The sequence below is a fragment of the Bacillus sp. ES1-5 genome, assembly GCF_022487605.1.
Taxonomy (GTDB): Bacteria; Bacillota; Bacilli; order Bacillales; family Bacillaceae_G; genus Bacillus_A; species Bacillus_A wiedmannii.
The window spans coordinates 1,662,005-1,777,347 of record NZ_JAKVPU010000001.1; the positions used below are offsets into that span (position 1 = coordinate 1,662,005).

The window sequence follows — 115,343 nt, forward strand, 5'->3', positions numbered from 1 at the left end:
TTTTCTATTTATGTTAATGGGGATCGCTGATACTTTCATGTTAAGTGCATTATCAGACGATGCTGTATCTGGGGTTGGTGCAGCGAATCAATATCTCCATATCGCTATTTTGGTACTAGAAGTCATCGGGAACGGCGCAGCTATCGTCGTATCTCAATACCTCGGTTCCAAACGTTTTATGGAAGCATCTAAAATATCAGCTTTAGCCGTCACATTAAATTTAGTGGTCGGACTCGTTATAAGCGCTGGTTTTCTTTTATTTTCAAAACATATGATGATGGCAATGAACTTACAAGGCGATGTACTCATGTATGCACAAAACTATTTATCCATCGTCGGGGGAGCTATTTTCCTTCAAGCTATTATTAATTCATTAGCCGCAATTATCCGCGTACACGGCTTCACAAAGCAAGCGATGTTTATTTCACTTGGAATGAATATTATTCATATCGCTGGAAACTACGTACTCATTTTCGGTAAATTTGGTTTCCCAGAGCTCGGTGTACAAGGGGCTGCCATTTCTTCTGCTGTCAGCCGACTTATCGCGCTTATCGTTTTCTTCTGGTTACTGTACCGCGTTATGGAATATCGTGTGAAATTACAATATTACTTCACCTTATCAAAAGAATACATCGGGAAAATTTTAAAAATCGGGATTCCATCTGCATTTGAGCAGGTTATGTATCAAGCTTGCCAAATTGTCTTCTTATACTATGCAACATATTTAGGAACGGAATCATTAGCGGCTAGACAATACGCTACGAATATTTCTATGTTCACTTATTTATTCGCGATTGCGATCGGTATGGGAACAGCCATTATTATCGGACGCCTCGTTGGCGGTGGTGAAAAAGATGAAGCGTATGAACGCGTATGGAAAAGTGTAAAATGGGCAATTGGCGTCACTTTATGTATGGTCGCTCTCGTCATTACATTCCGTACACAATTAATGGGACTGTTTACAGATAATCCGCACATTATTACGTTAGGTACGTCAGTTCTTTTACTAAGTGTACTACTTGAAACGGGACGTACGATGAACATCGTCATTATCAATTCACTTCGCGCAGCTGGTGATGCAAAGTACCCAGTATTAATCGGAGCATTCTCTATGGTGTTAATGAGTTTACCACTCGGTTACTTTTTCGCCTTCCATTTAGATATGGGGCTCGTTGGTATTTGGCTGGCCATTGCTATTGATGAATGGACACGTGCCATCATTATGTTCTTCCGCTGGAAAAGTAGAGCGTGGGAACGTTATGCACTCGTTAAACCTGAAGAACAAGAGGAGAGTGTTTCTGTTCAGGCACAATAATACTCCTTTAATTAAGGTGTATTCATTAGTAAAGGAAACTTATATCTGCGATTCTTTAAATATATCGACTTACCGAGAAATGTTGACAAATCTATTATATAGTAGAAAAAAGCCAATCTTCCGTAACGGAAGATTGGCTTTTTTATTATTGATAAATCTCTTTATATTTCTTATACTCCGCTTCAGAACATAATACGAAATGTCCTGGGCGAATTTCACGCATTGTCGGTGCTTCACTAGCATAATCATGCTGAGATGGATCGTATACGATACGTTTACGATTGCGCTCATAATCTGGATCTGGAAGCGGAATTGCTGATAATAGTGATTTAGTATATGGATGAATTGGATTCGCATATAACTCTTCACTTGTTGTTAGCTCAACGATTTGACCACGGTACATTACGCCGATGCGGTCACTAATGTATTTTACCATTGATAAATCATGGGCAATGAATAAGTATGTTAAACCTTTTTCTTTTTGTAACTTTTTCAGTAAGTTTACAACTTGCGCCTGGATTGATACGTCAAGTGCTGAGATTGGCTCATCAGCAATGATAAATTCAGGTTCTACAGCAAGTGCGCGAGCGATACCGATACGTTGACGTTGTCCACCTGAGAATTCATGCGGGAAACGGTTTGCGTGCTCTTTATTTAAACCAACTGTGATTAATAATTCATGGACACGGTCCATACGCTCTTTTTTGCCTTTTGCTAGTCCGTGAATATCAATACCTTCTGCAATAATATCCCCTACTGTCATACGAGGGTTTAATGATGCATATGGATCTTGGAAAATCATTTGCATTTTACGGTTGAATTTCTTCAGCTCTGCACGTGATTTTTTACCATGTACATTTTCACCATCGAACAACACTTCACCAGCAGTTGCATCATATAAACGAATAATCGTTCTTCCAGTTGTCGATTTACCACAACCCGATTCTCCTACAAGACCAAATGTTTCTCCGCGATAAATATCAAATGAAATATCATTAACCGCTTTGACAACACCACCACTCACGTCGAAGTGCTGTTTTACATTTTTTACTTCAATTAATTTCTCACGTTGTTTAGTCATGTTGTTCACCTGCTTTCATTTGAAGAATGCGTTTTTCAACGACTGCCGGTGGTTTTACTTCTGGAGCTTGCTCGTGAAGTAACCAAGTTGCCGCATAGTGTGTATCACTTACTTTAAATAAAGGTGGGTCCATTTCAAAATCAATTTTCAATGCCTGTGGATTACGTGGTGCAAAAGCATCTCCCTTTGGCGGCTTTAATAAATCTGGAGGCGTTCCAGGGATTGCGTATAACTCTTCTTCTGAACCATCTAAACTTGGCATAGATGCGATTAAGCCCCAAGTGTATGGATGTTTTGGATTGTAGAAAATTTCATCAACCGTTCCAATTTCAACAACTTTACCTGCGTACATAACTGCTACGCGGTCCGCAACGTTTGCCACTACACCTAAGTCATGTGTAATGAAAATGATTGCCGCTTCTGTTTTTTGCTGAATGTCCTTCATAAGCTCTAAAATTTGCGCCTGAATTGTAACGTCTAGCGCTGTTGTCGGCTCATCAGCAATTAATAATTTCGGGTTACAAGCTAACGCCATCGCAATAACTACACGCTGTCTCATACCACCTGAGAATTGGTGAGGATATTGTTTTAAACGCGCTTCTGGATTCGGAATACCTACAAGGTCGATTAATTCTAACGCAACTTTACGTGCGTCTGCTTTACTCATCCCTTGGTGTTTAATAAGACCTTCCATAATTTGATTCCCAATTGTCATCGTTGGATTTAATGATGTCATTGGATCTTGGAAAATCATCGCGATATCTTTACCGCGCACTTGCTGCATTTCTTTTTCTGTCAGTTTCGTTAAGTCACGACCTTCAAATACGATTTCACCGTTTTTAATACGCCCTGGAGGATTCGGAATTAATCCCATTAACGCTTTAGAAGTAACTGATTTACCAGAACCAGATTCTCCTACAATCGCTAATGTTTCTCCTTTTTTTAAATCAAAAGTAACACCGCGTACAGCTTGTACTTCACCTGCATGTGTATCAAAGGAGACTTGCAAATCTTTTACCTCTAGCAATGTTTTCATTTTTACTTCTCCCCTCTTTTACTTACGCATTTTTGGATCTAACGCGTCGCGTAATCCGTCTGCCATTAAGTTGAATGCTAAGATTAACATACTGATGACAACCGCTGGGATGAACATCATATGTGGATACGTTTGAATTGATTTATAACCATCGTTTACAAGAGAACCAAGTGATGCGAATGGTGGCTGAATACCTAAACCGATAAAGCTTAAGAACGCCTCACCAAACACTGCTGTTGGAATTGTAAACATTGTCATTACGATAATTGGTCCCATTACGTTCGGGATTAAGTGTTTTACAATTAACTGTGTATTTGTTGCACCTAATGTACGAGATGCTAATACGTATTCTTGATTTTTTAATTTCAGGATTTGTCCACGTACGATACGCGACATCCCTATCCAACCTGTAATCGCCATCGCGAGTGTAATTGACCATATACCAGATCCCATAATGATTACCATTAAAATAACGATGATTAAGTATGGAATACCGTTAATAATCTCCATAACACGTTGCATAATATTATCTACTCTACCGCCATAGAACGCTGAAATACCTCCATATGCAACCCCAATTACTAAGTCAATTGCTGCTGCTAAAAGAGCGATATATAATGATACACGCGTACCTTCCCATGTTCTTGTCCATAAATCGCGGCCAAGATCATCTGTACCAAACCAGAAATACTCTTTAATATCACGTTTTTCATATTGGTCAACACCATATTGATCTGTACCGTCAAATGGTAGCCAATGAACATTTTCAATAACAGGAATTTTCGGTGGTAATTTCGCACGACCTAAGTCTTGCTCTTTATAAGAATGCTTACTTACCATCGGTCCTAAAATTGCTAGTAATATAATAAGCGCTAATAAAACGAAACCGAACATTGCTCCTTTATGTTGGAACAAACGTCTTCTTACATCTTGCCAAAACGTTAAGCTTGGACGGGCAATGACTTCATTATCAACATTATTTTGATTGGCTTGTTGAAATAAATCTGGAGATAATTTTTGTACATCTTTCATCATTTTTTCCCTCCCGCTAAACGAATACGAGGATCAATAATTCCGTATAAAATATCGACAATGAAAATAACTAAGATGAAAATCGCACTATAGAAAATTGTAGTTCCCATAATAACTGTATAGTCATTCACTGTAATAGATTTAACGAACTGTTCCCCTAGTCCTGGTACAGCATAAATTTGCTCAATAACTAATGTCCCTGTAATTAAACCTGCAACCATTGGTCCTAAAATTGTTACTACTGGAATTAACGCGTTACGAAGTGCGTGTTTAATAATGATAACGCCTTGGCTAATTCCTTTCGCTTTCGCTGTTAAAATGTAATCAGCTTGCATAACTTCAATTAACTCTGCACGAGCAAAACGTGCGATTGTTGCGATAACTGCCATCGATAAAGCGATTGTAGGCATTACGGTAAACTCTGGCCCTTTCCAGAATGCTACTGGGAACCACCCCAGTTTTACCCCTACGAAATATTGTAGTAATGCGGCGAATACGAACGATGGTACCGACATCCCGAGTACGGAAATAATTGTCGCCCCATAATCGACCCACGTATTGTTACGAAGTGCCGCAACGATTCCTAAAATTAAACCGATAAATGTTCCTAATATAATCGCTTGTAAACCAAGTTGTGCTGATGGTCCAATACGATCCACAATCATATCTGTTACTGGACGGTTATCATATTGGAATGATACCCCTAAATCACCTTTTGCTAAGTTACCTAAGTAACGTGCATATTGAACTGGTACTGGATCATTTAAGCCATATTTTTCAAGAATGATTTCTTTTTGTGCCGGTGATAGTTTCTCCTGGTTTTTAAGCGGAGAACCCGGAAGTAATTTCATCAAAAAGAAAGTCAGTGTAGTAATTAAAAATAATGTCAAAGCCATGTACACGAAACGTTTTAATACATAACGTCCCATAGTCAAGCACCTCCCCGTTTTTCTCAAAAGCAATAAGATAGTTTAAAATATTCTTACTTTTATTTTTTTAAAATAAGAGCATATGCCCATCATAGGCATATACCCTTATTCATGATGGAAACCATTTTTAGTTTTTTAGTTCAACCCACTTATAGCTAAATTCTCCGCCATATTTATGTTCTAATAGGCCAGTAATTGAGCCACGTTGTAAATAAGCTTTTCCTGGTTGATATACTGGAGCAATCGCTGCATCTTCAAGCAGTTGTTTTTCTGCTTGTAATAATGTATCCCAGCGAGCTTGTACATCAACTTCTGTTTTCGCTTTTTTAATTAAATCATCATACGCTGGGTTTGCATAATTTACTTTGTTTTGCGCATTACCTGTCGTATACATTTCAAGGAATGACATTGGATCCATATAATCTGGACTCCATCCCGCGTATGACATTGCGTAATCTCCACTTGCTTCAAGTTTTAATTTTTGTGCAAATGGCTGCATTTTTGTTGAAACTGTTAAACCTGGTAAGTTCTTTTCAAATTGGCCTTTTAAATACTCTCCAATTTTTTTAGCATCATCAGTATCAAAGTTTAATAGCTCTAACTCTACTTTGTCTACACCAAGTTCTTTTTTACCAGCTTCCCAGTATTTTTGAGCTTCTTTAATATCCTCTTTTATAAGCTTTCCGTTTTCTTCACGGAAGTCTTTTCCATTCGGACCTTTTGCTAAGCCTTTCGGAACAAAACCATATATCCCCTCTGAACCATCGTTTAAGATCACTTTTCCGATATTTTCACGTTCAAAGGACATTGCAATTGCTTTTCGGATATTTTTATTTGCTAAAAATTTATTCTTTTCATTTAAGCGAATAAATTGTGTAGATGGTCTCTTAATCGTTTTAAAGTCAGCATCTGATTTGTATTTATCTACAAACTCTGATGTTAATACGACACGATCAATCGCTTTCGTTTCATATAAATTTATAGCAGTTGAACGATCCTTAACAATATTGAAGTTTATTTCCTCAAGTTTTACTTCTTTATTTTCCCAATACGTTGGATTTTTCTTAAGTTGGAAACTTTGTTCATGCTTCCATTCATTTAATACGAATGGACCATTATAAAGTGTCGTATTGGATTCTAATCCAAATTTTGCTCCTTGTTCTGTTACAAACTTCTCATTCAAAGGATACAATGTTGGATAGACTGTTAAACTTACAAAATAAGGAACAGGGTTATCTAATTCCACTTCAAGTGTATGATCATCAATTGCCTTTACACCAAGTTCTTCAACTGGTAATTCTTTTTTGTTAACTTTCTCCGCATTTTTAACATCAAATAGTATGTAAGCAAACTTGGCACCCGTGTTTGAATCTACAGCTCTTCGCCAAGAATAAACGAAGTCTTTCGCTGTTACAGGTTCACCATTAGACCATTTCGCATCTTCACGTAACTTAAATACATACTTTTTGCCATCCCCTGATTTCTCATAAGATTTAGCGACACCTGGAACAAGCTTATCGTCTTTCCCCAGACGATATAATCCTTCCATTGTGTTATTCATGATGTTAGAAGATGCTGCATCTGTTGATAACGTCGTATCCATAGTTGGGATTTCAGCTGTCTCGGTTAGATTTAACACTTGCTTGTTTGAGGATTTTTCTTTTGCGCCTGCTTTATTATCCTCTTTTTGGTAACTACAAGCTCCTAACATACTGACAGTCAACGTCGATGCAAGTAATAACGGTATCTTTTTCTTCATGTTGTGTTGCCTCCCCTAATTGCACTTCCTGTACCCTCACTTGTAAAAATGTAGAATTGAAAGAATAATCTCCAAGTTTCTACAATTTTCATTATACATATAATATAACAATTGTGAATATAGTTTTTTGTTTTTTTGTTAAAATTTTTAATAAAATGTTTATTTTTTTATTTTTTTGTAAAGGGATACGTTAACATTGCTACCATCATCTTGAAATCAGACCTTTAATTGCGTATAATTTTCAAAAAATTAATTCTAGTACATATTATAGCTTTTATAGTATAATAATTCTAGTAATATTTTGACGGAGGGGAACATTTTGAATAAAGTTTTTTTTCATACTTGTATACTAATTTTCATAGCGATAATCGGTTCTAGTATTGGCGCATTCCTCGTTTCATCGCAATTTTTGTTGAATTTTGTCAACATATCGTTTTATGTCGCACTATTTTTTATTCTTATAGGCGGTTTTTTATTCATATTTCAAAATGGATTTTTCAATGTAACAATTTACGCCTTCCAAAGAGTGTTTGGTACGAACAAAAAAATTGAGTCTTTAATTGAAGAAGTAGAGGAACCTGTCGATAAGAAAGAACGTATTTATAAAACATATTCATTCAAATGGACGTATCCAATTTGTATTACAGGTATCGTTCTTGGGTTGTTCTCGACCCTCATTAGCTTTACTATTTTGATGTAGTTTGCAAACACTATCCCATATGATATAATAATCAGCAAAACATTTTGTTATAAAACTTTAGTTCTTTCATATTAAAAGAGCTCAGGTAACAATAAATAAATTTATATGTATGCGATGATAAAGAAGAGTACATATTGAGGCAATTTCAGAGAGCTTGTGGCTGGTGTGAACAAGTAATTGCGCAGTGTGGAATGGGCTTTTGAGCACCAAACCGAACCGAAAGTAGTAGGCTTTGGCGTTATATCCAAACGTTATTATGGATTAGAGAGATTTCACAGTAGTGAAATAATTAGGGTGGTACCGCGGTCCATTCGTCCCTATAGTTTTTTGGGATGAATGGGCTTTTTTGTTTGCCTTCTCTTCCCCATCACGCATTCAAATTTAGGAGGAATTACTTATGTCAGTTATCTTTTCTGGTATTCAGCCGAGTGGAACAATTACACTTGGAAACTATTTAGGGGCTATGAAGCAATTTACAGAGCTTCAGAACGAACACGACTGTTATTTCTGTATTGTAAACCAACATGCGATTACAGTACCTCAAGATCCCGTACAACTTCGTAAAAACATTCGCAGTCTTGCTGCACTTTATGTAGCATGCGGCATCGATCCAGAAAAAGCTACTTTATTTGTACAATCAGAAGTACCAGCACACGCTCAACTAGGATGGATTATGCAATCAGTTGCTTACGTTGGAGAATTAGAGCGTATGACGCAATATAAAGATAAATCTTCTGGTAGAGATTCAGTTCCAGCTGGATTGCTAACGTATCCACCATTAATGGCTGCTGATATTTTACTTTACAACACTGAAATCGTACCTGTTGGTGATGATCAAAAACAACATATGGAATTAACACGCGACCTAGCAGAGCGTTTCAACAAACGCTTCCGTGAAGTGTTCACTGTTCCTGAAATTCGTATTCCAAAAGTAGGAGCTCGCGTTATGTCATTAACAGAACCTACGAAAAAAATGAGTAAATCTGATCCGAACCCAAAAGCAATGATCAGTATGCTTGATGAACCAAAAACAATTGAAAAGAAAATTAAAAGTGCTGTAACTGATTCTGAAGGTATCGTGAAATTTGATAAAGAAAACAAACCTGGCATCTCTAACTTATTAACAATCTACTCTTCATTCTCTGGAAAAACAGTTGAAGAAATCGAAGCAATGTACGAAGGAAAAGGATACGGAGACTTCAAAGGCGACCTAGCACAAGTAGTCGTAGAAGCAATTCGTCCAATCCAAGACAAATATAACGAACTAATCAACTCACCAGAACTAGACGAAATTCTAGACAAAGGTGCAGAAAAAGCAAACCGCGTTGCATTCAAACAACTACGCAAAGTAGAAAACGCAATGGGACTAAGTAGAAAACGTAAGTAACTTATAAAGCGGAGGCGACTGCTTAGCCCTGACGGCTAAGGTTCTTTCCCACAGAAGGTGCTTTTTTACCTTCTCGTGGGGAAGGTTCTTAGACGCGAAGGGCTAGGCGCCGGAGCTGGATTTCTTATAAAGCTCCAGCGGCTCACTTAGAATGTGAGGGGGAAGGCGCGAAGCCACCGAACATTCTTGCCGCTGGAGCTAAGTTACAACAAATTAAAAAACCGCCAATTGGCGGTTTTTTAATTTACCTTTTGCTCGTTTTCCATTTCCCATAACTTTTCAAAAAATGGCTGTCCTTTTACGAGACGCTCACATAATTGTTCGTGCTTCTCAGACCAGCCTGTTTTCGCTTCATCATACAGTTTAGCCCAAATATCTTCAAATTCCATATGTTGAACCATTCCGTATGCTGATGGATCCCACTCTGTGAACCAATAGCGAATTTCTGCTGTATTTTTCGTTGTATGTAATTGATCTAACGCCATAAATAATAATTGTTTAAGCTGTCTTTCTTTACGAGTTAAGCCATTCATAATGAAAGGTGATGGTGATAAAATATGATGTTCTTTTTCCATTTCTTCTACTTGGAACTCATACTTTTCTGCTTGTACGTTTTCTACCATCTCATATACCATCTGCTCTTGGCGCGGTATAAGTCTGCTCTTTCGAATTGGTACATTGTAACCAATTGTGTCAATCGCAATAATTCCTTTTCCATCTGTAACAACAAAGCAATACTCTTGCTGCAAACGTTCATGATTTTTACGAATATATGCCTTATGATGTACGTCTTCCAACAATTTTTGCGGAAGCTCTAACAATTCGTCCTCGATGTAATGATATAATGTGGCATCTACTTTTAATAATGGCACTTGATCTAATAGCTCAATCGTATCATCTTTCCGCCATTCGTAAAAATTACAAACGTTATACCCATTCTCTTCACCTTCAAACCAATTTACCCATACATCATGTAGATATAACATTCACTACCCCTCACTTCACTACTGTTTGTATCAATCATTATGTTCAATTTTTCTTAACTTTATTCCACCTAAGGAAATATATTCTAATTATTATTTTTTCTTCTATTAATACTAAAAAAAACAGGAAATAGAGCTCCTGTTTTTTTATATATGAAATGTATTTGCTTTATTCAATATTTCTTTTGCATCTATAGATAATAAAGAAAGTGTATCCTCTCCTTCCAATGTTACACAATCTTTGACGATATGAAATCCAAGCGCATAGCCAAGCATCTTTGGATAAGAGTGAAATCCATTTAATAAGATGTCGTGCTCCCTTGTTCCTCGTTTTATACTTATTCTTTCATGTACAACCGTTTTCCAATAATAAATAGCCTCTTTTTTTGAAAGATACATCGTCCACGGTGCATTGTTTTTTTCTGAATATCTTTCCGTTACCGCTTGCTCAGCTAGCCCTTCCATAATCATCGTATCAAGTAATGTATATTCTGTTTCTTTCGTCTCAATTTGATGTAACCTGCATATGTGGTGATATTCATGCGCCAATAACACCTTTAATTCTTCCACCGAATTCCGTCCACATACGAATAAGAAAATAACGTGACGCATAGATAATCCAGCCCTACCGTTATACTCCTCTTGTACAGTTCGATTATATGAATCTGATAATAAAATAAAGACAGGGACATCCGGACCTTTTAACCAATTTTTTAGTTTCTCATACTCCATACGTAACTCTTTCCAAATTCCCTTCTTCTCTAACTCTTTAATTTCCTGTTCTCCTCGCATAACCGGGCGATACATACCTTTAGAAATTAAAAAGCGATACAATCTTTCTTTTGGCAGCGGGATATACTTCGTAAACTTCTCACACAGCTTTTCTGGCCGTCCATAATATAGATGTAACCACTCAGCAGTTTCAACAATCCCCATCTTTATCCCTCCTTTTTCTTATGTATATGCAAAAGGAGAAAAAGGCGTAAAAATAAATAAAGAGTTTTTTCGTAATATGCTACGAAAAAACTCTTTATCTCATCTATTATTTATACGATTTAAATACTAATACTGCGTTATGACCACCGAATCCTAGTGAGTTACTTAATACTGCATTTACTTCTTGTTGTCTCGCTTTATTCGGTACGTAATCTAAGTCACATTCTGGATCTGGTGTTTCATAGTTAATTGTTGGAGGGATTACTCCGTCTGTAATTGATTTAATTGAGAAGATCGCTTCAACAGCACCAGCTGCTCCTAATAAGTGACCTGTCATTGATTTCGTTGAGCTAATTGCTACTTTGTACGCATGCTCACCGAACGTTTCTTTAATTGCCATCGTTTCATACTTTTCATTCGCATCCGTACTTGTACCGTGCGCATTAATGTAATCAATATCTTCTGGCTGTAGACCTGCATCTGCTAAAGCTTGACGCATTGCACGCACGCCGCCTTCACCGCCAGGAGCCGGCATTGTAATATGGAATGCATCACCAGTTGCACCGTAACCCGCGATTTCCGCATAAATGTGAGCACCACGAGCTAATGCGTGCTCTAATTCTTCAAGAATTAAAATACCTGAACCTTCACCCATTACGAAACCGCTACGGTTTTTATCAAATGGACGGCAAGCTGTTGCTGGATCTTCATTAAATGTTAATGCTTTCGCTGAACTAAATCCGGCAAATGCCATACTTGTTAACGGCGCTTCTGCTCCGCCTGTTATCATTGCATCAGCATCACCGCGTTGAATTGCTTTAAATGCATCACCAATTGAGTTTGCACCAGATGCACAAGCCGTTACAGAACAAGTGTTAATTCCTTTTGCTCCTGTTGCGATCGATACTTGACCTGCTGCCATATCTGGGATCATCATCGGTACGAAGAATGGGCTCACGCGGCGCGGGCCTTTCTCAGTAAAAATCTTAAATTGTTCTTCGTATGTTTCCATACCGCCAATACCAGAACCAATCCATACACCAATTCGAGGTCCGTTTTCTTCTGTAATTTCAAGCTTTGCATCTGCAACTGCCATTTTCGCTGCTGCTACTGCATATTGTGTAAAGCGATCCATACGGCGCGCTTCTTTTTTATCAATATATTTCTCGACTTCAAAGTCGTTAATTTCTGCTGCTACTTTTGCTGGAAATAGTTCCGGATCAATTCTTGTAAGTCGTCCGATTCCAGATACACCCTTTTTAATGTTTTCCCACGCTGTTTCAACATCTGTTCCGATCGGTGTAACAGCTCCTAGTCCTGTAATTACGACCCTCTTTTTCTCCATACAAAATACACTCCTTTTTTTCTCTCAGTCCTTATTTACCCCAACGAAGAGCAACTGCTCCCCATGTTAATCCGCCGCCGAAACCAACAAGTATAATTAAATCACCATCTTGAATACGTCCATTTTGCAATTCCTCTACCATTGCAATTGGAATTGAAGAAGCTGATGTATTACCAAACTTTTCAATTGTCATACTCATTTTTTCTTGTGGTAAATTTAATCTCTCTCTTGCAGATTCCATAATACGAATATTCGCTTGATGCGGTACTAAAAAATCCACATCCTCTTTAGTAAGTCCCGCTTTTTCTAACACGCGAAGACAGGAATCACCAAGTTGGCGAACAGCAAATTTAAAGACTTCTCTGCCGTTCATCATAACATACTCGTCTTGATAAAGATGCTTACCGCCGCTTCCGTCTGCTCCTAATTCGAAAGATAGAACGCCTCTTCCTTCTGAAACAGCCCCCATTACGATAGCACCGGCTCCGTCTCCAAATAGTACTGCTGTATTTCGATCATTCCAGTCTACAATTTTAGATAGTTTATCACTACCAACTACTAATACATTTTTATAAGTTCCCGTTTGAATAAATTGCTGCGCTGTAATCATTCCGTACATAAAACCAGCACACGCTGCACTTAAATCCATTGCGGCTGCGTGTTTTGCGCCAATGGCTTCTTGAATGACACAAGCTACTGCTGGGAATGCGCGATCTGGCGTTACTGTTGCCACTAAAATCAGATCGATATCCTCTCCGCTAATCCCGGCATCTTCAAGTGCTTTTTTAGAAGCCTCTACCGCCATATATGAAGTATCTATTGTATCATCGGCAATGCGTCTTTCTGCAATTCCCGTTCTCGTACGAATCCATTCATCAGATGTATCTACGATTTTCTCTAAATCGTGATTTGTGACTACTTTTTCTGGCACATATCTTCCGATCCCTAAAATGCCCACGTTCACATCGCAGCCCTCCGTTTTATATCAATTATTATGACTTGGTACTAATTTTAAAACATAAATGTATTTTTGTCTAGAATATATTTCAGCTAAAACATAAATCCAGCATTATTCACTTTATTGTTTATTAAAAGAAACAGAAACATACCTTTCTCTGTTTCTTTCGAAATATAAAAAGGCCCGAACCGCTTCTGTCCACGATTCGAGCCTCTCTTCCATCTAAAAAGATGCTTTTTATTCTTTTTCTGCTTTCCCAAGCTCATATGCTTCGTTCATAACTTTCATCAATAACTCTAATACTGGTTGTGCTTTCTCCATATCAAGCGCAATTCCATTCGAATCTAAGATGGCCTTTGCTTCTGGTAAATGCTTCATTGCGATTTGTAAAAATTGCATGCTTTTTTCGTTCATATTACGTTCTTCCTCTCCGTAAAAACTTTCATTTCACAATCATACAATAGTGTAACACGTACACTACCCTTCGTATAACTCTTTATATTTTTTCATATGTGCCAATTGTTTATTTAAACCGTATTCTAACGGAGTATTTCTTTTTATCGAAATAACCTCGACAGCATCATTTCGTTCTTCCTCATTCTTTTTATTCACTTTATCCGCTGCACGTAAAAGGTTCATACCTTTTTTCCATAACGACTTTTTACCACTAAGTAAATTGTATATGCCGAGATGCTCCACTTTCATTCCATTTTCCCATAAGTATTCACATACATCTTCCACGTACAATAGATCACTTCCGTTTTCCTCACTCGCATAATGGCACTCTTTCTCATCCAGTTCTGATAAAATGAGCTGATGATACATCATAAAAGATGGTTGCCATGGCCCATATAATGTAGGAACTCGAAATACACTATATGGTGCCTCTCCTTTTTTCAATCCTTCTTCCACTTTCGAAAATAAACGTTTATTTTCAGATTCATCTGCGTTTTCTACTTCAATAGAAGAAATTAGATTTAACTTCACTTTCTGTTCTGCACACAGTCTTATAATCCGCTTTAAATACTGTAATATAACTCTTTCATTCCGAAAACCACTTTGTTGATTTGGCTCATATAAGCAAAAGTAAACCGTATCGAACTTCTCTCCTTCTACTGACCTCCATCCATCTTCATCTCTTATCGAATAATACGTAAATAACGCATTTCGCCCAATTAACAATAACTTCTCCTCATTAATTTTTGTCATATTCTCGAATTCATCAAAATCAAGACCGTACACTTCCACTTCTTCTGCAATCATTTTATTCACAAGGTGATAACCTACAAACGTAAGTGCACCTATAATTAGCACGCGCTCCATACCACCAACCCTTTCTCCCTGAAACAAATAGCTCCTCATTTATGTATATGGGAGCTTCACAATTCTTCTTCATATTTTTTAAAGAAATCAGTCGTTTGCCTAACCATTTTATATTTCACATCTTGCAGATGGAATAAGACAGAAGTATCACATTGATTGAATTGCCTCATTTTCTCATATTTACGTAACAACTGTTTTCTTCCTCTTTTTTCTTGTGTTGATACGAAAACTTTAACAGGTACACAAGACGGAAGAAGCGTAAATGATTTCTTATTTATTTTGGATTCTAATTCTTCTTCTTTGGAATCATACGCCAAACTTAACTCCTTCACTAATCTTTTGTAAAAAAACTTATGCTCTTTTTCAAACTCCACATATTCTGGTAAATCTAAACACGGATTTAACATAATGACAGAGCGTATACATTCAGGGTATTTGTTCATCATTTCAAGTGCTACAAGTGCCCCCATACCATCTGCCATAATGTGCATTTTCGCATTTAATGTCTCTTTTCTCAAAACAACGTCATATAAGCGTTTTGCTAGACGAATAGATTGATCGTTTCCCCAATGTCTTCCATATAAATTAGAGGAAAAGACCGTATAGCCTTCCGCAATAAGGCCATGTAAAAAATAAGACCTTCCTGCATGCTGTGTCCATAAACTTGTACCATTCTCAATAAAGTAGTTGTAATCACCGAGAAGCATAACAGAAAATCCATTTGGCTTCTCCGGTAAATAAATGACACATGGTTCTTTTTCTAAATAAAAAAAACGTTCCGTAATACTCATTTTTCCCCCGCCTTATTTTCTAAACGTATAAAAGTACTCTTCTATAATGTATGAACAGAATGCAAATTTGCGTTGAAAAATCTACAAATATTTTTCTATATTCTTTTTTCAATTGTGTTACAATAAGGACAGATTGAACGAATAGAGGTGTAAAATATGCGTTTCATTTGGGCATTAATTTGGTCGTTCGCGCTTGTACATATGATGAGCTACGTAATCGGCTCTATGACTGGCGGTACATACGATTTTAACCAAGCGTCTATTTTCTCAGTTGTTCTTGCGGTATTAGTACTAGCAATTTCAGCTACAATTCCAAACGAGCCAGTAGAACAACACTAAAAAAAGAGTCCGGATTTTATCCGAACTCTTTTTTTATTTTACTTTACATGAACGACTAATTCGTTATTTTCTACATCAACAACTACGTGACTGTTATCAGTAATCGTTCCTGCAATTAATTCTCGTGCTAATTTCGTCTCAACTTGACGCTGTACATATCGTTTTAATGGACGAGCTCCGTACATCGGATCAAAGCCAGCTTCTACAACAAACTCTCTCGCTGCGTCTGTTAATTCTACCGTAATATGACGGTCAGCTAAACGACCTTGTAATTCTTTTACAATTTTATCAACAATACCTTTAATTTCATTCGTTGTAAGAGGTTTGAATAAAATAATTTCATCGACACGGTTTAAAAACTCTGGTCGGAAATGTCCTCTTAATTGCCCCATTACAAGTTCTCTTGATTCCTCTTTAATTGAGCCATCTGCTTCTAATCCATCTAACAAATGAGCAGATCCTATATTTGAAGTCATAATAATAACCGTGTTTTTAAAGTCTACTGTACGTCCTTGAGAATCTGTAATGCGTCCATCATCTAACATTTGTAATAAAATGTTGAATACTTCTGGATGTGCTTTTTCGATTTCATCTAACAAAATAACTGAATACGGTTTACGTCTTACCGCTTCTGTTAATTGACCGCCCTCTTCATATCCAACATATCCAGGAGGCGCACCAATTAAGCGTGACACAGCGTGTTTCTCCATATACTCAGACATGTCGATACGAATCATTTGCTCTTCACTGTCAAATAACGTTTGTGCTAATGTTTTTGCAAGCTCAGTTTTACCAACACCTGTAGGTCCTAAGAAAATAAATGAACCAATTGGACGATTTGGATCTTTAATACCAGCTCGCGCACGAAGAACTGCGTCTGATACAAGGCTTACCGCTTCTTCTTGACCGATAACACGCTCTGATAAAATTTGCTCTAAGCGTAGTAATTTCTCGCGTTCACCTTCAACGAGTTTTGCGACAGGAATACCAGTCCAGCGTGAAACAATATCTGCAATTTCTTCTTCACTTACTTCCTCACGTAATAAGCGATTCTCTTGTTTATTATGTGCACCCATTTCTTCCGCTTCTTTTAACTCTTTTTCGATAGCTGGAATTTTCCCATGACGAAGCTCAGCTGCTTTATTTAAATCGTAATTTCCTTCTGCTTCTTCTAACTCACGGCGCAAGCGCTCTAAATGTTCACGTAAGTCACGCACTTTATGAATGTCTTCTTTTTCTTTCTCCCATTTCGCTCTCATACCACTTGCAACTTCTTTTAAATCCGATAATTCACGTTGCAACGTTTTCAGGCGTTCTTGGCTACCAAAGTCCTTCTCTTTTCCAAGAGCCGCTTCTTCAATTTCTAACTGCATAATACGACGTGTTACTTCATCTAATTCTGTTGGCATAGAATCAATCTCTGTTCGAATCGTTGCGCACGCTTCGTCAACAAGATCAATTGCTTTATCTGGTAAGAAACGATCCGAAATATATCGATCTGATAAAACGGATGCCGCTACAATCGCGCGGTCATGAATATTTACACCATGATAAATTTCAAAGCGCTCTTTTAAACCACGTAAAATGGAAATTGTATCTTCAACAGTTGGTTCTTCTGCTAATACTTGTTGGAAACGTCTTTCTAGCGCTGGATCTTTCTCAATATATTTACGATACTCATCTAACGTTGTCGCCCCGATACAATGCAGTTCACCACGCGCAAGCATCGGTTTTAACATATTTCCTGCGTCCATCGCACCTTCTGTTTTACCAGCGCCGACGATTGTGTGCAGTTCATCGATGAATAATAAAATGCGGCCTTCACTCTTTTTAATTTCATTTAATACAGCTTGCAGACGCTCTTCAAACTCACCACGGAATTTCGCTCCAGCTACAAGCGCACTCATATCTAATGCGAAGATTGTTCTATCTTTTAATCCTTCTGGTACATCCTTCTTCACAATACGCTGTGCTAATCCTTCAACGATTGCTGTTTTACCAACACCCGGTTCACCAATTAAAACCGGGTTGTTTTTCGTTTTACGTGAAAGAATGCGGATTACACGTCGAATTTCACTATCGCGACCGATAACAGGATCAATTTTCCCTGCTCTCACTTCCGCCACTAAATCACGACCATATTTTTCTAACGCTTCATAAGTTGCTTCTGGATTTTGACTAGTCACTCTTTGATTCCCCCGAACTGTCATTAAAGACTGTAATAAGTTATCTTTCGTAATGTGAAATCTTGTAAGTAATTGATTTATATCGCCTTTTTCTTCTGAAAAAGCAAGCAATACATGTTCAACTGAAATGTAGTCATCTTGCAATTTCTCTGCTTCTTTTCCTGCTCTTACAAGTAGTTGTTGCAGAGCACCTGTTATATATAATTTTCCTACTTCTGCACCGCTTCCCGTTACAGAAGGTTTTTTCTTAATTAAACTTTCGGCGCCTTGCTTTAACGCTTCTATATCGACATTCATTTTTTGAAAAATACGCACCGCTAACCCATCTTGCTCTTCTAATAATGTAAACAAGAGATGAACAGTATCTACTTCTTGATGATGATGAGATACCGCTAAAGATTGGGCACTCATAATCGCCGCTTGTGTTTTTGTTGTCATTTGATTTAAGTCCATCTTTACAGTCCTCCAAACGTTTGACTTTCTTTGACCTTTGATTTGATTATACGCCAACTGACTTTTTTATACAATAATTTTGCTTATGTATTTTCAAACTTATTATTGGAAAAAGAAAAAGGGAACATTCATTATACAATTGAAAAATATACGGTAAGTGAAATTATAATGTGTAACGACAAAAAAGCCGCAATAATGATTGCGGCCCCTGTTACGGTTTTCTTTTATATGTCCACTGACGATTATGATTCGTGTTATCTGGAAACTTTTCACCGGCAGTTAATGTCACCATTTGCGGATCTTTTACCATACTTCCTGTTTCACCAATTTCTACGTAAATGCCATCATTTGGCGCTTTTTGTCCAGAACGAAACCTGCGATTTTGTCCCATTTCCATTCTCCTTCCATGACGTCTTTGCCTCATTAGTATATCCATTTTAAAAGAAAGCTTTTCTGTCATGTTTAGGAAACAAGTACTACATTTCGTTCTTGTACATATACATGAATGACACAAGCATAGGAAGGGATTTCTTTCCTATTTGTAGAAAAAAAAAGAAACCAACCTACTATAGGCCAGCTTCAAAGGAGAGTCAAACATATACGAGAAGATTACATGTTCATTATAAGCCTCATCATACGAGCAATGTAACCCTTTTCACAATTTGTACATAATGAAAGAAACATTGTTTGAACTTTCTAAAAAGATGTTGACTTTTCTTAATTTCCAGCGAGAAATAGTAGACACCGCAGCACTTTGCGACGTAAGATGGATATATAGTGAACTTTCCATCTTTGGTGTTCTCACCCAGTTTAACCTCTTATTTCTGCATATTAAAAACGGAAATATAGATATAAACAAAAAATTATTATAAGAGGTGAAATTATGAATAAACAGCATTTAATCGCATTAGACTTAGACGGCACTTTATTGACAGACAACAAAATAATTTCCACTCGAACAAAACATACAATTGCAAAAGCAAAGGAACAAGGACATATTGTCGTTATTTCAACAGGACGTCCATTCCGTGCTAGTTTTGATTACTATAAAGAACTTGGTCTTAACACACCAATCGTAAACTTTAATGGCGCTTACGTACATCATCCCCTTGATTCAAAATGGGGAACACATCACTCTCCTCTTGAGCTAGCAACAGCGCAAGAAATTGTCCGAGCTTGCTTTGATTTTGGCGTGAAAAATATATACGCTGAAGTAATGGACGATGTGTATGTTCGTGAAATTGATGAAGATAAAAAACATATTTTCGAATTTGGTTCTCCAAAGATTTTCACAGGAGACTTATTAAATATTTTAAACGATCATCCAACTTGCTTATTAATTGACGCACATGACGAGCATTCCAGTGCAATTCGTCAACATTTAACTGATATGCATGCTGAAGTAATCGACCATAGAAAATGGGGCGCACCTTGGCCGATTATTGAAATTGTAAAAAGCGGGTTAAATAAAGCTGTCGGATTACAAAAAATTTCTAGTCATTACAACATTCCACAAGAGCGAATTATCGCTTTCGGTGATGAAGATAACGACTTTGAAATGATTGAATTTGCTGGTCACGGCATCGCAATGGGTAATGCAATTCCTGAATTAAAATCACTCGCAAATCATACGACATTAACGAATGAAGAAGATGGTATTGCGCTATATTTAGAAGAGATTCTTGGGTTGTAATCTAAAAATTCCCTGCTTATAGTTTTTCGCCAAACGCTCATACTATTATTAGACGCCGGATTATCGCGTCGATTGTTTTCAGCTAAATAAAGGGGGTTTTTCGAATGGGTAAAAAGAACAAATCAAAACGTTTTATCCAACAAGGAGCCGATGCTGTTATGAAGCATGATGCAAGATTCCCGTACAGAGGTACATTAGCTGAGGCAGAAAAAGCGAGAAGTAACTCTTCTTTTGGAGGGGTTTAAATGGGGAACTTACTATTCCAACAAGCTAGAGATGCCGTTACAAATGCCGTATCTTGTTCAAGCGGTACTGAGCAACAAGATCTCGTATATAGGGCAAAAAATGCTTTGCACTCTGCTTATGCAAACTCTTCAACAGCTGAAAAAGTTCAGCTACGCGAAATGCAAGAGCAGTTGCAAAACATTACGAATTTACATTAAAAAAGAGGACCAGCTTTGGTCCTCTTTAATCTTTTCGAAACAAGCCAAACACCCCAACTGTCTGTAATACGTTTGTAAATGCACCTGGGTCCACTTGCCTAATAACCCTTTCTAATTCATATAACTCATAACGCGTAATAACAATCATTAACATTTCCTTATTTTCATTTGTATAAGCGCCTGTTGCTGGTATAGTTGTAATCCCCCTCACTAAGCGTGAATGAATCGCCTTTCGTACATCTGTCCCATTCTTCGTAACGATTAATGCTGTAATCTTCACATGACGTGTATGAATTGCATCGATAATTCGCGTTGACACATACAAAGTCACCAAAGTATATAACGCTTTTTCCCATCCATACACATAGCCAGCCGCAATAATGATAAGTGCATTAAAGAAGAAAAAATACGTACCGACAGGCTTATCTTTAATCTTTGATAAAATCATGGCGATAATATCTAAACCACCTGTAGAAGCCCCCCACTTCAACGCAATCCCTACCCCAATTGCTGAAATAATCCCACCAAAAATCGCATTTAATATAATATCGTTCGAAACCGCTCTAACCGGGATGATTTCTAGAAACAAAGTCATAAATATGACGCAAAGAAAACTAAAAAAAGTAAAGGCCTTTCCAACCTTTTTCCATGCTAAAATAACGACGGGAATATTAAACAAACTAAACAATACCCCCGTTGATATGTGAATAGATAAAAAGTCCCCTAATATTTGTGATAACAATTGAGACAATCCAGCAAAGCCACTCGCGTACACTTTCGCTGGCGTTAAAAATAAATTCATTCCAATCGCGTTTAACAAACCTGCGACAATTACAACGATTAACTTCTTTATAAGTTCGGTATAATTCAACTTCAAATCCATTTCTAATCCACCTTTATTATTCATGAATGCACTGCTATACATAGTCTTTACGAAAAAGGAAATGATAAACGTACAACGTGTAGAAATGGAGTTGATACATATGCCACATACGAGTGATAACGACAAAAAAGCACGCGATAATAATGCAAAGCGTACGCAAAAAAATGAGCAAGAACAAAAAAATATTCAGCAAGGTAAGCGTTCCTATTCTAAAAAGACCGATCACCTTTGATTCCATCGTACATCAACAATATTGTTGATGTACTTTTTTTACATTTTACAGGGAAAAAACATTAAAAATTCACTTCATGTTCACTTCTATATTCTACAATAGCGATAACATATTCGGATGAGGTGTTAGCATGAGAGGGAAACACATTTTCATTATTACTGCACTAATAAGTATATTAATGCTAGCTGCTTGTGGACAAAAAAACAACTCGGCTACAGTCGCTACAGCAACAGACTCAACCATTACGAAGGGCGACTTCGAAAAGCAGTTGAAAGATCGTTACGGAAAAGACATGCTATACGAAATGATGGCACAAGACGTTATCACGAAAAAATATAAAGTATCTGACGATGATGTAGATAAAGAAGTACAAAAAGCGAAAAATCAATATGGAGATCAATTCACAGCAGTACTCGAAAACAATCGTTTAAAAGATGAAGCTGATTTCAAAAATCAAATTAAGTTCAAACTTGCTATGAATGAAGCAATTAAGAAAAGTGTTACAGACAAAGACGTGAAAGACCACTATAAACCAGAAATTAAAGCGAGTCATATTTTAGTAAGTGACGAAAATGAAGCGAAAGAAATAAAGAAAGAATTAGATGCTGGCGCTTCATTTGAAGAATTAGCAAAACAAGAATCGCAAGATCTACTATCAAAAGATAAAGGTGGAGACCTTGGATACTTCAATTCAGGCAGAATGGCGCCTGAATTTGAAACAGCTGCCTATAAACTAAAAGTCGGACAAATTAGCAATCCCGTTAAATCACCAAACGGTTATCATATTATTAAATTAACTGATAAAAAAGACTTACAACCTTACGATGAAGTGAAAGACTCCATCCGTAAAAACTTAGAAGCAGAGCGTATTGCCGACCCTACATTCAGTCATAAGTTAATACAAAAGGAATTAAAAAAGGCAAATATTAAAATAAATGATAGTGACTTGGAAGATACGTTTACTCTTGCGCATGAGCAAGGGAATTAAAAAAGCACCGCCTTATTTTTACAGCAAAATAAGGCGGTGCTTTTTATTTAATTTACTTCTTAAAATACGTCCAGCCTTCTTCTTGATAAACCTTTTCTTCTTTCATCAACTTACCAAGCGCACGCTTAAAGGCAGCTTTACTCATGTTGAATCGTTCTTTAATGTCTTCTGGATTGCTCTTATCCCAAAACGGCATTGCTCCGCCTCGTTCTTCCATATATGCATAAACTACAGCAGCATCGTCTTCCATTCCTTCTTCTTTACGAGGAAGAAGTGAAATATTAATTGTACCGTCATCTTTTACGTCAATAATACGGCCCGTTACACGTTCACCGATACGGACTTGTTCTTTTCTTTCAGTATGGTGTAAGAAAGCACGGAAATGCTCATCAGTTAGTATGAATGAACCAACTTGAAGTGAACGATATACACGTCCATTTACGTTTTTATTACGCATAGATGGCGTCGCATCTACGATAATTTCTTGCATATCACTGTCTCTTGCCGGAAGAGCAATAAGGCGATCACGATTCGTTAATTTTAACGTACAATATAATTCGTCGCCGACTTCTGGCCATACTGGCATATAAATCGGGAACTCATCAGCTGGGATTAGTATATCTTTTGATACACCAATATTAACAAACACACCTAAACTAGGGATAACTTCTACAACTTTTACCCAGTTCCAATCAAAAGTTGTAATAAGTGGCTCCTTCATTGTTGCTGAAACACGATTTTGATGATCAAGGTATAAGAATACATCAATCGTATCGCCTTCTTCAATTTCTCCAACTAATTCGTTTTTATGTAGGAAAATTTCTTCCTCTTCATTCCCAACCATATATCCGATTTCCGTTTCGCGTAAAACAGTTACCTGTTCAATCGCTCCTAATTGTAAATACATATTTTTTAATTCCCTTCTATATATATAAAATTAACTTTTTTATCTTTTTATCATTCCAAACAAAAGTTAATTATAACACGATTTTCTCTTTATTTGTCCAACTGCCCAAAATTCACTATAATAAAATGAGGTTACATGATTATAAGTATGAAAACACTTAAGTCTAAGCTCGTTTTCAGCTATACTTTAGTATGTACAGTACATAAAAAGATTAGAAATTTATTTGGAGGTGCTAACTATGGCAAAAGAGAGTTCTTTTGACATCGTTTCGAAAGTAGAATTACCTGAAGTAACAAACGCAATTAACATCGCATTAAAGGAAATCCAAAACCGATATGACTTTAAAGGAAGTAAAAGTGATATTAAATTAGAAAAAGAAGTTCTAGTTTTAACTTCTGACGATGAGTTCAAATTAGACCAAGTAAAAGACGTTCTAATTGCTAAACTTGTAAAACGTAACGTTCCAATTAAAAACTTAGATTACGGAAAAGTTGAAGCTGCGACTGGTAACACTGTTCGCCAACGCGCAACACTTCAACAAGGTATCGATAAAGATAACGCGAAAAAAATTAACAACATCATTAAAGAAATGAAATTAAAAGTAAAAACACAAGTACAAGATGACCAAGTACGTGTTACAGCGAAAAGCCGTGATGACTTACAAGCAGTTATCGCAGCAGTTCGCAGCGCTGACTTACCGATTGACGTACAATTTATTAACTACCGCTAAAAAGAAAAACATCCTCTGTGTAGAGGGTGTTTTTCTTTTTAGCGGTAGGGCAAGGTCTAAACTTACAGGTAATCGGATAGTTAGAATGGGGATTGGATTATTACAAAATTTACTTTTATACGTTAAATATGTGCATACATTAAGCAAGTCCTTTTGAAAATCGGCGCAAAAAATCTCCCTCCCCACTCAAATGTAACAAATTATGAGTATAAGAATATTTTCCAACCTTTCATGTAATGTAAAATTAGTAAGGAATTTATTTTATGAAAAAATGTTAATTAAAAAAGAGTTAGAAGTGGTTATTTGAAGAAATTAATACTATGTTTTTTATTAACTACATTCTGTCTATATATTGCAGGGTGTTCTAATAATATAGCTACACTCAAGGATAAATCTAAAACTTCAACACCTGCGAAGTGTAAATCCATCAACAAAGCTTGGTACAAGAAACATATGTAATGTAACAATTGATGATATAAGTCATAAAAAAAGAAACCATAAGGTGCCTTTTTATAGAAAATAATAAGATGTTCATCAGCAATTATGAGTGATTTTTTTATTTTGATTTTCAAAATATTTTTCTTTAACTATTTTGATCAGATTTTCTTTTTCTGTTAGTTCAAAGATAAATAATGCTTTTTTCATGTTATAAGCTACATCTTCTTCATTATATTGTTTCAGCTTCTGCAAATTCCAACCTTTTCCATAATATAATTCACCTAATAAATATAACGTGTTTAAATTAATGGCTAATTTGATACCCATATCATTGTATTTTATTGCCTCTTCATGTTGATTTGCATGACCTAAAATTTTTGCTAAATTAAAAATGATTTTTAATTTAATTTCTTTATCTCTAGGGAAATCTAACTTATTAAAATTAGTTAAACATCTTCTTAATATAGTAATACTCTTTTCATATTCTTTATTTGCCCCATGAAATATAGCCATCGACTGCATAATATCTATTTCTCTTTCTGATAAAAAATCAACATTCGTTACAGTTAGTTTTAATGCACTATTTAAAAGATTCAAAGCAGTTTTTATTGATTCATTTACATGAAATATAGCAATTGCTTCATGCCATATTAGAAATTGTTTATCTTCTTTTAACTGGAAATTACTTTCGTTTTTCTCTTGTTTCACTATTTCGTACAGTTCATTATATTGTTTTTGCTTTGTACAATCTCTCATTACATATTTTACATTTTCTACATATTTTAGTTTTTTGTTTTGAGTTAGTGCGAAAATATTATTTGGATCAATACCAAGTCTTTCAGATAATTGATATAACAATATGCTAGATGGATAAATCATACCTTTTTCTATTTTACTAATTTGACTTTGTGAACATATTCCATGACACAATTCAGATTGTGATATATTCTTTTTCATTCTAAGTTCTTTAATGGTAATACCCAAATCGTAAAATTCCATTTTTCCTCCTCAAATATAGCTCTCAATGAGTATCAGAATATTTTTCACCCTTTAATGTAATGTAAAATTAGTATAGTTGCAATTATTGTTGTTCTAAAGGTCTTTTCATTTCTTTTCTCAGCTGCATTTCGAGGCGATAGTCTTACTTCACACAAAAAAACAGGCTAGGGAGAAAGTATCCCTCCTTAGCCTGTCCCCTCTCAGCAGAAGAGTTTTCGTACTTATTAAGAACACACATCCATTACTTATTTCCGTCTCTTTTTAACAACAATTAAAAACGCAATAAATAATACATTCACACCGACTATTAAGGAGATAAATAACCAATTCACACCTGTTTCTCCGCTAATTTTATACACATTTGATTCTTCGCGCTTTAAAACAAGATAAAACTTTCCGTCTTCTTCTCTTATAATTTCATCTTCTAACAATCCTCTTAACTCTTGTTTTTCACCAATCGCACTTACAGGCAAAGCAACTTTTTGTGTTTCTTTCGTATTATTAATCGCTACTAATGTTACTTCATCTTTATACTTTCGTTTTAGTATACTCATTCCATCTTTATCGTATAAAAGCTCAAACGTTCCATGGCGTAGAGATGGTCTCGCTTGTCTAAGCTCACCGAGTTTCGTTATGTGCTGCACAAATTTTTCATCTGATTTGAAATCCATTAATCGTCTATTATCCGGAGTATCCCCTCCATCTAATGCAATTTCAGTCCCGTAATAAAAATTTGGAATACCTGGTGATGTTAATAAATATGTAAGGGCTAGTTTCAAACGAGATGGCGGATAATTCATATTCTCTTTTGCAATACGGGCAAACCTTTTTGTATCTTGATTATCTAAAAATGTAACGGATTCCCCTTCTGTTTTACTCACATCATATAAAGATTTCACCGATACACCCACTTTGGAAAACGATTCTACTATTTTTTCATTATATTCACTATCTTCTTTTGTCATAATACGAAAATCTTTCTTTATCGCTTGCATATCTTTTTGCACGTCATCCCAGAAAGAACGCGACTTTTTTTCACTATTCATAACATAAATTCCATCTAAATCAACTTCTTTGATCCACCATTTCATCGCGTCGATGACTTTTTTTTCGTTTTCCCCAAGTGGAAATTGAAGTACAACTTTCATTCCTTTTGCGTGTGCTTCTTGTACAAGTTCTTTCACATCATTTTCTGTTCCGAAATGTTCATTTACCTTTTGAAAATTACGCACGTCTAACCCATCGTACTTTCCACTTTCAAAAAGCGGAGAAAGCATAACAGCGGTAAAGCCCATTTCTTTTATGTAATCCAGTCTTTTTATAATCCCTCTTATATCTCCACCCTGATATCCTTCTAAATTGCCAACTTCTAACTGTTTGTCATTTTTCGGTTCTCCATTATTGAAGCGATCAATCATAATGGAATATATGACTTCGTCTCGCCACTCTCTTTTTTCATCTGCAAACGTATGTATTGGTACAAACAAAACGACAGCTAAACAAAAACAAATGAATAGTTTCCTAGTCCGTATTTTTTCCACACGCATCCCCCATGTTTTTTAATTGTAAGAATATTATACCAATTTTCCAGACGAATCGCATACGTTGATTTCATTCCCCTCAAAATACTTCATGTTAGATTTTCTAACATGAAGTATTTATTTTTCTGAATTTTTAGTTGATTTTTCTTTTCGTTTCGAATATGATATGAAACATAACAAGTTGATGTTATTTTTTCTAACATTATAGGAGGAGAGAGAATGAATATGGGAGATACGGTTTTTATGTTTGTAACGACAGTAATGGTCATGTTAATGACACCAGGATTAGCACTTTTTTATGGGGGCATGGTTCGCAGTAAAAATGTACTCAGTACGACAATGCACAGTTATAGCGCAATGGCCATCGTTTCGATTCAATGGATTGTAATCGGCTATTCTTTATCATTCGGACCAGATTGGCACGGACTTATCGGTACACTCGATTGGTTCGGTTTAAACGGAGTTACCTACGCACCAAATCCAGACTACTCATCTACTATTCCTCACAATTTATTTATGATGTTCCAACTCATGTTCGCTATTTTAACTCCCGCTTTAATTTCAGGTGCATTCGCCGAAAGAATGCGATTTTCTGCTTTCCTTATTTTCATCCTCCTATGGACAACAATCGTTTACAACCCTGTCGCTCATTGGGTATGGGGCGTTGGCGGATGGCTAAGAGAACTTGGCGCGTTAGACTTCGCTGGTGGTAACGTCGTTCATATTACATCTGGCGTGGCCGGCCTTGTATTAGCTATTTTTCTCGGAAAACGAAAAAACATAAACGGTACTTCTCCTCACCATTTACCATTCACAATGTTAGGCGCAGGCTTACTATGGTTTGGATGGTTCGGTTTTAACGTCGGAAGTGCATTATCTTTAAACGACGTAGCTTTAACTGCATTTATTAATACAAATATAGCCGCTGCTGCCTCTGCATTAACTTGGATGCTTTCAGAATGGTTCTTCCAATCAAAACCGACTGCGATGGGAGCTGCTTGTGGTGTAGTTTCCGGTCTAGTCGCTATTACACCAGCTTGCGGGTTCGTTACACCTTTCTCCGCTCTTCTTATCGGAGCAATCGGCGGCGTATTATGCTTCGGAGCGGTCTTTTTCTTAAAAACAAAATTCGGATACGATGATACACTTGATGCATTCGGATGCCACGGTATCGGCGGCACTTGGGGCGGTATTGCAACAGGACTATTTGCAACTACTACTGTAAATGCTGATGGCGCGAACGGATTGTTTTACGGAAACGCTGCTTTACTGTTTAAACAACTCGTAGCAATCGGCGCAACATACGCATTCACAATCATAATGACGTACGCCATTATTAAAGCAATTAACTTCTTCCTCCCTGTTCGGGTAGATGAGCATGAGGAACATATGGGACTTGATATTTCGATGCACGGAGAGAAAGCTTATGAGTATACAGAGCGAGTGAACTAAAAAAAGAGATGCAATCTATTGGTAGTAGATTGCATCTCTTTTTATTGTACTTGCCAGCACTGAATACCCTACCTGGTATTTAGGTGAATATATCGGCGATTTTTTAAATATATCGATTTACCAACAAATTCCGACATGACGGAACTGAAGAATACTCCGGTATAACTTACGAATCACCATACTTACTTTTATTCAAACTTAATATAATAAGAAACGCAATTGCTATTACAGCTAAAAAACGAACTGGATTAAACGGCGTTCCTACCGTTTCATTAAAACGATGATAAATAAAAGGGATCATCTCAAGTACCATTAGCCCCATCGCAATTTTAAATGTCTCAGCCATCGCTTTATTTTTTATAAACGTAGCACGCTCATCACCTTGTTTTCCAATTGCTATAAACATTTTTATAATAGCAAACACCACAAACAAAAAGACACTTAGCGCAATAATAAAAATCAAAACATCCATCAAAAATACACCTCTTATATGTAAAACTTATTTGACAAGAGTATAGCATCTTTCGCCCCACATGTAAAACATATTTTACATACAAAAAAGACGACCGTTTAACAGTCGTCTTTTCCTATTTACCCCGCTATTTGTGGGCAGTAAGATCCCCAAATCTCAAAATTCAGCGAAAGCAAAAAAGTTAGATGAGGGATCAACTGCCCGTAAAAGCCCGATTGGTGAAGGCTAATAATCAGCGGGGATGAATCCCCACTGATTAAAGTTTCACTTTATTTCGGAGCATTTCCCACATATTGCGTAATATCAACATTTAAAGCTTGCGCTAAACGCATTCCGTAATCGTGATCTGCACGGAAGAAGTTACAAATAGCTAGTAATTTCGTGCGCTCATTTACGTCTTTTAAGTCATTTGTTAAGTTTGCAATTAAATTGTCTTGCTCTTCTTTAGAGAATGAACGGTAACGCTCACCTGCTTGTTTGAAATCATTTGGTTTGTCAATTTTTTCACGAGATACATAGCCTTCTACTTTCATAGTTGAATCGCGGTAAGTTGGGTCTTCAACTGGATTTTCAGTATGACGGCTCGGTTCGTAGTTAATTGTAGATGGGTTTTGATTGATTTGCATCGCACCATCACGTTGTTGATTATGAACAGCTGCGTACGGGCAGTTTACAGGAATTTGTAAGTAGTTCGCACCAAGACGGTAACGCTGTGTATCTGGATAAGAGAATAAACGACCTTGTAATAATTTATCTTCAGATGGTTCAATACCATTTACAGTTGCACTTGGAGAGAACGCCACTTGCTCTACTTCCGCGAAGAAGTTTTTCGGGTTACGATTTAACGTCATCGTCCCTACTTCAATTAACGGGAAGCGATCTTCTGGCCATACTTTCGTTGGATCTAGCGGATCAAAGTCTAAAGAATCCGTTTCATCTAGTTGCATCACTTGTACGTGTAAATCCCACTTCGGATAATTTCCTTTTTCGATTGCATCGAACAAGTCACGAGTTGCATGGTTGAAATCTTTCCCTTGTACTTCTTGCACCTCTTTTGCACTTAAGTTACGTACACTTTGCTGTGGTTTCCAGTGATATTTAATGTAGACGATTTTACCTTCTGCATTAATCCATTTAAATGAATGGACACCGAAACCTTCCATTTCACGATAGCTTGCTGGTGTACCGTAATCAGAAAACACCCATGTCATCATATGTGTAGATTCTGGACTTAACGTCATGAAATCCCAGTAACGATCTGGCGTTTGAACATTTGTATCAGGTGCTGGTTTTAAAGAATGCACCATATCAGGGAATTTAATTGCATCACGAATGAAGAAGACCGGTAAATGGTTACCTACGATATCGTAATTTCCTTCTTCTGTATAAAATTTAACAGCGAACCCACGTGGGTCACGAGCTGTTTCTGGAGAACCTTGACCATGAATAACCGTTGAGAAACGAACAAATACAGGCGTTTCAGTTCCTTCATTTTGTAAAAATGCTGCTTTCGTATATTGCTTCATGCTGTTTTTCGTTACGAACACACCGTGAGCACCTGCACCACGTGCATGCACAACACGCTCTGGAATACGTTCACGATCAAAGTGCGCAAGTTTTTCTACTAAATGATAGTCTTCTAATAATACCGGTCCACGGCGACCAGCTGTACGAGAATTTTGGTTGTCTCCAACTGGAGCACCTTGGTTTGTTGTTAAGCGATTATTTGGATTCATCTAGGGGGATCCTCCTCTTTCTTTCATAGTAATTATTATTTATTTAAAATTATTATAAACTAATTATTATTCAAAACTAAATTCTTGTCAACCATTTCCTTCATTTTTTTGGAAACAATTTCAGCTAAGCAATCGATGAATACAGATTGTGAATTCGGCATATTTGGTCTAAAATATGCGACATTTAATTCATCAGTTACAACTTTACATTCGTAATCATTGTCATATAAAACTTCTAAATGCTCTGCCACAAAGCCAACTGGGCAATATATGAAAGATTCATATCCATGCCCTTCATATAAATCTCTCGTTAAATCTTGCACATCCGGACCAATCCATGGGTCAGGCGTATTTCCAGCACTTTGCCAACCCGTTGTATAGTTTGGAATATCGGCAGCCTTCGCAATTAAATCTGCCGTATGCTGCAATTGCTCCACATAAGGGTCCCCTGCTGCAATAATTTTTTCTGGCAAACTATGTGCTGAAAAAATTACGACTGCTTTCTCTTTATCTTCAATCTTTGTAAATGTTTCTTTTATTTGATCTACCCAATACGAAATAAACTTCGGTTCATCGTACCATTGTTCAATCGGTTCAATAACAGGGCCACCAATTTCTTCCGAAAGACGAATAGCACGGTCATTATATGCTTTAATGCTAAATGTAGAATAATGCGGTGCTAATACGATACTAATCGCCTGCTCAATTCCATCTTTCTTCATCTCTTCTACTGCATCTTCTATAAATGGAGCTATATGTTTTAATCCTAAGTAACAAGTAAATTCATACTCTGTAAATATTTTATTCATTGAATCTGTTAATTTATGCGCTTGCTCTTTCGTAATTTTTACAAGTGGTGAAATTCCGCCAATCGCTTTATAGCGTCCGATTAAGTCTTGGAGCGCTTCTTCTGAAGGTTTACGCCCGTGGCGAATATGTGTGTAGTATGCTTCTACATCATCTAATGATTCTGGCGTTCCATACGCCATTACGAGTAAACCTATTTTTTTCTTTGTCATCTATATAACACCTCAATTTTATAAATGAGAATCTTTTTCAAGAACATTTGTTTCCAATTATAACAATTAATAATAAGTACGTCAAAATAATTATTATAAATAAGTATTATTTCTAATATGATTTTGAATTTTATATGACAATTTATTTAATAGAAAAGCGACTTACTTTTATGTAAGTCGCTTTTCTTCTATTCTTTAATATTTACCCCATATTCTTTAAACCAAACGTGAATTTGCGCTAAGTGAGCTAAAAGCTGAGGCCCAGTCATTAATTGACCGAACCAAGGTGATTGAAATGCACTGCCGCCTGACTCAATTAATCCGCTCAGCTGCTCTTTATCAAATAGTTCGTGTAAAATTGATCCTTTATCTGTTAATAAATCTAGCAGCCATACTGTTACTGCTTTCGTATAGTGCGGATTATGCGTTTTCGGATATGGGCTCTTCTTTCTATATAAGATGTCGTTTGGAAGTAATCCTTCTAACGCTTTACGCAATAGACCTTTTTCGCGGTTTTTATACATTTTCATTTCCCAAGGAATATTCCACGCATATTCGACAAGTCGGTGATCCGCAAACGGAACACGTACTTCTAAGCTTGCCCCCATACTCATACGGTCTTTTCTGTCTAATAATGTTGTCATAAACCATACCATGTTCAAGTAAAATAGTTGTCGTCTCTTTGCTTCAATTGGGCTTTCTCCCTCTAAAATAGGAACTTCTTGAATGGATTCTTCATAACGCTGCTGTACATATTGTTGTAAATTTAATTTATTTCTCCATTCTTTCTTTAGCAGTTGTTCACGTGCTTCTGTAGAGCGCATCCACGGAAACGCACTCGATTGTAAATCATCTTCTCTATAAAACCACGGATAACCACCAAATATTTCGTCTGCACATTCCCCAGATAAACCGACGACAAAATCTTGTTTAATTTCACGGCAAAACCATAATAATGACGAATCGATATCTGCCATACCAGGCAAATCACGAACGAGTACGGCTTCCGTTAAATACTGCGCTAATTGTTCGTTTGAAATGACGCAGCGATGATGGATTGTTTGAAACGTCTCCGTCATCAAATGAATAAATGGCGCATCTGAATTCGGCTGAAACGCATTCGCTTTAAAGTATTTGTCATTATCTTCATAATCAACAGAGTATGTGTGTAATTGCCCTTTTCCTGACCTTGCGTATTCTTTCGCAGCAATTGCTGTAATTGCACTCGAATCTACACCGCCTGATAGAAAAGTACATAGTGGTACATCAGAAACGAGCTGCCTTGTAATCGCATCTTTTAATAAAAAGCGTGTTTTCTCTACTGTTTCTTCAAAGGAGTCTTCATGTTTTTTGCTTTCCACATTCCAATATCTCCATATACATAAACCGTTCTTTGAAAATGTCATCGCATGCCCTGGACGTAATTCTTTTATACCAGCATAAATGCCATGACCAGGTGTTCTAGATGGTCCAAGGCCGAATATTTCAGATAACCCTTCTAACGTTACTTCCGCCTTCACATCTGGATGCGCTAATATCGCTTTTAACTCTGAACCAAATAGTAATCGCCCACTATCATATTTATAAAATAGCGGTTTTACACCTAATCGATCTCGCGCAATAAATACTTGTTCTTTCTGTTCATCCCATACGGCAAACGCATATATACCGTTTAAATGATCGACACATTCTTCTTTCCATTCCATATACGACGCTAATAGTACTTCTGTATCAGAGTGACCTTTGAACGTATATCCTCTTCTTAATAATTCCTTTCGAATATCTTCTGTATTATACAGTTCACCGTTATAACAAATGGCATAATTCATTTCATCTTTTAAACAAGTCATCGGTTGTTTACCACCCTCAGGGTCCACAACGATTAACCGTTTATGCCCAAATGCGACATTGCCTTTAATCCAAACTTTATTATCATCTGGGCCACGCTTTGCTAACGTCTCAGCCATCTTCGTAACGACGTCCCGTTCTCCTTCTAATGAGCGTTTATAATCCACCCATCCTGTAATCCCGCACATACGAATCATCCTTCCATCTTATTTCTTTTCCTAAACGAGCAGTAATCCACACCTTAGAGGTGCGGATCAAAAAAATGAAAAACTTGACGATAACGTACTATCCACATACGGAATAGCATTTTCACTCAGTAAAACGTGTGTTATTGTATGCCCACCTATGTCTAGGTGTGTCTAGTTATAAAGAATGCCCGAACTGTCTATAACAGAAATAACTACTTTTTATAAAGGAGAAATCATATATGATACAACGTAACCATATTTTATATAACCAGCCACGCGCTCATACAGTCGGTAATGTAGAATATATAAACAATGAATGGGTATTCTTTGATGATGAAAATGATGAAGCTTTTTTATTAGAAGATATTGTCGAAGATGGCTTTGAGATTTTATATAACAACAACTGGCTACCAGCTCGTTTCTATGAACAAGATGTATTACAAATCGCCAACGAACAGCACCATTTGCAAAACGGAGAAATGATACGAATTCGAAAGAAATTACTTCTTAGCTATACGGAATGGCTTGAGGAATTACCTGACTCTGTCTTTACGTTATTAACCGAATCATTGCAATCCCTTCACTACTCTTTATATGATTGCATGTATTGTCATAATTATTTATCTTTCTTACCGAAAGAGGAAGCTTGCGAAGGAGTAAATATTCTTTTGTTCGATAACGAAGAGATGATTTGTACAATGCAGCACCATTTCGTTCGTCACGCTACGTCAAATAAAAACATGTTTCGTTTTACGAAAGTAAACGGAGAAGAGCTGCATATCGATGCGACATAAAAATAAAAACCACCTTATCTCCCAAACATTTGAGATTATAAGGTGGTTTTATTTTTTATTAGAATACTTGCCAGCCAATCGGTAATTTCAGTCCAAGGTAAAATACTGCTACTAGTGCAACAATAAATAGTCCCCAAACTGCCCCTGTTGCTTTGTTCTTGCTCATTTTTACAAGAACCATTTCCATTCCACCGATAACTAAAATACCAGCTATCATTTTTAAACCATACCACATGTGCATGTTACTTGTTGCAGTCTTCATAATACCCATGTACAACATGAAACCTGTCACAATAATGATAATGTACATAAGACGAAGCCCCATATGTACACCCTTACCTTTTCTACCTGCTGAATAAAGTGAATACGCAACGAAGAATAAAATTAAACCTAACGCCCATGCTGTAATATGCATATGTACCATCGTATCCCCTACCTCCTCTTTTCACACTTTTTCACTCTATATGATAACATGTTCATTTATTTTCAGGAAATGTTTCGCTTTTTTACATTTAAATGCTATAATATTTAGAGTATTTACAAACTTCTTGTAATAACAAAAGGGGGAACAATCATGATTCAAACTAAGGATATTATCGAACTTACAGACACATACGGGGCAAATAACTACCACCCACTTCCAATCGTTATTTCTAAAGCAGAAGGCGTTTGGGTAGAAGATCCTGAAGGAAACCGCTATATGGACTTATTAAGTGCATATTCTGCAGTGAACCAAGGTCATCGTCACCCAAAAATTATTAACGCTTTAATTGACCAAGCTAATCGTGTTACGTTAACTTCTCGTGCTTTCCATAGCGATCAATTAGGTCCTTGGTACGAAAAAGTTGCGAAACTAACTAATAAAGAAATGGTACTTCCAATGAATACAGGTGCAGAAGCTGTTGAAACTGCAATTAAAACAGCTCGCCGCTGGGCTTATGATGTGAAGAAAGTAGAAGCAAACCGTGCTGAAATCATCGTTTGTGAAGATAACTTCCACGGCCGTACAATGGGTGCTGTTTCTATGTCTTCAAACGAAGAGTACAAGCGTGGATTCGGTCCAATGCTTCCTGGCATTATCGTAATTCCTTACGGTGATTTAGAAGCGTTAAAAGCTGCAATTACACCAAATACAGCTGCATTCATTTTAGAGCCGATCCAAGGTGAAGCAGGAATTAACATTCCACCAGCTGGTTTCTTAAAAGAAGCTCTTGAAGTATGTAAAAAAGAAAACGTTTTATTTGTAGCAGATGAAATCCAAACAGGTTTAGGCCGTACTGGTAAAGTATTTGCTTGTGACTGGGACAATGTAACTCCTGACATGTACATACTTGGTAAAGCACTTGGCGGCGGCGTATTCCCAATCTCTTGCGTAGCAGCAAACCGCGACATTTTAGGCGTATTCGAGCCAGGTTCTCACGGTTCTACATTCGGTGGTAATCCACTTGCATGTGCTGTTTCTATCGCAGCTCTTGAAGTGTTAGAAGAAGAAAAATTAACAGAGCGCTCTCTTCAATTAGGTGAAAAGTTAGTTGGGCAATTAAAAGAAATTGATAACCCAATGATTACTGATGTTCGCGGTAAAGGCTTATTCATCGGTATCGAATTAAACGAGCCAGCTCGCCCTTACTGTGAACAACTAAAAGCAGCTGGTCTATTATGTAAAGAAACACACGAAAATGTAATTCGTATCGCACCACCTCTAGTAATCTCTGAAGAAGATTTAGAGTGGGCCTTCCAAAAAATTAAAGCGGTATTATCGTAATAATAGAGAGGTTGTCCTACATGTTGGGACAACCTCTTTCTTTTTATATTGATTTATACTAAAATAAAATTGTAATTTTCTGTATTTTATTTTAGAAAGCAGGTGCGATATGTTATTACGGTATGGTAAACATATTAACTATTTAGCTACATCTTTTATTTTAGTTACATTCTTTGGCTTCCTAATTTCCGTAACATTGCTTAGCCACTACTCCACTTCTACTACATTCACACTACTGAAAGCATCATTTTGGACTGCTGTTACTCTTACTATCATTGGCTTTGGACAAGAAAAAAGCGCACTTACGGTTATACTATTTGGTATTTGTACACTTGCATTCGTTGGTCTTTACACTTTTTCGGTTATCGATTACCTCTATCATCCAAAACCATAGAAAAGAGCTATCTTTTCACAAGATAGCTCTTTTTTCATTTCACTACATTTCGCAAAGTACCAATTCCTTCTACTGTAATGACCACTTCATCACCCGCATGCAAAAACTTCGGTGGTGTGAAACCTTTTCCGACACCAGCCGGCGTTCCTGTTGCGATAATATCGCCTGGCTCTAACGTCATTCCTTTACTTATCGTTGAAATGATTTCTTCTATTGAAAAAATCATTTTATTTGTATTTGAAGTTTGCCTTACTTCCCCATTTACTACCGTTTCAATGTGTAACGCATTTGGCGAACTAACCATTGATTTATGAATTAAATACGGTCCCATCGGACAAAATGTATCAAAACTTTTTCCAAGAAAAAATTGTTTATGCTTCCGTTGAATGTCGCGAGCAGTTATATCATTTATAATGGTGTAACCAAAAACATGCTCAAGCGCTTTTTCTTTTTTTATTTGTTTCCCTCGCTTACCAATGATGATAGCTAGTTCTCCTTCATAGTCTAGTTCATTCGTTGCGTGGGGATGACTATTAATTTTTTCATTCATTCCAATAACTGTCGTTGGCGCTTTCGTAAAGATCATTATATTTTCTGGAATGGACTCTACTCCACCCATTTCTATCGCATGCTCACGATAGTTCTTTCCAACGCAAAGAATATTCTTCCTTGGCCTTGGAATTGGTGCTAATATTTTCACCTCAGTTAACGGATAATACGCGGTTTCCCCATGCTCTTTTGCCCAATTTACAATTTCACATACTTTCTCAAAGCATGTGGTCCCTCTTTCAATATACTCTAGCATTGTAATGGGGATTGTAACCTTTTCCCCCTTTTGCCTTTGCGCTTCTCTTAAGTGCAATACCTTTTTTTCTTCTTCATCCACAATACCTACAAATACCTTTTCATCTTTTTTTGCCGTTACCAAACGCAATATTTCCACTCTCCATCCTAAAACTCATACCATTTAATTGTATTCGCATCCGTAAGAAAAAAACCTTCTCATGCACGCTAATTTTTACAATATTCTTCTCATATCCTATTCGTTACTCCTTTATATTTGGCATAAAATGTAGAAATTTTACTTTTTTTAGCGAAGGTATTTCTTTTTTATGGGATTTTTGTATAATATGTACTACATATATACTAAAAATTTCATTTAGAGATGGAGCCGATTTCAATGTTTGAGCAAGCGATTGAAAAAAAACGTGAAAAAATGATTTATTTTGCTGAACGCTACGGAATGACTTCTCAAAAAACAGTGGATTGTAGCCAAGAACTGGACAGGCTCTTAAATGTAATTTGGCATGTACATACGGATTTTCACCCTAATCAAACACTCAATACACACACGCAATAACGTGTGTGTTTCTTTTTTTTAAAAAAAACACATTTTATTGAAAACGCCCATACAATAATAGAAAAGAAAATTTTAAAAACGAAAGGTGTTTTGTATGCCAGCTATGGTCGGACATATTCGTATCGTCAATATTGGATCAAGTGGTATTTTTCATATTGGAGATGTATTTGCGATTAGGCCTATTAGTTATTCACGCGCTTTCGCCGGGGCCGGCTCTTTTAATGTTGGAGATAACGTTTCTGTCTACAATTATCAAAGCGCAACGACTGTCAATGATTCAGATGTAATTGATCAAGCGATAATTGGTTCAACTTAGAGGAGGCGATTGCATTGAATCTTTATGTAAACCAAAGCATCATCATTAATAGCATTAAAATTGATAGCATTACAACCTCTTCTGTATTCCAAATTGGTACTGCAGGAAGTATTAAAGCTCTATCTAAATTCTCAAATAGTGGTGGATTTACAGAACCCCTTCGCCCATTGCAGGCGAAAGGACAAATTATTTCTATCAAACCATCAACTAGTTCTTCTTAAGACATCCTTGTCATAAATATATAGCAGGAATATTTTTACCCTCCCTACTGAAAAGGAGGTTTCACAAAATGAATCAAGATATATATACTTACTTACACCAACTTCAACAAGCTCTTCAAGCACAACAAGCAACCATCCTTCATCTAGAAGATCAAGTGCGCCTATTACAAGAAGAGCTTACCGAATTAAAAAATCGCCCCTCCTCTTCTGTAGGAAAAGTGGAATACAAATTCGATCAATTAAAAGTAGAAAATTTAAATGGCACTTTAAATATTGGTTTAAATCCGTTTTCAGCAAAAGGACAGCAAATTGAAGATTTTCAAGTGGATACAGAAACGTTAAAAGTAAATCCTGAAACAGATACAAACCCAGATTTTTACCAAGGTATCCTTCAAGAAATGCATCGTTACTTAGATGAAGAAGCATATAATCGAATTCTCCATTTTGAACAAGAAGAGAGAACTCCGCTCGATGAAATGTATCGACAAATGATGGTTGATGACATAAAAAAACAGATGGAGCATAGACTTCCTTATTATTTATCACAAGCACAATCATACGAAGATTCTTCAACAAATCCAGATTTTTTACGCGATATCATTCTCCAAGCAATGAAGCATGATATCGACAAAGCCTTTCTATCTTTTATTCAACACATACCGGGCAATTTCCGAAAGGAGTAAGTATGTATGAATGTTAACGTTGTAAATCGCGAGTTAAAAGTCGGACAGATTAAAATGAACGGTGTATCATCATCCGCACTCTTTTTAATTGGGGATGCAAATTTCCTCATACTATCTTCTATTCTTGATACACCATTTGAAACTGTTACAGAGGGTCCATTTGTACCACTAGTCACAGATGTCCCCCCTACTCCAGGTTAAGGAGACTGAGAAACTATGTTACATCATGTGTCTGTTGTCCAAAATGTTTCTATTATTTCTTTAGGGATTACTGCCGTATTTCAAGTTGGAGATGCCAATCAAATGGAATTAAAAAGTAGAGCTCTTGCCGTCCATAGGGAAATTCCTTGTTATATAAAAGACGAAGGCCGCTTAGACGCATTTGAAATCTTTACAGATGAACACATCACAATCCCAAAACGAACGACAAATGTAAAATTAAACATTGTAAATGAATGCCCTTTTATTGAAGTAAACAATGTTGAATTGCGAACACTTTTAAATTCTGGTTGCTTTCAAATTGGAAATGTTGATTATGTTTTTAATAACTCTCGTATTATGCAAATCCGCCAATATATTACGGATGAACCTTCCGCACAATAATTCATATAGTAATTAAAAAGCTTAGTAAAGTAGGTGGATAGTATGCCTTCTGTTGTTGGAAATCTCGTCGTTCAAAACAGTAATGGTTCGTTCAATTTAGGGGATTTTTATAACGTGTCTCCGAAAGAGAATACGAAAGCTTATAATGGATCCGGAGCTTCCAATGTTGGATTTGTCGTAAACACTTTTAGCGGCGTTAGTGCAACAAACACGTTTGATTCTGATGTGGCCGATCAAGATCAGATCGGAACAGCGTAAAAAAAGTAGGAGATATTCTCCTACTTTTTTTCTTTTATCTCATTCAAGATTATCAAAAAACTCCACTGTTTACTGTTTCATTTTATTTAAATGATAATCCGTTCTCCTCCAAAGCCTTTCTAAGCTTCGGCAAAGATGCTGGTCCCATACCATGTAGTTTTAAAATTTCTTTTTCACTACACTTTGAGAGTTCTTCTACAGTGTGAATTCCATGATGTTGTAACGCATTTCGTGCTGGTGATGACAGAAGTGAAAGAAATCCTGTTTTAGGTTTCTTTTCTTTCTCACAATCTGGGCAAGTTGGACAATCGCTACTTTTATAATACTCATGTCCCTGTTCACAAGTTCTTAACGTTTTTTCCATTGCCATTTTCAAGTCCCTCTATTCCTCAACTTTGACAACATGATTGCCATCAAAGAAGTATAAGCATTTCTCTTTCACAGGATGTTGCAAGCTTTTTTCAAGCGCCTTTGCATATAACGAAAGCTGTACTTTATATCGATCTTCTAAAATTGGTTTCGCTTGATCGAATCCGCCTGGGAACTTCCCTTCAATCGTATCCGTTTTGAAGTCGATTAAAGTGATACCATCTTCCTCTTCAATCATGCAGTCGATAACCCCTTGGACAAGAATTGTTTCGTCACTCTTACCTTGCCAATCTTGATACGCCTCTTCTGCCGCAAGCATCATCGTAAATGGTACTTCACGCTCAACACTTTTCGCCGCTAATACCCTTTTACCTAGGTCACTGTCAAAGAATGAAATCACTTTTTCAATTGCTATTTCTTCAGCTTGTTCGAATGTTAATAATTCCTTATTTACCATTCCAGCAATTTGCTCCCGAATCACTTCTTCTGTAATCGGCTTCTTCAAATCAACATGCTGCATAACAGCGTGAACTGCCGTACCTCTTTCAGCATACGTTAATCCTTTTTTCTCCATAAAACGAGGACGCGTTTTAATTGGCGCACGCAGTTTTTTAATAAAGGCGTTATCGCTACCTTCTTCAGATTGATAATTTCTCTTTATTTCTGTAACAGACTGTTTCGCACGGTGAGATGTTGCTTCCTCATATCCGTACTTCCACATTAATCTTTCATACACTTCTTCTTTTCGTTCACTTTGTAGCGGAACAGCCTTTTTCTCACGAAGTGCTTCTAACAATTCTTGTTTCTCTTCTTGAACCGGTTCCGGTGCAAGTAACGTTTTGCCGTCAACAACTTCTACTTTCCAGCTCGTGTCATATTCATAAATTTCACCCGGAATGCTTCCTTGTCCTAATTCAAGAAGCATTTCACTATCACGATGTCTATATAATGAAGGTGCAATCCAGTCTAAATAACAAGACGCTCCGGCACGTATATGGTCTGGTAATAACCAATCACTATGCTCCCTTGCATCGAGCCATTTTTCCATTTCTTTATTGGCATCTTTAACCGTTCCAATTAAAATTAACTTCTCTTTCGCACGCGTTAACGCTACGTATAACACGCGCATTTCTTCCGCGATTAATTCCATTTTCATTTTACGCTTAATCGCTAGTTGCGATAATGTCGTATATTTAATTCGTTTACGAGGATCGATAAATTGTGAACCGAAACCGAAGTCTTTATGCAGTAAGAAACGTTTCATTAAATCTTGTGTATTAAAACGGCGACCAAGTCCCGCAACAAACACGACTGGGAACTCTAATCCCTTACTTTTATGAATCGTCATAATACGAACGACATCTTCTTGTTCACCTAAAGCTCTCGCCGTACCCATATCATCACCGCGTTCTAAAATACGCTCAATAAAGCGTAAGAAGCGGAATAATCCTCTAAACGATGTTGCTTCATATTGCCTTGCGCGGTCATATAGTACGCGTAAGTTTGCTTGCCTTTGCTTTCCGGCTGGTAAACCGCCGACAAAGTCGTAATAACCTGTCTCACCGTACACTTTCCAAATTAAATCAGAAAGTGACTGTTGACGCGCGAATTCACGCCATCCTTGCAGTAAGTTATAAAACCACTGTAATTTATCATGTAATTCTTGTTCTTCTTCAAGCGGTGCCCCTTTTAAGAATGAACTCATTACTTCATAAAACGAACCTTTCTTTCCATGAGCACGAAGCGTCGCAAGTTCTTCATCATTTAGTCCAACGATTGGTGAACGAAGTACGGCGGCAAGCGGAATATCTTGCATCGGATTATCGATCACGCGGAATACGTTCATCATGATATTTACTTCTGTCGCTTCAAAGTAACCAGTCGCAAGATCAGCGTATACTGGAATTCCTTGCAGCTTTAACTCTTCCATAATTTGCGGCGCCCACGGCATAGAGCGAAGTAAAATAACGAAGTCACGGTATTGCACAGGGCGCATACTATCCGTTTTCCGGTCATACACTTCATAACCTGAATCGACCATCGCTTTAATGCGCTGCGCCATAAGACGAGCTTCAAGTTGAGCTTTTTCTACTTCTGCACCTTCTTCTCCGTCTTGCGCTTCTTCTTCTGTTTGCTGAATGCATAGTAGTTCAGCCGCTACATCTTCACCTTCTGGATAGCTAGCACCTAGCTTCAATTCAGCGTCTGCATCGTAGTCGATTTCTCCGACTTCTTCACCCATAATTTGTTTGAAAATAAAGTTCGTACCTGCTAACACTTCATGACGACTACGGAAGTTTTTCGCTAAATCGATCTTCATTCCGCCGTCTAATCCTTCTTGTGTGAAGCGTTTATACTTTCCTAGGAACAGGCCTGGTTCTGCTAGTCGGAAACGATAAATCGACTGTTTTACGTCGCCAACCATGAACAAGTTCCCTTCACTCTCAGAATCTTTCGTTACGAATTTAATAATGGATTCCTGTACAAAGTTCGTATCTTGATATTCATCGACTAGTACTTCAGCAAATTTATTACGATATTGAAGCGCTACTGCTGATGGCTTCATTTCACCACTTTCACTTTGTTCACTTAAAATTTGTAAACAGAAATGTTCTAAATCTGTGAAATCGACCATTCCTTTATCTCGTTTCATCGCTTGGAAACGCTCTGTAAATACTTTTACAAGCTGTACGAGTTTTTCTAATACAGGATGCATATCTTGAAAATCTCGTAAGAAACTTTCAGGTCTGCGGCTAAATAACTCTTCTTGTAATTTCTTCACTTCATCTTTCGCTTTATTACGAAGAGAGTCTACTTGTTTTACAACATCCTCGTTGTAATCACTTTTCTTAATACGCTTTAACGTTTGCCACGATACATTTTGCATCGCTTCATATACACTTGTCCACGACTCACAAGCAGCCGATGACAACGTTCCAAGTAAAACTGCATCTGCTTGCAGGGTTTCAATGCGGGGCGCCGGACCGTCAGGAAGCATTGCGAGTTCAGTCGCTTTACGAATATGTGCCTCTGCTGTTTCAAGCTGGAATTTCACATCTTCTAATAAGTAAGAAGCATACACTAAATCTTCAATTGTCTTTCCTTCCACGTCGTATGCTTCTACTAATTTATCGAGCCATTTTTCCGGATTTGGATGCGCTCTTGATTCTGTATGAAGCGCTAAAATCATACGCTGTAAGTCATCATCACTACGGTCACTCGTATAACGGTCAACAAGTTCAAAGAAAATACTATTATCTTCGATTCCATACTCTTCTTCTAATATGTCATCTAACACTTCTTCTTTTAATAATTCGTTTTCTGTTTGATTCGCAATGCGGAAACGAGGGTCAACATCAAGCATGTAGTAGTATCCTCTAATTACTTGTAAACAAAAGGAATGGATCGTCGAAATAGAAGCTTTATTTAATAAGCTAAGCTGCTTTCTTACGTGCTGCGATCCTGGCTCATCAATTAATACTTTTTCTAACGCTTCCCCAATTCTGTTTTTCATCTCTTGCGCCGCTGCATTCGTAAATGTTACAACGAGCAGGCGGTCGACATCGACTGGGTTTTCTTCATTTATAATCTTTTTAATAATACGTTCAACTAATACTGCTGTTTTCCCTGATCCAGCTGCTGCCGCGACTAAAATATCACGTCCGTTCGCTACAACCGCTTTCCACTGGTCATCCGTCCACTGACTACCTTCTGGTTTTTTAGGCCAATTTTCAATCATTCTCCGCCAACCTCCTCTCTAATTTTCTCCATCGCTTCGCTATCTTTCATATCTTTTAGCGTACGGAACTGGTTATCTTCCAGTGATTCATCGAACTGACAAACAGATTTGAAGTTACAGAACGTACACGCCGCTTTATTCCCCTTTTTATAAGGAGCAATATCAATAACGCCTTCTGTAATGTCTTTTCCGATATTTTCAAACGTATGGTGTACGTATTTTTGAAGCACGTTAAACTCTTGTTCACTTGCAATGCTCGAACGTGCACTAAAGCTACCGTCTTTTTTCAAACCAGCAGAAATAATATCAGAACTTCCTGTTGAAAGTTTGTTATCCATTAAACGAACAACATCAGCGTCTCCTAGTACGAGTCCTTTCATTTTAAATTTCTTTAAAATTTCTTTCTCAATTTCTGCTTCAGATGCGTCACCTTTCATCTCAACGATCGGGTTATGAATATGGAAGTACAGTACACCAGCCGGTGATGCCGTGCCGCCTTTCTTCATCCACGTATGTGCATTTGAAGTAACAACATCTAAATACGTTAACATTTGAAGTGCTAATCCGTAATACACTTCCGTTAAATCTAACGCTTTTGAGCTTGATTTATAATCAATAATACGTAGGAACGTTCCGTTTTCATCTTCCGCCTTATCAACACGGTCAATACGACCAACTACTTCCATCTTTACACCATTTGGTAATGAGAATTCCATCGGCGGAAGCGATCCTGTACCACCCATACCGAATGGCACTTCTAAATCAACTGGTACGAAACCGCTTGACTTCGCATGTTCACGAAGAATGATTGATGTACGGAAAATGATTTGTTGTAGTTTTTGTTTTAAATAGAAATGACGATTTGAACTTAATAAAATTTGTCTTTGTAATAACGGTGCAATTTCTTCTATTACTACAGCCGAAAGATGCTCACACTCTTTTATTGATAAATCCGCCCAAGTACGGTTTTCACGTAATAGCCTGTCCGCAATTCTCTTCAGCGCTGCATGGAATAGTTCCCCGATATCTGGTGCATCCAATTTGAAAATATCACGCTCTCTTAAGGATAAACCGTGCTGCGCGAAATGAGCATATGCGCAACGGTTAAATAGTTCCATACGAGATACGCTTCCTTTTATTTTATCTCCATATAAATCTCTACTTACAACTGTACTTAGCTTTTGCGCACGATTTCGGTAGAATAAACTTGATAATACGCGGCTACTTTTTTGTTTCCATTCATCTGAAGTTACGTAGAAGTTATATACATCCCACCAAAAATCTAAATTCCCTTCAAATCCATATCGCTTCCACGTTTGAAGTTGCTGCATAACATATGACAACGTTACTTCTGGCGTTGCTACGTATGAAATTTGTTCCGAACGTGATAAATCATTTACGTCATTTGTAATAAATGTATCTTTCACATCAGGGAACATTCTTTTTATTTTCTTAATAAAGCTAGACGCAAGTAACGTCTTCCCTTCCTCATCTGCAAGCGGGCATGAAATATATAATTTCTCAGTTGCTCTCGTTACCATTTGGTACATAACGAACTGTTCTTCTAATAAGGTTTGTCTCGTCGTTGGTGCTAATTCGATACCTGCAACGCTAAGAACATCTCTTTCCTCATCAGAGAGCATCCCTTCATCCATCGGTGCTGCCGGAATAACTCCTTCATTCACGCCAATGACAAATGTTGCTTTCACATTTGATAATCTTGAACGATCAATATTAGCAATTAACACTTGGTCTAATGACGGCGGAATGTTTGCGAATTGAAGTGCCTCAAGACCTGTCGACATAACATCTGTGAACATAGAAAGTGACATTTTCTCTTCGCCAAGCATCTCAACGAACGTATCAAGAAGACTCATTACTTCTTCCCATACTTGCTCATGATCTGTCGCAAATAAGAAATCTCCGCTCTCTTCTGCACGAATACGTAATGCTTCTAGTTTTTTTGGAACGTCTAGCTCTTCTAAAAATAAATAAACAGCTTCGCACATTTGCATAACTGTTCCCGCTCGCTTCAGTCTTTTTTGCATACGAATAACAGGCGTTCTTACAACGTCGCGCAGTCGATTTATTCTCTCTTCCATTTCACGTTCACTGTCTGTAATCATCTCGTCCGTATCGTCAAGAGAACGATAGCGGCGATACATCCACGGATCCTCAGAAGTCCATCTCTTCCCTTGTACACCGTACGCTAAACAGTAATTTTCAAACTCATCCATCTCTTCGCGCATCGTTTCTTTTCTTACGTCTAGTGGATATAAAAGCTCTGTTTTCACGCAGCGGAACACTGCATCATAACGCCAATTTCCGCTAATAATCTCGAGTGCAGAACGAATGCATTCTACTAGCGGATGATGTGACATCGGGCGTTTTTCATCGATGAAATGTGGGATGTTATAATCTGTAAATAGCGTTCGCATCACATCGTAATAACTTTCTCCGTTACGAAGAAGGACTGCAATGTCGCGGTAACGATACTGTTCATCTGCGACAAGTTTACGAATTTCACGAGCAACACCTTCTACTTCCGCTCGTAAATTCGCGGCTGTACTAATCGTTACACTCGCTTCACCGCTAAATTTCTCATTCGGACGTGCTTCATAATGAGCTTCTAAATGAGCTAATGCTGGAGAATGAAAACGAGGCTGTTCCATAAGTGGAATTGTTTTTTCAATTTCTATTTTCTCTTCGCGCGCTACTTGTTTTATTTTTTCATATGTTAACGTTGTTTCAAAAAATAAATCTAGTTCATTTACTGGCTGTGCTAACGTTCTTTCATCTATCGTTAACGTAATCGTAACCCTCGCTCCGCAAATCATAAGCTGCCTTAAAATTTCAAGCTCTTGCGGAGAAAATGAATGAAATCCATCTATATAAATTTCAGCACCATTTACATATTCAGACTGCGGAAGCTTTTCCACTAGCAATTGCAGGTAGTCTTCTGAATCTAAATATTTGCCGATTAAAGCACGTTCAAAATCATCATATAATAACTGTAAATCATACACTTTATTCGCTAATAGCTTTTGCTCTGCACTACTACTATGCGCATCTAATTGTTGCCACATTTCATATACATTAGACGGCGTCACATTGTAACGTTTAAACTCCGCAATCATACTACCTAGATGTTCAAAGAAGCCATTTTGCTCCGCTGCTTTTTGGAACACCGATAATCCCTCTTTACGAGATTCTACAATTTTACGAAGTAACATATGTACACCGGCTTCATCAATGTGAAGACGACTCGCTCCACCAACTTCTTGCAACACCTTCCACGCTAATCGTGAAAAACTAAAAACTTGTGCCCGAATAGAACCTCTTACATCCTCACTCCCGATTAACGCCTGCTGCGTTTGGAATGTCATCTGTTCTGGCACAAGATATAATATTGTTTTCCCTCTTGGACGCTGCTGTAACTCTTTTTGCACTTCGTGTAAACAAAGTGTACTTTTTCCACTTCCCGCTCTACCAATCACAAATCGAAGTGACATGTAACCCCACCTTTCACTTACATAACGAACGTTAGTTTGCTACTATAATTGTATTATAGTACACGAAAAAAGACAAACTGAGTTGTTTGTCTTTTTCTATACTTCTACCTATTGTATCAACCTTTTGAAAAATTCGTTTGCACCTCTTGAATTGGCCAATATCGTAAATCAACTTTACCGACAACTGTATCAGCTTTTACAAATCCGAAGTGTCTACTATCCCAGCTTCCAAGGCGGTTATCACCTATTACAAAAATATAGCCAGGTGGCACAAGCTTTTCTTTCGTCAATTCTTCTAATCTAAAATCACCTGTTAGTTGTCGTCCATTTATCTCTTTCTTATACGTCTCTAAATAAGGTTCATCCACGAATTGTCCATTTATATATAGCTTATCATGCTTATATTCAATATGATCCCCCGGTAAACCGATAATTCGTTTTACATAGTCCTCTTTTTTATTCGCATGAAACACAACAACATCAAACCTATTCAAGTCCCCTACTTGATAACTCACCTTATTTACAACAAGCATATTGCCATCTTGCAATGTCGGCATCATTGACTTCCCCTCTACAACGTACGTTGAAAAGAAAAACGTTCGAAAAAATACAGCTAATAGTACACCAATTAAAATTGTTCGTATCCACTCTATGCCTTCTTTTTTCAAAGTTTTCTTCATCCGCTTCTCCCCTTACCCTTTAATAATGAAGCCTGCATTTATAAAGAAGACTATTCTTAATGTAGTTCTAACTTTACTTCGATTTTCTTGCCGACATACCATAAAATAAAAATACCAATTGCTACAATGACTGATTTCACCGGATTATGAATAAATGACATTAAATCATGACCGATATACGTTAAAATAAAAATCATCACAAGCTTTCCGAACGCGAGCGCAAGTCCAAACTGCTTTACACTAATGCGAGATAAACCAGCAACAACATTTATAAGCGCAGACGGTGTAAACGGAAAACAAAATATAACGAAAATTGGCGCAAACCCTTTCCTTTCAATCCACCCCATTGCCTTTCGTACTCTCTCATGCTTATTTACAAAAGAAAAGAAACGACTTCGGCCAAAATGGCGAATAATGAAAAAGACAAGTAAGGCGCCCATTACTGATCCAAGCCAAGAATAAAGAAAACCGAGCCAAAATCCAAATGCAACAGCATTCGCCAGTACAAATACGATGAGTGGCAATGCCGGAATCAACGCTTCTATCATCGGTAAACCAATACCAAGAAGTGGTCCGAACGCTTTATAGCTTTCAACAATATGATCCATATTTTCTGGTGAAAAATACTCTTTGATTGTCTGAAAATCCATTCTACACTTTACCCCTTTACTCTAAGTACTACCTCTACTGTATCATCGCTTATATGAAAGAGGAAATGGTAGATACGACATATGGAGATGTAATTATTAAGTTTCCATATCTTTCATTAGAATTCCTTCATTATTACGCTATGATAATCTATCAATATTCGACAAGACGTTTTGCGATTTTGGAAATGATCCTTTTGTTTTAGTGGCAAATTCCTCGGTAACTGAAATTATGTCGGCGATTTTCTTAATATATCGATTGTAATTCGCATTTTATCAGCGATTTTTCAAATATATCAACCACAACTCGATTTTTATCAGCGATTTTCCGAATATATCGACTTACCGACAAAAGCTGACAAATAAAAAAGATGGGGGTTCCCCCATCCTCTCACATTTCGCCTTCCTTAACAAAATACACTTTCTCATATGCTGGTTTTAATCTAGATTCCTCATTTTTATCAATTAATTTGAAGGAAGGATTTCCTTGTTTTTTTCTACGATCTTCATATTCAGTACGCAATTTCGCTGTACGATTTTGTTGATTTTCAAAACTACTTTTTGATATTTCTAATTTCACAGCAAAGTCATTTATAAATCTAACAATAACATTTCCATCTTTTAACTCTTTATTACTTTCAATATAAAACTGAGACAACCAAGCGCATTCTTTTCTAGAGTAAGAATAAGTAGGGAAAAAATAAAGTTGATCTGCCGGACTAATTGCAATCGGTGCTTTATGTGTAATATGAGTTAACTCTTTCGTTCCTTCTTTTCTACCTAAGAAACTAGAGCCATGCTTGCGGCAACTTCTTTCTATAATATCTAGGGGCCTTTGAAATACGAAAAAAGAATCTTCCATCTCAACAACTCGTGTAACAATTTTCTTCTCACTTAGAATAACAGGAAGTAAGGCCATTGTATTTTTATTTACCACATAGTTTTCGACATAGCGTTCTACTTTACTTTCCATATTCTACTGTCTCCTTTTTTCCATTTATATTAGCAGCTGCATATATAATTTTAGCATCTATGAAAAGGAAATGGCTTACAGATTCCGCTTTTTTACAATACTTTATCATTTGTCAAATATCTTTCAAATTATTAAATAACAATATATTAATTTTATAATAAAAAGCTATACAAAATGTATTTATACTACCGATAAATATTTACAACTACTTCCCCATTTCGCATCATTACGACAATTAACTTTGCTATAATTAAAGGGAAAATCCAATATATGGAGGTCCACTATGGAAGAAAAAGAAATGCAACCAACGATTCAAATGAAAAATAGCAGCATTGTGATCGTGAAAAACTCATCCAGCATTATATTCGGCTTATTTTTCATTCTACTATTCTTTGCAAAGCCTTTTCGTAAATCGAAATGCTCTGAATGTAAGAAACGCGAAAAGAAAAAGATTGGAAAAGAAGAGTAAAAGGCCTTCCATTTTGGAAAGCCTTTTACTCTTCTTCGTCCTCAAAAAAACGACTATTTTTTCTTCTTCATATTTTCTTCCAAGATTCTCTATTTCTCTTTCAATTTGTAATAGAACTATATATCGCTCTTCATTTAAAACGAGAGAACGAGATTTCTTCAAAACAATTAACGTCACTTTATCATGTTTATACGTTTTCGCATATGCTTTTATCTCTTCAATCGTATTGTGCAAGTCTTCGTTACCTCTACGAACACCAAGTATTACTTCATTGTGCTCCTATATTACAATAACAAAAAAAGGGATGGCAGCAGCCATCCCTTTTTTCCATAATAAACTATAAAATTATAGTTTGATTACGTTTTTAGCTTGAGGTCCACGGTTACCTTCTTCGATTTCGAAGCTAACTTTTTGACCTTCTTCTAAAGATTTGAAACCTTCAGTTTCGATTGCAGAGAAATGTACGAATACATCGTTTTCGCCTGGAACTTCGATGAAACCGAAGCCTTTTTCGTTGTTAAACCATTTTACTTGTCCTGTTACTGCCATAATTATTTCCTCCTAAAGAAAACACAATTTATTTTAGTCTTCCTGTCTAAAAAAAGAATCCACACATTATCAAATACGAAACATAAACTAGTTCTCACATACTTTTTCTCGTTCGTTTTCAGCACTTGATAACATATGGATTGCTTAATTTAACTATTCAACTGGGACTATCATAGCACATTAAAATAAAATGTACAATCTTTTTTGAAAATAACTGACAAATTAAATTGATTGTACATTCGTAAATATTTGATTTCAACATGTGCGGATTTCACTTTAAAATGAACACACATCATTTGAATGCGATTACATCCTTTATTCTGAAGTGTTACAATATAATCGTACAGTCGTTATATTGGAGGGGGATTATATGTCAAACTACGCCAACGAAGAAAAGCTTACAGGGGGAAATGTATCAAATGTGTATCGTTCTGAAAATACTGTTCGGCGAAAATTAAAGCCAGATAGTGCAAAAATTCATACATTATTACAGCACTTAGAAAACAAAGGGTTTCATCATGCTCCAAAGTTTTTAGGTATAGATGAAAAAGATAGAGAGATTTTATCTTTTATAGAAGGAGACGCTGGAAATTATCCGTTAAAAGAATATATGCGATCTAATGCTGTTTTAAAAGAGATAGCAAAGATGCTCCGCCTTTATCATGATGCGGTAAGTGACTTTCCCTTATCAGATGAATGGCAACCGATGGATCGTACTCCGACTGACATTGAGGTTTTATGCCACAATGATTTTGCCATATACAATATTATTTTTAATGATGAAAAACCAGTAGGCATTATTGATTTTGATGTTGCTGCTCCTGGTCCAAGAATTTGGGATATCGCTTATACGCTTTATACTTGTATACCTTTAAGTAGAGTGTATTATACAGAATCGGGTGAAGCAGTTCATTATGAATCGGCACAACATGCTAGCCGTATGAAAGAAAGAGTGAAATTGTTTGTGCAGTCCTACGGTAAAAGTATGGACGAAGATTACTTAGGAATGGTGTTACTACGATTAGAAGCGTTATGTACATATATGAAAAGAAAAGCACAAGAAGGCGACTTGAATTTCCAAAGAATGATTGATGAAGGACATTTAGAGCATTATGAAAAAGATATGGAGTTTATTCGTAACCATAAAGCAGAGTGGATTTAATCATATTGTCTTTTTTTGTCGGTAAGTCGATATATTTTCATTTACTCTCGCATCGTTCAGAACATAACAAGGGGCACCATTTAAAAAGGTGCCCCTTCCTTTTATTTCGTAAACTGTGCTTCTTCTGTAGATCCTTTTAGCGCTGTCGTTGATGAAGTACCCCCTGTAATAACTTGCGCTACTTCATCAAAGTAGCCTGTTCCTACTTCGCGTTGATGACGAGTTGCAGAGTAGCCGTGTTTTTCTGCTGCGAATTCTGCTTGTTGTAGTTCAGAGTACGCTGCCATGCCGCGCTCTTTATAGCCGCGTGCTAATTCAAACATGCCGTAGTTTAACGAGTGGAATCCAGCAAGTGTTACGAACTGGAACTTATAACCGTAAGATGCGATTTCTTTTTGGAAGCTCGCAATTGTTTTCTCATCTAGTTTTTGTTTCCAGTTAAATGAAGGTGAACAGTTGTATGCAAGCAATTTCCCTGGATGTTCTTTATGAATTGCGTCCGCAAATCGTTTTGCATCTTCTAAATTTGGTTCAGATGTTTCACACCAAACGAGATCTGCATAAGGAGCGTATGCTAAACCACGTGCAATTGCTTGATCAAGTCCTGCTTTCGTACGGTAAAATCCTTCCGGTGTTCTTTCACCTGTAATAAACGCTTTATCAACTGGATCGATATCGCTCGTAATTAAATCTGCTGCATCCGCATCTGTTCTTGCAACAATAATTGTCGGCACTCCCATTACGTCTGCTGCAAGGCGTGCCGAAATTAAATTACGCACCGCTGTTTGCGTTGGTAATAATACTTTTCCGCCTAAATGGCCGCATTTTTTCTCTGAAGACAATTGATCTTCAAAGTGCACACCTGATGCACCTGCTTCAATCATACCTTTCATCAGTTCAAATACGTTTAATTGTCCGCCAAATCCTGCTTCTGCATCTGCTACAATCGGTACGAAATAATCTGTATCATCGCTTCCTTCCATATGCTGAATTTGATCCGCACGTTGAAGTGTTTGATTAATTCGTTTCACTACAGCAGGTACGCTATTCGCTGGATATAAACTTTGGTCTGGATACATATGTCCAGAAAGGTTCGCATCCGCCGCGACTTGCCATCCACTTAAATAAATTGCTTTTAGCCCCGCTTTCACTTGTTGCATCGCTTGGTTTCCTGTTAATGCGCCAAGTGCATTAATGTAATCTTCCGTATGAAGCGACGACCAAAGCTTTTCAGCACCTCGGCGCGCTAGTGTATGTTCAATATCAATTGACCCACGCAAGCGAATTACATCTTCTGCCGAATATGGACGTGTAATCCCTTTCCAGCGCGTATCTAGTTCCCAGCTCTCTTGTAATTTCTCGATTCTTTCGTTTTTCATTTGTTCCATCCCCTTTTCACTTTATAAAATTTCATAACCCGGTAATGTTAAAAATGGTACGAATTCATCATTTCGAACGAGATTTGTAAACAACGTTGTCGCCTCTTGGAATCTCCCTTTCTTAAAGGCTTCCTTACCAATCTCTCTTTCTATTTTTGCTAATTCTTCTTCTTTTAGCTCTTCCATCAATTCAAGCGTAATATTACGGCCGTCATGTAGCTTTCCACCTTCATGACGAATCCATTGCCATACTTGTGCCCTAGAAATTTCCGCTGTTGCCGCATCTTCCATTAAGTTATAAATTGGTGCTGCTCCCCGTCCGCTTAACCAAGATGCAATATATTGAATGCCTACGCTAATATTTAGGCGAAGCCCCTCTTCTGTAATCGTTCCCACTGGCACTTCTAATAAATCCTTCTCTGTAACATGTATTTCTTCACGTTTTCTAAAAATTTGATTTGGTGTTTTCATAATGTGATTAAATACTTCCATCGCGACTGGTACAAGTCCCGGGTGGGCAACCCAAGTCCCATCGTGACCGTCTAAAGCTTCGCGCTCCTTATCTGCACGCACTTTTTCAAAAGCTGCTTCATTCGCTTCTGGATTGTTTTTAATCGGAATTTGCGCTGCCATTCCTCCAATAGCTGGTGCATTACGGCGGTGACACGTTTGAATAACTTTCAAAGAATACGCGCGCATAAACGGCGCCGTCATCGTGACTTGCGCTCTATCTGGAAGTAAAAATTTATTATGTTTACGGAAACTCTTTAGAAAGCTGAAAATATAATCCCATCTTCCGCAATTTAACCCAGCAGAATGATCTTTAAGCTCATACAAAATTTCATCCATTTCAAACGAAGCGTGAATTGTTTCCAGTAACACCGTCGCTTTAATCGTTCCGTTTGGAATACCGATATATTTTTGAGCAAATACGAAAACATCATTCCATAACCTTGCTTCTAAATGGCTTTCCATTTTCGGTAAGTAAAAGTATGGACCGCTTCCTTTTGCTAAAAGAGCTTTCGCATTATGGAAAAAATAAAGTCCGAAATCAACTAAGCTACCAGACATATTCTTCCCATCAACTTGCATATGTTTTTCTTCTAAATGCCATCCTCTTGGACGCACAATTAATACTGCTGTTTTACTATTTAAACGATATTCTTTTCCGTTTTCATTTTTATGTGAAATCGTTCCCTGCACTGCATCTCGTAAATTTATTTGACCTTCAATCGCATTTTCCCAAGTTGGTGAATTCGAATCTTCGAAATCTGCCATAAAAAGATGCGCTCCTGAATTTAAAGCGTTAATAACCATCTTTCTATCCACTGGTCCAGTAATCTCTACGCGACGATCCTCTAAATCTTTTGGCAATTGAGCAATTGTCCAATCCGCTTCACGTATGCGCTTTGTTTCTTCTAAAAACTTCGGAAACTTTCCTGCATCAATTCTCTTTTGTTTCTCCGCACGCTTTTGTAAAAGTTCTATGCGGCGCTTATTAAAATTTTCATGTAGTTCCTTTAAAAAACTAAGCGCCTCAGGTGTCAATATTTCGTTGTACGCTGGTAACATTTCTCCGGGCAATGTAACCCGTGAAGTTTGCGTCGACATATTAGCATCCCCTTCTTAAACTGTTTTATAACAGATTTGATTTTATGTTTTATATTATATAACAAATCTTCAGAAAAGGAAGTTTTTTTTGAAAATTTAATCGTTTTTTTACAAAACTGTATTCCCCCAACGGTATTACACATAAAAAAAGAAGCCAGTGTTATACAACACCGACTCCTTTTTTATTATTTATTTAAACATTGAATTAAATAAGAACTGCGCATATTGTTCACGTGTTACTTTCATGTTCGGAGCGAAGTTACCCTTTCCATCTCCTACTGAAATACCATTTGAACCTACTGCATTAATCGCATTTTCTGCCCAATGTCCCTTTGGTACATCTTTAAATTTTGCTGTTCCTTGTACTTGTAATCCAAATGCTCTTGTAAGAACTTGCGCCATTTCTGCACGTGTTAACGTAGCTTTTGGTCTGAAGTTTCCATTCTCGTCACCTGTAAAGATACCTAATTCTGTTACTGCTAAAACTTCAAAAGGAAACATCGTTGAGTTATCATCAACAATATCATTATATGGGCTTTCTAATACCTCATCTTCACCAAATTCTTCATCAAGATCTAGTGCGCGATAAATTAAAGCGGCTACTTGTTCACGATTTACGTTATGTCCAAAACCAAACATACCATTTCCGTAGCCAAGCATAATTTCATGTTCTGCTAAAGTTTGAATTGCTTCATAAGACCAATGTCCTGCTGGTACATCTTTAAAGATTGCCTGGCTTGCTTGTTGTGGCTTTGCAGCTAATTCAGCTTTTGCTGTAGTCCCCTCAGCACTAAATGCTACTCCACTCATAATTGTTAAAGCTGTTGCTACTTTTAGAATTTTTTTCTTCAAAGTATTCTCTCCCTAAAAACATATTTTTTTCTAATATAAAGAATTAACGAAAGCGTAACAATACAATTCCCATGTGATTTTTGTCTAATTTATGAACTATATTTCATATACTTTTATTTACACTCTATTAATAATAAAGTTACTAAATAGCATATTTAAACAAGAAAAAGTCACTTTATTCAATCTCTTCTTATCCACTAAATTCCAACAAATAAATTATGAACAGAAAATCGATATACTTATAAATAATATAAAACAAGAAAAAGCGTGGGATTTCCGCGCTTTTTTCTTGTTTTATATTATATTGATATAGTTTAAATGTCCTTATATTTTAACTTTCATTCATAATCTTCATCTTTTACAGGAAAATAAAAAACAGCTCTATTTAAAAACGTTGCATATTGCTCACGTGTTACAACTGTATTCGGTTCAAATTTCCCATTTCCTGTTCCTACTATGACATGATTAGACTGCAGTGCACTAATCGCATTTTTTGCCCAATGATTACTTGGTACATCTTTAAATGTATGATTCTTCTTCACTTCAAATGTAAATGCCTTTGTAAGAATTTGCGCCATTTCTGCACGTGTTACTGGTGCGGCTGGTCTAAAGTTTCCTTTTTCATCGCCGTTAAAAATACCATGCTTTGTTAATACTAAAATTTCATCTAAAAACATTGTTGCCCTCTCAGAAATATCTTTATATGGATTCTTTAAAGGTCCTTCTTTTTTCAAATTCAATGTACGATAAAGTACTGCTGCTACTTGTTCTCGTGTTACATTATCTCCTACACCAAACTTACCATTTCCATAGCCTAACATTACTTTATTGTATACTACGTCCATTATATCGTCATATGCCCAGTAATTTACTGGAACATCATCAAACACAATCATTTCTGGATATTCTTCTGCTTTTACGTTTGGAACATTTGTACTTATAAACAAGCCGCCCATAATAGTTACCGTTGCCATTATACGTAACATGTTCTTCTTCATTGCCCTCTCCCCTTTATCTCCATTTGAAAAAACGGAAAATAATAGACTGAAATCCTTTCCAATATTACATATGTTGCCTTCGCACCCATTATGCAATATATTACATTTAAAAAATCTATTATTGTGAAAATCACTACTAAAGGAGAGCCAATTCGCTCTCAGTTTCAATTTTTATACCGAATTGTACGCAAATCATTTCCCTTTCCTATCGTCATTTAAAGGTGTTTCTATACATTAAATATTCTACTTTCTAAAAAAGAAATCCTTCACATTTTAAAAGTTCATTTTCTAGACAAAAAACGCAAATATATTTTGTTACTCCTTATATATCGACGTTTCGACAAAGAATATCAACTGGACTACAACATACGAAAATAATAACCTATCTATTAATAAAAGCCCATAATGAGCGGAGGATATCTCCTCTACAAATTATGAGCTTTCTCTTTATCTATTCCATTTTCCCTGGAGAATTATCAATTGATCGTTGTAAAAACTTCGCAAATTGCCCGCGTGTAACGAGCATTTCAGGCTCGAACTTTCCATCTCCCGTTCCTACCGCAACTTTATTAGACTGTAATGCGCTAATTGCATCTCTTGCCCAATGGTTTTCTGGTATATCTGTAAATGTATGTGGACTCTTTGTTTTCAACTCGTATGCTTTCGTTAAAATTTGTGATAACTCTGCACGAGTCAGTGTTGCTTTCGGACGGAAATTCCCATTTTCGTCTCCTTTAAAAATACCAAGCTGTGTTAAGTGTAAAATTTCGTAAGGGAACATGGTTGATTTCACACTAATATCTCCATATGGATTCTCATTAATTACACTTCCTTTTACATGAAGTGCGCGATGTAATACTGCCGCCGCTTGCTCACGTGTTATATGATCTTCTACCCCAAACTTACCATTTCCATACCCATACATAATGCGATGATATACTAAATTCGTAATTTCATCATATGCCCAATGACCTGTTGTTACATCATCAAACTCTATCATAATATTAGGACCAGATTTTTCGATAACATCTGTATTTGCTGACACACCATTTGCACCTACAAATATTCCTCCCATTAAAGTTAACGATGTCGCTACCTTTACTAGCTTTTTCATCTCTCTCATCTGCCTTTTCCTTTATTTTCCTACATTTTATATTGTACAAAAAATAAGAAAATTTTCAATAGAATACATCTGATTATTTACAATTAAGAATACAAACTTTCTTTTACTGCTATTTTTTCATCCTTCGCTTTTCGAAAAGAAAATGCCATCCCTAAAAAGATAAGAACAATCCCTACTACTTGCATACTAGTTGGTCTAAATCCGGTAAAGACTGTATCTAATAGGATTGCAACCGCAGGATCTAAAAACACTAATACAGAAATTAATCTCGTCGATAAACCTCTTAAACTATCAAAAAATAAGTAATATACAAATCCCGTATGTATAAGACCTGTCGCTGTGATCATCATCCAGTTCATCTCTGTTAACCCTTGAAACTTGCCAAAGTCTACGAATGGTAGCAATAAAAATATACCTAAAAATGTTTGTAAAAATGTCATCGCATATGCGCTCGTATGCTGAATTCCTTTTCCTAATAAAGTGGTAAAAGCATAAAATAATGCTGCAAGAAGTGCCCATACCATTCCAGATGACATCAGTTTTTCGAGCGATAGACTTCCATCTACTCCAGCTACTAAAACTGTACCGATAAAACAAATGACAATGGACATAACAGCAAACACTGTAAGTCTCTCTTTAAATACAATACTACCAATCATTAATACGATAATGGGTGCAAGATGATAAACTGAAATCGCAATTGTAATCGACATAACTTCAAACGCTTTAAATAGAAATACCCAGTTAAAAACGAGAAATACACCGCATGCTAATATTTGTACAATTTCTTTTTTATTCCATTTCTCACTTTTATACTGTCCTGTTACGAGCCAACATAATGCTAAAAATATAGTCGCACAAATGCAACGAACGAATACTAATTCAAAAGACGGTAAACCTGTTTGAGTAGAAAAAAATCCAATTGATCCGAAAATAGACATCGAAAGGATCATTTTTATAGCTGGCATTGATTTTTTATTGAACACCCTTTCTCTCCTCCTATAACCTACCTTTTACAAACGAAAAATCTCCAAAACATTACGTATTATTATATATTATAATTGTAAAATTGTAAAAAATTAGAATTTACAAAATATATCCCTCACAAAATTCCCATAAAAAAATCATCCTTTTTACATAGGATGATCTTTTTATTCATTGAGAAGAATTTTTCTATATCAAAAATTAAATATACTACTACTTTTGAAGAGTAAATTGGGCAACTATTTGTTTTAATCCTCCTGCTGCATTATGCATATGTTCAATTGAAACCGAGATCTCTTGAACAGATTTTTCTTGCTGTTGAATAGACTCTTTTACCCTATCAGTTCGGTCAGATGATCTTTGGGAAATTTGAGCCATGTCTTCTGCAGAAGCCGAAATCTCTTCACTACTCGCTGCAATTTCATCTGTAGACATAGATACCGTTTGAATTTGCTCAGATACTTGCTGTACTTTTTCTGTAATTTTTCCAAATACTTTTTCTGTATGCATTACTACTTGTGTACCTGCCTGTACCTCATTATCTACTTTCCCCATCATATGTACCGTATGGTTCGTTGTTCCCATAACTTGAGTAATAAGCTTCTCAATTTGTTTTGCAGAATCACTAGATTGTTCTGCTAATTTTCTTACTTCATCTGCCACAATTGCAAATCCTCTACCACTTTCCCCAGCACGTGCAGCCTCAATTGCGGCGTTTAATGCTAATAAGTTAATTTGAGAGGTAATACCTTGCATAACATCAATGATTTTAACAATTTCTTCTGATTGTTCTTTCATAGTCTCTACTTGTTTCACACCGCTATGTACTGAATTTTGGATTATATCCATCTGTTGAATCATTTGTTTCATTAACTTATTACCACTTTCTGCATCTAATGCCGACTGAGCAGACAATTCATTTACAGAGGATGATGTATCCACTATACTCTGCATTCCTTGTGTCAACTCTTCCATCGCACCCGCAGTTTGTGCCATTGCTTGCATTTGGCTCTCTGCACCATTTGCAACTTCTTCAATATCTATAGTGATTTTCTTCGCTGCACCACTAGATACTTCCGATGCAGATACTACTCCGTCTGCATGTTGGAATAAAAGCTGAATATTATTATCTACCTCTTTCATATTTGTTCTTAACCCTGTAATCATTTCATTAAAATCACTTACTAATACACCTAATTCATCTTTAGCATTATACTCACCATGTACAGTTAAATCTCCCTCTTTCGCTCTTTCCATCATACGACTAACCGTTTGTAAAGGAGCAACTATAAGCCTGCTAATAATATAACTCACTATACATATAACGATTGTAGTAACTACTACAAGAACGATAAAAGTAATAACGGACCTATCTATCATTTTTTGAGAATCTTTAAATACTTGGTCAGCTAAATTTGAAACATACGCTTCTAGATCTACAGCATAACTAGCTAACTCTACTCCCTGCGGTTTTAATTCCTTATGAAATTCGTTTACCATTTGAGATTCATTTGTTACCTTCGCTTTATTAAACAACTTCTTATATGTCTCCATATAACTTGGCAAAGATTTCTTCATCTTCTGAAACAGTTCATCCTCTTGCTTACTTAAATTAACGCCATCATCATATTCTTTTAATAAAGAATCATATTTTTTAAGATCCTTTTCAACATTACTAATAATCCCCTCTTTATTTGTCCCCTCATTTGGTGACGTTGTAATTAATTCTAGTAAGTTATATTCTAGTGAATTTTGTGTACGAAGCATTCCTTCTAATATAACTGCAGAATTTTGATAATCATCTACTACAATCTCTGTATCGTGCTTAATCTTATTAATAGAATTAATTGCTACACAGCTCATAATTGTCATACCCAAAACTGCTAATGAGATAAGTAAGAATAATTTATGTTTCACTTTTAAATTTTGTAAAAAATACATATTTCCACCTTTATTCCTTTATATATAGATTTTTAGAATTTTATAGCTTATTATTTACAAAATCACAATAAAAAGCAATGATAAATATTCCCAATATCAAACTTATATCTCTATAAAAAAAGAAGTAGCATAATAGCTACTCCTTTTTGCTTTGTTTCTCATATTGTTCAAACGTATGAATTCTTTCGAAAATTGGTGGATGTGTGTATAAGAAAAACTTCACTAATGCAGGCGGATTTACTTGGCTTAAACTCGTTTTTGATAAGTATTGAAACGTTTTCACACCAGATTCCCCATCTTTCGTCATATCTAAAGCATATTGATCTGCCGCTCGTTCTTCTATACGAGAAACATAGTTTGTTGCTGGCTGTGATGCAAAAGAGAGTACAGAAGAAATTAAGAAAAATAAAGGTAAAATTGAGAAACATGCTACTTTTGAAATTTGCAGCGTATCTCCCCATTTTCGAATACACATATTGATAATACGACTAATGAGATACATCCCTATAAACGATAGCAATACATAACTCGCAACGCCCCAATATATATGTTTCATAACATAATGCCCCATTTCATGGGCCATTATAAATAAAATCTCTTTATCTTTTAATTGCTTAAGCGTTGTATCCCACATTACAATACGAGCGTTAGGGCCAATTCCTGTTACATATGCATTTAATGCATTCGTTTTTTCCGACATATTTACTTCATATACATGTTTAGCTGGAATGTCAGCTTTTTCTGCTATCGCTAAAATCTTCGTTTCTAATTCTTTATTTTTCAGCGTCGAGAAGTCGTTATACAGTGGATCAATAACGACAGGCTGTATGAATGTTAAAAAGATTGTAAATGGAACAGAGAGTGCCCATCCCGCTAGCCACCATCTCTTAGGGAATTTACGAATGAGCCATAACAGAACAGTAACTACGATTAACATCGTCGCATAACTCTCCCAAAAACCGATAACGTGATCTTTTATCCAGCTTTGTGTACTTTGCGTTGAAATGCCGTAATCAACGGACACTTTTCGACTAATCCATTGCATCGGCAGGGCTAGAACTGTTGTGAGTAGTGATAAATAAAAGAAATAAATCGCAACTTGCAGGACACTTATTTTCGTCGTTTCCTTCGACCATTTCTCAAACTTTCTTGAAACACCGAGCACAAGTACAAATAATAAAATAATCCATTCAAGAGGCGTCGCTAAAAAGTACAGTAAATTTTTCACGCGCGAATAATCTTGGCTTAGCGTAAGCTCTCTTGCATTCATAAACGTTTCTGGATCTGCCTTTGTTCCTTTATACATGTCCGGAATCAGTTCATGATTCCATCCAAATAAATACCAATATATAAGCAACGCAAACCCAACGTACAAAAAAAGCGACCACCCAATAACCTTCCTCACGCTATTCCCTCCTCTATGCTGCCTGTCTATTATTATTGTAAGTTCGTACATGCTAAATTAGAACAAGCTTATTAAGCGAATTGCTCGAGATTCTTCTAGTTATATAAAAAAACTCTTCTACAAAAAGAAGAGTTTTACCTACCTTTAGACACTTTCTTCGGTTCATACTCTGGGATAAGAAACGTACTTACAACCCAACATATTAAACCAGCGCCTTTTATATAGCGTATATATTCATAGTCTTGAAAAAATAAAGTCGTTACAATAAGCGTAAAAAATCCAATTAAAACTAGTACGTATCCTATTTGCTTCTTAGATAACATAACGGGTCCCCTTACGGAAGTACATCCACTAATAAACTAAAATCTTGTAAAGAAAAAGAACTATATTTCATAATACCTTGTACAGCTAAAAGTAAAATAAGACCGGTCACACACATATAATTAACGCTTTCTTCACTCTTTTTTTCAGCAACTACTCCGCCGCTTATACATAATATCCCTAGCAAATGAAGTGCTAAATACATGAAGAAATAAGCTTCCTCCCAGCGAAGAATAACATTGACTGTCGTTATCAGCACAATACTAAGCAAAATCAAATAAAAAAACTTATTTGATGATATTGTTTCATTCATATAATTTTATACATCCCTTTCAAATTTAGAATTAATGATGTTTCAAAGCTATAAAGTAAATGATTGTTTTCATACTATAAAACAAAAGGAAAGCCACTATTACTTTCTCGAATACTTTATGAACCCACATATACTTCTCTTCATTTCTTCTGAAGATGCGCTTCATCATTTCTTCTACAATTAAACCAAATATTAATAAAACCCCTAACACAATAAGAAGAGAAATAATATTTTCTTTTAAATGAGTACTAGAAAATAAGTAATACTCTGGAAACACAATCGTATCTACTACAGGTTGCACCCAATGACAAACGCTTTTATCACACATATCTGTAAGAGACGTAGCATCTATTTATTTATCTCCCACTACATCTGAAAAACTCTTTTCTTGCTCTACATATATAGCTGGCATTTCTTTACTCCAATATTTGCGGTTAACAAATAAAAAGATGAGTACTAAGTTTAATCCTGTTATAAAAATAATAAGCCCTGGAAAGAACGTCGTATAATTTGAGAAATCTGCAAAACTCATTATCTCTTCTTTATTTATTAGAAAAGAAGCACCGATTACAAATGCATTGTTTAACATGTGAATAGCAATTGGCATGAGTAAGCTATTCGTACGAATATATACGATTGATAGTACAACGCTAAATACAACTGCACCTAGGAAATCAACGTGTAACAACGCAAACAACATCGCTACTACAATGATCGCTACACTCGTTCCCCACTTTGCTGCAAAGCGTTGCAATAAAAACCCCCGAAAAACAAATTCACCAATAATTGGTGCGATGAATACGACCATAATAACTTGATATACATGTCCCCCTGTGCTATCTATAATCGGTTCACGTAATGCGTTCATAATAAATTCCGGTGTAATCCATGCAAAGCTATACATGTACAAAATAAGATATCCATAACTAAACACGCATAACATAATCGCAATGTATAAAACTTGCACCAGGTTAAATGTTTCATTTTTATTAACAAATAATGAAAAGGAAACACGGTGTTTTCTATATTCATAAAAAATCCATGTAATCGGAAGGATATAGAATATAAGAATATTTATAAAAGTAGAATTTTGCATATGAAATGTATTTTCTATCAATTCATTACTGACTCTTGCAACTAAAGTTAATAGTGCAAATACAATTAAAAAATATCTAGCTCGCATCGTTTGAAACGGATTCACACTCATCTCCTCCCCTATGTTCTTTTATCATATCATTTGATTCTTAATTTTTTGCGAAAGAAAACCTTAAAATTTCCTTAAAAATTCCATAAATTATAGAAAGATGATATGATATTCGAGGAAATTAGGAGGGATTTTTTATGTACCAAGCAAATATTTTGCTCGTTGATGATGAAACAGCAATTTTACAATTACTAACTACCATTCTTGAAAAAGAAGGTTTTTCTCATATTACAACTGCAACATCCGCTGAAATAGCTTTATCTCTCACCGCGCAAAACGATTACGATTTAATTATTTTAGATGTCATGCTTCCTGGACAATCTGGTTTTGATATTTGTCCAATCATTCGCGAAAAAACAGATTGCCCTATCTTCTTCCTCACAGCCAAAACATCTGATTTAGATAAAATATCTGGATTTTCACACGGTGCAGATGATTATATTACGAAGCCATTTAATCCACTTGAAGTAGTCGCTCGTATGAAAGCACAACTCCGAAGACATATAAAACAAGCAGTACCACACGAACAAAAAGCAAACTTCAGTTCATTTGGTAGATTTGAAATTGATCGATATTCCGCAGAACTTACAGTAAATGGACATGTTGTCGAATGTTCCGCCCAGCTATTTCAGCTATTACTCTTCTTTTGCGAGAATCCGAACTACGTATTTTCGAAAGAAGAAATATACGAAAAAGTTTGGGGAGCACCTGCCTACAATGGCGATGACAATACCGTTATGGTCCACATTCGAAAACTACGTGAAAAAATTGAACAAGACCCAAGTAAACCAGAATATATAAAAACTGTTCGCGGACTTGGCTATAAGTTCATTACAAAGTAGGGTGACGATATGAATTTTAATAAACGACTTATTATCCAGTTTATTCTGCAACACGTATTTGTTTTAGTTACATTACTGCTTGCTGTAGTAGCTGCTTTCACTTATTTAATTTTCCTTGTTACTAGTACTTCATACGAACCGAATATTCCAGATGCTGATAATTTTATGATTGCAAGATATATCTCTTCAGAAGATGGCGATATTTCGTTAAAAGCTGAAGTAAAAGACTTAATTAAAGAAAAAAATGATTGGATTCAAGTTGTAGAGGACAATGGAAAAGTTCTCTATCACTTTAATACGCCGAGTGACGTACCGACATCTTATACGAAAACATCTTTATTCTCGTATATACAGAATCATATAGAAAGCCCTTATACATTTACATATTGGGAAATTGAACTAGAAGAAAAGAACGTACTTGTTATATACGGCGGTATGTTAAAAAGCAATGTATTACTGAAAACAATACAGAAAGAGCACCCCTCTGTATCTACGGATTCGTTCATATTAACAGAAGAAGAAAAACAGTTACTTTCTAAAGAAAAAGCAGCACTTCAAATCTTTAATAGTGATGGCGAAGAAGTATTCTCCTATCCAGATGGAAAGAAAAAAACGTTTTCTGTCATACAAGCTGCTCTTAGCGAAAAGGAACCGTGGAATCATAAAGAAAACACGTCTAGCTTTTATGACACAAATAGCAATAATCTTCTTGTTGTAACTGCCAAAAATGAGTACTACTACCCAGATGATGAAATAGACGATGTATTTACTAAAAAGTTTCTAATCGGATGCGGATTAATCCTTCTTATCGTATTTGTTTATTTAGTCATTCTTTCTATTTGGTACGGTAATAAATTTGGAAAACCGTTACTCCATGCGATGCGCTGGCTTAAAAACATCGCTGGTGGAAAGTACGAAGAACCTGTTAGTAAAAAAGGGAAACCTGTCAGGTTCCGGCGATCTGGTAAAGAAAAATGGTCATTCCGCTTATTTAGTGATGTGACAAATTCACTAGAGCATCTTTCTATTACACTCAAAAAAAATGATGCGATGAGGCAAGTACTGCAGCAAACACGTGAAGAATGGATTACTGGTCTCACACATGATTTAAAAACGCCACTTAGCTCTATATATGGCTACGCATTATTACTAGAATCACAGCAGTACAACTGGACTGATCGCGACATTCAACAATTCGGCAGCGTTATGAAAGAGAAATCTCAATATATGACGACATTAATCGATGACTTAAGCTTAACGTATCAATTAAAAAATAACAGTCTTCCTGCGCAGCATGTAAACATTGAAATGAATCAATTCGTCCAAAAAGTATTATTACAATTCATTAATAATCCGACACTTCAAAATCAAAATATTGAATTCGTACCAAGCTCAAATAAAATTCAATATTTCATTGAAGAAAAATGGTTCCAGCGTATTATCGAAAACTTACTCGTAAACGCTGTAAAACATAATAATGAAACGACAAATGTGAGCGTAAAACTTTCCCAAAACGCTACTTCATTTACACTCTCTATTTCAGATAACGGAAAAGGAATGGATGACAAAACGAAAGAGCTTCTATTTGAGCGATATTACAGAGGAACGAATACAGAAGAAAGCAACATCGGAACGGGGCTTGGCCTCGCCATTACGAAACAGCTCGTTCATGCTCATAATGGAACGATTTCTATCGATAGCGAACTTGGAAAAGGAACGACGATTATACTTGTGTTCCCATTTCATTCGTAGAAAAGACGCTAAGTGGCGTCTTTTCTTTTGGCGGAGTTCAGCAGTACATGAAATTATATTAGCGATTTTCAAGATATATCGACTTATCGACAAATATCGCAACCTATATGAAAAAAGCGAACCACGCAGTGGCTCGCTTTTCTTTCTATTACTTCTTCTTCACCGGTATCCAAAGTTCAATTTGAGCGAACTCACTTTTATCTGCATGGGAACGCTCATCGTATAGCTCAAACTCATTAACGCCGCAATGTTCGTACCCTGAATGCGGGAACCATTCTGAGAACACAGCATTCCACGTTTGATGAATAGACGATACCATTTCTTCATGAGGAACTTTCGGTGTTGTAAATACAGCATATGTCGCTGCTGGGAAAGTACGCTTCGCAACTTCATTTGGTACATTTTCAAAACCTGTAACTTCCATTCCAATTATATAAGTGAAGTCCCCTGTTTCTAAATTAAAATCAGTACATAATCCAAGCTCTACCCATTGGCTCGTATCTTTACGATTCGGAATTGTCGTTCCAAGATCTTTCTGTAAATATTCTTGCCAAAATGCTGGGATGTCTTGATGGTTTTTCCCTTCTTTACTTGTCGTCTTCAGTTCATAACCCGCCACTAAAAATTCTGGTTTATTTACAATACGATATTCCATTTGTATGCCTCCTAAATATGGATTTAATTTTCTTTGCTTTACATTCACGCTATAATACATCGGTGTTTCAATGTCTTGTTTTCGATATTCACTCGGTGTCATTTGAAATAATTTTTTAAAGGCTCTCGTGAACGTTTCATGAGATTGAAAGCCATGCTCAAACGCAATATCAATAACTTTTTCATCCGTATGAGAAAGTTGATAAGCTGCCCGGGCTAACCTCCTCTTTCGAACATACTCCATTACTGTATCACCTACTAACGCCTGAAATACACGATGAAAATGCGACTCAGAAAAACCTGCAATACGTGCTAAATTACGCAACGTCTGTTTTTCCATGACATCTTCTTCAATATAATTAATTGACCTTTGAATTTGTGTTTCATAGCTTTCCATCTCTGTTCACCCGCCTTATATGTATTATGATAAAAGAGAATCCTATCCAATTCTTGACGTTTTTTACTATAATTCCATAAAACATTGTAACTTTTTTATATGTATTTCGTTGTTATGTATGAAGGGAGGGAAATGTAGTGAAACGCAAACAATCATTAGAAGAAATTTACTCCGAGCATATGCAAGATTTATTTCGCTATCTTCTCTCCCTAACCGGAGATTCCCACTACGCGGAAGATCTCATGCAAGAAACATTTTATCGAATGCTCGTCCATATTGACTATTATAAAGGAGAAGAAATTAGGCCGTGGTTATTTACGATTGCCTACAACGCCTTTATCGATTGGTATCGAAAAGAAAAAAGATATAAAACAACGACAGTTGAAGAATTCCATTTACCAAACGTACCAAGTACAGAGCACTCTTATTTCGTAAAACATGAGATTGCTAGTTGGTTAGACAGTTTATCTTCTCTTCCCCTTGAAAGACGAAATGTGTTACTACTACGAGATTACTACGGATTCTCGTATAAGGAAATAGCAGAAATGACCGGTCTCTCACTAGCGAAAGTAAAAATTGAATTACACAGGGGACGAAAAGAGACGAAAAGCATAAAGGAGTGATAGGGATGGGTTGTACAAAGTTTAAAAAACTATGGGAGAAGTACGAAAACGGAACGCTCACGCATGATGAACAAAAGCAGTTAGAAAGTCATATTGAGACATGTGAAGAATGTGAAGCACATTTAGATGAATTGCTTGCGAAGAGTGAACCCGTAAAGAAAAAATTACCGCCAAAAGATCTTAAAGTTCCTTTTTGGAGAATTAAGTGGAAACATCGGTTACAAACGTTTGGTTTTATATTATCCATTTGCATCGTTATATATATAATCGGCGGGGTATTATCAGCCTTTTATTTTCAAGCTAATAATGATAAAAGGCTAGAAGAAATTAGAGAAGTTCCTTCGCTTGCACTTGAGGCAACTATCCCAAATAGCCGTGTTATGGGGGGCGGAACAAGTGTAGAAGCTTTTTTCCGTACGAACAGCAGCTTCGATTTAGTAAGAACCGTCGGTAAAAAAGTAATGCCACTCGGTACAGTAGAAACAAAAAGCTTCTTATCATCTGTAGATGTCACGAAACAAACTTGGATGAATCCGTTCTATCAACCAAAACTCTTCTTTGTTCATCCCAAAACAAAGCAGGGTGATTATTTAAAGGATTCCTCAAAAAAAGTATGGGATACACTTGCAAAAGTACATGATGGAACCGTTGCAGAAATAGCAATTTCTTTTGATAAAACTTACACTTTAAAAGAATTAGAGCCGCTTTTATATAGCATATTCGAAGCACAAGAACTCCCTCCAACTCCTGTATGGTACGCTTTAGATACAGGACAAGAAAGAAAAAATGTAGATGACTATATCTTACATGGCGGAGAAGCTATAGGATTTCCAGAACATGTAAGATTTCTAGACAGTAACGCAGACAAGTACAAAACGCCAGAAGATCAAGTAATCGAAATGATGCGCGTCCTTTCTATCCATAAAAAAACGGTAAGCAAAATAGCAGCACTTCCTGAGAAAGAACTAAACTTAGATAAACGTTATAAATATGTAAAAGATAACGGCGTAAAAGTATACGGCATTGTCATTACTGGGCCGTCGAAAGAGTTATTAAAATTACAAAACTCTCCGCACGTACGTTATGCGACTCTTGGAGATATTGAGGTTTGGAATTGGTTTGATTATTAATGAGAAAAGGAGAGCAAAGTGATGCTCTCCTTTTTTAATCCGAAATCACTTTCACATACATCCCTCTCACCGCTTTTTCATAAGCGATCCCACTCATCTGTTTTATTTTTTCCGATACAACAGACGATCGAAAAACCTCGCCTTCACGAAGTACTGGCGGATTAATAAGACGGACTTTATTTTTCTGATACAAATCATAATCGTTTCTATCTTCTTTTACTTTTACATTCGGATGAACTTTGCTTAATAAAGCATGCACTTCTGGATCACTACATTGCTTCAATTTCGAAATTAGCTCATCATCTTCAAGAAGAAAATCATCTGCATGAATAACCCTTTTATGCAGAACTAACTTTAACGTTTTCGCTAACATATCATTTCCGTAAATATTCATTGGCTTCATAAAGAAATCGATTACTTCTTTGTAATACGTTTCTGTAAACCACTCAGCCATTTCGATACTTTGAAGAACCATTTTCCCATCTACAGCGATGACATCCTCTAAAAAACTGTGAACTTCTTCTAAAGAAATATACCCATATGTATACATATCTCGTAACGTATAATCCACTCTGTCTGCACATAATTCTGGTGCTGATCTTTCCAGTAACGTCCACTTCGAATCATCTAACAAAATATCTTCATAGTTATAACCATACTTCGCAAGGATAGCTGGAATGTCTGAGTTTTTCACGACAGAACTAAATATCTCTTCATGATAACTTTCATCCTCATTATCAAAAACGTAATCAATCACGTGGGAAAAAGCAGTATGCGATACATCATGCAGTAAACCTGCAATTTGTTCCTCCACTGAACCACCGAGTTTCTTAATTAACAACATAACGCCAACAGAATGATCAAAGCGCGTTACATTCCATTTCTCATTTATTAAGTAGCTTGCGCCATTTTGATGAATACCTTTTAGTCTTTGCACAGACTTACTTAAGATCAACTCTTCTGCTACTTGATCCACTTCACATTCTCCGTATATTACATCTGTTATAACCACTTATAATCCCCCTTTATCTCATCCAAGTCTTATAATCGTACCTCTTTTATGAAATTAGCACCAACAGAGATATTTATTGTTATTTGTTTTTATTGAAAAAAATAGAGAGCCATCAGCTCTCTATTTTATAATCCTATTCAAACGTAACTTCCACCTGCACAATCTCCGACCTACTTCCAAGTCTAAGAGGTGGTCCCCAAAATCCGAAACCAGAAGAAACAATCGCGTGGAATGCACCTTTTTGTGCGTATCCCCAGTCTAGTTCGTACATTCTTCTCGTTACAATATGATTCGGTGCCATTTGTCCGCGGTGCGTGTGACCAGATAATAATAAGTCTACACCTGCCGCTACTGCTTGTTTTAATTCAAATGGTTGATGGTCCATTGCGATAACAGGCATGGATTTATTTACCGTACTCATTAAACTTTCAAAACTTTGGCGATCTCGCTCTGTTTTATCTCTTCTTCCAACAAGATAGAAGTCATCTTCAATTGTGATCACTTCATCTAACAGAATACGAATATCGATTTTATCCATCTCTTGTAAAAATTCTGGAACCGCTCGTCCATAATATTCGTGGTTTCCTAACACACCATATACGCCTAATGGCGCTTTCATTTGTTTCATAATTGGTCCCATATTTTTTTGAATGAACACACCTGGATGATCATCGATAATATCACCTGGCAGTAAAATAATATCAGGCTCCATCTCATTTACATGACGGACAAGTCTTTTTAAATGCGAAACGCCAGATAATTTACCGAAATGCATATCCGAAGCCATCGCAATGCGTAAGCTTTTACGTCCCTCTACTTTTTTCGGTATGTGCACCTCGTATTTTCTTACTACCGGGCTATATGCGTTGAATACTCCATACGCAAAGATAAAGATAAATGCAGCTAACACAGCCGTGCCTGTCCAAATAATTGCCGCTTCTTTCTCCACTGAAAACTGTAGAAGAAAGACCGTAATATTTGCTAGCGGCAATAACATAAGCGCATATTGTATGACCGCAAACCAAATTGAACCTATCGTTCGTAGAAATGGCAAGAACTTAAACACTTGCACGAGAATGTACGCATACGAAATAAATCCGACTACGAAAGCGTAATATCCCCAAGACTCCCAGCCAAATACCGCATGAAGCCAAACCCAGCCGTTCCAGCCTATGTAAAGCATAAGTAGTGTGTATATAATTAATATCGTAAATATATTGAGATAACGAAGATTCTTCACAACTAACCTCCTTATTGATTTCTTCTATTATAACTTGTTATGCACTTATAGCGTAAATATTAAGCACAGCAATCTTCACAATAAAAACCTCTAACTGTTTAGTGATGTTGCGTTTGTTGCGACGCAGGTTGGGGAGTTTATGAAGAGGAATATATAAACAATACAGCGTCGATTCCCTTGAGAAGGATTCATAAAATTTCACTATCCAAAACTCACCTATGCAATTATGCATAACCATCCCTTCCGTTTTATTTTCATGTTACGATATAAACGAAATACGACATATATCGACAAAAATAAAAGGAAGTGATTGCATGAAACGTTCTAAAACATATTTAAAATGTTTAGCATTATCCGCTGCTTTTACTAGTAGCGCTTTAGCACTTTCAACACCTGCTACTTACGCTCAAACGACGTCACAAGTTGTAACAGATATCGGGCAAAATGCAAAAACACATACGAGCTATAATACATTTAATAATGATCAAGCTGACAATATGACAATGTCTTTAAAGGTAACTTTTATCGATGATCCAAGCGCTGATAAACAGATTGCCGTTATTAATACAACTGGTAGTTTCCTAAAAGCAAATCCTACTATAAGTAGTGCGCCTATTGATAACTACCCAATCCCTGGCGCTAGTGCAACATTACGCTATCCTTCACAATATGATATTGCATTTAACCTTCAAGATAACAGCGCCCGTTTCTTTAACGTAGCACCTACAAACGCTGTAGAAGAAACGACTGTAACCTCTAGCGTATCTTATCAACTTGGCGGTTCTGTTAAAGCTTCTGCAACGCCAAATGGCCCTAGTGCTGAAGCGGGTGCAACTGGTCAAGTAACTTGGTCTGACTCTGTAAGCTATAAACAAACCAGTTATAAAACAAACTTAATTGACCAAACAAATAAAAACGTAAAGTGGAACGTATTCTTTAACGGATATAACAATCAAAACTGGGGTATTTACACACGTGATTCCTACCATTCTTTATACGGAAACCAACTGTTCATGCACTCTCGCACATACCTATATGAATCCGATGCAAAAGGTAATTTAATACCGATGGATCAACTTCCAGCGCTAACAAATAGTGGTTTCTCTCCTGGTATGATTGCTGTTGTGATCTCTGAAAAAAATACAGACCAATCTAACTTACAAGTCGCTTATACAAAACACGCCGACGACTACCAACTTCGTCCAGGCTACACATTCGGAACTGCAAACTGGGTTGGAAACAACGTAAAAGATGTTTATCAAAAAACATTTAATAAATCGTTTACACTAGATTGGAAGAATAAAAAATTAGTAGAGAAAAAATAGATAAAGAAAACCGAATCGCCATTTAGATGGTGGTTCGGTTTTTATTTAAATAACAAAATCCATTCGTTCTTTTCATGTTATGGAAAAGGTCTTTTTATGTGCCTAATTCCCTGTTCTTTGTAATAAACGAATCCTATTATATATTCTTCATATAATGGTATAATATTTATTAAAATACCTTTCGTATCACTTTTCAAAACATTACCCATGCATCTTCATACGTTGCTACAACTTCTCTATTTTGATCTGTCACCACGAGGGTTATAGTGATAATATAACGTTTCTTCTTATGATTTTATAATCATAAGAAAATTAATGTATACCAAAAGAGAGAAGAGCCTATATTCGCTCTTCCTTCTCCAAATTATTTCTCTATTTATTTCTTATCCTCTTCTACATCATATAGTAACTTTTCATGTACTTCATTCATACACACATTTCACAAATGAATCTTTCTAACCACTAATTTTTCTGGTGATATATTAATAGCCTTTAAAAGCAAACTGAATATAAATGTAAGTACCAACACCATAAATAACAAAAGCAACTATAGTGATTAGCCAATTTTCACGAGTTTTTTGTACATACTTTGAGCATACCCAAATAAGAAGTAAAATAATTAATTGAATTGCAGTCACTTTTGAGATAGCAATTATAGTAGTTTCCGTAACAAATATTACCCATGCCCCAAACAACATACGGATACTAAAAATAATTGTCCCAATACGTGTTTCAGTATATTGTTTATTTATATTTATAAAAAATATATCTTGTAACATAACAGTTAATGTTAATACAGCTACTAAAGCCAAGATAGAAGCAAATTCTAAAATTTCTATAAGCACTTTTAGTCTCCCTTCATTAACGTCTTCTCACTGCATTCGAAATCTTCATAAGTTTCGCTGTCGTTGAATTTTTAAATGCTTTTTTCCTTTGTTTTTTCGCCCTTTTCATTCCGTCAAGTCTAGCACCTGGGTTCCTTTTAATCTGTTTTATAGGATTCTTCTTAAAACGCTCGTAATTGGATTTTAATTGTCTAACTACTGGCTTATATCCTTTTTGAACCACTCTTTTTCCAACATTTAAGTGAGAAAGATATCCAAATGTTCGTCCTATCCCACCAAATAATACACCTTTAGCTGCTCCATATCCCGCTGCTTTAAGTCCACCCTTCCACGTATAACCTTTATTTCTATTTTTATACAGATACTTTCCTACTTCCCAAGCAGCCCCACCTAATGCACCAGTTATCCACCAAGCTACATGCCCATCAGGATCCGTCATCATCACTGGATTATTATCTGCATACGTATACCCATTCATTGTAACCGGATCATCTTCATCACCTGGATCAGGATCCGCCGATAAGAACACCCCATGCTCCGGATTATAGTACCTCGCAATCAAGTAATACATACCAATTTCTTTATCATACATGTATCCCGCATATCCAAATGGATTGTCTGCTGCGATACCTTTTGCGTCACTCTTTAATACATTACCCCATGCATCGTATTCATACGTTGCTACAACTTCTCTATTTTGGTTTGTCATCGCAACTACATCACCACGTGGGTTATAGTGATAGTATAACGTTTGTCCATTCGATTTCATAGCCAAACGTAAGCCGTCTACAGAGTATACATATTGACGAAGTACAGTTCCACTAACATCCGTCTCATATAGCGGGTTAATGCTATCTCCATCATAGAAATATCGTGTTACTTGACCATTTACACTCTTTTCAATACGACGATTATTTTCATCGTATTTATACGTTGCGAATGCATTGCTCTCACCTTGTTTTGTGATGGCTACAATTTGGTCATCTTCATTCCATGTATACTTGTACTTTCCATCTGATGTACGATTTCCATTCGCATCATACGTTAACGATACGTTTCCGAATTTTACAAGCTGATTTCCTTCATTGAATGTTGCCGCTATAGACTTTGTTTCTTTTCCATTCTCTACAACTTTCACACTTGTACGATTTCCAAATCCATCGTATGTGTAAGATTTACTTGTTCCATTTGGTAGTGCTTCATTTAATAATTGGTTAATCGGGTCATATACAAAGTTTGTTTCTGTTACTTTTCCGCCCGCACCTTCATGCTTGATCTTCGTACGGTTACCCGCTTGGTCATATTCATATCGTTCAGATAGGAGAATACTGTTCGATGTACCTACTACTAAATCTTTAATTTTGTTCGCCTGGTCATAGTTGAAGGTAGAACCTGAACCATTACCAGCTGTATACGTACGAACATTTCCTTGATCATCATAATCAAATCGATACGTTTGCGAACCGTCTGTCACACGTATGTTTTGATCTAACGTGTTGTAGTCATACGATACTTTATTTGTGTATCCGCCTTGTGTTACTGTTTGTTCTTTTAATTTCTCTGTCTTACTGTTTGCTTTGTCGTGATATGTCCAGTCAACTTTTCCGCCTCGGCTATCCGTCGCACTCGTGACACGGTCAGCCTTATCGTATGTTTTTGTACGTTCTACACCATTGACATGGTCTTTTACTTTCGTAACTTGTCCATTTTGATCACGTTCAAATGTAAATGAATCTTTTCCGTTGCGCTTTTCACCAACGACACGATCTGCTGTATCATATACAGATTCTAAAATAGAACCATTTGGCATTTTTGTTTTAATTTTGTTTGCATTTTCATCGTACGTATGTTCAATACGACGATTTAACGCATCGATATACACTGTATTTTTATTATCTACATCATATTCATATTTGTGTGTTTGTGTTTTCCCACCAAACATGACAGATTTCTCTGTTGTATTTCCATTATGATCATAACGATAATTTACAGAGGTACCATTTTTCAAAGTAACCTTCATTAATAGATTATCTTTGTTATAATCATATAGTTTTGTATTTCCTTTTTCATCTGTTTCGCTCTTTTTATTTCCTGATGCATCGTATGTGAATGTATTCTTCTGTCCATCTTCATCATACATCGCAATAACATTTCCGTCGTTGTCGTACTCGTTTTTAATAAGAGCGTTTCCTTCTAGTAAACGAACATCATCAAACCATACTTTTCCTTTGTTATTCTTTCTAAAGAGAAGGAATATTTCAATCTTTTGGATTGGTTTCGTTGCTGGAATAACAGCTGCACTACGGTTCCAATCATTTGTCCCACTTGGGAAACTCGTATAATAATTTACTACAGTTCCATCTTGATAGTAGGTTTCAGCTAAAACTGCATAATCTTTGGAAAGTTTATCTGGTGCGTCATTGACTACATTTTCAGATTTAGACATCGCAGTAAGTGTTACTGTTTCTGCCTTTTTCTGGTTTAAAATGACACGATTACGGTATCCAATATCATTTGGGCCATATTCACTTCTCTCCATTACAATAGACGAGTGGCCTGTGAAACTATCATCAGATACATCGTTACGTTCACAATGTTGAGAACAACTTCTTACCCACTGTGGCACAAATCCATCTGGCAAGTTTTCTTCAAAACTACTATTTAGAACTGGATTAAAACTTGAAGAAACTTCTCCTTTTTCCAATTGTATTTTATCAAACCATGCCGAACCGCTCGTGGCAGAACCGCCATTTTCTACTTGTAAATAGATTTTTACTTTTCTCGTTTGCTCTGTTGTTTTAAAGGTAACTTGACGATTTACCCAATCACTCGTTCCTTGAATTTTATTATGACGAGTATCATACCAACCACCATCTATACCAGCACCGTTTTCATTTAATGACTGTATATTGAAGAAAGCAGCACCATTGACTAAATCCGTTTTCACCATACCACTTAATGTATACGTTGTATTTGGTTCTAACGTTACTTCTTGAATTGCGGCAATATAGCCCCAATCATTATTCGTTGCTTGCGTTGTAATTTTGAGTGATGATTCCCCGCCCAGACCACCTGGTGCTGGTGTTGCATCTTTTGAGATAGATCCGCTATTATTCGTATCCACTTTCACCCATTTTTCCGTACCATTCATTTCAAAACTCGGATTTTGAATTAAGTTTCCTCCGGCACTTAATTCTTTACTTGTTTCAATCGGATTACCGTATTGATCATGGTGAATAACAGAAGATGTATTTGCTCCTTGGTCTGTTTGAGATACTTCTGTATTTGCTCCTTTATAAGCAACAGTTGTTTTACGATCTTCATTATCTGTCGATTTTATAATTCCATTATCTTTATTGTACTCAAATTTCTCTGTTCCCATTTCATCAGTAACAGAAGTTACATTCCCATTACCATCATAGGTCGCTGTTTCTGTTTGATTTTTAGGAGTGGTTGTTTTTACTAGATTGTTTGCATTATATTCATACGATGTCGTTAAATTCAGACGTCCCACATCTTCAACTGTTTTCACTGGATTTCCAGCATCGTTATACGTATAAACAGTTTTACGACCTTTAGGATTCGTTAACGTAACTTCTTTCGCATTTGTATTATATGCTAATGTCGTAACTTTCCCTAATGGGTCCGTTACTTTTACTAATCTATTATTCTCGTATGCATACGATGTTTTATATGGTTTTGCATCTGTATGTTGTGGGTCATAAATAGACGTTAACAATCCATTATCATACCCGTATTTATATACTTTTCCTTCTGGTGTTGTAGAAGAAACTAATAAATCTCCATCGTACTTAAATGTAAGCGTCTTGTTATCTGGACCGATTACTCTTGCGGCTTTTTTATTATTCCCATCATATTGTACGACTAACTCTTTGCCAGAAGCGTTTTTCACTTTTGATAAACGCGATTCATTGTCATACTCATACGTTGTCGTATTTCCGTATTTATCTTTTGTATACTCAATACGTCCTTGTGCATCTCCAGATTTATAGAAAGTAACCGTTTGGTCTTTATCTTTTATTTCATATCCGCCTGATACTTGCTTAATCTCTAAATATATACCAGTAGGAGCTTGATACGTATTATCTCCTGTTCTAGTAAAAGTAATATTTGCACCATCGGCAGAAATTAAAAGTAAGTTTCCATTTCCATCGGCCCAAATTCTTTCCTCTAATCCACTCGACCAACCCGTACCAAATAAGCCTACCTTTTTACTTAGGCTATTGTACGTTCTTTCTACTGATACATCCGGCCCGCGCCCTGATAACGTAATATCTTTCTCACTCATGATAAAGTTACCATTTGTAGCATTTACTTTACCATTTAACACAGGAATTGATGCCCAGTAATCGAACATCCCTATAAATCCAGAATCTTGGGAGAATCTTGGTACAAACTCATGCGAAATTTCACTTTCAGCATGTCCAGTTTTACTATATGCCGTTACACGGAACCAATAGTTTTTCGCACCTGCATAAATTCCACCAGAATTTTTATACACGGGTGATGGATCTACTGCTAATTCTGTTCCTTTTTTATCATGATGTAGTAAATATTGGCCTTTCGCTATTTCATCTTTTGTTGGCCAAATTTTCTCATTTTGTGTTGTCCAATTTGTTTTATTTCCTACATCGAACGCTTCGTAATCTTTTCCGTTATAAATCCAAACCTTATACCCTGCTGCTTCTGGTACTGCATCCCATTTCAATGTTACATAACCATTTGTTTGATCAGTTGCATTGATATACGCTGAGCCATCTGGCTTTTTCACTTGTTCCAATGGAATATAAACAATTGCTTCATCAGAAAGTGGACTATCCTCACCAGTTGGGTAGGTGGCTATAATACGAACCCAATATCCACGTGCACTACTATAATCTCCATACGGACTTTTATCTAAAAATGCATTTTTATAAATTGGACCGGGATTGACTGGTGCTTCTGCACCTTTTCCATCATCATGCACCCAATAACGGCCTTGTGCAATCTCTTCTGGCGTTGGGAATATTTTTTTATCTTTTGTTGTCCAATTTGTTACATTCCCAACTTCGATTTCTTCATATTCATGTCCATTAAATATTGCTACTTTATAGCCGTTCGCTCCTGGTACTGCATCCCATTGTACATTGAAGTGGCCGGAACTACTACCACTACCATTTGAATAAGTTTGTACTCTTGGTTTATTCGGTTTTGCATATGAATATTTTACTTCTAAGTACGGTGCATTTGCTCCGTTTTCAGCTGCAATGAATTTCTTCCAATGGTTTTGCCCATTTCCGTTTGCATGTAGCTTAAAGCCGTTATTTTGTTTTGTGCCTTCTACCCATGCTTTTACTGTATTTGTTACGTTAAATTTTGCCCATTGTCCTCTTGTTACATCGGCATGCGCAATATTTGCAGAGTTCGGTTTATTATTCCAGTTCACTCCGCCAACATTCCAGGCACCTGTTACTTCGTCTAACCAAACACCATTTGGTTGATTCGTATAATAATGCCAAATGGTATGTGCATTGAATGTTGCACTTTCAATGTTTGCCCCTTTAAAATTCGAAACGTCTGGTTTAATAAATGCAAAGTTTGTCCCAGATGCGCCATCATAATATCCGACTTTTAATGTATAAGCATTTTGACCAGCGTCCCAAAGCTTTCCTCCTGAATAGTTTACAGTTGGATATGCGCTTGAAGCATAAGCATTTTCAAAGTTACCTAATTCCACCGAAGGATCTACATATACCGGGTATTTCCGTTCCGGTGCTTGTAACCACTGTGGATCAGCTGTAACAGTTAATGTATATGTTTTTTCATCTGTCTTCTCAATATTGTAACGAACCGCATCTGACGTTACAGCCTCACCTGATTGTTGATCCACATTCGAATCATTCATATACGGTTTTGGTAATGTGAAGACTTTTTCTTTTTTCTCATTTTGGAAGTCGATAGAACCATCTTCCTGTATAGTTGGTGTTAAATCTGTTTCTAATGCAAACGTAAAAATGTGATGTCCTGTATATTCACGTAATACAAAATCTTCTTTTACATTTTCGTTAAACGTCGTACTCTTTAAATCAATATTTGGAAAAATCCCTTTATACCATACTGTATTCTTTTCATGTGTTGCAGTGACTGGTGACGGCTTCAATTCACCTTTCTCACCATTTGCACTTATTATTTTATACTGAATGTTATGATTTTTCACTTTAAATTGAACGTACTTTCCATCTTGTGTTGCTTTCTCAAATTCTGGTTCTAATTTTGTATTTTCCGTTACAATTTTTTCATTTGGTGCTTCTACTAATTTCGGTGAAACTTCCTCTAACTTGCCATCTTTCTCAATATGAATCGGTTCCGTATATACCTTTTTCGTATACGTACCATCATTATTATCGAAAACTTTCTCTGTTTCCGTTCTTTCTTCTACAATCTCAGTCGGATTTGCCTGTGCTTTAGCTTTAGCCTTATCCTTCTTTAACTGATCTGGATGTGGAGCTGGTAACTCCTTTTCCTCTTTCTTTTCTGTTTCTGGACTTTGTTCTGAATTTGGAGATGGTGTAAACGGTGGTGCCGTTTCTGCCAATCCATTCAGTGGTACGGAGGTAACGATTAATGCAACTACGATAAGTTGGATTAAGTACCTATACCATTTCTTTGCTTCCATAAACTCACCTCGCTGAAATATTTTTAACATATATAATGTTACATATCATAATGTAAACAAATGAAAGAGTGAAGTAAATGTAGTTTTAAAGTTTTGAAGATTTTGTGCACAAAATCCGACAATTTAACAACAATTTTACAAATGTTATTACAGATAACTGTTTTTATTATATATTTAAAGATTAACAATAATTGTATCTATTATTGTTTGCTAGGGACATAATATGAACATTATTCAACTAACCTTTTATTTTCACTTTCAATTTTGTTCTAGCATTCAATGAAGCTAATACACTTAACTTCATATTCCTGGTATAAATGTGCCTCCCTTAACTGTAATACCTTTATTTATAGAAGGTAATAAGAATATATTCCTTAATAACTGCTAAAACACGACAGCCCTCTCCTTGTTATATTTCATATGAGAAAAGGTTGTCACTACAAATAAAGGAGGAAGCCTCCCAAAATATATTTTAGGAGGCTTCCTCTTATTAATAGATTGCTGATTTTAACTCTCTTAAATAACAAAATCCTCCGGAATGAACACCTTCACTTCTTTCGGCTGTACGTATACAACATCACCCGCTTGAATGCTTAGCTGTTTGAACTGTTCTTTACTAATTTCTGCTTCTAAGTACTCCTCTGTTCCGTCTCGCTTTAATTCTACATATACGACAGGTCCAACTGCGTGAGAGTATGATACTTTTGCAGGGATTGCATCTACGCTTTGTTTCGTACGAGAGATGGATAAGTGATGCGGCCTTACGTAAGCTACTCCGTCTACGTTTGAAACGTGCTTATGCTCTGGTGCTTCTAGTTCCACCGATCCTACATTCAGCTTACCTTTATGGACGCGGCCGTGAAATAAATTTACATTTCCTAAAAAGTCATATACGAACGGGCTTGCTGGGTTTTCATATACTTCTTCCGGTGTTCCCATTTGTTCAATGCGGCCTTCATTCATGACAACGATGCGGTCCGCAACGTCTAGTGCTTCTTCTTGATCATGTGTTACGAATACGCTCGTAATTTGAAATTCGTCATGTAGTTTCCGGAGCCATCTTCGTAATTCTTTTCTCACTTTTGCATCAAGTGCACCGAACGGCTCATCAAGTAATAAAATTTTCGGTTCAACTGCAAGTGCCCGTGCTAGTGCGATACGCTGTCGTTGTCCGCCAGATAGTTGCGCTGGATAACGTTTGGCGAAACCACCCATTTTTACTAGTTTCAATAGTTCTGTTACTTTTTCTTCTATCACTTCTGCTGACGGTCTTAAGCTTTTTTTTCTCACCGTTAAGCCGAAAGCGACATTTTCAAATACATTCATATGTTTAAAGAGCGCATAATGCTGGAAGACGAAGCCGACTTGCCGATTTTTCACATGAATGCTCGTTAAGTCTTCCCCATCAAATGATATAGATCCGTCATCTGCTTCTTCTAATCCGGCAATAATTCGTAATAACGTCGTTTTCCCAGAACCTGACGGGCCTAATAAGGCGACAAGTTCGCCTTTTGGAATATCCAAATGAATGTCTGTTAGCGCCTGAAATGTACCATATTGTTTTGATACATTTTGAATTTGAATACTCACCATAATCACCCCTATTGTCGTTTTTCCATTCTCCATTCAATCCAGTTTTTTATAACGAGCGTAAGAACAGCGATGAGTGACATTAAAGTCGCCACAGCGAACGCTGCTGAAAATTGATACTCATTGTACAAAATTTCAATGTGAAGCGGCATCGTATTCGTAACGCCGCGTACGTGACCTGATACAACAGAAACTGCTCCGAACTCACCGATAGCACGGGCATTACATAGGATCATCCCGTATAAAAGGCCCCATTTTATATTAGGAAGTGTAACGCGCCAAAACATTTTCCAGCCGCTTGCGCCAAGTGATAGAGCTGCCTCTTCTTCACTTTTCCCTTGCGCTTGCATAATCGGAATTAGTTCACGTGCAACGAAAGGAAATGTTACAAAAATCGTTGCGATAATAATGCCTGGGACAGAGAAAATGAGTTTGATCCCATGCTCGAGTAACCATCCGCCAAGAGCAGCCCTCGGTGTGAAAAGTAAAACGAATACTAGTCCTGCGATAACTGGTGACACAGCAAATGGCAATTCAATAAGAGAAAGCAATATTTGTTTTCCTTTAAACTGAAATTTGGTAATAAGCCATGCAGCCGCTATCCCGAATATCGTATTAAGCGGTACGACGATACATGCAACGAGAAGCGTTAACCGAATTGCCGAAAATGCTTCTTGATCTATTACGGCTGCAACGTATACATCAACCCCTCGTTCAAAAGCCTTTAGAAAAATCGTGATGAGCGGCAGTAATAGAAAGAGAGATAAAAATAAAACTGTAATCGTAATAAATACAATTGGTACAAACTTAGATTCTTTTTTAGTTGATTTACTTTTTACTATTTTCTTTTCTAGTAATGTTGGTTCCATATTCTCCCCTCCTATTCGCTTTTCAGTTCATGCCTTCTACTCCAGCTTTGAATCATATTGATAAGAAGAAGGAAAAGGAGAGAAACAATAAGCATTACAGTCGCTACAGCTGTTGCGCCCGCATAATCATATTGTTCTAGTTTTGTCATAATCATCAGTGGTGCAATTTCTGTTTTCATCGGCATATTCCCTGCGATGAAAACGACAGATCCGTATTCTCCTAATGCCCGTGCAAATGCGAGTGAAAAACCCGCCAGAAGAGCGGGAAAGATTTCTGGTAAAATGATTTTCACAAATATTTGAAAGCGTGATGCCCCTAAACTCGAGGCCGCTTCTTCTATTTCTTTATCAATATTTTGAAGTACCGGTTGCACCATTCGAACGACAAATGGTAAACCGATAAAAGTAAGCGCAACGATTATTCCAAGTTGTGTGAATGCTACTTTTATATGAAACACACTTAATATTTTTCCAATCCAGCCATTTTCCGCATATAAAGTGGTAAGTGTAATACCAGCTACAGCTGTAGGCAGAGCAAACGGTAAATCAATGAGTCCATCTAATAGTCGTTTCCCTGGAAATGTGTAGCGAACGAGTACCCAAGCGATTAATAAACCGAAAATGGCATTTACAACGGCCGCTGCAAATGAAGTTGTCAAGCTCACTTGATAGGAATGTAACACACGCTCGTTCGTTATAACTCCAGCAAACTTCTTCCAACCTAACTGTGAAGTTTGAATAAATACGATAGAAAGTGGTATAAGTACGAATAAACTCATATACAGCATTGTAAACCCAAGAGATAATCCAAACCCTGGTAAAACACGTTTCTTTCTCATCTTCTTTCACCTCATCCCCCTTTAGCAGCGCCCATTATTTTTGATACATTTTATCGAATACGCCGCCGTCATTAAAGTGTTTTTCCTGCGCCTTTTTCCAACCACCAAATAGTTCATCTACTGTAAATAATTGAATCTTCGGAAATTTAGATGCGTATTTTTCTGCTACTTTTTCATTACGAGGACGATAAAAGTTTTTCGCCGCAATTTCCTGCCCTTTTTCTGAGTACAAATATTCTAGATATCCTTCTGCTACTTTTTTCGTTCCTTTTTTATCAACGACTTTATCTACAACCGCTACTGGTGGTTCTGCAAGTACACTAATAGACGGTGTTACAATTTCAAATTTGTCTTTTCCAAGTTCCTTTTGTGATAACAACGCTTCATTTTCCCACGCGATTAATACGTCTCCAATTCCTTTTTCAACAAATGTTGTCGTTGCTCCACGCGCTCCTGAATCAAGTACTTCCACGTTTTTATAAATTTGGCCAACAAATTCTTTCGCCTTATCTTCACTATTATTATATTTTTTCAGTGCGTATCCCCACGCCGCTAAATAGTTCCAACGTGCTCCGCCTGATGTTTTCGGATTTGGCGTAATGACAGACACACCTTTTTTCGTTAAATCATCCCAGTCTTTAATTCCTTTCGGGTTGCCCTTTCGCACTAGAAATACAATTGTTGATGTGTACGGAGTTGAATTATCCGCAAATCGCTTCTGCCAGTCTTCTGCTAACTGTTTCTTCTTGCTAATCGCATCAATATCATAAGCAAGTGCTAGCGTAACAACATCTGCTTCTAAACCATCAATAACAGAACGCGCCTGACTTCCAGATCCTCCGTGTGATTGTTTTACATTTACCGTTTGCCCATTTTTCTCTTTCCAATACTTCGCAAATTCTTTATTGAAGTCTTGATATAATTCCCTAGTTGGATCATACGAAACATTTAAAAGCTCAACTGTTTTTTTATCTCCACTTCCTTCAGAATTATTAGTGGATGTTGCCGAACCACATCCTGATAAAAGCACAACTGCTGATAATAAAATACCTGTACTTTTCATAAACGCTGTCTTACCCCACTTTTTCATTGTTAAGCCCCCTTAGTTTATACAATAGAAAAAGGCACACAATCTATTCACAAAAGTGAACATTGTGCGCCTTCAGTTTATCTGATTAGCTTCTAATGTATTTTATTCTATTCGATTTCTTTTCATTTTAATTCCGTAATTCATATGTGTCAACTTGGATTTTGTTTTTTCTTCCTAAATAAAAATCAGTGAGGATTGTCCCTCACTGATTACAGTTCCACCTTATTTCTTTAACTTATCCGTCTTCGCAATAAATTGCGCTGCTTCCGCGCGGCTTACCGCTTTATCTGGAGCCCAGCCATTATCTGTTCCAATTGAAATGTTTTCTTGGATTAAAATATTGGCATACTTCGCACCCCAATGATTGTTTAAGTCAGCAAATTCTTTTGGTAGTTTCATATTTTCATTTCTTTCTAATTTATATGCATTTACTAGCATAGAAGCCATTGATGCACGGTTAATTAACCCGCTTGGATTAAAGTTACCCTTCTCATCACCTTTTACAATACCTGCTTTTTCAACTGCTGCGATGTATGGTGTAGCCCAGTGATTTTGTGCATCAGGGAATGATGGCTTTGCATCTTTCTTAATTTCTAAACCTAAAACAGTTGCTAATATTTTCGCAGCTGAGCCACGATCGATATTTTCAGCCGGAGCAAATGTACCGTCTGGCTTACCGTGCACAGCTTCTTTATCTACTAAATATTGAACTGATTCTTGTGCCCAAGCTGGTACATCTGAGAATTTAGGCTTCTGTTCAATTGCACTTGCATCGATTTCAAACTGTAGTTGATATTTATGATCATATTTAATTGCTGGAATTAATATATGCATTTGCATATTATATTTTTTCGAGAACTCCCCAATTTCAAATTGAACAACTTTCGTACCGTTATTCGTTTTATCTTCGGAGATTACTTTTACATCATGGAATGTTCCTACTTTATTTGGATCTTCTACTCTAAGATACTGAAAATAGCTACTATCTTGAACTGTTAACGTAACGATTTTTTTATCACCTTGAATGGTTACTTTTGCATTTTTTAAATATGTAGACGCAACTGATGTATCATTCGTTTGATCTTTATAAGTCTTTAAAATAACGTCATATGTGCCATCTGCTAGTTTGCTATTTACTTTCATTTCTACTGCCGCTTCTGCTTTCGCAATCGGTGCCATAATACCACTGAATGGAACTGCTAAAGTTGCTGCTATAACGAACGCATTAACATATTTTTTCTTAATCATTATCAATACGACATCTCCTTTTATATGAATATACCCAACATAACTATCATATTGATAATGATTATCAATGTCAAATAAAATTAATAATACTATTTCCTACATAAGTACGCCTTCCGCTCGTTATTAAAAAGTAAATAATGCGCCGTATGAACTTTTCTTTCCAAATAATCAATAGAATACGAGCTTGATGGATCAACTAAATCACCTATCGCTCCTGAAAGGTGATCAATGACTTGCTGCAAAATCTCTAAGTTTTTCTTCTCACTATCAGTATTCATTTCATCCATAATGTCACAAATAAGATATTGTACTCGCCGTAAACGTAAGTCCTTCTGCTCCACTTATATCTCCTCCTTATTAGTCATATTACGGTTTAAATATATGGCACCATAGCTTAACCAATGCTAAAAAATAGAAAGGCAACCATCTTCATAAAGATGGTTGCCCCTATTTTTATACTTGTATCGCTTTTTCTCTCAAAGCTCTTCTTAACAATTTACCTGTCGTATTCTTTGGTAACTCTGTTAAAAATTCGATACTCATTGGCACTTTATATTTCGCTAAATGTAACGTGCAATAATGCATAAGTTCCTCTTCTGTTACGTTAGCTTGTTTTAGAACGACGTAAGCTCGCACTGCTTCTCCTAAGTTTTCATCAGGAACACCGATTACGACAACTTCTGCTACAGATTCGTGTGTATATAATACTTCTTCTACTTCACGAGGGTATACGTTATAACCGCCAACTAAGACGATATCTTTTTTACGATCAACGATATAGAAGTAACCTTCTTCATCCATTTTCGCTAAGTCACCTGTATACAGCCAACCATCTTTCAATGTCGCTGCTGTATCTTCTGGCGCGTTATAGTATCCTTTCATAACGTTAGGCCCGCGAACAATTAATTCACCGACTGCGCCAACAGGTACTTCTTCCCCAAGTTCATTCACAATTTTGTTTTCTACATGCCAAATATTTGTACCGATTGATCCTGGTTTACGCGGACGATCTAGCGGGTTAAAACAAGTAACTGGTGATGCTTCCGATAAACCGTATCCTTCTGAAACGATTACGTCAAAACGTTTTTCAAAGTTTTGCAGAAGAGCAACAGGCATTGATGCACCACCTGAAATACAAAGGCGAAGCGTCTTCACATCTTCTGCGCTTGCTTCTTCGAATAAATATAAATAATTGTACATCGTCGGTACACCAGCAAAAATCGTTGGCTCATACGTACGACAAATACGGAATACTTCTTTCGGACTAAATTTCGGTAACATTAAAATAGTTGCTCCGTTCACAATTGGCGCATTGACCGCCACCGTTAAACAAAATACATGGAACATTGGCAAAGCCGCAACGACGCGGTCATCAGCAGTATATTGTAAATACGAAGCAACATCGCTCGCATTACTATATAAATTTTTATGTGTTAACATCGCACCTTTCGGTTTTCCAGTTGTGCCTGAAGTGTATAGAATAACCGCTACATCTTCTTCATCTAGCTCTGGGCCTTCGTAAGTTAAATCCCCAGCCCCTATCATTCTGGTAAACGTTTTCATTTTTTCGGTTTCTGCATGGTTAAAATCTGATGAGGTTTCGCATATGATGATGTTTTCAAGTGAAGGAAGTCTAGTTGTAAGAGATTGTATAACAGGTAGAAGGACGTCGAGTACGATAATTGTTTTTACATCTCCATTTTGTAAAATATAATGCATTTCGTCTGCTGTATAAATTGGATTAACTGGAATAACTGTTGCTCCAGCTTTCATTGTTCCGTATAAACCGACCAAAAAATGTGGTGAGTTTCCAACAACTAATGCGACATTTTCCCCTTTTCCAATGCCCATTGATGCTAAATTGCTAGAAAACCTTGTGACCATTTTGTTTAATTGGTCATACGAGACCGACTGATCCATAAATATATAAGCCGGTTTATCCCCCTTCTTTTTCGCCGTTTCAGCCAAAGATTGAACGAGATTCACACAAACCCCACCTTTATAAAATTTAGAATATTTAAAAATTCTAAATTAATTATATTAAAAGAAAATTAAAGTAGCAAGTGATATTCCATTAACTGCATATACAACGATCACCTCCTGTTGATTCACTTTGGAAAGATAAGGGGATTCTATTCACCTACACATTATGAAACTAAGGCTAAAATCATTTCAGGATAATATGCACTCATCTTTTCGCTAAGTTTTTCTAGTTCCTCTTTATTCAAGCTCGTATGCTCCCCATACAAGTTGAATGCATCCGCTCCATTTTCATGAAAAAACAATGTAACATATAATGTCGGTAACCCATTATTGGCCTCATCTATCGACAAGACAAGATCTGGTGTTTTATTCACCGTACTAAACGTTTCATTTCTTTTCCATTCCTTATTTTGAAACATTGTTTGTATATCATCTATCTTTCGTTTGTTATCCGTATGCGTAAAATATATGACATTATCCTTCGCTGGCTTTCCAATCGATAAAAGTGTGCGACTTGAGGAAGTTTCATCGTTACAAGCTGTCATTCCGATGACGAAGCTGAGCAGTAATACAACGTACATTACCCTTTTCATTTCAATTCGCCTCCTTTTGAATATATATATATTCCTTTATAAGAGGCAAATGTCCTGTGATTTTATGGTGAATGAAATTATATCGGCGATTTTTAAAATATATCGACTTATCGATAAAACGTGACAATCTACGCAAAAAAAGAGGCTGCCCGTTACGGCAGCCTCCCTTATTTTTAGAAGAATAAATGTAAGAAATCTTCTGTTGTAATATTACCGAAGTAGCGTTTAATATCTACGCCTTCTAAAGCTGCAGTGAATGCATCTTTATCAAATTGTACGCCTGTTAGACGCTCTTCAATGTCATGCACATCTAGTGATCCGAAGAAGTCACCGTAAATTTTACATTCTGTTACTGTTCCTTTTTTCACTTCAAGACGAACGTCAACTTGTCCAACTGGGAAGCGGTGTGAATGTTGTAAGTTGAACTTCGGAGATTTTCCGTAGTTCCAGTCCCAATTGCGGTAGCGCTCTTCAGAAAGTTTATGGATTTCTTTCCAATCATTTTCTGTTAATTCGTACGTTGGAATTTCTGTCTCCCCTTCGAAAATTGTTTCTAGAAGAAGTTGTCTAAACTCTTCTGTCGTCATCTTTTCTTTTAAGAACTCTGTAATGTTCGCAACGCGGCTACGGATTGATTTAATTCCTTTTGATTGGATTTTATCCATTTTTACTTTTAACGCTGATACGACGTGATCGATTTCAGAGTCAAATAGTAACGTACCGTGACTAAACATACGACCTTTCGTTGAGAACTGCGCGTTACCTGAAATTTTTCTACCTTCAGCTAAAATGTCGTTACGACCACTTAGTTCTGCATTTACACCTAATTTACCAAGTGCTTTCGTTACAGGCTCAGTGAATTTTTTGAAGTTGCTGAAACTGTCTCCATCATCTTTCGTAATAAAGCTGAAGTTTAAGTTTCCTAAATCGTGATATACTGCGCCTCCGCCTGATAAACGACGAACGACATGAATACCTTGTTCTTTTACGTAATCCGCATTAATTTCTTCTACTGTGTTTTGGTTTTTACCAATGATAATTGAAGGCTCATTAATGTAGAACAGTAAATATGTTTCGTTAATATCTAAATTCTTCACACAATATTCTTCAATCGCTAAGTTTATTCTAGGATCTGTAATTCCTTTATTATCAATAAATAACATCATATCACCTCATGAGTTCCATACGTAACCACTATGCGCTAGCGTAATATGGCCACTGAAAATTTGTTTTGCTTCTGTTACTAAATCAGATGGGTTTCCTGTATGTGGTAAGTGCGTTAATAAAAGTTCTTTTACATTCGCATCTTTCGCAATACTTGCTACTTCTGTACTATTCATATGCCCTGCTTTTGCAGCCTCTTGATGTGCATACATATTACACTCACAAATGAAAAGATCAGCATCTTTTGTGAATGTAATAAATTCAGGAATATAACTGGAATCAGCGCTGTATACTACAGCGTCACTACCAGCTGTAATACGCATCGCAAAACATGTAACAGGATGAACAGTTTTTAAGAATGAAATCGAGAACGGTCCAACTTGAAGTGTTTCTTCTGGATTGTACGCGATTCCTTTCGTATGCGGTTCATGCGTTAAAGAATGGAATCCATTCTCGTCAAACGTATGACCGTATATTGGTAATTCCGGTAGTTGCCTTGTTGTCGCACTCGTAATTAATCTCGCATATTGCAATACCCCAATGTCTGCAACATGATCATGATGATAGTGTGACAGTACAACTGCATCTATATCAGATGGTGTTATATATTTTTGAAGCTGTGCTAGTACACCACTACCACAGTCGACAAGTAAACGAAAACCATCGTGTTCAAACAAATACCCCGACGTTGCTTCTCCCGCTTCTGGAAAGCCGCCCCAAAAGCCGACAACAGTCATTTTCATATGTATCCATCCTTTCTAAAACCGAGTAGGAATGCATGTTTCACTTACATTCTACATTGTTAACTATAATCCATTTCCTAAACTTTTTCATTATTTTTCAATTTTGTTATAAAACAGTTGTTGACTTTTGTTTTTTGTACTAATACAATGATAGTAAGAAATGGAAATGGAGGGATTGACATGATCGATCAACCAATGGAGTTTTTCAGAAATTTACCAACGAAAACTTGTGCGCACTGTGGGAAAGAAATTGATGAGCAGCACGAAGCATACCATAACAAATGTGATGACTGCGTTCACGAAGAATAGTAGTTTATGAACATAAAAAAACCTAGCAGACATAGTCTACTAGGCTAATAACATCGTATCCTTCTTCATCGTTGAACCTTTCACCAAGAGCTCCAGTTCAAACTCATACAATTCTTTTTGTCGATAATTTTTCGTATGGATTTTATCCATCATCAGGTCGACAACTTTTCGGGCCATCTCATCGATTGGCTGTTCAATTGTCGTAATACCTGGCTCAGTAATCTGTGATAATATTTGATTATCAAAACCAATAACAGCGAGATCATCTGGAATGCTCCAGTCATGGCGTTTTGCCTCTGAAATGATTCCAGCTGCAACCTCGTCGCCTCCTGCCAAAATCGCGGTAGGATTTTTTTTGTCCTTTAATACTTCATGGAATATTCTCTTTCCATCATCCCAAGAGAAAGCGTTTTCAAGAAAATCGATCGCTTCTACTTGGCGGCTCTTCTCAGTTATTGCACGTAAAAAGCCCATTTTTCGCTGCTGGCTAACCACTTTGGTTTCGTTACCACGGCAAAAAATAAGATTACGATATCCTTGTTCTAACACATGCTTAGCAGCTATATATGCTCCTTGCGCATGATCAAACTTCACTGTTGGAACATTTGCTTCCTCAATATATTCATTACATAACACGATCGGACCGTGCTGTAAGTATGGCTCTACATCTTCCCACGGATTTTCTAGTGAACATAGAATAATCCCATCTACTTGTTTCGTAGATAATAATTGTAAATACTCCATCTCTTTTTCCGGTAAATATCTTGTTTGACAAATAATCAGTTTATATTTATGTTCAGAAGCAGCAATCTCGATTGCTTCAATAAATCGACTGAAGAAAGGATTTGTAATCCTTGGAACTAGCACCGCAATTGTTTCCGTTTTTTGTTTACGAAGCCTTCTCGCCGCAGAATTAGGAACAAAGCCTAAGTGCTTCATTGCTAATTGAACCCTTTTTTTCTTCTCATCTGAAACATATGGATGATTATTGATTACCCTAGAAACCGTTGTCCTTGATAACCCCGCTAATTTCGCCACGTCCTCTATAGTCGACACGAAATTCTCCCCCTTTGCATGAAAACGTTTTCTTAAACTGATTATATAGTATATTATTGGAAACTGCAATATGGGTTGTTATGATTTTACTATATTAATATTATACATAGGAAAAAGTCTGTTAATGGGAGGGAAATTTATATTACTTTTAGAAGTTTACAGTGGGCATATTTATAAAAATTGAAGGTGATATTTCATGAATCGGACAGATCGTTTATTAGCTATATTAATTGAATTACAAAGAAAACAAACTGTTACAGCAAAAAGCTTAGCTGAGAAATTTGAGACAAGTATAAGAACGATTTATCGAGATATGGATGCACTTAACGAATCGGGTGTTCCAATCTATTCAATGCCTGGCCACGGTTATTCCTTAATGGATGGCTATTTCTTGCCTCCCATTCAACTTACGCCTGAAGAGGCTGTTACTCTTTTACTAGGCGGTGATTATATCGAGAAAACTTTCACTTCTTCTTTTTCTGTACATGCGCGATCAGCAAAAGAGAAACTTGAGGTTGTTCTCCCTGCTGATCAACAAAAGAAAGCCCGGGAATTACGAGGAACTTTTCGTTTTCTTTCTCCTATATTTTCGCAGCAGCAACCTGAACAAGAAAAACTTGAAAACCAACTGATCCTGTTGCAAGAATCTATTCAAAAAGAACAAGCTATCTCTTTTTCTTATCGTAAAGCGAGAGATACTACAAAAATAAAGCGAATCGTTCAGCCTTACGGTTTAGTCAATATTTCAGGAATTTGGTACATCGTTGCCCATTGTTTACTTCGAAAACAAATACGTAATTTTCGTTTAGATCGTATGGATAAATTGCAACAAGAGCAAGAATTTTTCACAAAACCGAAAGACTTTTCTTTACAAAACTATAAACCTGAAAGCAATCGCACTGTTATGATTCATTTATTGTTTCCATCTCATATTGCACATAAGATTATTGAATCCCGCTACTTTTTTATAGATTCATACGAACATAAAGACAATGGCTTTCATGTCTTGTTGAAATCAAGAAACATAGACGAAGTATTTCAATGGGTATTGAGCTGGGGAAGCCAAGTGCAAGTACTTGAGCCAAAAATTCTTTCTGAGAAAATCTGTGATGAAGCAAAAAAAATGTTACAACTTTAATTGTTGCATTTCACTACTGACATAATGTTGTCAGCATTACTTCTTTATAGTAGGTAGTAACAAATACATTTTCATAAAAAGGAGTTAGTGATATGAAGAAATTTGAAGAGTTAGCAAAGTACTACATAGAGGAATTAGAAAAGTACTCTATAGAACAATTTAGGATGAAGCCTTCTAGTGAGGAATGGTCTCTCGGTCAAATGTATAATCATTTAATTTCAGCTACACGCATGCAGTTAGATGCAATAGCGAAATGTAGAAATGAAGTGCCTTCTGCAACTAACAAAAAAACGGATATGGGAGAAAAGGTATATATGATGGAGGCTTTCCCAGACATAAAAATCAAATTACCAGATCATCCTGGATATACGCCTGAGAACCCAGCTAATAAAGAAGACGTACGGAAACAGCTTCTAGAATTAATTACAATTATAAAAAAAATAGAGCCGACACTTCCTACTATTCCAAGTGATTGTAAAGTCAAACATCCTGGGCTTGGTTACTTACATGCAGCAGAATGGTTCCAGCTTATTTCTATGCATTTTGCACATCATCTTCGTCAGAAAGAGCGACTGGAACTTACGATTCGCTCAGTGTAAACATTTCCACTAAAGAGAGACTGCCAATATTGGTAGTCTCTTCACTGACTATACGATTACTCAGAAAATCCCGTATCCATGCATGTTGCTTACTGCTAACAGAAAATCCCTCTTTTCATTCAATATGAAACCCCATCAATACGTCATCTCCATATGATCCATCTTCATATTTAATTTGCTTTCTTTGTCTGCCTTCTTCTACAAATCCCATACGTTTGTACACCTTAATCGCCCTATCATTAACAGAAACTACGCCTAAGCAAATTTTCTCTAAACCTTTCTGCTCTTTAGCCCAACGAATAAGAAATTCAATTAGTTTCGTACCAATGCCTTGATTACAGTACGCCTCCCTTATCCCCATTCCCATTGTACCTGCATGTCGTAAGCGTTCTCGTTCATATTGATTGAAAATTAAAAAACCAACCACTTTTTTATCAACTTCATAAACTATGTAAAGATTACCTTTTTCATTACTTTTCCGTATCTTTTCTCTTTCTGCATTACTATCATTTGGTAATTTCTTTGGAGATACTATGAAAAACTTTGTAGTAGTTTCCGATAATATAATTTCTTTTCTAATATCCATAATTGCTTCCGCATCAATCTCTTTTGCAAATCGTATCACTAAATCACCTCGTACCTTTTTCTAAAAACTACAAAGAAGAATAGATAAAGTGAAATTCATTACTTTAACTCCTCCCACTTTGCCCACACTTCTCTCCCATTTATACGATACATATTATCCTCTCGGTCCATAAACCCGTGTACAATAAACTCGCGTCTAATTGTACAAAAATCATCATGATATTGTTTTATGAATGTATTCATTTCTTTTTCCGTATACTGTTTCTCTGCATCTAACTTGTTAACTAAATGCTCTAACAATACTAGTTTTTTCTTCTTTTGACCTGGAATCGATTTTAGACGGTCCTCTTTATCGAAAAAGTTACGAATGGTCGTATCCCTGAATTTCATTTCACTTTCAGTCATTTTGTTGTCCTCCATCGGTTTTTATGCAATAAGATTTATCGTTTTTCTTCACTATTCTTCTTCATTCTTTTACTTATAACATCCATAAGGTAATACCCGCTAATTAGCACATAGTAAACTAAAAGTATTCCTAGTGCATCTTTTATATTTATATATTTTTTTTACGAAACAAGATAGGTGAAAGGGCGTAAACAAGAAAGATGATTAGCGGATTTACGATAAAATAATAAGTAAGATTTCCTTTCATCATATCAACTCCTCTATTCTAGTTTTCTCTGTAAATTGTTGTAAATCCTTTTCTTTCGTCTCTATAGCTTTTAAAAAGGTTTATACATAAACTACAGAAAAGATACCCTACATTAAAATAAAAAAGCACCGAAAAGGTGCTTTTTTCTATGCTTCAATCGATTGGTTTTCCGCAATATTTCTAAATTGTCGTTTGTGCATCCAAGTTAAGGATGCGATTGTTCCAAGTGATAATACCACGATGAAAATCATGAGTATTCCTACGTTTTGCCACATGAAGTTAAAGTCTCCACTTGATACGACTGCTTTCAATCCTGATACAGAGTATGTCATCGGTAACCAAGCATTGAATGGTTGTAAAAACTTCGGAATCAATTCTAGTGGGAATGTTCCAGCACTCGTTGTAAGCTGAATAATTAATGTGATGATGGCAATGAAACGACCTGCATCACCGAATGCTGTTACTAAACATTGAATTAATGCAATAAACGCTAAACTTGTAACGATACTAAAGAGTATAAAGTATGGAATACTTTGTACTTCTACACCTAATCCGAATAGTAATATGATATCTGCTACTATCGCTTGAATAATACCGACTGATAGTAACACACCGAACTTACTAATAAACCAACTAAATCCTGATTTCGGAACGCCCACTGTATCACGTAATGGATATACGATTGATAATAGTAATGCCCCAACAAATAAACCGAGTGATAAGAAATATGGTGTAAATCCAGTTCCGTAGTTTGGAACTTCCGCCATTTTCTCTGTCTTCACTTTTACAGGGCTTGCAAACATATCATACGTTTTATCCGTTCCTTTTACTTCACCAGTTTTCTCTGCCCCTTCGCCAAGTTTCTCAGCAAGTTCACCTGAACCATCGTTTACTTTTACGAGGCCATCTGTTACTTTTCCAGAGCCGTCTGCTAGTTTATTTACGCCGTCGATTAGCTGGCTTGAGCCTGTTGACATTTTATTTAGACCACCATTTAGAGTACCTAAGCCAGTTGTTACTTGATTAGATCCATCTGCTAATTGATTTACTCCACCTACCATTTGGTTTGCTCCTACAGATAATGTCCCTAAACCACCTGTTACTTGACCAGACCCATCTGCTAATTGATTTACTCCACCTGCCATTTGATTTGCTCCTGCAGATAATGTTCCTAAACCACCTGTTACTTGACCAGACCCATCTGCTAATTGATTTACACCACCTGCCATTTGATTTGCCCCTGCAGATAATGCACCTAAACCACCTGTTACTTTTTCAGAGCCATCTGCTAATTGATTTATCGCATCAATTAGTTGACTGGATTCGTTTTCAAATTTATTTGCGCCTTCTTTTGCTGCATTTAAATTCTTACCAAACCCTTGGAAATTCACAACAAATCCTTTTTGTATACTGGCTAATTTCTCAATATTATCTGTTAAAGAGTCCAATTTCTCTGTGTTCGGTAGTTTGTTTTGCGTATCACTTGTTTTTTGATCTATTTCGCCTTTTAATTGTTTTAGTTCTTCATTTAATTTATTTGTTCCACCTGCTACTCCGGCAGCTTTTTGCTGAACTGTCGCTGTACTTTTTACAGCACTTGTTATGAATGGTTGTAACTGCTCTTGATATTCTTTTGGTAAACTTTCAATTTGCTTTTGTAAATTCGCTACCTCTTGTGCTGCATTTTTTGCATCTCCTGCTGTTGATTGCGTAAGCTCATTTAACTGATTTACATTCGCCCCAGCTCCATCTATTTTCTCATTTACTGTATTCAATATAGAAGGGCCTTTCGACTGCATTTCCTTTAAATCTGCAGCAGAATTTTTCACTGTACGATTTAAATCTTCCAAACCCGTTTCAATTTTTTGAGAAGCTCCCTCTAATTTGCTTTGCCCCCCAACCAGTTGTTCCATACCATTTGATAGATCAGTTGTTCCTGTTTTTAATTCACCGGATTTACTTACTAATTTGTTCAAACCACCGGTCACTTTCTCAGATCCATCATGTAATTCACCAATTCCTTTTTGCATTTCACCCGTTTTGCTATTTAACGTATTTAAACCTTCTGTTACTTTTCCAGAGCCATCTATTAATTTTCCGATACCTGTCTGCATCTCACCTGTTTTACTATTTAACGTATTTAAACCGTTCGTTACTTTTCCAGATCCGTCTACTAATTTCCCGATACCTATCTGCATTTCACCTGTTTTGCTATTTAGCGTATTTAAACCGTTTGTTACTTTTCCTGATCCATCTACTAATTTATTAGATCCATCTGCTAATTTCCCAACTCCATCCTTCATCTCCCCAGACTTCCCTTGCAGTGTATGAAGGCCATCCGTCACTTTACTTGAACCATCATGCAGCTCACTTGATCCGTCGTGTAGTTTATTTGCTCCTTCCGCCCCATCTGCTAATCCTTTTGAGACGTCTTGAATAGAATCAAACATTTTCTCTGCATATGTTTTCGTTAACGTACTTGATACTTCACCTTTAATTTTTTCAATTGCTGTTCCGCCAATTTGTGAAGATAAGAAGTTTAAGCTTTCGTTTGGAATGTATTCTAAGTTTAATGGTTTCGGATCATCTTTTAATAACGTTGTAGCGTTACTTGAGAAGTCATTTGGAATGCGTACTAACATGTAATACTTTCTACCTTCCATTCCTTTTTTCGCTTCTTTTTCACTTACAAATTCCCATTTGAAACTTGTATTATCTTTTAAGTTATCAACGAGCCCTTTTCCGACCTCAATTGGTTTCCCATCAAATACTGCACCTTTATCTAAATTGACTACCGCAACTGGTAAATCATCTAACTGTTTATACGGATCCCAAAAGGCCCATAAAAACATACCTGCATATAAAATTGGTACGAATAATACCGCGATAATTGGAATTAATATTTTTTTACTTTTTATAATTTCAGTAAACTCTTTACGAAGCAACTGATTCCATTTCATCATTTCTCCCCCTTTTCCAAATGACCAAAATGTTCATTCGGTCATTTTCTCCCAAATAAAAAGGCTATACCTATTCATACATATGCCTTATCCCCGAATTTATACTATGCAACTTTTACTCAATATGAAATTACTATTTCTATTTTCCCTCCTTAAATTAAATATATGACCAATTTGTTCACTTGGTCACTTTTTATAATAATAAAAGGATTATCTTAGTTTGACAATCCTTTTAATAAATAAAGTTCAAATAATTCTGCAATTTTCTCTTTTTCTAGCGGTTCATGATTTTTTTCCCAATCAAAAATAAGCGATACGTATAAGCGAAGCATAATAAATGCTGTAATTTCTGGATCACATTTTCCAATCTCACCTTTTTCAATCGCAATCTTTAAATACGATTGAATGACAGAAACGATTTCCACATCTACTTGTTGCATCACTTCTTGTACTTCTTTCGTTCCCATATCACGCTCTTCTTGAATTAACTTAATCATGAGCTGATGTTCTTTTCTGAATTCTAATATGCTATATAATGCTCTATGTACATTTTCAAAAAATGAAACATCTGAACGAATTGCATTTTCTGCAACTTGCTTCATTTCTGTAATTAAATTAGAAATAATTTCGCCAAATAGCTCTTCTTTATTTTTGAAAAAAGTATAAATCGTTCCTTTTCCTACATTCGCTAACTTCGCTACTTGATCCATCGTTGTTGCTTTATAACCGAACGCTGAAAAAGACTTTGTTGCAGCTTCAATAATAGAACGTTTTCGATCTATTGCCACATCGTCACCTCCAAAAATGACCAATTGGATAATATAGTCAATCAGTACATATTTGATATTACCACACGCTTACATTCTATACAAGTTCTCTTTTTTATTATTTCCAGTATAAAAAAATTCCAGTCAAGTTATATAATACTGTCATAGTGTATCAGAAGAAAAGAGAAAAGGAAAAGGTGTTCTTAAGATATACGATTAAACCTTACTTAACAACAACAAATTTCCCTTTTTTCAAATAATCAAATAAAAAAACAAGAAAATCTTTACATTTAATAGTAATATAGAAAATAGACAAGTTTATCAAAATAGTGGAGGCTTTTTCAGTCATGATGCGTGCGCTTCGTTTAAATATAAAGCAAGCTTTTGGTAGTCGTATTTCTTTAATTATTATGTTTAGTGGATTCGTTCTTATTTGTATTTATCACTATTACTATGTCATTCGTTATTTAGGAGACGCTGCGAGTGGACCTATTTCAACAGATATAAAATGGATCGGATTTCGCGACAATGAAATGGATGTTTATTTATTATTAATGCCAGTTATTGCGAGTTTCCCCTTTAGTACAAGTTACAATTCGGATAAGTCAGATGGTTTTAAACCGTTTGTGAGTAAGGGGATTTCTATATTTCCTTATTCAGTAATGAAATATATCGTTACGTTTTTTTGCGGAGGATTTCTTTATACATTTCCATTCATCTTATCGTTATTATTTTGCAAATTAACCATTCCAGACGGAACACCTACGATTGGTTCAGGCATCATAAATGCTGATGGAATGTTCGCAAACCTATATTTCGATGCGCCTCTCACTTACATTACTGTATATATCGGAATTAATTTTTTATTTGCAGGTTTAATGGCTCTTTTAGGACTTGCTGCATCTGTATGGTCACAAAAGGACTATATGGCAATTCTCTTTCCATTTGCAGTTGCCTCCATTCCTTACGTCCTGCTAAATACAATATTTCCTTCAATAGGCGGAGCACCTATTCATTTATATGATCCGAAACAACCATTGCAAGGCATGTCACCGTACATTTTAACGTTGCAATGTACTTTCTTCCTTCTCGTTAGCTTATTTATGTATATACAAGGCGTAAAGCGGGATAGGAAAAAATATAGAAGAAGACTGCAAAAAAGAGATCGGTGTAGAAAAGCGTTTCAAGCAATTTCGGACTAAATCATTGAACGAATAAGAGCGTAATTCCCTAAGTTAGCTTAGAGAATTACGCTCTTATTATCATTTACATTTATCAATCTTATAATCATCTCCCCTTTACGGCGTACCTGCCAATCCCCATAAAATAACGATCGCCGCAAAATAAATCGCTTTAATACCTACAACTGAACATAATAAAATAATTGCATATGTACTTAATTCTCTTCTTGCGCCTATTAGAGTAAAAATGACTGCCAAACTAAATGTTACATAGGACGATGCTGTATGTATTAAATTATATGTAATATCCAAATTTTGAGTAAGTCCTGTTACATCAGCTACAAACTGAAGCATGACGATTGTACTAAACAAAATTGCAAGCTGATTCATTAATTTTCCATTTAACCACGCTTGCATCTTTAACCTCCTTGTTATAAAAAGCTGAATTTTTAGTTAATTTTAACATGATTTTTACAGAAAAAGAACGCTCAGTATATCTCTAAGCGTTCTTTCATGACTATTTAAGAAGCTTTCTTCAAATCAATTTGAGCAAGTACTGGGTCGTGGTCACTTACACGTCCATGTTCTTTCATAATGTTTGAGTTTAAGTGTACTGGATCTACAATTGTGTGTGGTGCGATGTTGTTTGTTACTAAAATATGATCTAACACTTGTGCATTTCCTTCATGAATATACGTGTAGCGGTTCTCTTTCGGCACTGTGTTTAACATATTCTTTAAGTTTGTTCCTTCTAGTGCTTTTAGTGGTTTAGCGAACTCAAAATCGTTCATATCCCCTAACACAACAACTGGTGCATTCGTGTTCTTTTTCTGAATTCCTTGTACGAAGTGATTTACTTCTTGTGCTAACTGAATTCGTTTTTCTTCACTCTTTAATACGAGCGGCTGCACTTTTCCAAATGGCGTTGCATCTCCTATTTTTGAGTTTAAGTGATTTGCAACGACAACAACGTTTTGTCCTTGGAACGTAAATTCTGCTGCAAGCGGTTTACGTGTACTTTCAAATAATGGATTTTCGTCTCCAATGCGAACGACATTTTTATCAAGTAACTTCGGTACTGCTGCTAATTTCACGCGTGATGGGTTGTAGAAGAAACCGACGCGAATATTCGCTCCTGGTGCTCCTCCGTCTAGATTATTATTCGGAGCAATTTCTACATACTCATACTTCGGTCCACGAATTTCTAAAACTGCATCAATGATACGTTTTGCGCTTAATGAAGCATCTGTTGTACCGTCATTAATCGTTCCGTTATTATCTTGCATTTCCTCTACACCGATAATATCTGGCATTTTTAAATTGTATTTAATAGAATACGCTAACGCTTTTACTTTTTCATCTGTTGTTTCTTTTTTATTCGCCGAGAAGTTTTCAATGTTATATGTAGCAACTGTTAACTTATCAAGACGAGGCTGAATATTTGCCCCTACTTGCTTAAATCCACCGTCCACTACTGATGGTAATTCTGTTATTGGCGAAATGCGGAACGAACCGTAATCATATCCGACTACCCCTGTTATATCTCCAGTAAAAGTATCTCCTACTTTTGCTACATAATCACGAGGGACTTTTACAGAAAGACGCTCTGGATTTAATTGATTTTCATCTAATACAGGTGTGCCATATTTCGTTACGACTTTATCTCCGCCATTTTCTACTGTTACATATAAATTGCCGTTTTTCTGAGGGGCAATAATTTTTGGTGTTGGCATCGTAACGCGCATACCTTCTATACTTTCATAAAAGTCAATTGCATCTTCATTTGGATCAAATAAACCGAATGCATCATTATCGATAATTTGATCAGGGATTTTCACACCGTTTTCTCCTAGTACAATCGGTGCTGGTAAAGGTTGATCTTTTGCGATTACAGCAACGCGGCTCGCTTTAATTTCCGTCGTCGTTAAATCTGTGTCAAACCTTTCTGCATATCCAGGACCAACATATTCTTCTACTTCTCCATCAACTTGAATAAGATCTCCTACCACTACATTCGCATCTTTTTTGTATACGTACATACCTTCTGACGTAGCTGGATCATTATCCGGCTGGTTATCTTCTATATAAAAACCATTTTTATCAAGTGCTGTTACAACGCCTTCCACATTGTATACTTTCTTCCCTTTGTAAGGAGAAACATGTGATTTCCCTTGAATATCATGAATACGAACTGGTTCATTATTTACGATAATAAATGAAAATGTTGAAACCGCTGAAGAAGTAAGCCCTTCTTTCTCTGCGATTGCTTTAATCACACTATTTTCATTCACCATAATTTGTCCGTTATAACGAACGCTTTTATTTGTAGGATTAGAGCCATCTAACGTATAGTAGATTGTTGCTCCTTCTGTATTCGTTGTTAATGTTACCGCTGTGCCCTTCGCAACTTCTCCGCTACCTGGCGAAGCTACTACATCGCTAACACGGTTTTGTCCTTCCCCTTGAAACTTATGAGCTGTTACCGATTTTAAACCGGGGCTACTAAAATATAATTCAAGCGTCCCTGTTAAACTAACTTTCTTCCCGATATTTTCAGGATGATCTTTCACGTTTACTGCCGCTCTCACATCACCCTTTGGCAACTGAACAGGCATGATTTTGTCTGGATTCGTTTCATTTGGCGAATCCGCAATTGCTACGTTTGTATCATCAAACTTAGCTGGATCTTTCGTGTATTTAGAAGGACTTTGCGTATATCCAACGATATACCCTTCCACTATCCCCTTCGTTTTCCCTTGTTGTTTAAATACTTGAATTGCTTTTTCTACTGACATAGAAGTCGTTTCTTCTGCTTGTACTAAAGTTCCAGTAAATGAAAGCAATAGTATGAATGATAAAAAGACACTTAACAATTTCTTCACAGTCATTTTCCTCTCCCTATTTCATATTTTCTCAGCATTTCTATCATATCAAATGATTCGTTATATAGAACTACATTTCGACAATTTTTACAAAAAATTTATTTAATTTACAAGCTTTCAAACTATAATACAAAATAATAATTTTACACCTTCTACGAATGCGCTCTATAATGTTAGAGAGAGAAAACAGAAAATATCGAAATTTCATTGGCATGTAAAATGGATTCATTTGAATAGGAGTGATTGGATGGAAGTGCAAACAGAAACATACCGCGCAGCTATGAATGGAACATTAGAACGTCATTTTTCAGATATGATTGCTGTTATACCAACTAGAATTACGATTGAACAGTTAAAACAGCGGCTAGAGACTATATCTACTAAAGTGGATGAATTAAAAATTGTTTACAGTGATGAGACAAGCCTTATTGTTGAGTTACATATGGATGAAACAATCATACCGTATGAACTGCATATTGATGAAACGAGCGATCCAGAAGAATATAAAATGTACAATAGACAAGATTCTACAATCGTAGATCGTAATTTTGAAGATGCTGCTTATGGCACTGAAATTTTCACTCGTACACTATTTGTAGGCGATGTGCTGGACTGCTTTTTCCAGCAGTTACAGTTTTTATGGAACCTCGCTCCAGACTTGTTATTTGTAATCGATTCAAGTGCAGCAATGAAAGTAATATCTAGAAGTTATATTGAATATCACGTTGAAAATGAATTGTTACCTGACATTCCTGACTTGTACGTTATTCATTCTGTTTATGAAGATGATAAAGACGGTGGGCCTACGCAATATTGGTTTCATACACATGGTCTTTTAAGAGCAGGTGTAACAGAAATAGAATTAATTATTCCAAATCGTATTTCTTCCTATTACGGCATTGGCGATCTTTTTCAAACATTTGCTAATAATGCCGTTGAGAATGGACAAGTCCCTATGAATGAGCCTATCGTGATCGCGCATAGTCAGCAAGGTTCTATACATACAGTAGCTGTTCCATGGGAAAAAGGATTATCTTATATTGGGCATAAAACGAGTATGGATCAATTATCTTCAATCGAGGATGAAGAAGTGGAACTACAACCAATAGATGCACAAAATATATTTCTTGGCGGAATGGATGACCGAGATGAATACCATCAATCTCCATCCGTTCTCTTATTTAAATTAAATGCTTCAGAAGAATATATTGAAAGTTTTTTCAAAGAACACGAGGAAGCTACAGGGCTCATGTTCTATAAAACAAATAGTGAAACCGATCGTATGGCTTACAATGCGAAAAATACTTTCGGGTATTTCAGCAACATTTTTCACATTGAACAATCGAATGAAGATTTTCGTTTCCTCGCTAAGTTTGGTGTCTCCTACGAAGAAGGAAAAAGTGAACATATGTGGTTTGAAATGCAAGATATTACGGAAGACCTTATTCAAGGAATACTCATTAATGAACCATATTTTATAAAAGATATGAGTGAAGGAAATAGTTATCAGTTAGATTTTGCTAACTTAACAGAGTGGGTTATTTATGCAGGGGATACCGTTATAAAGCCAAATAATTTATATATGTTTATTGGTGAATAAGTAACAAAACGCCTTCAATGTGATTGAAGGCGTTTCACTTTATTGTGCAATTAATTCGGTATCCATTACTTTCTCCAAATGAGATAGTACACGCTTTGCAGCTTTCTCACCTTGATCAATACAGTCCGGAAGACCAGAACCAGCGTAAGAACTACCTGCCAAGTATATTCCTGGCAACTCTTTTTCCATAAATGTTGTGAGTTTCTTCATTCGCTCGTTATGACCTACTGTATATTGGGGCATTGCTTCTTTCCAGCGGCTTACGACTGTAAACTCTGGATCCTCTGTAATATCCATCGTCTTTCGTAAGTCTTCTAGTACAAGCTCCACGAGTTCCTCTTCTGTTTGTTCTACAACTGCTTCATCACCAGGTCGTCCAACGTAACACCTAAGAAGCGTTTTTCCTTCTGGCGTTGTATGTGGCCATTTTTTATGTGTCCACGTACATGCTGTAATTGTGTAGTCGCTATTTCGAGATACGACAAATCCTGTACCATCAATATCGCGCTGAATGGCTGATTTCGGGAAAGCCATTGCGACATTCGCAACTGATGTGGACGGAATGTTGCGGAAGAAACGAAACTGCTTGTACTGCGCGAACATAGATGGCAATACTTTATGTGATGTTGCCACTACGACCCCGTCCGCTTCTATTTCTTTTCCGTTACTAAGAGTAATCGTATAACCATCACCAAGTTTTGCAATTTTTTCAATGCGTGTGCCCTTTATTATCGTACCTTCATGCATCTTCACTTCGAGAGATTCTACGATAGATTCTAAACCTGTTTTCACTGTTTGGAAGATTCCTTTTTTCGGTTCAGATGTCTCTTTTTTCGGAGCAAGTGTACGCATACCGAGTGAAATACTGCGATGCTTCTGCTCAATTTGATACATTTGCGGGAATGTTGACATTAAGCTCATTTCATCAATATCCCCTGCATAAATACCCGATAGTAATGGTTCTATTAAATTTTCAACCACTTCGTTTCCGAGGCGATGTCTGAAAAAATGCCCAAGTGATTGGTCAGATACTGGCTTTGATCTCGGCATTAACAGATCAAAACCAGCTCTTAGTTTACCAATTGGGGAGAACAGCCTGGAAAATAGAAACGGCGTAATTTGCGTTGGAATTCCCATCATCGATCCGATCGGCATTTTATGTAACCGATTGTTTACGTGGATAAATGATTGACCGGCCTTATTATTTACAAGTTCATCGCCAAGACCTAATTCTTGCGCTAATCTAGCTGCACTTTCTTTTCGTGCTAAGAAAGAATCCGGTCCGCGTTCAATTGTAAATCCATCTTTTCGAACGGTTTGAATTTTCCCGCCAAGTTTACCCGATGCTTCTATCAGTAATGTATCGATCGGCAAGTTCTTGTCATGAATTTCTTTTTGCAAGTTATACATTGTTGTTAATCCTGTGATGCCACCGCCGATGATTACAACCTTTTTCCTCAAGCATGCTCCCCCTTTCTTTTTATAATACAGATTCTTTTTTCTTTAATACAACATCTGTTAAGCAATCAATAAATGCGTCCGATGCATTTGGCATTTCTGGACGATAATATTTCGCGCCGATTTCATCTGTCACAACTTTACACTCAAAGTCATTGTCATATAAAACTTCTAAATGTTCCGCAACAAATCCAACTGGTGCGTATACGAATGAACTGTATCCATATTTTTCGTTTAGTTCTCTCGTTAAATCTTGTACATCTGGACCAATCCAAGGATCTGGTGTGTTTCCTGCACTTTGCCAACCTACTGCATAGTTTGCTACTTCAGCACCTCTTGCAATATAGTCAGCTGTTTCATTTAATTGATCTGGATATGGATCGCCAAGTGCGATAATTTTTTCTGGTAAGCTATGTGCAGATACGATTAATACTGCTTTTTCACGTTCTGCTTCTGACATACCATTATATATACCTTTCACTGCATCAACCCAGTACTGGATGAATTTCGGTTCTTTATACCAGCTATCAATGCCGTGAATTGTTAAGTTTCCAAGTTTCTCAGCTTCTTCTTGTGCTCGTCCTACATACGATTTCACGCTAAATGTAGAATAGTGCGGCGCAAGAACAAGTGCGATTGCATCTTGTATGCCGTCGTTATGCATATCTTTCACTGCATCTTCAATGAACGGTTCGATATGTTTTAAGCCAAGATACATATGGTACTCTACTTCATCTTGTACTGCATTTAAACGCTGTTCTAACTTCTTAGCTTGCTCTAATGTAATAGTAGCTAAAGGAGAAATACCACCAATTGCACGGTAACGCTCTGTTAAATCTTCTAGCATTTCAGGACTTGGCTTTCTTCCTCTGCGAATATGTGTATAGTAACGTTCAATATCTTCTTCTTTATATGGCGTTCCGTATGCCATTACAAGCAAACCAATTTTCTTTTTCATACAGCAATTCTCCTTTACTTCGCTAACTGCCCTTTAGAGTATTCATGAATAAATGTAGTTAAACGTTTTAATGTATCTGGATTTACTTCTGGGAATACACCGTGTCCTAAGTTAAAGATATAACCAGGCTCTTTCATCCCTTGATCTAAAATACCTTTTACATGTTCTTCAATAACAGACCATGGTGCAAGTAAGAATGAAGGGTCCATATTTCCTTGTACCGCCTTATGAACGCCGCGTGCGCGTGCCTCTTCGATCGGTAAGCGCCAATCTAAGCCTACTACATCAAGCGGTAAGTCGTGCCATTCATTTACTAAGTGTGCAGCTCCTACGCCGTGCATAATCATCGGTACACCCACCTTACGGACTTCTGCAAAAATACGCTCCATTGCTGGTTTAATAAATACGCGGTAATCTGCTACATTTACTGTTCCAACCCAAGAATCGAAAATTTGAACAGCTTTTGCTCCTGCGTTAATTTGCGCTTTTAAATATGTAATAACCATATCTGCTAGCTTATCCATTAAAGCGAACCAAGCTTTCGGCTCTGCATACATGAACGCTTTCGTATTATGATAATTACGAGATGGACCGCCTTCAATCATATAGCTCGCTAATGTAAATGGAGCCCCTGAAAAACCGATTAACGGTACGTCTAACATTTCTGTCGTTAATAAACGAATCGTATCTAATATGTACGGTACGTCATCTTCTGGATTGATTTCCCCTAGTTTTTCTACGTCTTGTAAAGAACGGATTGGATTATCAATAACTGGGCCAATACCTGATTTAATTTCTACATCCACACCAATTGCAGGTAGTGGTGACATAATATCTTTATAAAGAATTGCTGCGTCTACGTTATATTGATCAACCGGTAACTTTGTAACGTAAGCACATAACTCTGGATTATGTGTAATTTCAAATAAAGAATACTTTTCTTTTATCTTTCTATATTCCGGCTGCGAACGGCCTGCTTGACGCATATACCATGCTGGTACATAATCAGTACGTTCCCCCCTACATGCTTTTAAAAATGTCTCATTTATAGTTCTTACCAAGACCCTTGCTCCCTTCCTTGCCAATGCTTTTGCTCTAAATACGTTCTATTCCGATATTTATCTTTTTTTACTATACAGCTTGTAAAAACAAAATGCATAACATTATGTACGTTGTTCATGAAATTGACACAAACATTCGTAAAACCGCTTACTATTTTCACAACATTCTTATTATAGCACAGAGAAAAACTATGGTTTAGCTACTTTTGACTTTTCTCCTTCGCGATTCGTTTGTGTGTTATATGGTACAACGTAAAAACTCGGTTTTGAAAAGATGTTAACGAACTTTTCCTCATATTCCCCGGCACCATTTACAGTACCTACATGCGTATGGGTTCCGTTTTCCACTCTATAGATGCGATACATAATTCTTTCATCTGGAAGTGGTGTCCAGCTTAATTTTGCTTTAAATAAACCGAAAGGGCTAAATGCTAATTTCACTTTCACATCTTCAATCTTGCGCAAACGAATCGGAGCACCGATTGTTTCCACACCTTCTGGTTTCATAAACTGCTCTTTCTGTTCTACATTTGCCTTCGTTAAAATTTTCTTAAACAATTTCGTTGCTGACGCACTTTCTCCTTGCAACTGATGCTCTTTATCCGTACGGTCATAACCAATCCAAACAGCACCTACTAAATTTGGCGTATAGCCAACGAACCACATATCTCTAGCTCCATTATCGTCATTTGGTAAGGAAGTTGTACCTGTTTTCCCAGCTAATGCACCGCTATATATGCCTGCTTTCGCTGTCCCTTCCTTCACAACCCCTTCTAACATTTTCGTCATATACCATGCCGTTTGTTTCGAGAAAATTTTCGTTTCTACTTTTGGCGATTCTCCAATGACTGCGCCGTGTCTATTTAACACTTTATCAATCACGTGCGGCTCAATAATAGCGCCATTTGCTAAAAATGCACGATACATTTTCACAAGATCAAATGTTGAAACACCATTTTTCAGCCCGCCAAGTGCTGTACTTAAACCAGCATCGGCAATAGGAACATTTCCTTTCTCTAAATATTGCTTTCCTTCTTCTACCCCTAACTCATTTAATAAAGAAACTGCCGGTACATTTGCTGACTCTAAAATCGCATCATACATCGTCATTTCTTTCGTATATTGACGATTGTAATTTCGAGGTTCATAACCTTCAAAAGAAGTTTTTTCATTCGTTAATAAAGAATACGGATTATATTTTTTCGTTTCGAGTGCTGGTGCATAGACAATAAGTGGTTTTAGCACAGATCCCGGCTGTCTTTTTGCAAAAACACGATTAAAGCCTCTCGGGACATACTTTCTTCCGCCAATCGCTGCTTTAATTCCGCCCGTACGATTATCCATTAATAAAAAAGCACCTTGCGCCCCCTCTTCTTTACCAGGGAAATTCCTCGCATCTTGAAACTGGTTATACGCTACCTTTTGAACTTTTTCATCCATCGGAACGACAAACGTATATCCTCCGCGAAGTACTTCTTGATGAGACAATCCGTATAAACGAGCTGCTTCATCTATAACCATATCAATATACGGCATATATGCGAGTTCATTCTCATCTAAGTTTTTGTAAAGTGCAATGGTCTTTCCTTGATAACGTACGCTCTCTTCGGCAGTCAAATAGCCTTGTTTATGCATCAGTGACAATACGAGATCACGGCGCTCCTTACTCTTTTCTGGAGAGAAATAAGGTGAATATCCGTTTGGTGACTTCGGAAGACCTGCAAGCATTGCTCCTTCTTCTACTGTTAAATCTTCTACATTTTTATTAAAATACAACTTTGCTGCTGCTTGAATACCGTAAGCTCCATGGCCAAAATAAATATGATTCATATACATTTCAAGAATTTGTTGCTTCGTATATTTTTGCTCTAATTGAAGGGAAATTGCGACTTCCTTCAATTTACGCGTAACTGTTTTTTCACGAGTTAAAAAAACGTTTTTAGCGAGTTGCTGTGTAATCGTGCTACCACCTTCGACCTTTTCCCCAGCTAACGTATCTTTATAAAGAGCTCGGAATATAGACGGGTAATCAATTCCTTGATGCTCATAAAAACGAGAATCTTCCACCGCAATAAACGACTGCTGCACGTATTTTGGAATTTGCTCGATTGGTACGAGATCTCTATTTTCTACGTATAATTTCGTAATTTCTTTCCCTTTCTGGTCAACGATACGTGATGAAGAGTGGAAAACGAGCTGCTTTTCATCCGTCATATAGCCACCAGCTAACACAATAAGTTTATAAAATACAATCGCTAATACGAGCGTTGCTAACCCACCTAATAAAGTCCACTTTACTTTCTTCATACACCGGCCTTCTTTCCAAATGATGGTACATTTATTATTTGAAAAAGAAGTATCTTTATGTATATAATCTTCGAAGTTTTTTACGAGAGTTGATATAATAGAAACAAACAATTAAAGGGGGCATTAAAATGAAGGCTATTATTTCATACGAAACACCTCTAGAACAAGCACATTTCACTGCAAAAAATAATGAAAAAGATATGTTTTATAAAGAAAATACAGAAGAATCTGTAGAAGGTTCTCTTCAGTATGACGTACTAGACGCTGTTGGCGAATTTAAAGGACAACCTGGCTACATCGTTTGTAACAACATTTCTGTAACAGACGAAGGTCGCCCAGTATTTGAAAACCGATTCAAAAACCGCGCAGGCCTTATCGAAAACGAACCAGGATTCCAAGCGATCCGCGTTCTACGCCCATTAAGTAACGATACATATGTCATCTTAACGATGTGGGAAACAGAGCAAAACTTTAAAGATTGGACAGAATCACGTTCATTCGAAAACGCTCATAAAAAACGCCCTGCACAAGCAGAAGGACAAGCTCCGGCTCAGGCGCATCCACATGCGGAACAGCAGAAAAGCATCTTCTCTCGTCCGTCATTTGTGACTACTTTTGATGTGTTAGTTTAGTTTTTGGAGTTCAGAGTTTGGAAACCACGGTATGTGAAATTATATCGGCGCAACTTGAAATATATCAGCGATTTTCCTAATATATCGACTTATCGACTAATCACGACACAAAAAAAAGAAACACCATTACACACCGGTGTTTCCTTTTTCTTTATACCAATTATATATACGAAGTGCATCTTCTTTACGCATATGCTTCACTTCATAACCTTGCCCCGCCACTGATACAACAGCTGTACATAGCTCGTCTTTCTTTTGAAAATACGATTGATTATATCCTACTGCTTGCACATGCCTTCTCCGCATGATCCCTGTATATTTCGCAAGACCTCGGTATACCGTGACTAGCTGATTGTCTCGTATCATATAACCACTACTTGTATACCGAGCGTATGCAAGTAACGTAAATATAATAAATAATGGTATTAAAGTGAACAATGCGATATGTTGTTTAAAATATATACTCGCACCGGTAATCGGCACAGCGAGCACAGCACTTGTAATCCAGCCCATTATTACGTAACGGCGTAATGCCGATTTCGGTAAATGAACGATTTCCTCTTCCATTTCATATGGCAACTGCAAATACGTAAGTAACTGCTGGACATCTTTCTTTTTCATAAAGGGATGTAGCATTACTTCATTTCCAGCCGCTTCTATACTTTGAATAACTTCCACTTCGACAGAGCAATATCCGAAAGGTTGACGGAGAATGCCTTCTTTCACTGTAATCGCTTGAATGCGGTGTAATTTTAACACAAACTCTTTCTTATCAAATAATCCCTGCACGATGCGAACTTCATTTCCGTTTCGCTCTATTTTAAAGTTCGCATATTTTAACGCATAGCCAGCTGTCGAAACGACCCACGAGACTGCCATTAAAATCGCCGCCATAACGATTAATTCATATACACCGTTATCCATCACATACGCTTCCACTTTATTTATGAGCCATTCTGGAAGAAATTGATTAAACTCTGTGTAAATAAGAAGTAATCCTGAAAACACTAATCCGAATCTACCAGACGTAATGGAAGCTGCTAAAATCTCTTTCATCGTTAACTGATAAATCGTCTTACTTTCTTCTGCCATGGGTACTTCTTCACTCGCAGCGCTTCTTTTTTTATTTAATAAAGCAATCAGTTCCTTCGCTTCCTCTTCTCTAATGCCAGCTAACATCACTTCTGGCTCACTACCACCGCCCGCTACTTCTATGTTTAACTTCGTCAGTCCAAGCACTTGATAAATGATGTTAGAAGACGTACTAATGTTTTGCACACGTTCTTTATTTAAGTAACTTTCTTTCTTAACGAACACACCGTGCTTTATATGTACAATATTATTTTCAACCCAGTACACTTTGAAATACCATTTTATAGCTGAGAAAATTGCCATAATGAATAATACAAATAAAAGAACAAGATGTAAGAGATACCAAGGTTTTACTTGACCATCTGATTGAAATAAAACTAGAAAAATAAAAGGCAATAAACCCGCAATTCGAATACCTAATAAAATCGTGATCGGATGTTGCCTCTTATACATCCTCCTCACTCACTTTCGCAAGTTCTCCAATTTGTCTTTTCAGCTGCTCTGCTTCTTCTTTCGTTAAGCCTGGAATACTATGAGAAGTTGCCGCTGTTGAAATATGTAATTCTGCTAAATTATACTTTCTCATAATCGGGCCCTGTTCAATCGTTACGTGCTGCACACGGATCATCGGAATGAGTACGCGTTTTACAACGAACATTCCCTTTTGAATCTCAATCTCTTCTTCATTTAATCTGTAACTATAATAACGTTGACGTAAATTTGGAAACACAAAATAATCAAGCGGGATAAATGTAATAGCTCCCGTTACTAACAAACCAAACAACCAGCCCCACCAGTTAAAATTGATCATAAAAAAGAAATACGCAATTACGACTGCTAGTATAACTGCCGCCCCAATTAAAGCGTGGATTCGCCACACTTTCAGCATATTAGAATGAATCTCCCTTTCTAACGGCTGCATCTCATCACTCCAATTATATGAATTTATTAATTATATATTAGCAGAAATTAAGATTTTATATACAATTTTGTAAAATTATAGTTAGCACATCGTATCGAGCATCTCTTTAAAATTCCCTTCATTAATCGAATACACTTGAAACTGAATGTAATCTATTTCATTCGTATTCGGACGGGCATATGGCAAAATATTAAATTTAGAAGCAGATCTTCCTAATATATCTACAATCATTAAAGAAACGTCAATATATTCGAAATCTACACGGAATACTACTGCTTCTCCTGTAAATTCATAGTCTTTAATCGCATCATAAGACTTATTCGCACTAATTAACATCACTTTTAATAGTTGGTTCAAATTTTCTGGTTTAAAATTAATCATATACGCAGCTCCTTTTTTAATAAAAAACTATGAAAACAGTGTAATCTTATACTTTCATAGCTTTACACATCAAATATATAAAAAATAAAGCTAGTTTTTTATATATTTTTTGATATAATTACATACGGGAAACGGGAAGAATTTTGTCTTCCCTTGTGTTTTTATTTGCATCTAGTACTTTTGCTAGATGCCTTTTTTTATGCTAAAAAGGTACCCTCATATACTTTGAGGATACCTTTTTCATCAATTTAGTGCATTTCAATAATTGTACCATCTTCGAATACTTTAAATACGCCAGTAAATCCTGCTCCAGCTGCGCCTTCTATTTTATATGTCGTACGCACTCTAATTTGATAATATTTCTTTCCATTCTCTACTTGCGTATTCTCTAGCGTGTAATCATAGTCTTCTTTATATTCATTTTTAATATATTCTTTCGCTTTCTCAAAAGTAAATGTATCTTGAGTCTTTCCTGTTTCTACCTTTTTATTATTTTCTGTCGCTACTTTTTGAGTCTTGTCTGCTTCTACCTTTTTATTACTCTCTGTCGCTACCTTTTGATTTTTTTCTGCCTCTGTTTTTTGAGTCTTCTCTGTTGCTACCTTTTGGTTCGTTCCTGCATCAGTTTTTTGTGCCTTTGTCGCTGCCGTTACATTCTTTGCAGTTTTTTCTTCTTCACCAATTTTCGTAACTAATCCTACTGCTTTTTTATTATATTCTTCAAGGTTCTTATTATCTTTTGTTTCTGCAACTAACTTATTTAACATCTCTTTCGCTTTTGCATAATTTTTCTTACTTATTAACTCTTCACTTTTCGTCAGTTGCTCACTATACTTCTTTTTTTGTTCTAACACAGCTAGTAATGCTGTTCGTTCTTCCTTTGCCTGCTTTATAAGTGTATTATTCCCATCCTTCATGTTCTCTACTTTTTCAAATGACTTGATTGATTCTTCTACCTTGGTTTCTTCTTTTAACTTCACTGCTTCAATCATTATTTTCGTTTGTTCTACAAGCACCATTACATCTGAATCGTCTCGTTTCTCATCTAGCGCTTTTTCAAATGATGATAAGGCATTTTTATATTCTTTATTCGTTAACGCGGTCTTCCCTGCATCCATTTCTTTTTCAAAATTCCCATTACTACATCCAGCTAACATTAAAAATGTAATTCCAATTACCGTTAATAACTTCCTCATTCTTTCTCCCCCTATGTGTTCCTAAAACAATAACAGCATATGTATAAAAGTCTGTGTAGTAATTAGACTGAAAGTAAAGATGTACTTTGTGTGTTGGAAAGGAAGTACATTTCATTTACTATCATTACTTAAAACTCCTAAATAGTTGGTAGTTGGTTTTCTTCTTTTAAGACAGAAAGGAATTTTAATAATGTGTGTAAAGCTCTCACCAGGCTCTTTACTACACACACTCTTATACACATAGA

General features: G+C 36.5%; 107 protein-coding genes, 3 pseudogenes and 1 other annotated feature (1 of these 111 cut by a window edge). Of the genes and pseudogenes, 34 read left to right on the forward strand and 76 right to left on the reverse strand.

Features of this window, described 5'->3' with window-relative positions; all coding sequences use genetic code 11:
* Window positions 1-1,315, forward strand: partial view of an MATE family efflux transporter gene (locus MKO96_RS08575; protein ID WP_240587243.1) — the 3' portion only. 131 nt of this gene lie to the left of the window's left edge; only the last 1,315 of its 1,446 coding nucleotides appear in the window; its start codon lies beyond the left edge, outside the window; the stop codon is at window positions 1,313-1,315.
* Window positions 1,316-1,460: 145 nt separating this feature from the next.
* Here MKO96_RS08575 and MKO96_RS08580 read toward each other — a convergent pair whose 3' ends face one another.
* From MKO96_RS08580 to MKO96_RS08600, 5 genes are all read right to left on the reverse strand, one after another.
* Window positions 1,461-2,396 carry an ABC transporter ATP-binding protein gene (locus MKO96_RS08580; RefSeq protein ID WP_000166340.1) on the reverse strand — a complete coding sequence of 312 codons (936 nt, stop codon included), beginning with the start codon at window positions 2,394-2,396 and terminating at the stop codon, window positions 1,461-1,463.
* Window positions 2,389-3,432, reverse strand: a complete 1,044-nt coding sequence (locus MKO96_RS08585; RefSeq protein ID WP_000854346.1) for an ABC transporter ATP-binding protein — start codon at window positions 3,430-3,432, stop codon at window positions 2,389-2,391. Before MKO96_RS08585 ends, MKO96_RS08580 begins: the two co-directional genes overlap by 8 nt.
* An 18-nt stretch (window positions 3,433-3,450) precedes the next feature.
* Window positions 3,451-4,467, reverse strand: a complete 1,017-nt coding sequence (opp3C, locus tag MKO96_RS08590; RefSeq protein WP_000974096.1) for an oligopeptide ABC transporter permease — start codon at window positions 4,465-4,467, stop codon at window positions 3,451-3,453.
* Window positions 4,464-5,393 carry an oligopeptide ABC transporter permease gene (gene opp3b, locus MKO96_RS08595; RefSeq protein WP_000534165.1) on the reverse strand — a complete coding sequence of 310 codons (930 nt, stop codon included), beginning with the start codon at window positions 5,391-5,393 and terminating at the stop codon, window positions 4,464-4,466. The genes opp3C and opp3b overlap by 4 nt, the downstream gene beginning before the upstream one ends.
* 127 nt (window positions 5,394-5,520) lie before the next feature.
* Complete coding sequence (locus tag MKO96_RS08600) at window positions 5,521-7,152, reverse strand: peptide ABC transporter substrate-binding protein (RefSeq protein ID WP_240587244.1); 1,632 nt, start codon at window positions 7,150-7,152, stop codon at window positions 5,521-5,523.
* 319 nt (window positions 7,153-7,471) lie between these two features.
* Between MKO96_RS08600 and MKO96_RS08605 the strand changes: the two genes are divergently transcribed.
* A complete protein-coding gene (locus MKO96_RS08605) occupies window positions 7,472-7,852 on the forward strand; it encodes a DUF3899 domain-containing protein (protein WP_240587245.1) in 381 nt (126 codons plus the stop codon).
* A 105-nt stretch (window positions 7,853-7,957) separates the two neighbouring features.
* Window positions 7,958-8,174: a binding site (T-box leader), on the forward strand.
* 75 nt (window positions 8,175-8,249) lie between these two features.
* On the forward strand, window positions 8,250-9,239 hold the full coding sequence (gene trpS / locus MKO96_RS08610) for a tryptophan--tRNA ligase (protein WP_240587246.1): 990 nt from the start codon (window positions 8,250-8,252) through the stop codon (window positions 9,237-9,239).
* A 239-nt stretch (window positions 9,240-9,478) separates the two neighbouring features.
* Here the strand turns inward: trpS and MKO96_RS08615 are convergent, their stop codons facing one another.
* The 7 genes from MKO96_RS08615 to MKO96_RS08645 all read right to left on the reverse strand — a co-directional run bounded on the left by MKO96_RS08615 (window position 9,479) and on the right by MKO96_RS08645 (window position 15,575).
* Complete coding sequence (locus MKO96_RS08615; RefSeq protein ID WP_087979784.1) at window positions 9,479-10,225, reverse strand: YjbA family protein; 747 nt, start codon at window positions 10,223-10,225, stop codon at window positions 9,479-9,481.
* 144 nt (window positions 10,226-10,369) lie between these two features.
* Complete coding sequence (locus tag MKO96_RS08620; protein WP_240587247.1) at window positions 10,370-11,158, reverse strand: DUF2268 domain-containing putative Zn-dependent protease; 789 nt, start codon at window positions 11,156-11,158, stop codon at window positions 10,370-10,372.
* Window positions 11,159-11,264: 106 nt separating this feature from the next.
* Window positions 11,265-12,503 (reverse strand): beta-ketoacyl-ACP synthase II, encoded by a 1,239-nt coding sequence (fabF, locus tag MKO96_RS08625; protein ID WP_000412643.1) that lies wholly within the window; start codon window positions 12,501-12,503, stop codon window positions 11,265-11,267.
* A 31-nt stretch (window positions 12,504-12,534) separates the two neighbouring features.
* On the reverse strand, window positions 12,535-13,467 hold the full coding sequence (fabH, locus tag MKO96_RS08630; RefSeq protein ID WP_001100551.1) for a beta-ketoacyl-ACP synthase III: 933 nt from the start codon (window positions 13,465-13,467) through the stop codon (window positions 12,535-12,537).
* A gap of 231 nt (window positions 13,468-13,698) precedes the next feature.
* Window positions 13,699-13,875: a ComZ family protein gene (locus tag MKO96_RS08635; RefSeq protein WP_048559636.1), complete on the reverse strand. Its 177-nt coding sequence runs from the start codon at window positions 13,873-13,875 to the stop codon at window positions 13,699-13,701.
* A gap of 63 nt (window positions 13,876-13,938) precedes the next feature.
* Window positions 13,939-14,811: an NAD-dependent epimerase/dehydratase family protein gene (locus MKO96_RS08640; RefSeq protein WP_240587248.1), complete on the reverse strand. Its 873-nt coding sequence runs from the start codon at window positions 14,809-14,811 to the stop codon at window positions 13,939-13,941.
* A gap of 29 nt (window positions 14,812-14,840) precedes the next feature.
* Window positions 14,841-15,575: a lipase family protein gene (locus tag MKO96_RS08645; protein ID WP_064476820.1), complete on the reverse strand. Its 735-nt coding sequence runs from the start codon at window positions 15,573-15,575 to the stop codon at window positions 14,841-14,843.
* A gap of 156 nt (window positions 15,576-15,731) precedes the next feature.
* Between MKO96_RS08645 and MKO96_RS08650 the strand changes: the two genes are divergently transcribed.
* Complete coding sequence (locus tag MKO96_RS08650; protein ID WP_001211113.1) at window positions 15,732-15,914, forward strand: YjzD family protein; 183 nt, start codon at window positions 15,732-15,734, stop codon at window positions 15,912-15,914.
* A 38-nt stretch (window positions 15,915-15,952) separates the two neighbouring features.
* Here MKO96_RS08650 and clpB read toward each other — a convergent pair whose 3' ends face one another.
* Both clpB and MKO96_RS08660 read right to left on the reverse strand, forming a co-directional pair.
* A complete protein-coding gene (clpB, locus tag MKO96_RS08655; protein WP_240587249.1) occupies window positions 15,953-18,553 on the reverse strand; it encodes an ATP-dependent chaperone ClpB in 2,601 nt (866 codons plus the stop codon).
* A 211-nt stretch (window positions 18,554-18,764) separates the two neighbouring features.
* Window positions 18,765-18,944: a YjzC family protein gene (locus MKO96_RS08660; RefSeq protein ID WP_087979780.1), complete on the reverse strand. Its 180-nt coding sequence runs from the start codon at window positions 18,942-18,944 to the stop codon at window positions 18,765-18,767.
* A gap of 492 nt (window positions 18,945-19,436) precedes the next feature.
* On the opposite strand from MKO96_RS08660, the gene MKO96_RS08665 reads away from it, so the two are divergent.
* The 3 genes from MKO96_RS08665 (at window position 19,437) to MKO96_RS08675 (ending at window position 20,689) form a co-directional block, all read left to right on the forward strand.
* Window positions 19,437-20,246 carry a Cof-type HAD-IIB family hydrolase gene (locus MKO96_RS08665; protein WP_087979779.1) on the forward strand — a complete coding sequence of 270 codons (810 nt, stop codon included), beginning with the start codon at window positions 19,437-19,439 and terminating at the stop codon, window positions 20,244-20,246.
* A 104-nt stretch (window positions 20,247-20,350) separates the two neighbouring features.
* Window positions 20,351-20,491 carry a hypothetical protein gene (locus MKO96_RS08670; RefSeq protein WP_000516816.1) on the forward strand — a complete coding sequence of 47 codons (141 nt, stop codon included), beginning with the start codon at window positions 20,351-20,353 and terminating at the stop codon, window positions 20,489-20,491.
* Window positions 20,492-20,689, forward strand: a complete 198-nt coding sequence (locus MKO96_RS08675; protein WP_087979778.1) for a DUF3813 domain-containing protein — start codon at window positions 20,492-20,494, stop codon at window positions 20,687-20,689.
* A 25-nt stretch (window positions 20,690-20,714) separates the two neighbouring features.
* On the opposite strand, the gene MKO96_RS08680 is transcribed toward MKO96_RS08675, so the two are convergent.
* Window positions 20,715-21,572 carry a YitT family protein gene (locus MKO96_RS08680; protein ID WP_060489317.1) on the reverse strand — a complete coding sequence of 286 codons (858 nt, stop codon included), beginning with the start codon at window positions 21,570-21,572 and terminating at the stop codon, window positions 20,715-20,717.
* A 100-nt stretch (window positions 21,573-21,672) separates the two neighbouring features.
* Between MKO96_RS08680 and MKO96_RS08685 the strand changes: the two genes are divergently transcribed.
* Entirely contained in the window at window positions 21,673-21,804 is a 132-nt protein-coding gene (locus tag MKO96_RS08685; RefSeq protein ID WP_001120852.1) for a DUF3941 domain-containing protein, read from the forward strand.
* Between the two features lie 130 nt (window positions 21,805-21,934).
* Window positions 21,935-22,792 (forward strand): peptidylprolyl isomerase PrsA, encoded by an 858-nt coding sequence (gene prsA / locus MKO96_RS08690; protein WP_240587250.1) that lies wholly within the window; start codon window positions 21,935-21,937, stop codon window positions 22,790-22,792.
* Between the two features lie 52 nt (window positions 22,793-22,844).
* Here the strand turns inward: prsA and MKO96_RS08695 are convergent, their stop codons facing one another.
* Window positions 22,845-23,699 carry a CvfB family protein gene (locus MKO96_RS08695; protein ID WP_087979775.1) on the reverse strand — a complete coding sequence of 285 codons (855 nt, stop codon included), beginning with the start codon at window positions 23,697-23,699 and terminating at the stop codon, window positions 22,845-22,847.
* 238 nt (window positions 23,700-23,937) lie between these two features.
* Between MKO96_RS08695 and MKO96_RS08700 the strand changes: the two genes are divergently transcribed.
* Window positions 23,938-24,429: a YajQ family cyclic di-GMP-binding protein gene (locus tag MKO96_RS08700; protein WP_061678717.1), complete on the forward strand. Its 492-nt coding sequence runs from the start codon at window positions 23,938-23,940 to the stop codon at window positions 24,427-24,429.
* 534 nt (window positions 24,430-24,963) lie between these two features.
* Here the strand turns inward: MKO96_RS08700 and MKO96_RS08705 are convergent.
* The gene (locus MKO96_RS08705) at window positions 24,964-25,866 is read right to left on the reverse strand and encodes a helix-turn-helix domain-containing protein (RefSeq protein ID WP_240587251.1); all 903 of its coding nucleotides are present in this window, start codon (window positions 25,864-25,866) and stop codon (window positions 24,964-24,966) included.
* Between the two features lie 245 nt (window positions 25,867-26,111).
* Window positions 26,112-27,413, reverse strand: coding sequence for an alpha-amylase family glycosyl hydrolase (locus MKO96_RS08710; protein ID WP_240587252.1), 1,302 nt, complete (start codon window positions 27,411-27,413; stop codon window positions 26,112-26,114).
* 213 nt (window positions 27,414-27,626) lie between these two features.
* On the opposite strand from MKO96_RS08710, the gene MKO96_RS08715 reads away from it, so the two are divergent.
* A complete protein-coding gene (locus MKO96_RS08715) occupies window positions 27,627-28,859 on the forward strand; it encodes an ammonium transporter (RefSeq protein WP_098095401.1) in 1,233 nt (410 codons plus the stop codon).
* Between the two features lie 166 nt (window positions 28,860-29,025).
* On the opposite strand, the gene MKO96_RS08720 is transcribed toward MKO96_RS08715, so the two are convergent.
* The 4 genes from MKO96_RS08720 to asnB all read right to left on the reverse strand — a co-directional run bounded on the left by MKO96_RS08720 (window position 29,026) and on the right by asnB (window position 34,122).
* Window positions 29,026-29,331: a hypothetical protein gene (locus MKO96_RS08720; RefSeq protein ID WP_000382767.1), complete on the reverse strand. Its 306-nt coding sequence runs from the start codon at window positions 29,329-29,331 to the stop codon at window positions 29,026-29,028.
* A gap of 269 nt (window positions 29,332-29,600) precedes the next feature.
* Complete coding sequence (gene katB / locus MKO96_RS08725) at window positions 29,601-31,067, reverse strand: catalase KatB (protein WP_001069188.1); 1,467 nt, start codon at window positions 31,065-31,067, stop codon at window positions 29,601-29,603.
* Between the two features lie 59 nt (window positions 31,068-31,126).
* The gene (gene hemH / locus MKO96_RS08730; protein ID WP_240587253.1) at window positions 31,127-32,086 is read right to left on the reverse strand and encodes a ferrochelatase; all 960 of its coding nucleotides are present in this window, start codon (window positions 32,084-32,086) and stop codon (window positions 31,127-31,129) included.
* 188 nt (window positions 32,087-32,274) lie between these two features.
* On the reverse strand, window positions 32,275-34,122 hold the full coding sequence (asnB, locus tag MKO96_RS08735) for an asparagine synthase (glutamine-hydrolyzing) (protein WP_240587254.1): 1,848 nt from the start codon (window positions 34,120-34,122) through the stop codon (window positions 32,275-32,277).
* A gap of 239 nt (window positions 34,123-34,361) precedes the next feature.
* Here asnB and MKO96_RS08740 point away from each other — a divergent pair, with 239 nt between their 5' ends.
* Window positions 34,362-34,916, forward strand: coding sequence for a DUF2777 domain-containing protein (locus MKO96_RS08740; RefSeq protein WP_240587255.1), 555 nt, complete (start codon window positions 34,362-34,364; stop codon window positions 34,914-34,916).
* Between the two features lie 58 nt (window positions 34,917-34,974).
* Here MKO96_RS08740 and MKO96_RS08745 read toward each other — a convergent pair whose 3' ends face one another.
* The gene (locus tag MKO96_RS08745) at window positions 34,975-35,340 is read right to left on the reverse strand and encodes a YisL family protein (RefSeq protein ID WP_000233490.1); all 366 of its coding nucleotides are present in this window, start codon (window positions 35,338-35,340) and stop codon (window positions 34,975-34,977) included.
* Between the two features lie 150 nt (window positions 35,341-35,490).
* Here MKO96_RS08745 and rocD point away from each other — a divergent pair, with 150 nt between their 5' ends.
* Window positions 35,491-36,681, forward strand: a complete 1,191-nt coding sequence (gene rocD, locus MKO96_RS08750; protein ID WP_016088919.1) for an ornithine aminotransferase — start codon at window positions 35,491-35,493, stop codon at window positions 36,679-36,681.
* A gap of 109 nt (window positions 36,682-36,790) precedes the next feature.
* Window positions 36,791-37,075 carry a hypothetical protein gene (locus MKO96_RS08755; protein ID WP_240587256.1) on the forward strand — a complete coding sequence of 95 codons (285 nt, stop codon included), beginning with the start codon at window positions 36,791-36,793 and terminating at the stop codon, window positions 37,073-37,075.
* A 34-nt stretch (window positions 37,076-37,109) separates the two neighbouring features.
* Here the strand turns inward: MKO96_RS08755 and MKO96_RS08760 are convergent, their stop codons facing one another.
* Window positions 37,110-38,009 (reverse strand): fumarylacetoacetate hydrolase family protein, encoded by a 900-nt coding sequence (locus MKO96_RS08760; RefSeq protein ID WP_176373325.1) that lies wholly within the window; start codon window positions 38,007-38,009, stop codon window positions 37,110-37,112.
* Between the two features lie 246 nt (window positions 38,010-38,255).
* On the opposite strand from MKO96_RS08760, the gene MKO96_RS08765 reads away from it, so the two are divergent.
* The 7 genes from MKO96_RS08765 (at window position 38,256) to gerPF (ending at window position 40,516) form a co-directional block, all read left to right on the forward strand.
* The gene (locus tag MKO96_RS08765) at window positions 38,256-38,435 is read left to right on the forward strand and encodes an aspartyl-phosphate phosphatase Spo0E family protein (protein ID WP_000462847.1); all 180 of its coding nucleotides are present in this window, start codon (window positions 38,256-38,258) and stop codon (window positions 38,433-38,435) included.
* A gap of 94 nt (window positions 38,436-38,529) precedes the next feature.
* Window positions 38,530-38,751, forward strand: a complete 222-nt coding sequence (gene gerPA / locus MKO96_RS08770; RefSeq protein ID WP_001111187.1) for a spore germination protein GerPA — start codon at window positions 38,530-38,532, stop codon at window positions 38,749-38,751.
* 14 nt (window positions 38,752-38,765) lie between these two features.
* Entirely contained in the window at window positions 38,766-38,972 is a 207-nt protein-coding gene (gerPB, locus tag MKO96_RS08775) for a spore germination protein GerPB (RefSeq protein WP_048559586.1), read from the forward strand.
* 68 nt (window positions 38,973-39,040) lie between these two features.
* A complete protein-coding gene (gerPC, locus tag MKO96_RS08780) occupies window positions 39,041-39,655 on the forward strand; it encodes a spore germination protein GerPC (RefSeq protein WP_240587257.1) in 615 nt (204 codons plus the stop codon).
* A gap of 6 nt (window positions 39,656-39,661) precedes the next feature.
* Window positions 39,662-39,856 (forward strand): spore germination protein GerPD, encoded by a 195-nt coding sequence (gene gerPD / locus MKO96_RS08785; RefSeq protein ID WP_001102341.1) that lies wholly within the window; start codon window positions 39,662-39,664, stop codon window positions 39,854-39,856.
* 15 nt (window positions 39,857-39,871) lie between these two features.
* Window positions 39,872-40,258 carry a spore germination protein GerPE gene (locus MKO96_RS08790; protein ID WP_098095406.1) on the forward strand — a complete coding sequence of 129 codons (387 nt, stop codon included), beginning with the start codon at window positions 39,872-39,874 and terminating at the stop codon, window positions 40,256-40,258.
* A gap of 42 nt (window positions 40,259-40,300) precedes the next feature.
* Entirely contained in the window at window positions 40,301-40,516 is a 216-nt protein-coding gene (gerPF, locus tag MKO96_RS08795; protein WP_001141570.1) for a spore germination protein GerPF, read from the forward strand.
* A gap of 82 nt (window positions 40,517-40,598) precedes the next feature.
* Here gerPF and MKO96_RS08800 read toward each other — a convergent pair whose 3' ends face one another.
* From MKO96_RS08800 to MKO96_RS08825, 6 genes are all read right to left on the reverse strand, one after another.
* Window positions 40,599-40,886 (reverse strand): RNA polymerase alpha subunit C-terminal domain-containing protein, encoded by a 288-nt coding sequence (locus MKO96_RS08800; protein WP_240587258.1) that lies wholly within the window; start codon window positions 40,884-40,886, stop codon window positions 40,599-40,601.
* A 12-nt stretch (window positions 40,887-40,898) separates the two neighbouring features.
* On the reverse strand, window positions 40,899-44,624 hold the full coding sequence (gene addA, locus MKO96_RS08805) for a helicase-exonuclease AddAB subunit AddA (protein WP_240587259.1): 3,726 nt from the start codon (window positions 44,622-44,624) through the stop codon (window positions 40,899-40,901).
* Complete coding sequence (gene addB / locus MKO96_RS08810; protein ID WP_240587260.1) at window positions 44,621-48,136, reverse strand: helicase-exonuclease AddAB subunit AddB; 3,516 nt, start codon at window positions 48,134-48,136, stop codon at window positions 44,621-44,623. Before addB ends, addA begins: the two co-directional genes overlap by 4 nt.
* 116 nt (window positions 48,137-48,252) lie before the next feature.
* Window positions 48,253-48,816 (reverse strand): signal peptidase I, encoded by a 564-nt coding sequence (lepB, locus tag MKO96_RS08815; protein ID WP_240587261.1) that lies wholly within the window; start codon window positions 48,814-48,816, stop codon window positions 48,253-48,255.
* A gap of 56 nt (window positions 48,817-48,872) precedes the next feature.
* The gene (locus MKO96_RS08820) at window positions 48,873-49,466 is read right to left on the reverse strand and encodes a TVP38/TMEM64 family protein (protein ID WP_000347517.1); all 594 of its coding nucleotides are present in this window, start codon (window positions 49,464-49,466) and stop codon (window positions 48,873-48,875) included.
* A 388-nt stretch (window positions 49,467-49,854) separates the two neighbouring features.
* Window positions 49,855-50,436: a competence protein ComK gene (locus MKO96_RS08825; RefSeq protein WP_240587262.1), complete on the reverse strand. Its 582-nt coding sequence runs from the start codon at window positions 50,434-50,436 to the stop codon at window positions 49,855-49,857.
* 283 nt (window positions 50,437-50,719) lie between these two features.
* Between MKO96_RS08825 and MKO96_RS08830 the strand changes: the two genes are divergently transcribed.
* A complete protein-coding gene (locus MKO96_RS08830; protein ID WP_000391440.1) occupies window positions 50,720-50,905 on the forward strand; it encodes a hypothetical protein in 186 nt (61 codons plus the stop codon).
* A 25-nt stretch (window positions 50,906-50,930) separates the two neighbouring features.
* On the opposite strand, the pseudogene MKO96_RS08835 reads toward MKO96_RS08830, so the two are convergent.
* Both MKO96_RS08835 and cspA read right to left on the reverse strand, forming a co-directional pair.
* A pseudogene (locus tag MKO96_RS08835) lies at window positions 50,931-51,169 on the reverse strand (hypothetical protein).
* An 81-nt stretch (window positions 51,170-51,250) separates the two neighbouring features.
* Entirely contained in the window at window positions 51,251-51,454 is a 204-nt protein-coding gene (gene cspA, locus MKO96_RS08840) for an RNA chaperone/antiterminator CspA (RefSeq protein ID WP_000301522.1), read from the reverse strand.
* Between the two features lie 370 nt (window positions 51,455-51,824).
* Between cspA and MKO96_RS08845 the strand changes: the two genes are divergently transcribed.
* A complete protein-coding gene (locus MKO96_RS08845; RefSeq protein ID WP_240587263.1) occupies window positions 51,825-52,616 on the forward strand; it encodes a phosphotransferase in 792 nt (263 codons plus the stop codon).
* Window positions 52,617-52,717: 101 nt separating this feature from the next.
* Here the strand turns inward: MKO96_RS08845 and aceA are convergent, their stop codons facing one another.
* The 12 genes from aceA to MKO96_RS08905 form a co-directional block, all read right to left on the reverse strand.
* Window positions 52,718-53,995 (reverse strand): isocitrate lyase, encoded by a 1,278-nt coding sequence (gene aceA, locus MKO96_RS08850; RefSeq protein WP_000787360.1) that lies wholly within the window; start codon window positions 53,993-53,995, stop codon window positions 52,718-52,720.
* A 21-nt stretch (window positions 53,996-54,016) separates the two neighbouring features.
* Entirely contained in the window at window positions 54,017-55,606 is a 1,590-nt protein-coding gene (gene aceB / locus MKO96_RS08855; RefSeq protein ID WP_240587264.1) for a malate synthase A, read from the reverse strand.
* 189 nt (window positions 55,607-55,795) lie between these two features.
* Complete coding sequence (locus tag MKO96_RS08860) at window positions 55,796-56,458, reverse strand: S-layer homology domain-containing protein (protein WP_240587265.1); 663 nt, start codon at window positions 56,456-56,458, stop codon at window positions 55,796-55,798.
* A 338-nt stretch (window positions 56,459-56,796) separates the two neighbouring features.
* A complete protein-coding gene (locus tag MKO96_RS08865) occupies window positions 56,797-57,456 on the reverse strand; it encodes an S-layer homology domain-containing protein (RefSeq protein ID WP_087979757.1) in 660 nt (219 codons plus the stop codon).
* A 451-nt stretch (window positions 57,457-57,907) separates the two neighbouring features.
* The gene (locus MKO96_RS08870) at window positions 57,908-58,579 is read right to left on the reverse strand and encodes an S-layer homology domain-containing protein (protein ID WP_240587266.1); all 672 of its coding nucleotides are present in this window, start codon (window positions 58,577-58,579) and stop codon (window positions 57,908-57,910) included.
* A gap of 83 nt (window positions 58,580-58,662) precedes the next feature.
* Window positions 58,663-59,565 carry a DMT family transporter gene (locus tag MKO96_RS08875; protein WP_240587267.1) on the reverse strand — a complete coding sequence of 301 codons (903 nt, stop codon included), beginning with the start codon at window positions 59,563-59,565 and terminating at the stop codon, window positions 58,663-58,665.
* A gap of 211 nt (window positions 59,566-59,776) precedes the next feature.
* Window positions 59,777-61,504, reverse strand: a complete 1,728-nt coding sequence (locus MKO96_RS08880) for a methyl-accepting chemotaxis protein (RefSeq protein WP_240587268.1) — start codon at window positions 61,502-61,504, stop codon at window positions 59,777-59,779.
* A gap of 136 nt (window positions 61,505-61,640) precedes the next feature.
* Window positions 61,641-62,909 (reverse strand): M48 family metallopeptidase, encoded by a 1,269-nt coding sequence (locus tag MKO96_RS08885; protein ID WP_240587269.1) that lies wholly within the window; start codon window positions 62,907-62,909, stop codon window positions 61,641-61,643.
* A gap of 134 nt (window positions 62,910-63,043) precedes the next feature.
* On the reverse strand, window positions 63,044-63,232 hold the full coding sequence (locus tag MKO96_RS08890) for a hypothetical protein (protein ID WP_016088942.1): 189 nt from the start codon (window positions 63,230-63,232) through the stop codon (window positions 63,044-63,046).
* 11 nt (window positions 63,233-63,243) lie between these two features.
* Window positions 63,244-63,543 (reverse strand): hypothetical protein, encoded by a 300-nt coding sequence (locus tag MKO96_RS08895; protein ID WP_097949528.1) that lies wholly within the window; start codon window positions 63,541-63,543, stop codon window positions 63,244-63,246.
* Between the two features lie 31 nt (window positions 63,544-63,574).
* Window positions 63,575-63,871, reverse strand: a complete 297-nt coding sequence (locus MKO96_RS08900) for a hypothetical protein (protein ID WP_240587270.1) — start codon at window positions 63,869-63,871, stop codon at window positions 63,575-63,577.
* Window positions 63,872-63,895: 24 nt separating this feature from the next.
* The gene (locus tag MKO96_RS08905) at window positions 63,896-64,750 is read right to left on the reverse strand and encodes a CPBP family intramembrane glutamic endopeptidase (protein ID WP_240587271.1); all 855 of its coding nucleotides are present in this window, start codon (window positions 64,748-64,750) and stop codon (window positions 63,896-63,898) included.
* Between the two features lie 134 nt (window positions 64,751-64,884).
* Between MKO96_RS08905 and MKO96_RS08910 the strand changes: the two genes are divergently transcribed.
* Window positions 64,885-65,589, forward strand: a complete 705-nt coding sequence (locus MKO96_RS08910) for a response regulator transcription factor (protein WP_000283856.1) — start codon at window positions 64,885-64,887, stop codon at window positions 65,587-65,589.
* Between the two features lie 9 nt (window positions 65,590-65,598).
* On the forward strand, window positions 65,599-67,341 hold the full coding sequence (locus MKO96_RS08915; RefSeq protein WP_240587272.1) for a sensor histidine kinase: 1,743 nt from the start codon (window positions 65,599-65,601) through the stop codon (window positions 67,339-67,341).
* 148 nt (window positions 67,342-67,489) lie between these two features.
* On the opposite strand, the gene MKO96_RS08920 is transcribed toward MKO96_RS08915, so the two are convergent.
* Window positions 67,490-68,392 (reverse strand): AraC family transcriptional regulator, encoded by a 903-nt coding sequence (locus MKO96_RS08920; RefSeq protein WP_240587273.1) that lies wholly within the window; start codon window positions 68,390-68,392, stop codon window positions 67,490-67,492.
* A gap of 137 nt (window positions 68,393-68,529) precedes the next feature.
* Between MKO96_RS08920 and MKO96_RS08925 the strand changes: the two genes are divergently transcribed.
* Both MKO96_RS08925 and MKO96_RS08930 read left to right on the forward strand, forming a co-directional pair.
* Window positions 68,530-69,015: an RNA polymerase sigma factor gene (locus tag MKO96_RS08925; protein WP_240587274.1), complete on the forward strand. Its 486-nt coding sequence runs from the start codon at window positions 68,530-68,532 to the stop codon at window positions 69,013-69,015.
* 5 nt (window positions 69,016-69,020) lie between these two features.
* Window positions 69,021-70,145, forward strand: coding sequence for an anti-sigma factor (locus tag MKO96_RS08930; RefSeq protein WP_240587275.1), 1,125 nt, complete (start codon window positions 69,021-69,023; stop codon window positions 70,143-70,145).
* A gap of 34 nt (window positions 70,146-70,179) precedes the next feature.
* Here the strand turns inward: MKO96_RS08930 and MKO96_RS08935 are convergent, their stop codons facing one another.
* Together MKO96_RS08935 and MKO96_RS08940 are read right to left on the reverse strand one after the other, a co-directional pair.
* Window positions 70,180-71,157, reverse strand: coding sequence for an HD domain-containing protein (locus tag MKO96_RS08935; protein ID WP_240587276.1), 978 nt, complete (start codon window positions 71,155-71,157; stop codon window positions 70,180-70,182).
* Between the two features lie 133 nt (window positions 71,158-71,290).
* Window positions 71,291-72,397: a metallophosphoesterase gene (locus MKO96_RS08940; protein ID WP_240587277.1), complete on the reverse strand. Its 1,107-nt coding sequence runs from the start codon at window positions 72,395-72,397 to the stop codon at window positions 71,291-71,293.
* A 314-nt stretch (window positions 72,398-72,711) separates the two neighbouring features.
* Here MKO96_RS08940 and cytK2 point away from each other — a divergent pair, with 314 nt between their 5' ends.
* On the forward strand, window positions 72,712-73,722 hold the full coding sequence (gene cytK2, locus MKO96_RS08945; RefSeq protein ID WP_240587278.1) for a beta-channel forming cytolysin CytK2: 1,011 nt from the start codon (window positions 72,712-72,714) through the stop codon (window positions 73,720-73,722).
* A 95-nt stretch (window positions 73,723-73,817) separates the two neighbouring features.
* Here cytK2 and MKO96_RS29580 read toward each other — a convergent pair.
* From MKO96_RS29580 to MKO96_RS09005, 13 genes and pseudogenes are all read right to left on the reverse strand, one after another.
* Window positions 73,818-74,006: pseudogene (locus MKO96_RS29580) on the reverse strand (RHS repeat domain-containing protein); the annotation flags it as partial.
* A gap of 198 nt (window positions 74,007-74,204) precedes the next feature.
* Complete coding sequence (locus tag MKO96_RS08950) at window positions 74,205-74,567, reverse strand: hypothetical protein (RefSeq protein ID WP_061659203.1); 363 nt, start codon at window positions 74,565-74,567, stop codon at window positions 74,205-74,207.
* Window positions 74,568-74,583: 16 nt separating this feature from the next.
* On the reverse strand, window positions 74,584-81,243 hold the full coding sequence (locus MKO96_RS08955; protein ID WP_240587279.1) for a DNRLRE domain-containing protein: 6,660 nt from the start codon (window positions 81,241-81,243) through the stop codon (window positions 74,584-74,586).
* Window positions 81,244-81,759: 516 nt separating this feature from the next.
* Window positions 81,760-82,833: a sulfate/molybdate ABC transporter ATP-binding protein gene (locus MKO96_RS08960; protein WP_240587280.1), complete on the reverse strand. Its 1,074-nt coding sequence runs from the start codon at window positions 82,831-82,833 to the stop codon at window positions 81,760-81,762.
* An 11-nt stretch (window positions 82,834-82,844) separates the two neighbouring features.
* Window positions 82,845-83,702: a sulfate ABC transporter permease subunit CysW gene (gene cysW, locus MKO96_RS08965; RefSeq protein WP_240587281.1), complete on the reverse strand. Its 858-nt coding sequence runs from the start codon at window positions 83,700-83,702 to the stop codon at window positions 82,845-82,847.
* An 11-nt stretch (window positions 83,703-83,713) separates the two neighbouring features.
* On the reverse strand, window positions 83,714-84,541 hold the full coding sequence (gene cysT / locus MKO96_RS08970) for a sulfate ABC transporter permease subunit CysT (protein ID WP_240587282.1): 828 nt from the start codon (window positions 84,539-84,541) through the stop codon (window positions 83,714-83,716).
* Between the two features lie 34 nt (window positions 84,542-84,575).
* Window positions 84,576-85,631 (reverse strand): sulfate ABC transporter substrate-binding protein, encoded by a 1,056-nt coding sequence (locus MKO96_RS08975; RefSeq protein WP_240587283.1) that lies wholly within the window; start codon window positions 85,629-85,631, stop codon window positions 84,576-84,578.
* Between the two features lie 222 nt (window positions 85,632-85,853).
* On the reverse strand, window positions 85,854-86,879 hold the full coding sequence (locus MKO96_RS08980) for an S-layer homology domain-containing protein (protein WP_240587392.1): 1,026 nt from the start codon (window positions 86,877-86,879) through the stop codon (window positions 85,854-85,856).
* 89 nt (window positions 86,880-86,968) lie between these two features.
* A complete protein-coding gene (locus MKO96_RS08985) occupies window positions 86,969-87,220 on the reverse strand; it encodes a hypothetical protein (RefSeq protein ID WP_240587284.1) in 252 nt (83 codons plus the stop codon).
* A 112-nt stretch (window positions 87,221-87,332) separates the two neighbouring features.
* A complete protein-coding gene (locus MKO96_RS08990) occupies window positions 87,333-88,865 on the reverse strand; it encodes a fatty acid--CoA ligase family protein (protein WP_240587285.1) in 1,533 nt (510 codons plus the stop codon).
* Window positions 88,866-89,026: 161 nt separating this feature from the next.
* Window positions 89,027-89,455 (reverse strand): hypothetical protein, encoded by a 429-nt coding sequence (locus MKO96_RS08995; RefSeq protein WP_000832625.1) that lies wholly within the window; start codon window positions 89,453-89,455, stop codon window positions 89,027-89,029.
* Window positions 89,456-89,628: 173 nt separating this feature from the next.
* Window positions 89,629-90,618 carry a lipoate--protein ligase gene (gene lplA / locus MKO96_RS09000; protein WP_240587286.1) on the reverse strand — a complete coding sequence of 330 codons (990 nt, stop codon included), beginning with the start codon at window positions 90,616-90,618 and terminating at the stop codon, window positions 89,629-89,631.
* Between the two features lie 9 nt (window positions 90,619-90,627).
* The gene (locus MKO96_RS09005; protein WP_240587287.1) at window positions 90,628-91,362 is read right to left on the reverse strand and encodes an MBL fold metallo-hydrolase; all 735 of its coding nucleotides are present in this window, start codon (window positions 91,360-91,362) and stop codon (window positions 90,628-90,630) included.
* A gap of 180 nt (window positions 91,363-91,542) precedes the next feature.
* Here MKO96_RS09005 and yhfH point away from each other — a divergent pair, with 180 nt between their 5' ends.
* Window positions 91,543-91,671 carry a protein YhfH gene (gene yhfH / locus MKO96_RS09010; RefSeq protein ID WP_000567010.1) on the forward strand — a complete coding sequence of 43 codons (129 nt, stop codon included), beginning with the start codon at window positions 91,543-91,545 and terminating at the stop codon, window positions 91,669-91,671.
* Between the two features lie 39 nt (window positions 91,672-91,710).
* Here the strand turns inward: yhfH and MKO96_RS09015 are convergent, their stop codons facing one another.
* The gene (locus tag MKO96_RS09015) at window positions 91,711-92,727 is read right to left on the reverse strand and encodes a LacI family DNA-binding transcriptional regulator (protein WP_000103724.1); all 1,017 of its coding nucleotides are present in this window, start codon (window positions 92,725-92,727) and stop codon (window positions 91,711-91,713) included.
* Between the two features lie 196 nt (window positions 92,728-92,923).
* On the opposite strand from MKO96_RS09015, the gene MKO96_RS09020 reads away from it, so the two are divergent.
* Together MKO96_RS09020 and MKO96_RS09025 are read left to right on the forward strand one after the other, a co-directional pair.
* Window positions 92,924-93,865: a helix-turn-helix transcriptional regulator gene (locus MKO96_RS09020; protein WP_240587288.1), complete on the forward strand. Its 942-nt coding sequence runs from the start codon at window positions 92,924-92,926 to the stop codon at window positions 93,863-93,865.
* A 92-nt stretch (window positions 93,866-93,957) separates the two neighbouring features.
* Entirely contained in the window at window positions 93,958-94,464 is a 507-nt protein-coding gene (locus MKO96_RS09025; protein WP_240587289.1) for a DinB family protein, read from the forward strand.
* 115 nt (window positions 94,465-94,579) lie between these two features.
* On the opposite strand, the gene MKO96_RS09030 is transcribed toward MKO96_RS09025, so the two are convergent.
* The 5 genes and pseudogenes from MKO96_RS09030 to MKO96_RS09050 all read right to left on the reverse strand — a co-directional run bounded on the left by MKO96_RS09030 (window position 94,580) and on the right by MKO96_RS09050 (window position 99,449).
* Entirely contained in the window at window positions 94,580-95,089 is a 510-nt protein-coding gene (locus MKO96_RS09030; RefSeq protein ID WP_240587290.1) for a GNAT family N-acetyltransferase, read from the reverse strand.
* Window positions 95,090-95,148: 59 nt separating this feature from the next.
* Window positions 95,149-95,454, reverse strand: a complete 306-nt coding sequence (locus tag MKO96_RS09035) for a DUF2087 domain-containing protein (RefSeq protein ID WP_141541938.1) — start codon at window positions 95,452-95,454, stop codon at window positions 95,149-95,151.
* A 35-nt stretch (window positions 95,455-95,489) separates the two neighbouring features.
* A pseudogene (locus MKO96_RS09040) lies at window positions 95,490-95,704 on the reverse strand (hypothetical protein).
* 143 nt (window positions 95,705-95,847) lie between these two features.
* Window positions 95,848-98,661: a YhgE/Pip family protein gene (locus MKO96_RS09045; protein WP_240587291.1), complete on the reverse strand. Its 2,814-nt coding sequence runs from the start codon at window positions 98,659-98,661 to the stop codon at window positions 95,848-95,850.
* A 215-nt stretch (window positions 98,662-98,876) separates the two neighbouring features.
* Window positions 98,877-99,449 (reverse strand): TetR/AcrR family transcriptional regulator, encoded by a 573-nt coding sequence (locus tag MKO96_RS09050; RefSeq protein ID WP_088047869.1) that lies wholly within the window; start codon window positions 99,447-99,449, stop codon window positions 98,877-98,879.
* Window positions 99,450-99,775: 326 nt separating this feature from the next.
* On the opposite strand from MKO96_RS09050, the gene MKO96_RS09055 reads away from it, so the two are divergent.
* Entirely contained in the window at window positions 99,776-100,630 is an 855-nt protein-coding gene (locus MKO96_RS09055; protein WP_087979731.1) for a hypothetical protein, read from the forward strand.
* 96 nt (window positions 100,631-100,726) lie between these two features.
* Here the strand turns inward: MKO96_RS09055 and MKO96_RS09060 are convergent, their stop codons facing one another.
* Window positions 100,727-101,026 (reverse strand): hypothetical protein, encoded by a 300-nt coding sequence (locus MKO96_RS09060; protein ID WP_131933746.1) that lies wholly within the window; start codon window positions 101,024-101,026, stop codon window positions 100,727-100,729.
* Window positions 101,027-101,130: 104 nt separating this feature from the next.
* Window positions 101,131-103,497, reverse strand: a complete 2,367-nt coding sequence (locus MKO96_RS09065; protein WP_240587292.1) for a DUF6359 domain-containing protein — start codon at window positions 103,495-103,497, stop codon at window positions 101,131-101,133.
* Between the two features lie 241 nt (window positions 103,498-103,738).
* Here MKO96_RS09065 and MKO96_RS09070 point away from each other — a divergent pair, with 241 nt between their 5' ends.
* Entirely contained in the window at window positions 103,739-105,091 is a 1,353-nt protein-coding gene (locus MKO96_RS09070) for a DUF4026 domain-containing protein (protein ID WP_240587293.1), read from the forward strand.
* A gap of 39 nt (window positions 105,092-105,130) precedes the next feature.
* On the opposite strand, the gene hemY is transcribed toward MKO96_RS09070, so the two are convergent.
* The 4 genes from hemY to MKO96_RS09090 form a co-directional block, all read right to left on the reverse strand.
* Window positions 105,131-106,552 (reverse strand): protoporphyrinogen oxidase, encoded by a 1,422-nt coding sequence (hemY, locus tag MKO96_RS09075; protein WP_240587294.1) that lies wholly within the window; start codon window positions 106,550-106,552, stop codon window positions 105,131-105,133.
* Between the two features lie 19 nt (window positions 106,553-106,571).
* Window positions 106,572-107,507: a ferrochelatase gene (gene hemH, locus MKO96_RS09080; RefSeq protein WP_087979727.1), complete on the reverse strand. Its 936-nt coding sequence runs from the start codon at window positions 107,505-107,507 to the stop codon at window positions 106,572-106,574.
* A gap of 14 nt (window positions 107,508-107,521) precedes the next feature.
* Complete coding sequence (gene hemE / locus MKO96_RS09085) at window positions 107,522-108,568, reverse strand: uroporphyrinogen decarboxylase (protein ID WP_000252607.1); 1,047 nt, start codon at window positions 108,566-108,568, stop codon at window positions 107,522-107,524.
* 189 nt (window positions 108,569-108,757) lie between these two features.
* The gene (locus tag MKO96_RS09090) at window positions 108,758-110,875 is read right to left on the reverse strand and encodes a transglycosylase domain-containing protein (protein ID WP_240587295.1); all 2,118 of its coding nucleotides are present in this window, start codon (window positions 110,873-110,875) and stop codon (window positions 108,758-108,760) included.
* A gap of 128 nt (window positions 110,876-111,003) precedes the next feature.
* Between MKO96_RS09090 and hmoB the strand changes: the two genes are divergently transcribed.
* A complete protein-coding gene (gene hmoB, locus MKO96_RS09095; protein WP_016094592.1) occupies window positions 111,004-111,507 on the forward strand; it encodes a heme-degrading monooxygenase HmoB in 504 nt (167 codons plus the stop codon).
* Window positions 111,508-111,633: 126 nt separating this feature from the next.
* Here hmoB and MKO96_RS09100 read toward each other — a convergent pair whose 3' ends face one another.
* The 4 genes from MKO96_RS09100 to MKO96_RS09115 all read right to left on the reverse strand — a co-directional run bounded on the left by MKO96_RS09100 (window position 111,634) and on the right by MKO96_RS09115 (window position 115,098).
* On the reverse strand, window positions 111,634-113,052 hold the full coding sequence (locus MKO96_RS09100) for a PH domain-containing protein (RefSeq protein ID WP_240587296.1): 1,419 nt from the start codon (window positions 113,050-113,052) through the stop codon (window positions 111,634-111,636).
* Window positions 113,045-113,521, reverse strand: coding sequence for a PH domain-containing protein (locus MKO96_RS09105; RefSeq protein ID WP_087979723.1), 477 nt, complete (start codon window positions 113,519-113,521; stop codon window positions 113,045-113,047). The genes MKO96_RS09100 and MKO96_RS09105 overlap by 8 nt, the downstream gene beginning before the upstream one ends.
* An 81-nt stretch (window positions 113,522-113,602) precedes the next feature.
* On the reverse strand, window positions 113,603-113,902 hold the full coding sequence (locus MKO96_RS09110) for a protoporphyrinogen oxidase (RefSeq protein ID WP_240587297.1): 300 nt from the start codon (window positions 113,900-113,902) through the stop codon (window positions 113,603-113,605).
* A 248-nt stretch (window positions 113,903-114,150) separates the two neighbouring features.
* Window positions 114,151-115,098, reverse strand: coding sequence for a hypothetical protein (locus MKO96_RS09115; protein ID WP_087979721.1), 948 nt, complete (start codon window positions 115,096-115,098; stop codon window positions 114,151-114,153).
* Window positions 115,099-115,343: the final 245 nt, after the last annotated feature.

Excerpts from the sequence above, each read along its gene's own strand:
- MKO96_RS09090 (WP_240587295.1), bottom strand. The coding sequence starts at position 110,875 with ATGAAGAAAGTAAAGTGGACTTTATTAGGTGGGTTAGCAACGCTCGTA.
- MKO96_RS08695 (WP_087979775.1), bottom strand. The coding sequence starts at position 23,699 with ATGTATTTACAATTAGGAGCGATTGAACAGGTAACTGTTTTACGCGAA.
- MKO96_RS08615 (WP_087979784.1), bottom strand. The coding sequence starts at position 10,225 with ATGTTATATCTACATGATGTATGGGTAAATTGGTTTGAAGGTGAAGAG.
- katB (WP_001069188.1), bottom strand. The coding sequence starts at position 31,067 with ATGAATCCAAATAATCGCTTAACAACAAACCAAGGTGCTCCAGTTGGA.
- MKO96_RS08670 (WP_000516816.1), top strand. The coding sequence starts at position 20,351 with ATGGGTAAAAAGAACAAATCAAAACGTTTTATCCAACAAGGAGCCGAT.
- MKO96_RS08585 (WP_000854346.1), bottom strand. The coding sequence starts at position 3,432 with ATGAAAACATTGCTAGAGGTAAAAGATTTGCAAGTCTCCTTTGATACA.
- MKO96_RS08710 (WP_240587252.1), bottom strand. The coding sequence starts at position 27,413 with ATGCGTGTGGAAAAAATACGGACTAGGAAACTATTCATTTGTTTTTGT.
- aceA (WP_000787360.1), bottom strand. The coding sequence starts at position 53,995 with ATGAAAAACGAAAGAATCGAGAAATTACAAGAGAGCTGGGAACTAGAT.
- MKO96_RS09115 (WP_087979721.1), bottom strand. The coding sequence starts at position 115,098 with ATGAGGAAGTTATTAACGGTAATTGGAATTACATTTTTAATGTTAGCT.
- rocD (WP_016088919.1), top strand. The coding sequence starts at position 35,491 with ATGATTCAAACTAAGGATATTATCGAACTTACAGACACATACGGGGCA.
- MKO96_RS08845 (WP_240587263.1), top strand. The coding sequence starts at position 51,825 with ATGTCAAACTACGCCAACGAAGAAAAGCTTACAGGGGGAAATGTATCA.
- lepB (WP_240587261.1), bottom strand. The coding sequence starts at position 48,816 with ATGAAGAAAACTTTGAAAAAAGAAGGCATAGAGTGGATACGAACAATT.
- MKO96_RS08665 (WP_087979779.1), top strand. The coding sequence starts at position 19,437 with ATGAATAAACAGCATTTAATCGCATTAGACTTAGACGGCACTTTATTG.
- MKO96_RS08900 (WP_240587270.1), bottom strand. The coding sequence starts at position 63,871 with ATGTGTGATAAAAGCGTTTGTCATTGGGTGCAACCTGTAGTAGATACG.
- gerPF (WP_001141570.1), top strand. The coding sequence starts at position 40,301 with ATGCCTTCTGTTGTTGGAAATCTCGTCGTTCAAAACAGTAATGGTTCG.
- yhfH (WP_000567010.1), top strand. The coding sequence starts at position 91,543 with ATGATCGATCAACCAATGGAGTTTTTCAGAAATTTACCAACGAAAACT.
- MKO96_RS08685 (WP_001120852.1), top strand. The coding sequence starts at position 21,673 with ATGCCACATACGAGTGATAACGACAAAAAAGCACGCGATAATAATGCA.
- addB (WP_240587260.1), bottom strand. The coding sequence starts at position 48,136 with ATGTCACTTCGATTTGTGATTGGTAGAGCGGGAAGTGGAAAAAGTACA.
- cysW (WP_240587281.1), bottom strand. The coding sequence starts at position 83,702 with ATGGAACCAACATTACTAGAAAAGAAAATAGTAAAAAGTAAATCAACT.
- trpS (WP_240587246.1), top strand. The coding sequence starts at position 8,250 with ATGTCAGTTATCTTTTCTGGTATTCAGCCGAGTGGAACAATTACACTT.
- opp3C (WP_000974096.1), bottom strand. The coding sequence starts at position 4,467 with ATGATGAAAGATGTACAAAAATTATCTCCAGATTTATTTCAACAAGCC.
- aceB (WP_240587264.1), bottom strand. The coding sequence starts at position 55,606 with ATGTCGACGCAAACTTCACGGGTTACATTGCCCGGAGAAATGTTACCA.
- MKO96_RS09100 (WP_240587296.1), bottom strand. The coding sequence starts at position 113,052 with ATGTATAAGAGGCAACATCCGATCACGATTTTATTAGGTATTCGAATT.
- MKO96_RS08980 (WP_240587392.1), bottom strand. The coding sequence starts at position 86,879 with ATGATTAAGAAAAAATATGTTAATGCGTTCGTTATAGCAGCAACTTTA.
- MKO96_RS08650 (WP_001211113.1), top strand. The coding sequence starts at position 15,732 with ATGCGTTTCATTTGGGCATTAATTTGGTCGTTCGCGCTTGTACATATG.
- hmoB (WP_016094592.1), top strand. The coding sequence starts at position 111,004 with ATGAAGGCTATTATTTCATACGAAACACCTCTAGAACAAGCACATTTC.
- MKO96_RS08800 (WP_240587258.1), bottom strand. The coding sequence starts at position 40,886 with ATGGCAATGGAAAAAACGTTAAGAACTTGTGAACAGGGACATGAGTAT.
- MKO96_RS09055 (WP_087979731.1), top strand. The coding sequence starts at position 99,776 with ATGATGCGTGCGCTTCGTTTAAATATAAAGCAAGCTTTTGGTAGTCGT.
- gerPD (WP_001102341.1), top strand. The coding sequence starts at position 39,662 with ATGAATGTTAACGTTGTAAATCGCGAGTTAAAAGTCGGACAGATTAAA.
- MKO96_RS08820 (WP_000347517.1), bottom strand. The coding sequence starts at position 49,466 with ATGGATTTTCAGACAATCAAAGAGTATTTTTCACCAGAAAATATGGAT.
- MKO96_RS08915 (WP_240587272.1), top strand. The coding sequence starts at position 65,599 with ATGAATTTTAATAAACGACTTATTATCCAGTTTATTCTGCAACACGTA.
- MKO96_RS08765 (WP_000462847.1), top strand. The coding sequence starts at position 38,256 with ATGTTTGAGCAAGCGATTGAAAAAAAACGTGAAAAAATGATTTATTTT.
- fabF (WP_000412643.1), bottom strand. The coding sequence starts at position 12,503 with ATGGAGAAAAAGAGGGTCGTAATTACAGGACTAGGAGCTGTTACACCG.
- MKO96_RS08825 (WP_240587262.1), bottom strand. The coding sequence starts at position 50,436 with ATGGAAAGTAAAGTAGAACGCTATGTCGAAAACTATGTGGTAAATAAA.
- clpB (WP_240587249.1), bottom strand. The coding sequence starts at position 18,553 with ATGGACTTAAATCAAATGACAACAAAAACACAAGCGGCGATTATGAGT.
- MKO96_RS08715 (WP_098095401.1), top strand. The coding sequence starts at position 27,627 with ATGAATATGGGAGATACGGTTTTTATGTTTGTAACGACAGTAATGGTC.
- MKO96_RS09105 (WP_087979723.1), bottom strand. The coding sequence starts at position 113,521 with ATGCAGCCGTTAGAAAGGGAGATTCATTCTAATATGCTGAAAGTGTGG.
- cytK2 (WP_240587278.1), top strand. The coding sequence starts at position 72,712 with ATGAAACGTTCTAAAACATATTTAAAATGTTTAGCATTATCCGCTGCT.
- MKO96_RS08720 (WP_000382767.1), bottom strand. The coding sequence starts at position 29,331 with ATGGATGTTTTGATTTTTATTATTGCGCTAAGTGTCTTTTTGTTTGTG.
- MKO96_RS08675 (WP_087979778.1), top strand. The coding sequence starts at position 20,492 with ATGGGGAACTTACTATTCCAACAAGCTAGAGATGCCGTTACAAATGCC.
- MKO96_RS08830 (WP_000391440.1), top strand. The coding sequence starts at position 50,720 with ATGGAAGAAAAAGAAATGCAACCAACGATTCAAATGAAAAATAGCAGC.
- MKO96_RS08910 (WP_000283856.1), top strand. The coding sequence starts at position 64,885 with ATGTACCAAGCAAATATTTTGCTCGTTGATGATGAAACAGCAATTTTA.
- gerPA (WP_001111187.1), top strand. The coding sequence starts at position 38,530 with ATGCCAGCTATGGTCGGACATATTCGTATCGTCAATATTGGATCAAGT.
- MKO96_RS08705 (WP_240587251.1), bottom strand. The coding sequence starts at position 25,866 with ATGGAATTTTACGATTTGGGTATTACCATTAAAGAACTTAGAATGAAA.
- MKO96_RS08890 (WP_016088942.1), bottom strand. The coding sequence starts at position 63,232 with ATGTTATCTAAGAAGCAAATAGGATACGTACTAGTTTTAATTGGATTT.
- MKO96_RS09060 (WP_131933746.1), bottom strand. The coding sequence starts at position 101,026 with ATGCAAGCGTGGTTAAATGGAAAATTAATGAATCAGCTTGCAATTTTG.
- MKO96_RS08865 (WP_087979757.1), bottom strand. The coding sequence starts at position 57,456 with ATGAAGAAGAACATGTTACGTATAATGGCAACGGTAACTATTATGGGC.
- MKO96_RS08955 (WP_240587279.1), bottom strand. The coding sequence starts at position 81,243 with ATGGAAGCAAAGAAATGGTATAGGTACTTAATCCAACTTATCGTAGTT.
- MKO96_RS08895 (WP_097949528.1), bottom strand. The coding sequence starts at position 63,543 with ATGAATGAAACAATATCATCAAATAAGTTTTTTTATTTGATTTTGCTT.
- MKO96_RS09025 (WP_240587289.1), top strand. The coding sequence starts at position 93,958 with ATGAAGAAATTTGAAGAGTTAGCAAAGTACTACATAGAGGAATTAGAA.
- MKO96_RS08975 (WP_240587283.1), bottom strand. The coding sequence starts at position 85,631 with ATGAAAAAGTGGGGTAAGACAGCGTTTATGAAAAGTACAGGTATTTTA.
- MKO96_RS09035 (WP_141541938.1), bottom strand. The coding sequence starts at position 95,454 with ATGACTGAAAGTGAAATGAAATTCAGGGATACGACCATTCGTAACTTT.
- hemH (WP_087979727.1), bottom strand. The coding sequence starts at position 107,507 with ATGAAAAAGAAAATTGGTTTGCTTGTAATGGCATACGGAACGCCATAT.
- MKO96_RS09020 (WP_240587288.1), top strand. The coding sequence starts at position 92,924 with ATGAATCGGACAGATCGTTTATTAGCTATATTAATTGAATTACAAAGA.
- MKO96_RS09005 (WP_240587287.1), bottom strand. The coding sequence starts at position 91,362 with ATGAAAATGACTGTTGTCGGCTTTTGGGGCGGCTTTCCAGAAGCGGGA.
- MKO96_RS08580 (WP_000166340.1), bottom strand. The coding sequence starts at position 2,396 with ATGACTAAACAACGTGAGAAATTAATTGAAGTAAAAAATGTAAAACAG.
- MKO96_RS08700 (WP_061678717.1), top strand. The coding sequence starts at position 23,938 with ATGGCAAAAGAGAGTTCTTTTGACATCGTTTCGAAAGTAGAATTACCT.
- opp3b (WP_000534165.1), bottom strand. The coding sequence starts at position 5,393 with ATGGGACGTTATGTATTAAAACGTTTCGTGTACATGGCTTTGACATTA.
- MKO96_RS08745 (WP_000233490.1), bottom strand. The coding sequence starts at position 35,340 with ATGGTACATATGCATATTACAGCATGGGCGTTAGGTTTAATTTTATTC.
- MKO96_RS08680 (WP_060489317.1), bottom strand. The coding sequence starts at position 21,572 with ATGGATTTGAAGTTGAATTATACCGAACTTATAAAGAAGTTAATCGTT.
- MKO96_RS09110 (WP_240587297.1), bottom strand. The coding sequence starts at position 113,902 with ATGATTAATTTTAAACCAGAAAATTTGAACCAACTATTAAAAGTGATG.
- MKO96_RS08635 (WP_048559636.1), bottom strand. The coding sequence starts at position 13,875 with ATGAACGAAAAAAGCATGCAATTTTTACAAATCGCAATGAAGCATTTA.
- MKO96_RS09065 (WP_240587292.1), bottom strand. The coding sequence starts at position 103,497 with ATGACTGTGAAGAAATTGTTAAGTGTCTTTTTATCATTCATACTATTG.
- MKO96_RS08740 (WP_240587255.1), top strand. The coding sequence starts at position 34,362 with ATGATACAACGTAACCATATTTTATATAACCAGCCACGCGCTCATACA.
- addA (WP_240587259.1), bottom strand. The coding sequence starts at position 44,624 with ATGATTGAAAATTGGCCTAAAAAACCAGAAGGTAGTCAGTGGACGGAT.
- asnB (WP_240587254.1), bottom strand. The coding sequence starts at position 34,122 with ATGTGCGGGATTACAGGATGGGTGGATTATAAACGCTCATTAGAAGGA.
- prsA (WP_240587250.1), top strand. The coding sequence starts at position 21,935 with ATGAGAGGGAAACACATTTTCATTATTACTGCACTAATAAGTATATTA.
- MKO96_RS08905 (WP_240587271.1), bottom strand. The coding sequence starts at position 64,750 with ATGAGTGTGAATCCGTTTCAAACGATGCGAGCTAGATATTTTTTAATT.
- MKO96_RS08930 (WP_240587275.1), top strand. The coding sequence starts at position 69,021 with ATGGGTTGTACAAAGTTTAAAAAACTATGGGAGAAGTACGAAAACGGA.
- cspA (WP_000301522.1), bottom strand. The coding sequence starts at position 51,454 with ATGGCAGTAACAGGACAAGTAAAATGGTTTAACAACGAAAAAGGCTTC.
- MKO96_RS08660 (WP_087979780.1), bottom strand. The coding sequence starts at position 18,944 with ATGGGACAAAATCGCAGGTTTCGTTCTGGACAAAAAGCGCCAAATGAT.
- MKO96_RS08620 (WP_240587247.1), bottom strand. The coding sequence starts at position 11,158 with ATGGGGATTGTTGAAACTGCTGAGTGGTTACATCTATATTATGGACGG.
- hemH (WP_240587253.1), bottom strand. The coding sequence starts at position 32,086 with ATGACAAAGAAAAAAATAGGTTTACTCGTAATGGCGTATGGAACGCCA.
- MKO96_RS08600 (WP_240587244.1), bottom strand. The coding sequence starts at position 7,152 with ATGAAGAAAAAGATACCGTTATTACTTGCATCGACGTTGACTGTCAGT.
- MKO96_RS09070 (WP_240587293.1), top strand. The coding sequence starts at position 103,739 with ATGGAAGTGCAAACAGAAACATACCGCGCAGCTATGAATGGAACATTA.
- MKO96_RS08645 (WP_064476820.1), bottom strand. The coding sequence starts at position 15,575 with ATGAGTATTACGGAACGTTTTTTTTATTTAGAAAAAGAACCATGTGTC.
- MKO96_RS09045 (WP_240587291.1), bottom strand. The coding sequence starts at position 98,661 with ATGAAATGGAATCAGTTGCTTCGTAAAGAGTTTACTGAAATTATAAAA.
- lplA (WP_240587286.1), bottom strand. The coding sequence starts at position 90,618 with ATGTTATTTATTGATAATAAAGGAATTACAGATCCTAGAATAAACTTA.
- MKO96_RS08995 (WP_000832625.1), bottom strand. The coding sequence starts at position 89,455 with ATGAAAAGGGTAATGTACGTTGTATTACTGCTCAGCTTCGTCATCGGA.
- MKO96_RS08870 (WP_240587266.1), bottom strand. The coding sequence starts at position 58,579 with ATGAGAGAGATGAAAAAGCTAGTAAAGGTAGCGACATCGTTAACTTTA.
- MKO96_RS08790 (WP_098095406.1), top strand. The coding sequence starts at position 39,872 with ATGTTACATCATGTGTCTGTTGTCCAAAATGTTTCTATTATTTCTTTA.
- MKO96_RS08755 (WP_240587256.1), top strand. The coding sequence starts at position 36,791 with ATGTTATTACGGTATGGTAAACATATTAACTATTTAGCTACATCTTTT.
- cysT (WP_240587282.1), bottom strand. The coding sequence starts at position 84,541 with ATGAGAAAGAAACGTGTTTTACCAGGGTTTGGATTATCTCTTGGGTTT.
- MKO96_RS08880 (WP_240587268.1), bottom strand. The coding sequence starts at position 61,504 with ATGTATTTTTTACAAAATTTAAAAGTGAAACATAAATTATTCTTACTT.
- MKO96_RS08920 (WP_240587273.1), bottom strand. The coding sequence starts at position 68,392 with ATGGAAAGCTATGAAACACAAATTCAAAGGTCAATTAATTATATTGAA.
- gerPC (WP_240587257.1), top strand. The coding sequence starts at position 39,041 with ATGAATCAAGATATATATACTTACTTACACCAACTTCAACAAGCTCTT.